Here is a 112,572-nt window from a genome sequence, read left to right on the forward strand (position 1 = left end):
GGGCCGGTCCCCCCCGGGGGGCACTGCCCGGCGGCCTTGGCCCCCCCCCCCCCCGGGGTCCCCGGGGGCGGGGCGCCCCCCCGGGGGGGCCCCCCGCCGCGGGTCCCGGGTCCGGGGCTATCCGTTGGCGAGTGCCTGCACCCGGTCCAGGGCCCCGTTGAACTTGTCGTGGTCCCCGACCGTCGGGCCGGAGGACGTGTACTGCCACATCGTGTAGTACGACCACCCGGCCGGCAGCGTCCCCGGATCCGACGCGTAGCGCGCGATCCACAAGGGGCTGCGGGAGGCGAAACCGCCGTAGTTGCCGGTGCACTGGGTCCACCAGCTGGTGGCCGTGTAGATCACCGGGTCCCGGCCGGTGCGGGCCCGGTAGGTGTTCAGGAAGTCGCCGATCCAGCTGACCATGGCGCTCGCCGACTTGCCGTAGCAGGAGGCGCCGTACGGGTTCCACTCGATGTCGAGCGCGCCCGGCAGGGTCTTGCCGTCCCTGGACCAGGCGCCGCCGTGGTCGACGAAGTAGTTGGCCTGGGTGGCGCCGCCGGTGGTGTCCGGGGTCGCGAAGTGGTACGCGCCGCGGATCATGCCGACGTTGTAGGAGCCGTTGTACTGCTGGGCGAAGTAGGGGTTCGTGTAGTACGTCCCCTCCGTCGCCTTGGTGTAGGCCCACCTGACCCCGCTGTTCCACAGGGTCGACCAGGCGACGTTGCCCTGATAGCCGGCGACGTCGACGCCCTCGGTCTGGGTGACGTCATCGGTGGTGGGCGTGCCGCCCTGGCCGTCGTGGGCCAGGACGCCCATGCCCATGTGGGCCGAGCCGCGGGAGGGGGTGGTCGCGGCGTCGGCGGTGGACAGCGGGAGGGTGAGGGAGAGTGCGGCCAGCAGCGTCGTGACGACGGCGGTGAGCGCGCGCGGGCGGATGGAGCCGGGTCTGTGCACGGGCATGACGTGCCTCCGAGGATGGGGTGGGGGGAACCCCGGGGATGGGGTGGGGGACCGCGGATGACCCACTGGAGTGGGCATGCCATCTCTTGCCTGGTCAACAAGCTACGCACGTAGAAGAGGGGCGGGAAGGGGGTCCGGAGGCTGCCGTTGGTCTACGCCTGAGAAATACTTACGGAGCTGCGGCAATGGCGGCGTTTGGCAGAAACTTTCAGGACCGCGAAACCGATCAGGGGTGCTGACGTGCACGAGGACGCAAACCGCAACGGACATCGCGTGTCCGCCCAGGTGACACCGAGTGGTGCAGACCAGGAATTCCTGGCCCTGGAACGCGAGTTGACCGTGTTGCTGCGGCGCGCCCGCGCCAGCCAGGGCGAGATGGCCCGCGAGGTCCACCCGGACCTGGAGTCCGCCGCCTATGGACTGCTCGTCCGTCTCGACGAGCACGGCCGCCAGCGCGCCACCGAACTCGCCGGCTACATCGGCGTCGGCAAGGCCACCATGTCCCGTCAGCTGCGTGCCCTGGAGCAACTCGGTCTGGTCACCCGCGAGCCGGACCCGGCGGACGGCCGCGCCTGGCTGGTGACCCTCACCGACGAGGGCCGCGGCCGCGTCGGCCGGGTCCGCGAGGCCCGCCGCGCCCGCTACGTCAGCCAGCTCGCCCACTGGGACCGCACCGAGGTCGCGGAACTGGCCCGACTGCTGCACGAGTTGAACGGGGTCATGGAGAAGTAGCCCTTACGCCGGGCGCCGACCCGGCCCGCGGGCTCCCGCGACCCCGCTCACCACTCCACGTACACCACCGTCGCGTCGTCGTGCGTCTTGCTGCGCCGCAGGAACGCCCGCTCCTCCCGGTCGGCCTCCTCCAGGTTCCGCACCCGGTCGACCAGGGACCGGGCGCCCTCCTTGCGTACGACGGTGAAGCAGTCCGTCCAGTCGCCCTCGCGGAACTTCTCCACCCAGCGGGTGGCCCCGTCGGTCAGCGCGGTCAGGGCACGGACCTCGCGGCGCGGCAGGGTGCCGGTGACCGCGCGGGCGGCGACCGAGGGATCGGCGGCGGCCGTGAAGAAGCCGCCCTCCTTGTTGCGGACGGTGGAGTCCACCAGGGCGTCCGTGGCCAGGGAAGTGCGGGGGAGGAGGGAGAGGCGGTCGTCCAGGACGGCGGTGACCGTGCCCCCGGGGGATTCCAGGAGGAGGGCCGAGTCGGAGAGGACCAGGTACTCGACGGTGTCCTGGGACCAGCGGGTCAGGACCACCGTTGCCTGAGGGGTGCGTGGGTGAGAAAGGTCACAGGTCGCGGTATGGGCGTCGGCTGTGCGACGGATCGCCAGCGCCAGGATCTCCGTCAGCGTCAGATCTCCGCAGGAAACGGTCAGTTCGGTCAGCGCCCCGCCGAGCCGCGCGGTGAACCAGGGAACGGAATGGAGACAGCCCGTACCGTCCTTCGGCGGGGTCACCCCGTCCAGGACGATCACGCAACCACCCTGTCCGGAGGCGGGTAGTCCGACACCGGCGAAGTCCTCGTTGGGGCGGTCGGGGACGCCGGGCTCCGAAACGACTTCAGTACGCATTCGGCCAGTCTGCACGAGCCCTTCACGCCGTCCGCCAAAGGCTGGCAACCGTCCGGGAATCTCCACAGCCGCGCAGGTCAGACGCCTGGTTTGGGGTGGAATAGCGCACTCCGGGAAAGCGTGGTGGCGAATACTGCCAAAGCCTGCCGCCCGCGTCCAACCGGCCCGCCGGGAACCGCCCCCGCACACACCGGGGGAACTTGCCCGCCAACTCCCCTCCGAGGTTCACTCCTTCGGGTGGCGGGTCAGGTGATGCGCGACCACCGCCCACCGGCGCTGGGAGGGTCGGGGACCGTACCGGGTACGCACGTGCTCGGCGCCGAGATGACGACGTGCCACCCGGGCCCATCAGTACACGAGTTCAGGATTGCGAGCATCGGTGCAGAAGAAGCGGCCTCGGGGCACAGGCAGGCGGACCGCGTCCGAAGGGGGCGCCGAGCGCACCTCCGTCGGCACCGGTCGCCCGACCCATGTACGCAACCGGCTGATCGTCGCCGTGGCCGTCGTGGCCGCCGCCATCGCCGGGGCCGGAGCCCCGTCCGTCCTCGCCGCCTCCGGGCAACTGAGCGACTCCCAGAACCTGGTGACCCTGGCCGGCCGCACCCAGCACGCGCTCGCCCTCGCCCACTCGCTCGCCGACGAGCGCGACGAGGTCACCTCCTACATAGCGGCCGGCCGCCCGAAGTCCAAGGCGCCCACCGAGCAGCGCAGCGCCCGGGTCGACCGGCAGGTCGAGGACCTGCGCGCGGACACCGACACCCCCGGCTGGCTGCGGGACGACCTCGACGGCGTCGCGGCCGTGCGCCGCGCCGCACTCACCGGCAAAAGCACCGCCCTCCAGGCCCACCAGGCCTACTCCGAGGCCATCATCGAACTGCATCTGCTCGCCGAGGACCTCGCCGAGCAGATGCCGCCACGGGCCGGCTCCGGGACGTACGCCCTCGCCGAGCTCGACTCCGCCGTCCAGCAGTCCGCCTCCGCCCGCGGCCTGCTCCTCGCGGCCCTCGACGTGCCGGCCACGACGCAGACCATCATCAGCCCCACCACCGGCCTGCCCACGACGACCACCGTCACCTCCGCGGCCGGCCAGAAGCAGCGCGACGCCCTCAGCGCCGCCGCCCAGCAGGCCCGCCTGCGCTCCGACGCCGCCCTCGCCGACTTCCGCGACTCCGCGCCCAAGTCGGCCGTGGCCTCGTACGACTCCACGGTCACCGGCCCCGAGGTCAACTCCGCCGACAAGTACCTCGCCGCCCTCACCGACGAGTCGACGCTCTCCGACAGCGACCTCGCCATCAGCACCAAGAAGCTGGACGCGGCCCTGTCCGCCCGCGTCGACATGATGCGCGGCGTCGAGTCCTCCCTCTTCGACCACCGCACCAAGGAACTCGAGGGGCTGCGCGACGACGACGTCACGGCGCTGGAGATCCGCATCGCGGTGCTCGGCGCCCTCATGCTCGTCGCCGTCGGCATCGCCACCGCGATGGCCCGCACCCTCACCCGCCCGCTCTCGGTGCTGCGCCGCGGCTCGGCCCGGCTGGCCGAGGCCGAGAACCCGGGGGCCGAGGAGCCGATCAAGTTCACCGGCCGCAACGACGAGTTCGCCCAGGTCGTCCGCTCCGTCAACGCCCTGCACGCGCACGCCGCGACCCTGCACGAGCGCATCGCCACCCTGGAGACCGACCGCAAGCACCTGGTCGGCCAGCGACAGAAGATGGCCGACGCCCGCGAGGAACTGCGCGCCGAGCTCGCCGAGTCCAGCGCCCAGCTGGAGCGGCTGCGCACCAGCATCGGCGGTACGTTCGTCAGCCTCGCGCTGCGCACCCTGGGCCTGGTGGAGCGCCAGCTGGCTGTCATCGAGGGCCTGGAGGAGCGCGAGCAGGACCCCGACCGGCTCGCCACGCTCTTCAAGCTCGACCACTTCGCCACGGTCATGCGCCGCCACAGCGAGAACCTGCTCGTCCTGTCCGGCACCGAGCACGTCCAGCAGCACCACGGGCCGGTCCCGCTGGTGGACGTCGTACGGGCCGCGGTCAGCGAGATCGAGCGGTACGAGCGGGTCCGTATCGCCGCCCTGCCCCCGCACGCGCACGTGGCGGGCTTCGCGGCCGACGACCTCTCCCACCTGCTGGCCGAACTCATGGAGAACGCCACCACGTTCTCCCCGCCGGACATGCCCGTCGAGGTCTCCGGCTGGCTGCTGGAGAGCGGCGAGGTCATGCTCTCCGTCCAGGACGAGGGCATCGGCATGACCGCCGAGCGCCTGGAGCGCCTCAACTCCCGCCTCGCCGACTTCGACCCGGAGTCGCCGTACGAGCAGGAGGGCGAGGACGGCCTCGGGCTCGGCCTGTACGTCGTGGCCCGCCTGGCCCACCGCCACGGCTCCCGCGTCCAGCTGCGCGAGCAGAAGCAGGGCGGTATCGCCGCGGTCGTGGTCCTGCCGCAGACCCTGCTGGCGGAGCCCCCGGCGACTGCGGTGCCGTCCTCCTCGACCGTGGTCGGCGGCATCCCCGCCGTCACCCTGCCCGGCGCGGACGCCGAGGCCAACTCCAACGTGCTGTACGGCCGCGCCAAGGACACCGACCCGCTGGTGACACTGGCGGAGAAGACGGTCCGGGAGACGACGACGCCGGAGCCGATGGCGGAGCCCGCGCCGGCCGCGCCCGAGCCGACGACGGAGCCCGAGCCGGCCGCGCCCGAACCGGAGTCGGCCGCGCCGCATCCGGAGCCCTCCGCCGCGCCGCAGCCGCTGTCGCACCCCGAGTCTTCGGTCGAGCCGGACACGGCTCCCGTCGAGACCACCATGGAGCTGCTGGCACCGGAGGTCTCCGCGGACCCTTACGCCATCGGTCCGGACACGCACGAGCGCGCGGCGGACGAGACGCAGGAGCGGGTCACCGACAAGGGGCTGCCCAAGCGCACCCCGAAGATCAGCGACCCGGTACCGGCCCCGCGCCGGCGGACCGGCTCGGTGGACGCCGAGGCACTGCGCCGCCGTCTGGGCGGTTTCCGTCGGGGGGCGGAAGCCGGCCACCGGGACGTCGCGGCGGAGATCGCCGAACGGACGGCCCAGAACGAGGGGCCCGACTCCGTACCAGTACATGCCGAAGAAGCCACGGGGGGCACAGTCGAGGAGGCAAGCAGTTGACCGCGCCCAGTACCTTCGGACTGAGCAGTGAAGCCCGCAATCTGCACTGGCTGCTGACCAATCTCGTCGAGGAGGTGCCGGGCATCCAGTCGGTGGCCGTCGTCTCCTCCGACGGTCTGCTGCTCCTTTCCTCCGACCCCGGGGCCAACGCCGATGCCAGGGAGGCCCGCAGCGAGCGGCCGAGGGGCCCGCGCGGCTCCTCCGCCGACCTCGCCACCATCGTCTCCGGCATCGGCAGCCTCACCATCGGCGCCGCCCGCCTGATGGAGTTCGGCGGCGTCCGGCACACGATGGTCGCGATGGACGAGGGCAGCCTCTTCGTGATGTCCATCAGCGACGGCTCGCTGCTCGGCGTGCACGGCTCCGCGGACTGCGACATGAGCGTGGTGGCGTACCACATGGCGCTCTTCGTGGGCCGCGCCGGCCACGTCCTCACCCCGGAACTCCGCAGCGAACTCCGCAAATCCCTGGAGACCGAGTCGGCGCGGAGCACCCGATGAGCGGCGGCGGTCCGAAGAGGCGGCTCCCGGTGCGCGGCGACGACCGCAAGCCCGCCCGCGTCCGCCCCTACTCGCTCACCGGCGGCCGTACCCGCTTCGGTCACGTCCTCCTCGTGGAGACGTTCGTGGCCGCTCTGGAGGCCCCCGAGGAGCGCAAGGAACTGGCGAATGGTTTTGCCGCCGGCCGGGTCATGCCGGAGATGCGGGCCATCGTCGAACTGTGCCGCCGCATGCGTACGGTGGCCGAGATCGCCGCGCTGCTGAGGATGCCGCTCGGCGTGGTCCGCGTGCTCCTGAGCGACCTCGCGGACCAGGGAAAGATCCGTGTATATGGAACCGGCACCGGTCACGGCACCGGCCGCCCGGACCGCGCTCTGCTGGAAAGGGTGCTGAGTGGACTCCGTCGTCTCTGACGCCGCTCCTGGCGTCGCTCCCCTCCTCGGGTCCTCCGAGCCCGACGAGGACCTGAAGTCCTGGCAGACGGACCGCACCCGTGCCCCGATAGCCACGAAGATAGTCGTGGCCGGCGGCTTCGGCGTCGGCAAGACGACGCTGGTCACCGCCGTCTCGGAGATCACGCCGCTGCAGACCGAGGCGCTGATGACCGAGGCGAGCGAGGAGACCGACGACCTCACCGCCACGCCCGGCAAGCTCACCACCACCGTGGCCATGGACTTCGGCCGCATCACGCTCGACGACGACCTGGTGCTCTACCTGTTCGGCACGCCGGGCCAGCAGCGGTTCTGGTTCATGTGGGACGACCTGGTGCGCGGCGCGATCGGTGCCGTCGTGCTGGCCGACACCCGCCGCCTGAAGGACTGCTTCCCCGCGCTCGACTACTTCGAGAGCTGCGGGATGCCGTACGTCGTCGCCGTCAACCACTTCGACGGCAGCGAGCGGTTCGAACCGGAGGACGTGCGGGAGGCCCTCACGATCCCCGCGCACATACCTGTCATGATCATGGACGCGCGGCGCCGGATCTCGGCGATCGAGACCCTTCTGGCCCTCGTCGGCCACGCGCTCGACGAAACCCCCGAGTAAGTCCCCGTTAGGAGCCCTCACCCGCATGCGGAAGATACTCGTCGTCGGAGCCGGCCAGTCCGGCCTCCAGCTCGCCCTCGGACTCCAGTCGCACGGATACGAGGTCACCCTGATGTCGAACCGGACCGCGGACGAGATCCGCTCCGGACGGGTCATGTCGACGCAGTGCATGTTCGACACCGCACTGCAGCACGAGCGCGATCTCCAGCTGAACTTCTGGGAGTCCCAGGCCCCGAAGATCGAAGGACTCGGCGTCTCGGTGGCGGCCCCCGGCTCGCACGACCCCGGTCCGACCCAGCGGGCGATCGACTGGGTGGGCAGGCTCGACGGGTACGCGCAGTCGGTGGACCAGCGGGTGAAGATGGCCGGCTGGATGGAGACCTTCGCCCAGCGCGGCGGCCAGCTGGTCATCCACGGTGCGGCGGTCTCCGACCTCGACTACTTCTCCCGTACGTACGACCTGGTGCTGGTCTCGGCGGGCAAGGGCGAACTCGTCCAGATGTTCGGCCGGGACGCAGAGCGCTCCCCGTACACCGAGCCACAGCGCGCCCTCGCGGTGGCGTACGTCCACGGTCTCGGCCCGCGCCCGGAGCACCCGGAGTTCGACGCGGTCCGCTGCAACCTGGTCCCCGGCGTCGGCGAGCTGTTCGTCATGCCGACGCTGACCACCTCCGGCCGCGCCGACATCCTGTTCTGGGAGGGCATACCCGGCGGCCCGCTGGACGTCTTCAACGGCGTCAAGGACCCGGCGGAGCACCTCTCCCTGACCCTGGAACTCATGGAGAAGTTCACGCCCTGGGAGTTCGAGCGGGCCAAGGCCGTCGAGCTGACGGACGCCGGCGGCACCCTGTCCGGCCGGTACGCCCCCACCGTCCGCAACCCCGTCGGCCGCCTCCCCGGCGGCGGCCTCGTGCTGGGCGTCGCGGACGTGGTCGTCGCCAACGACCCGATCACCGGCCAGGGTTCCAACTCGGCCGCCAAGTGCGCGGCCGCCTACCTCGCCTCGATCCTCGAACACGGGGACAAGGAGTTCGACGAGGCCTGGATGCGGGCCACCTTCGACCGGTACTGGGCGACGGCGACGCACGTCACCAAGTGGACGAACGCGATGCTGGCGCCGCCGCCGGAGCACATCCTCAACCTGATCGGCGCCGCGGGCCAGCTCCCGCCGGTGGCGAATCGGTTCGCCAACGCCTTCAACGACCCGGCCGACTTCGAGAACTTCTTCTACGAGCCCGAGAAGACCGCGGCCTACCTCGGCTCGGTGACCGGGGTCTAGACGCCGTTGCGGGCGCGGGTGCCGGGGGGCTGTCAGGTGGACGTGGCCGGTCGCGCGGTGCCCCGCGTCCCCAGGGGCGTGAGCCCCGGCGGGTTGTAGAGCGGGAGGGGCTTGGCCTTGGGGTCCGGCCGTACCGCTCCCAGGATGGGGTTGGACGCGATCGGGGAGACCTTGACGCGGTCGCCGGGGCGCGGGGCCTGGACCACCATGCCGTCGCCCAGGTACATCGCCACGTGCGTGGCCTCCGGGAAGTAGAGGACCAGGTCGCCGGGGCGCAGCTCGGTCAGCGGGATGCGGTGCAGCCGCGTCCACTGCTCCTGGCTGGTCCGCGGGATCGGCGTACCGGCGTGTCCCCAGGCCTCGGAGGTCAGGCCCGAGCAGTCGTACGACCGCGGGCCCTGGGCGCCCCACTCGTACGGCTTCCCCAGCTGCTCCACGGCGTAGCGCACGGCCCGGTCGCCCTGTTGCGAAGGAGTCCGTCTGGTGCTGAGCGCGCCGGAGGAGACGAGCTTCTTCTGCGCCTCGGCGACCCCGTTCTGTTCGAACGCGGCGAGTTCGGCGAGCCGGGCGCCGCTGAGGGTGGCGAGCATCTTCTCCACCTGGGCGAGACGGGAGCGTACCTCGTCCCGGGCGTTCTTCTGCCGCTCGGCGAGGGTGCGTTGGCCGTCCAGCGCCTTGCGGGCCTCGCGGACCAGCTCGTCCTTCTTCTTCTCGTGCTCGGCGAGCCGCCGCACCGTCTTGATCCGCTCCCGCGACAACTGCCCGATCACATGACCCTCGTCCAGCGCGTGCTGCGGATCGCGGGCGAGGAGCAGACGCAGGTACGGCGAGAGCGCGCTGCTGCCCTGGTACTGCTGCCGGGCCAGTCGGCCGACGGCGGCCCGGCTGTCGTGCAGGGCGAGCCGGGCGCGGGCCAGTTCGGCGTCCAGCTTCGCCACCTGGGCGTTCTGTGTCTTCAACTTTTCCTTGCTGGCGTTGAAGGTCTCGGTGGCCTGTTCCGCCTGCCGGTACAGTTGCTGAAGATCCGTCAGCAGCTGGGAGACCGGCCGCCCCGGCTCGGGCACGGCCACGGCGGGAAGCGGCGCGAGGACCGTGGGGCCCGCGACGGCGGCCGCACAGGCCAGGCGCAGAAGGCTTCCTGACACGTCTTCACCTCCGGTGCGGGGCGGGCGGACCCTCCGCCACTCTCCGCACCGAGAGCATCAGACGTACATGCCCGGGTAGCGTGTGAAGGCTGCGCGGTTCGGCGCAACGATGTCACCCTTCGGTGTCATCCGGCTTGCCGGACGACGTGGTGTCCGGCTTGGACCAGGGCCACTTGAGCTTGGAGCCGCGCCTGCCCTCGGGGTCGTACTCGTACTTCCACCCCTGGACCAGCCGCAGGCGACTGCTGTAGGTGCGCGGCACGCGGCGGTAGACGAGCACGGTCGGCCTGCCGCCGTGCGGGTCCGGGACGGGGATGCGGTACGTCTTCGGGGGATGGCCGGTGGGGCCCAGCAGCACGGGGAGCACGCGCCCGTCCATGGGCCCGCCCTCGAAGGGGGTGTCCTGACTCTTCACGGAACCAGTTTCAGCCATCCTCGGACAGCCCGGCGACGAGGCCGGCCGTCTGCGGGTCGCGGGCGGCGGTCACCGCCAGCACCGCCACGAACTGGTCGACCAGCCAGTCGCGCAGTTCACCGACGGGCGGCTGCTTGTCCTCGTCGAGCCAGATGAGGGAGGCCGCCTCCACGGCCGTGATCCACATCCGCACGGTCATGCGCAGCCGGGGCCCCGGATCCTTGATGCCGAGGTGGTTGAAGATGTGCACGGCGGCGGCCCGGCGCACCGAGTCCACGATGGCGGTGGTACGGGAGGTCTCCACCACGCTGCCGCCCTGGAGCAGGGCGCTGAAGCCGGCGTCGTGCTCGTCCACGAAGGCGAGATAGCGGTCCAGGGCGTGGGAGAGGCGGGTCAGGGGAGGGCCCTGGCGGGGCTCGTCGAAGCAGTGCTCCAGCTCGTCGGCCGCCGATCTGAGCGCGGCCTCGTACAGCTGCTGCTTGCCGCCCGGGAAGTACCGGTACACCAGCGGCCGCGAGACTCCGGCCGCCTCCGCCACGTCGTCCAGCGAGACCTCCTCCGGCGCGCGGTGCGCGAACAGCGACAGCGCGGCGTCGAGCAGCTGACTGCGCCGCTCCTCGACGTTGAGGCGACGGTAGGCGGGGGTGGGGGCGGCGGGGGTCATGCCAGGAAGCGTAATCGCGCGACCGCGAGGACCGGCACCCGGAGCCGGGGCGGGCCCGGCCTCGTTCCCGGGTGCCGGCACGCGTGAGCCCCGCCGTCCGGCCGCTACGCCAGCAGGCCCGAGGACCTCCACAGCCGGCGTCCGACGCCCCGCAGGACCCCGATGTCGTCCAGGAAGTCCGTCAGCCGCTTCGCCCCGGTCTGCATCACCTCGCGGCGGTGGGCGCTGGCCTTCACCTGGGCCATCGCCTCCCGCTTGTCCAGGCCCACGTTCGTGTAGACCTCGGGGTTGATGAAGGCCACCGAGAACACGCGGGCGAACTCGCCGGAGGTGACCCGGGTGAACTCCTGGGACCACTTGGGGGCCGTCAGCATCTGGCGGCGCAGTTCCTCGCGGGCGTACCGGACGTGCCGCGCCTCCTCGACCACGTGGATCCGGGTCACCCCGCGCACGAGGGGCTGGACCCGCTCGTCGGGGAAGGTCAGCCGCTGCATCCAGTCGAGGACCTCCTCGCCGAGCAGGGTGGCGGTGAAGGAACCCGGCGTGGTGGAGATCGTCTTGAACAGGCGGCCGAGGTTCATGTGGGCCCGGCTCACCGGGTACCAGGGCGCGTCACCGCGTGAGATCAGCCGGGCGAACATCTTGGAGTGCCGGCACTCGTCCTCGATCTCGGTGAGGGCGTAGCGCACGTGCGCGCTCGTCGCCGCCTTGTCGTAGATGTGCCGCACCAGCAGCTGCATCAGGATGATCTCGAACCAGATCCCCAGCGAGGCCAGCGCCGCGGCCTCGTGCTGGGAGAGCAGGATCCGCTGCTCCTCGCTCATCCGCTTCCACAGCGGGGTGTCGTACAGCGACACCAGCTCCGGCGGCCAGAACCACTTGCCCTCCTCGAAGGGCGCGTCCCAGTCCAGCTCCTCGTCGGGGTCGAAGGAGTGCTTGGCGGAAGAGACGAGCAGTCGTTCGGCCACCTGCTCCCGGTCCTTGAGCAGGCCGAGCGCATCGCGCAGGCCGTCCAGCGCGTCGGCTTCCGTCACGGTCGTCATGGCTCCCTCACTCCGTTACCGGGGGTTCGTCGTCCGCCTCTTATGAGACTGCTTGTCAGTAAGACCGTCAATCCCCTGCGCATGACTTGTTGACTCGGCGTCTACGTGTGAGCCTGCCAGGTATGCCGACCTACGACCTGTACGCCAAGGATCCGGGAGACTCCCTCTGGCAGGTGCCCGCGACCGGCGCCGCCCGGTTCAACTGGGAGTACGACGACGGCCGCGACCGTCTGCTCGCCCTGTACCAGAAGGGCAAGGACAAGCAGTGGGACGGGCAGAAGCGGATCAACTGGCACCTGGAAGTCGATCCCTACGACCCGCTCGGCACCCCCGACGAGGCGCTGTCGCTCTACGGCAGCAAGTACTGGCCGAAGCTCACCGAGAAGGACAAGGGCGAGCTCCGCATGCACTACGCCTCCTGGCAGTTCAGCCAGTTCCTGCACGGCGAGCAGGGCGCGATGATCTGCGCCGCGCGGATCGTGGAGTCCGTCCCCGACCTGGACGCCAAGTTCTACTCCGCGACCCAGACGATGGACGAGGCCCGGCACGCCGAGATCTACGGCCGTTTCCTGCACGAGAAGATCGGGATGCTCTACCCGATCAACGACAACCTCCAGGCCCTGCTGGGCGACACGCTCCGCGACAGCCGCTGGGACATGCCGTACCTGGGCATGCAGGTCCTCATCGAGGGGCTCGCCCTCGCCGCCTTCGGGATGATCCGGGACACCACCGACAAGCCCCTGCCGCAGCAGATCCTGGCCTACGTCATGCAGGACGAGGCCCGGCACGTGGCCTTCGGCCGCATGGCGCTGCGCGACTACTACAAGCAGCTCACCGACGCCGAGCTCCGCGAGCGCGAGGAGTTCGTCATCGAGGGCTGCTATCTGATGCGCGACCGGCTGCGCGGGGTCGAGGTGCTGGAGAACTTCGGCATCCCCACGGCGGAGGCGGAGGAGCTGAGCGAGCGGTCCGAGTTCCTTCAGCTCTTCCGCAAGCTGCTGTTCAGTCGCATCGTCCCCTGCGTCAAGGACATCGGCCTGTGGGGCAAGCGCCTGCAGCAGGCCTATGTCGACATGGGCGTCCTGGAGCTGGGCGACTCCAACCTGGACCTGCTGATGGCCCAGGACGAGGAGATCGCCGAGCAACTGGACGCGGAGCGCTTCGCGGTGGAGGAGCGCGAGCGCGTGGCGGAGGTGGACGAGACGATTCGGGCGGGCGAGTACGGACCGGGCACGCCCGTGCAGTAGCGTGCTGGCGTGTCCATGCCTCCGCCGCCCCAGCAGCCCCAGTACCCGCAGAACCCCCAGTACCCGCACAACCCCCAGTACCCGTACGGTCAGCAGCCGCCCCAGGCCCCGGGCCCCTACGGAGCCCCGTACCCCCAGCAGCCCTACCCCGCCTGGGGCGCGCCGCCGATGGTGCAACCGCCGCCGAGGAAGCGGCGGGTGGGCATGATCGTGGGCATCGTGGGCGGTGGCGTCGGAGCGGTCGTCGCGATCGTCGTCGCCCTAGCGCTGATCGGGGCCAAGGCCGAAAGCGGCTTTCCCGAGGCGAAGATGATGCTCACCCTGCCCCGGGTGCTGCTGGACCAGAGGTACAAGCTCGTCGAGGACCTCTCCGACTCCGAGGGCCGCAAGATCGAGGACGAGGCGGACGGCGCCTGGGACGCCAAGGTCACCGACGCCGTCGTGGGCCGCTACAGCCCGGGCGGCGACGAGACCAAGGGCACGCTCGTGGTGTCCGGCATGTACGGCCGGTTCAAGCACCCGGACCTGATCCGGCACAACATGCTCAAGGGCGCCGGTGAGGCGGACGGCGTGAAGATCGCCGGCCCCGCGAAGGACATCACCCCGTCCGGCGCGGGTGCCACCGTCAGCTGCGAGGTGCTCGTCCAGAAACAGTCGGCGGTGACCCTCACCTACCCGGTCTGCGCCTGGGCGGACGACAACACGGCCGCGGCGGTCGCCGAGATCGGCCGGGACGCCTTCACGAACAAGGCCTCCGACGTGGACCTCGACACCGCAGCCGCGAACGCCCTCAAGGTCCGCTCGGAGATGATCAAAGCGATCGGCTGACCTCCGGCACCTCCTGGGGCGGGAACGACGTCCGCAGGGTGAAGGCGTACGGCGTCGGGCCGTAGGTCGGTGGTCCCGGCCCGCGGTCCCCCCGTCTCACAGACCGAGAACCGCCCGCATGACCGCCTTCGCGATCGGCGCCGCGTCCCCGCCGCCGCTGATGTCGCCGCGGTCCGCCGCGGCGTCCTCCACGACCACCGCGACCGCGACCTTGGGCTCCAGGTCGTGGTCGCCCTGCGCCCAGGAGACGAACCAGGCGTACGGCGTACCGGCGTTGCCGATGCCGTGCTGGGCGGTGCCCGTCTTGCCGCCCACCGTGGCCCCCCGGATCGCGGCGTTGGCGCCGGTGCCCTCCTTCACCGCGTCGGTCATCAACTCCCGCATGCGCACGGCCGTCGCCGGGTTCATGACCTGGTGCAGGGGCCGGGAGCCGGTCGTCGTGACGGTCTCGCCGCCCCTGCGGACGGTCCGGTCCACCAGGTACGGCTCCCGCAGCTGCCCGCCATTGGCGACGGCCGCCGCGACCATCGCCATCTGCAGCGGCGTGGCCCGCGTGTTGTACTGCCCGATCGAGGACAGCGCCAGCTGTGCCCGGTCCACCTGGGTGTCGAAGGTGCTTTGCGCGACCGAGAAGGGGATCCGCAGGCTCGTGTCGTTGAAGCCGAAGGACTGGGCCATGGTCGTCATGGCCTCCCCCCCCACGTCCACGCCGAGCTTCGCGAACACCGTGTTGCAGGACCACTTGAAGGCGGTCCGCACCGAGGCGTCCACACAGTCGTCGGACTCGTTCGTCAGCCGCGTCCTCGTGCCGGGCAGGGTGTAGGGGTCGGGGGAGTCGGTGGGCGCGTCCAGATCCTCGACCACGCCCGAGTCCAGCGCCGCCGCCGCGGTGACCACCTTGAAGGTGGACCCCGGCGGATACGTCTGCCGTACGGCCCGGTTGAGCATCGGCTTCTCCGGGTCCTGGTTGAGCCGGGTCCACGCCGACTTCACCGGCTCCCCGTTCCCGGACAGCTCGGCGGGGTCGTAGGACGGGGCGGACACCAGCGCCAGGATGCGGCCGGTCGACGGCTCCACCGCCGCCACCGCCCCCTTGCGCCTGCCCAGCCCCCGGAACGCCGCCTCCTGCGCGGCCCGGTCGATGGTCGTGACGACGTTCCCGGCCTGGCTCCGGGCCCGCGAGACGTCGTCCCACAGGGGCAGTGGCGCCAGCATCGGGTCGGAGCCGGACAGGATGCCGTCCTCGGCGTGCTCCAGGAACGTCGTCCCGTACTCCTGCGAGGCGAAGCCCGTGACCGGCGCGTACAACGGCCCGTTCGCGTACGTCCGTTCGTGCCGGAGCTGCTCGCCGGTGTCCCGGGAGCCGGTCACCGCGGTGCCGTCGACCAGGATGTCGCCGCGCGGCTGCCCGTAACGGGCGATCGTGGGGCGGCGGTTGGCCGGGTTGTCGTCGTAGGAACCCGCCTGGAAGACCTGGACCCGGGCGGCGTTCACGAGCAGCGCCACGAGCAGCAGGGCGCAGAAGGCGATGGCGTGCCGGATGTACCTGGTCATGGCGCGACCTGGCCGTCGTACTGGCTGCGGGCCGAGTCGCTCACCCGGATCAGCAGCGCCACCATCGCCCAGTTGGTGACGACCGAGGAGCCGCCCTGCGCCAGGAACGGCATCGCCATGCCGGTCAGCGGGATCAGCCCGGTCACCCCGCCGGCGATGACGAACACCTGGAGCGCCAGGATCGAGGCGAGGCCGACGGCGAGCAGACGGCCGAAGGGGTCGCGCAGCGCCAGCCCCGCCCGGTAGCCGCGCTCCACGAGCAGCCCGTACAGCAGGAAGATCGCGGACAGTCCCGCCAGGCCCAGCTCCTCGCCCGCCGTCGCCAGGATGAAGTCCGACTTGGCGGCGAAGCCGATCAGGACGGAGTGGCCGAGGCCGAGCCCCGCGCCCAGCACCCCGCCCGCCGCGAAGGCGAACAGGGACTGGGCGAGCTGGTTGGGGCCCAGGCCCGCGTCGATCGTGGCGAACGGGTGCAGCCAGTCCTGGAACCGGCTGTGCACGTGCGGCTCCAGCCAGCCGACGGCCACCGCGCCGAGCACGGCGAGCAGCAGGCCGACCGCGATCCAGCCGGTGCGGCCGGTGGCCACGTACAGCAGCACCACGAACAGGCCGAAGAACAGCAGCGAGGTGCCGAGGTCCCGCTCCAGGACCAGCACGCCGACGCTGATGAGCCAGATGGTGACGATGGGTCCGAGGACGCGGCCGGTGGGCAGTTGGACGAACCAGACGCGGCGGCCCGCGTAGGCGAGCGCGCTGCGGTTGGCCGCGAGGTAGGCGGCGAAGAACACCGCGAGCAGCAGCTTCGCGAACTCGCCCGGCTGGATGGAGAATCCGGCCACGCGGATCCAGATGCGGGCCCCGTTCACCGCCGGGAAGAGGATCGGGAGGGTGAGCAGGGCCAGTGCCGCGACGACGCAGACGTAGGCGTAGCGCTGCAGGACCCGGTGGTCGCGCAGGGCCAGGACGACCACGATGAACAGCCCCACGCCGAGCGTGGACCACACGAGCTGGGTCGGGGCCGCGCGGGCGCCGGGCGTCTCCAGGTCGAGCCGGTAGATCAGCACCAGGCCCAGGCCGTTGAGCAGCACGCCGATGGGCAGCGGCAGGGGATCGGCGTACGGGGCCCGGACGCGCACCGCCACGTGCGCGAGCAGGGCCAGCACACCGAGCCCGGCGCCGTAGCCCAGGGCGCCGGGCGGCACCGCGCCCGCCTTCGCCAGGCCCACGGCGCAGTAGCCGTACACGGACAGCAGGACGGCCAGCACGATGAGGGCGAGTTCGATGCCACGGCGCCGGGGGAGACGTACGGCGGGCGCGGTGGTCCGCGCCGCTGCCACGGTGGTTCCGGCCTTGGTCATGTCCGGAACTTACCTAAATGGGGCGGCTTGTATGCCTCGCCGCAAGCGCCAGCGTGGCGCGCCCTCGGACGGGTCCGCCGCTAGCAGTCCTCCTGAGGCAGCGTCAGCGTGGCCATCGCACCGCCGTCGGCGGAGTTCGCGAAGGTCAGCCGGGCGCCCAGCACCTCCGCCTGGCCGAGCGCGATCGTCAGCCCCAGCCCGTGCCCCTTCGCCCCGCCCTCGGTGCGGAAGCGCTGCGGTCCGTGCTCCACCAGATAGTCCGGATAGCCGTCCCCGTGGTCCCGCACGGTGACCACCGGCCCGTCCACCGTCAGCACCACCGGACTCCCGCCGTGCTTGTGCGCGTTGGCGACGAGATTGCCGAGCACCCGCTCCAGCCGGCGCCGGTCGGTCTCCACCCGCGCGTCCCGTACGACCCGCACCTCGGTGTCGGTCCCCGACGCCCGCACCACCCGCCGGGCCAGCGCGCCCAGCTCCTCGGCGTCCAGATCCAGCTGCTCCCGGCCGGTGTCCAGCCGGGAGATCTCCAGCAGGTCCTCGGTGAGCGTGCGCAGCGCCGCCACCCGGTCCCGCACCAGTTCCGTCGGCCGGCCCGGCGGCAGCAGCTCGGCCGCCGCGTGCAGCCCGGTCAGCGGGGTGCGCAGCTCGTGCGCCACGTCCGCGGTGAACCGCTGCTCGCTCAGCAGCTTGCTCTGCAGGCTCGACGCCATCGAGTCCAGCGCGGCGGCGACCGCGGCCACCTCGTCCGGCGGGCGGGTCGTGTCCTTCGTACGGGGATCGTTCACGCGGGCGTCCAGATCGCCCGCGCTGATCCGCCGGGCCACCCGCGCCGTGCCGTGCAGCCGCCGGGTCACCCGGGTCACCGCGAACGCGCCGACCAGCAGCGTCGCCCCGATCGCCAGCCCCGACGACCACAGGATCGCCCCGTCCAGCCCGGCGATGGTGCGGGCCTGCTGCGAGTAGTCGATCTCCACCGCCAGCGCTCGGCCGCCGTCGGCCGGCCCCGCCGCCCACATCGTCGGCCGCCCCCGGTACGTGGCCACCATCGTGCCGCGCTCCCCGGTCAGGGCCAGCTTGCGCAGCGGCGCGGGCAGCTCCGCCGGATCCACCCGGGCGCCCGGCAGCAGCGCGTCCCCCGCCTGATACGCGTCGGTCACGTCCGCCAGGCGGTCCAGCGCCTGGTCGCGGGCCTGGCCGACGGTCTGGTCGGTCACCGACACATGCACCAGGACGCCGAGCAGCGCGGCCAGCGCGCAGCACATCACCGTGATGAACGCGGCCGCCTTCGCCGCGAGCGTCCCGGCCCACTGGGGGAGCGGGGGTCTCATCGGGGACTCGTAGAGGAAGAGGCGGAAGAGGCGGAAGAGTCGGAAGAGGCGGAGGAAGCGGAAGGGGAGGACGAGGCGGACGCGCTCGGTGCCGGCGAGTGCCTGGACTCGCCCGTGCGCAGGAACTCGTCGCGGGAGAACACCATGGCCCGCTGGTCCGGGTCCCAGGCCCAGGTCGTGCGGTACTCGTAGCCGGAGGTCCCCGCCGGGGAGCGGACGATCACCGAGCGGCCGGCCAGCTCGACGCCGAGGACCGCGTCGTCGTTGGCCATGACCTGGACCAGCCGCCCCGACTCGAAGGTGTACACGCGCACGGCCGTCTGATTGGTGGGGTACAGCCGGAAACCCAGGGTCATGTCGTCCCGGCCGTCACCGGTGAGGTCCCGGTAGTACGGCCGCAGCAGCGGGCACTTCGCGCGGTCCCCGCCCCGCTCGCAGTCGTCCAGCCGCCGGGCCGTGCCGCGGTACGCCGCCTTCGCGCCGTCGTAGTCCTCGGGGTGCGCGGCGATCTCGGCCCGGACGACGGCGACGGGATCGACCTTGTGGATGTCGTCGTCCGGAGCCGTGATCCCCTTCACGGTCTCCGTCTCCCCCTCGTCGTACGGCCAGGCCGGGCTGGACGCCGGCCGCAGATCGGGCCACAGCTTGACGGGACTGACCGCGGTGGGGGTCGCGCCGGCGCCCTGCAGCCCGCCCGTGTCCCCGCAGGCCGCCGCCGTCAGCGTCAGCAGGATGACGGCGACGGCGGTGCGGGCGATGCGGGGGGTGCGGTGGGTGCGGGTGGGACGGCTGACGAGCACGTGACTCCTGTGGCCTGAACGGTTCGGTGGCCCCACCCTATTCGTCCGGAGAAACGGTTATCTCGCTACTCGCTCGGGTGGGTGACGCGGCGGATGCCGGGGGCCGGACCGGTGCCCCTCATTCCGCCAGCTCCTCCAGGAGCCGGGCCGTCGACAGGCCCGCGCGCAGGTACTCCACGAACAGCTCGTTGTGCAGGGCCCAGGGGGAGCGGCGGGACCGGATGAGCCGGATCGCGTCGTCGGCGGGGCGGCCGCGGCGGATCAGGGTGTGCGCCACGACCAGACCCGAGCGGTTGTAGCCGTGATAACAGCGGACGAGCACCTTGCGGCCCGCGTCCAGCGCGTCGCCGGCGGCCAGGGCCAGCCGCATCACCCCCGCGAGCTGGGTGCCGTCCAGCGGGCCGTCGGGAATCGGCCACACGTGATGCTCGACGCCCGGGTCGGGCCCGTGCCCCGGGAGCCTCAGCAGCGTCTGCACAAGATCGAACTCATCCCGTACGACGGCCAGTTCCAGCTGTCCCGACTGCCCGGCGAACTCGTGCCCACCCATCCACAGACCGGGCACGATCTCACTCCACGGACTGCCCGGAGCCGGTACGTCGGGCTGCTTCCTGCGGGTCCGCAACGACGCCTCCCCAACTCCGCCACCCAACCGCTCTCAAAGGTAACCGGGTTCTTGCCCCCGGAGCACCCCGCCTGTTCCCATGGTCGAGGGGTGATGGCAATGAGCGGACTGCGCGTCGTTCCGGCCTGGCGGCACGGCCGGGAACGGCTGTACGTCTGCCGCACGGACGGCAGGAACGTCGCCTGGTACGACCGTGAGGCGGCCCGGGTCAACCTGCTCAGCGACGATCGCCGGGAGGACGTACTGGAGGCGCTCGGCCCCTTCCTGACGGGCCCGGTGACGGTGGGACCACCACCGGTGCCGACCCCCGCCGAACTGGCCCGCCTCTCCCTGCACCCGGACGACGACCTGGCGCCCAACCGCCCCGGCGAGGCGCTCCTGATCGCCCTCGACCGGGACCCCGGCCCCGCCCACCGGCTCCGCCCCGACCCGCGGCGCCGCGCCCTGCTGGCCGAGCAGACCGTGGGCGAGGCGCTGGACCGGCTCGACGGCGTCGGCTGGCACACCCTGCACTCCCTCCCGCTGCCCGGCGGCGACCGCATCCACCACCTGCTGATCGGCCCCGGCGGCCTGTACGCCGTCCACACCCTCTACGCCCGCAAGCTTCGGGTCCTGGTGGCCGACCCCATGGTCACGGTCGGCCGCCACGAGGCGCGTCCGCTGCTGCGCCGCGTGCGGGCCGACGCCGACCGGGCGTCGTACGCCCTGACCGCCGAGGTCCACCCGCTCCTCGCCCTCGCGGGCCCGGCGACCCTCGTGACCAACGCCGCGCCCCGCGAGGTCCGCGTCCTCCAGGACACCGAGCTGCCGGGCCTGGCGCGGCTCGGGGGCGTACTGAAGCCGGCGGACGTCGAGGCGCTGCATGCGATGGCCCGGGATCGGAACACGTGGTCGCGGGTGTGAGGGGCCGGGTGGCTGGGGTGGCTGGCTGCGTGGCGTGAGGACGCCGGCTCTGTCGTGTGCCGTGAGGGTGCCGGCCGGTGCCGGCCGGTCTGCCGTGTGCCGTTCCGGGGGCCCCGTGTGCCGCTACGGCACCGCGCTCGCCCCCCGCGTCTACGGCAGCGTGCTCGCCCGCCCCCCGTCCAGCAGCGGGGCCAGCAGGTCCCCGTAGTCCTGCAAGCGCGCCCCCACGTCCCCCGCGCGGAACACCAACTGCCCCGCCCCCCGGCACTCCTCGACCTCCTCCCAGGTGACGGGTGTCGACACGGTCTGCTCCTCCCGCGCCCGCACCGTGTAGGGCGCCGCCGTGGTCTTCCGCGCGGCGTTCTGGCTCCAGTCCACGAACACCTTCCCCGGCCGCAGACTCCGCGTCATCCGGTGCACCACCAGCCGCGGCATGGCCCGCTCCGCCGCCACGGCCAGCCCCTTCGCGTACTCCGACACCCGCTCGGACGAGGCCCCCCGCACCCCGGCCAGCAGATGCAGCCCCTTCGCCCCGGACGTCTTCACGTACGCCTCGATCCCGTCCCCCGCCAGCCGCTCCCGCAGCCACAACGCGACCTCGCAGCAGTGCACGACGGTCGCCGGAGGGCCGGGATCAAGGTCGAGGACGAGCCGGTCGGCCTCCTCGGGCGCCCCGACCACCCACTGGTGCGTGTGGAACTCGGTGACGAGATTCGCCGCCCACATCAGCGAGGCCAGATCCTGTACGAGCACCATCCGCGCCGGCCCCTCCGAGCGCGGCACCTCGGCGGTGGTGACCCACTCGGGCGTACCCGGCGGCACGTTCTTGGTGAAGAAGACCTGCCCGTCCGGCCCGTCCGGGTAGCGCAGGAAGGACACCGCCCGGTCATGGAGGTGGGGGAGCAGCGCCTCGGCGGCGGTGGCGTAGTAGTGCAGCAGCTCGCCCTTGGTGAAGCCGGTCGCCGGATACAGCACCTTGTCCAGGTTGCTGAGCGCGACCCGGCGCCCCTCCACCTCTGTGATCGGCGTCATACCATGAGAATCCCATGGAATAGCCTCTGATCATCTGAAAACAGCTGATATCAGGACGATGTTGATCGGAAAGGTGCTGCACGTGCGATCCATCTGGAACGGTGCCATCTCCTTCGGCCTCGTCAGCATCCCGATCAAGCTGGTGAACGCCACCGAGAGTCATTCGATCTCCTTCCGCCAGATCCACACCGAGGACGGCGGCCGCATCCGCTACCGCAAGGTCTGCGAGTTGGAGGACCGCGAGGTGAGCCAGGACGAGATCGGCAAGGGGTACGAGGACGCGGACGGCACGATCGTCCAGATCACCGACGAGGACCTGGCCCACCTCCCGATCCCCACCGCCCGGACGATCGACATCGTCGCCTTCGTCCCGGCCGACCGGATCGACCCGCTCCAGATGGACGCGTCGTACTACCTCCAGGCCGGCGGCGCCCCGGCCGCGAAGCCGTACATCCTCCTGCGGGAGGCGCTGAAGCGCAGCAACAAGGTCGCCATCGCGAAGTACGCCCTGCGCGGCCGCGAGCGCCTGGGCATGCTCCGCGTGGTGGGCGACGCGATCGCCATGCACGGTCTGCTGTGGCCGGACGAGGTCCGCGCGCCCGAGGGCGTGGCCCCCGACGTGGACGTCACGGTCCGCGACAAGGAACTCGATCTCGCGGACGCCCTGATGGACACCCTCGGCGAGGTCGACCTGGCGGACCTGCACGACGAGTACCGCGAGGCCCTGGAGGAGGTCATCGCCGCGAAGGCGGCCGGCGAGGCACCCCCCGAGGCCCCGGCCCCCGCGGCGGCCGGCAAGGTGCTCGACCTGATGGCGGCCCTGGAGAAGAGCGTGCGCGCCGCGAAGGAGTCCCGGGGCGAGGCGGCGGAGCCGGACGCGGCGGCGGAGGCCGAGGTCAGACCGTTGTCCCAGCGCCGTACGACCACCCGTGCCACTCCGAAGGAGACGGGCGGCAAGAAATCGACGTCCGCGGCGAAGAAGGCGGCGGCGAAGAAGGCGACCGCCTCCACGAGCAAGTCGACGGCGAAGTCCACGACGAAGTCGACGAGCAGGGCTGCGGGGAAGTCCGGCGCCGGGGCGGGCACGGGATCCGCGTCCGCTGCCAAGAGCGTGTCCAAGAAGGCGACGACGGCGAAGAAGGCGACGGCGAGCAAGGCGACGGCGGGCAAGACGACGGCGAGCAAGACGACGGCGAAGAAGGCGACGCCTCGCAAGCGGACGGCCTGACGTCCGGATGCGGACCGGCTCCGGTCGGCTGATCATGAGAGGCGTGGCGTCCGAGCATCCGGGACGGTCCACAATCCGCCGCGGGCGGGCGCGATCCGGTCCGGCCCCAGTCGGCTTCACCCCATCCCTCTGGGCCGGAAACCCCTGATCGCTCCGCCCGCGACGGACGTCGACGCGACCTCCTTCGCGCTAGCCCCCAAGCAATATCTGCGTCCCGGTCCCCCCGGAGCGACCGGAGCGACCGGAGCAACCGGGGCGAGCACGGGACGGAGGCTGCACGCCCCCTCCGCGACGCGCCCCGCGGGGCTCGCGTATTCGTCGCCGTCCTCCGCGTATTCGTCGTCCTGCGCGTACTCGCCGTCCTGCGCGTACTCCACGGCCTCCGCCTGCTTCGCGTCGGAGGCCGCCGGGTCCTCGCAGCCGCTGCCCACGACCACGTCGGCCACGGCCGGCTTGCGCAGCAGGAGCAGCGCGGCGTCGTCGTGCAGCCGACCGCCCACGTGGGCCAGCAGATCGTCGTGCAGCGCGGTCAGGGTGCGCCCCGGCTCTTCGCAGACGTGCCGGGCCAGCCCCGAGGCGAGCGGGTAGAACTCACGGCCGTGATCGCGGGCCTCGGTGACCCCGTCCGTGTAGAGGAGCAGCTGGTCCCCGTCGGAGAAGGGCAGTATCTGCAGACGCGGGACCTCGCCGGACAGGGCGCGCAGCCCGAGCGGCGGGGCGGGACGGGTCGGCTCGACGGGCACGACATCGGAGCCGCGCACCAGCAGCGGGGGCGCGTGGCCGCAGTTGACCATCTCCAGCCGCCCCGGACTGGGGTACCCGGCGACCACGGCGGTGACGAAGTCGTCGGGGCCGAGGTTACGGGCGAGGCTGCGCTCGATCCGGTCGATGACGGCGAGAAGATCGGGCTCGTCGTAGGCGGCCTCGCGGAAGATGCCGAGCACGAGGGCGGCGGTGCTCACGGCGGGCAGTCCCTTGCCGCGCACGTCGCCGACGATCAGCCGGACGCCGTACGGGGTGGCGACCAGCGCGTACAGGTCGCCGCCGATGCGGGCCTCCGCCGCGGCGGCGCTGTAGCGGACGGCCACCTGGAAGGGGCCGACGGCCGCCGGTACGGGCTTGAGGAGCGCGTGCTGAGCGGCCTCCGCGACGGACCGGACGGCGGCGAGCACCCGCTCGCGGCGCCGGCGCAGCATGCCGGCCAAAGTGCTCGCCAGGGTGACGGCCACGAGGGCGGCCACCAGGACCGCCAGATTGCTGCCAGGAGCGTTGTCACGGATGCCGATCACGGCGCCCAGCGCCGCGGCGAGCAGCCCGACGCAGAGGACTCCGCGCGGCCCGTTGGTGGTGGCGGCCAGCGCCGGACCGGCGGCGAGCAGCGGCATCCAGGTCATCCCCGTACCGGAGACGATGTCGACGACCACGACGACGGAGACGATCAGCACCGGAAGCACAGGCATACCGGCCGCCAGCTGGGCGGCGGTGCGTTTCCGGGCCGCCGCACAGGCGCGCGCCGACGCGATGTTCGTACCTGCTCGCTTGCCGAACGGCTGTATCAGTGGGCCGTGGCCACCGTGGTCTCGGTCCTTGCTCATGTCTGGTCCGCAGTCCTCACCTGTGCGCGGGCGATGCGCTCCGAAATGTCCGATAAATTCAGGTAAGAGGTTCGCGGCGACTCTCTCAAGGAGAGGATTTTCAAATAATGAGCAGCAGGCCTCTGACCAGGTGTTTTTTTGCTCACCCGGTGAGCGAAAGGCTCCTGGTCACGCGGTTCGCGGTCGAGATCAGCCGCAACCGGACCTCCTCCAGCCGCGAGGCCCGGTCGGCGCGCAGGGAGACACCGAGCGAGCCGAGGGTGTCTCCGCGGTACACGGGTACGGCGACGCAGACGGTGCCCAGGGAGTACTCCTCCAGGTCGGTGACCGCCGGGGCGAGGGGCTCGGTTTCGAGCCGCCGGAGCAGTTCCGGACGATCGGTGATGGTCCGCGGGGTGAGGTCGGCGAGGGAGTGCCGGGAGAGGTAGTCCTGGCGGGCGTCCTCGTCCAGCTCGCGCAGCACGGACTTGCCGAGCGCGGTGGCGTGCGCGGCGTCCTCGAACCCGACCCACAGATCGACGCGGGGAGTGCGGGGACCGTCGACGATCTCGGCGACCCGGATCTCGCCCTCCTCGTAGAAGGTCAGATAGGCGGCGGTCGAGAGTTCGTCCCGCAGCGCGGCGAGCGTCGGCCGCACCCGGCTGAGCAACGTCTGCCCCTGCCCGGCGGCGTGCAGCGTCTGCACCTTGTCCCCCAGGACGAACCCGCCGTCGTTCAGCTTCCGCACATACCCGTCGTGCACCAGCGTGCGCAGCAGGTGATAGGCGGTGGCCAGCGGCAGCCCGGTCTCCCGCGCCAGCTGCTTGGCCGGCGACCCGTTCTCATGCGCGCTCACCGCCTCCAGCAACCGAAAGGCCCGCTGCACGGAGCTGATGAGCGTGGGCCCGGAGTGAGCACCCATAGAGTCAGGGTGCGCCGGGCCCCGGCCACAGGCAAGACAGACGGGGTGAGCTGGGCGGATGCCCGACGCGGGGCGCGCCGCACGACTTGCTCGTACCTCTGGGGCGACTTACCTCGCCGAGGCATGGGAGCCTGCGGTCTGTAACCGCTCGATAACGACCGGTGTGCCCGTCGGGACGTAGCTCTATATTCCGATCATCTCGTATCGGAAGACCTGAAGAGCGATCTACGAGGACAGAATGAGTGGATCAACCGGCCCTGGGTTTTGGGCTCTTCAACGGCAGGCCTGGGGAACTCTCCCTCGAAGAATCGTTCGACTGTACAGGGCGCGCTTACGTGCCAGCCTGCTGGTGACGGTTGCGGCGCTGGTGACCATTGCACTGGGTGTTCTTGGTCTCCGGGGTTACATCAACGGATGGCTCCATGAAGATGATATTCGTATTACGTCCCTCGATGACAGCAAGGACGTGCCTGTCGCTCGGTGCTTGCGCACGTTACGAGGCGTGGGGCAGGTGTCGGAAGGTCACCACCTTTGGATTGCGGTGCAATTCCCGAGAGATGATGACCGAATCGTCTTCGCGCTTGAAGCGGAGCGACACAACGGCAAGTGGCGCGCTGATGATCTGGACATCGGCGGGGAGGACGGCGGAGGCCAGACTTACACGATTGCCGCGGTCGACGTCGATGCGCAAACCAATCGGATGCTCACCACAGCAAAAGTCAATTTGGACGGCACTACTGGTAGGACTCTTCCCCCCGGGGAAGACCTCTGGCGATTGTCGTTCTTGACGTACCCCTCCGGCGCTCGTCCCCGAGCCGATGTCAGTGTCACGCGGAGTACCACGGAACGGCTCTCGTGCGACCAGGCATCTGGGGCCGGCGGTTGACGCGGACCGATGGGGTTGCCGCAGTCCACAGCTCCTCCGCAGCTCCGGAGCGGCACGATCGCCGGGGGGTGAGGGCGCGGGAGGTAAGCCGCGACCGCCCGGCGCCCATCCCGCCGGTCCTGATCGCCATCTCCGGGTGCACCTGAAGGCGTTCAGCACGGCTGAACGCCTGGGTGCCCATCGCCGAGGTGGCCTGCCCGGCGGGTGCAGCATGTGGCATAACGTTCTGCATGGTCACTTCACTGCGCCCGTCCTGGCGGCACTGCGCTCTCGGCGCCGACTCCGCCGATCCGGTGGGATGCCGAGGCATCAAAATACCCGGACACGACTCCTGTCTGACGCACCTCGGCTCCGCTGATCGTGCCGGCTATCTGGCCGCTCTGCGCCCTGGCACCGATCTCGACGTCCGCGGTACATCGTTATCCTCGCCGCTGCTCGATGACCTGCTCGACGCCGTGCGTGACCCCGGCGCCGACGACCGTCCCGTTCTTGGGACGACCAGGTTCGACCATGTCGCCTTCGGTGGAACCGCCAAGTTCGACGGTGTCCACTTCCGTGGCGATGTCCGTTTCAAAAATGCGGTGTTCACCGGTGACGCCTGGTTCGAGGGGACTACCTTCTTCGGATCGGCTCGCTTCAGCAACACGCAGTTCGAGGGGGACGCCCAGTTCAACCGGGCGCACTTTCATGACGCGGCCCGCTTCCACGAGACGGTCTTCCGCAGGGGCGCTGGTTTCGGCGGGGTGCGTTTCGACGATGACGCGCTCTTCGCCGAAGTTTCCTTCTCCGGAAATTCCAACTTCCACCACGCGAGCTTCGGCAGCACCTCCCGGTTCGTCAACACCACTTTCTGCGGCGGCGCGTCCTTCGCTGAGGCGTCCTTCATCGGGAGCGCCGGATTTCCAGGGGCGAGGTTTTCTGGCGCAGCCGGATTCAACCAAGCTCAGTTTGCGGCCGATGCCGACTTCGGGGGGGTCATCTTCGCCGAGGACGCGAACTTTCAGTGCGTAGTCTTCGACGGTGCCGCCGAGTTCAGTGAGGCGGCGTTCTCGGGCAAGACCTGGTTCGAAGAGGGGACCTTCACCCAAGTCGCCGGGTTCGGCGGCGCAACCTTCTCCGGCGACACGATGTTCGGGAAGACGATATTCCATGCAATCGCGGCATTCGACCGAGCGCGGTTCGGCGCAACGGCTGCCTTCGACCGGGCGCGTTTCGAGGCCGCGGCCGACTTCTCCGCGGCACGATGCCTCGGCGACGCCTCGTTCAACGCGGCGGAATTCCAGGCTGTGCGTGCCTTCGGGCCTGTGACCTGTACCGGCAGGCTCAACCTCGACCAGGCCACCTTCACCGCACCGGTCACCGTACAGGCCGGCGCCGTACAACTGTCCTGTGTCGGGACACGATTCGAGGGGCCGACCACACTGCGGGTCCGCTTCGCCGCAGTGGATCTGTCCGAGGCGGTACTGACCCAGCCGATCTTGGTGACCTCCACTCGCCAGACGCAACTGGAACCTGGCGAGGCACTGTTGGCCTTCGGTCGCGAGGTAACCGCTTCGGTGATCTCCATACACCGGGTGGACGCCGCGCTGCTGATGCTGAGCGACATCGACCTCAGCCGCTGCGTCTTCGTCGGCGCCCACCACTTGGACCAACTGCGCCTGGCGGGCGAGTACGACTTCGCCGGCCCGCCGCCCGGCCTGCGTTGGGGACTACCGGTGCCGGTGCGCTGGACCGCCCGCCAGGTGCTCGCCGAGGAGCATCACTGGCGCAGCCTTGCCCTCCACCGGCCCGCCGCTCGCGAGGGCTGGATACCCGGCCCGCAGGGCATCGCCCCCGACCCTGCCCCGGTGCCCGGACCGGCCACGTTGACAGTGCTGTACCGGCAACTGCGTAAGGCCTTCGAAGACGGGAAGGACGAACCCGGCGCCGCCGACTTCTACTACGGCGAGATGGAGATGCGCCGACACGACCGCCGCCGCACCCACCGCGCGGAACGCAGCTTGCTGCACGCCTACTGGCTGTTGTCCGGATACGGATTGCGCGCCTCCCGCTCCCTTGGCTGGCTCATCGGGACAATGACCGCCACCATCCTGGCCCTGATGCTGTGGGGACTTCCCAACGCCGATGCCCAGTCTTTGATCACCGGCACTCAGCCCCCGGCCGGGCAGCATGTCGCGCTCACCGTCGAAAGCCCCGACCCGACCCTGACCGGGTCCCTGGCAGACCGGATATCCGGCAATCGTGCCGAGCAGGCGCTTCGGGTTGTCCTCAACTCCGTTGTCTTCCGCTCCAGCGGGCAGGGCCTCACCACGGCCGGCACTTATATCGAGATGACCAGCCGCTTCGCCGAACCCACCCTCTTGGCCCTGGCCGTCCTCGCCGTCCGCAGCCGCGTGAAGCGATGACTTGCCCGAACGGAAACATGCGCCCCCGGGCGCCCCGAGTGTCCGCGAGACGGACCGGTCGCCGCGCCGAAGCCGTTCAGATCGACGAGAAGAGAGGCGCGATTCCGAGAGCGGCCTGGTGGCCCTCTGGATTCGGCGCATCTCGCCGGCCGTGCGGATACCGTCAACGGACTTCAGCAGAGCGCGCTGCTACCTGAGCGCGGGCGGTTTCGAGTGCGCTCACGGCGCCTTTCGAGCGGCGAAGATGGCACCGCCATGCGCGGCCAAAGCTCGGATCAGCCCACAACCGCCAGCGATCAAGGCTGCCAGTCCCTCATCCATCGATCGTCCTCACCTGCTGGCTCGGCAGCGCCTTACGGTTGTCGAGAGTGCTTCGCAGGTGTCTCGCGCACGGTGAGGGACAACGAGAAGGGGCGGGAGCCAGTGAGACTGACTCCCGCCCTCTGCTGTCGGCATCCGCCCTGGCCAGCGCTGATTCGAACCTGCGCACACGGCTCCTACGCCCTTTGAGTGGTCGGCTTCGTCGACGGCCTGCAACACCCCGGGTGTCCCTCCTTGACCGGACGGCCCGGCCGTCGCAAGTCAGTGGGACTGCGACGGGGGCCACTGACCGCGGGACAGGTCGTGGTCGAGCAGTCGGTCGCTGACATCGCCCTTGTAGAAGAGGTCCGAGCCGAACTCGTCACCGAAGTGCTCCGCCAGTAAGGACGAGAACAGCAGGGCGGCTGACTGTGGCCGGTGGTTCATGACCAGCTGACTGGTCTCGCCCGCCTCGTTGAAGTACACGACGACGAAGTTGTAAATCTCGATTCCACCCGGACGGTAGGTCTCGCTGCCACGAATGGTTGAGCGATAGTCCTCCAGGAAGAGCTCGCCGCGCTTGCCGAAGAAGCGGAAGTCCTGGAAAGCGTAGTTGCTTCGAGCGAAGCTAAGCAGCTTCCCTACCTTTTCCTTGCCGATCACTTCACCGTTGGCGAAATTGCCCTGGAGGATGACGTCGTCGGCGAGATTGTCGAGCCACTCTGGGTAGTAGTCCAGGTGCGGCGCCTGGTTCTTCAGCTTGCCGGTGGGCTCGTTCGGTGTGGTCATAACAGTCGTCTTCTCGTTCCTAGTTTTGATTCGGCGTGTTCCCGAGTTCGGGACGTCCGGAGGTTTGGGATTCACCAGCACGGCAAACACCTTGCGCTTTTCCTCCGGCTTCGATGTGGCCCCAGCAAGCAGTCCTGTTTCGAGCAGTTCCTCCGATGAAAAGAATCGTTGACCGTAACGGTTACTGTCCAACGAAAGTCAGAGACTGCACTTATCTCACGGAGAGATAAGTGGGGGCTCTCTGAGAGACACCGTCGCACCGTGCCGATCACCGAACTGGCCGGCCTGGCCTGGACTTCGTCGATTTCCCCGTGAGCTATGGCATCCGGACCGTTGCCGATCAGGCCTTCGCTGCCGCCTCCGTGACCCGTCGCGTCGCCCTCGAGATCACCGACGTCCCCACCGGCGTGGCCTTCGTCCGCAACGGCCTGGGCGTGGCGCTATTGCCACGGCCTGCCCTCGCCGAGGCGGAGGACGTCGCCACGCTGACCATCGACGACGCCGACACGGACTGGCCGTTTTCCCTCGCAGTTCTGTCCGAGCGCACACCCAGTCGTGCGGCACGTGCCCTGATCGCGATAACGCACGAGTTCCTCATCTGGCGAGGATGAGCATCGCCTCGGAGTGTTCAGACGGGGTTTTGTAGTCGCGCATGGTTGACCTTGTGGACGATCCGGATGTCTTGCGAGCGCGTAGGGATGGGGAAAGTGCTGAGGTCCGGTAGCACGTGGTCGGTGTAGCGGCTTTGGGCAGGAACTGCCATGGGCAAGAGATCGGGGCCCATAAACTGGCCGCGAATCGGGCTGGCTCCTTGCCTGCCCGAAATGGCCCGATATGGGGCAGGTCCGATCGTCCGAATGGGCCAGCGAGCTGCCGTGTTGGACCAAGATCCCGTCCACGGCCTCCGACATGGAGCCGCTTCGAGCGGCATACACCTGCACAAACAAGAAGACCCCGGCCTCAGCGTTTCCGCTGGTGACGGGGTCTTTGGGCACCTCGTACAAGGTGCCCCCGGCAGGATTCGAACCTGCGCACACGGCTCCGGAGGCCGTTGCTCTATCCCCTGAGCTACGGGGGCGTGTCGGTTGGAGCTGTTTGCTCGCGGCGACGGATAGAACACTACCAGCTCCTTCGGGGTGATCAGGAACGGGTTTCGGTGGTGGGGCGGGAGCGGGTCGCTCGCAGGGGGTGGAAGTGGGGAAAACCCGGACGCGGTGGCCGGTCTGGACCTACTCTCGACTTGTGCCGGGCGCGTCGGGTCGGGTGCTTGTTGTGGACGACAACAAGGTCATCCGGCAGCTGATCAGGGTCAACCTTGAGCTGGAGGGTCTTGAGGTCGTGACCGCGGCCGATGGTGCCGAGTGTCTGGATGTGGTGCATGAGGTACGGCCCGATGTCGTGACGCTGGACGTCGTCATGCCCCGGTTGGACGGGCTCCGGACCGCCGCTCGTCTGCGTGCCGATCCCCTGACCCGCCACCTTCCCCTTGCCATCGTCAGCGCCTGCACGCAGCACGAGGTCGAGAGCGGCCTCGACGCCGGCGTCGACGCCTTCCTTGCCAAGCCCTTCGAGCCCGCCGAACTCGTCCGCCTTGTTCGTGACTTGATTGAACGAGGGAAGGCGGGGGAGGGGAGTGCGTTGGTCGAGCCCCTAGGTGCAGAAGGTGCCAGGGGCGGGGGTGACGGTGTCGCCCTCGAGGGTGTTCGCGCATCTGGCGGCGACGCTGAGCGCTCAGCCGAGCGTGCTGGTCGGTCCGGCGCTTGATTCGTCGATGCGTTGATCCTGATCCGTGGATCCGTAGACCCGTGGATCCGTGGACCCGTTCGGGTTCGGCCGCGGTCGGCTTCGGGAGTTTCGGCAGGCCTTCGGCTGATTCTGAAAGTTCCGGGCGCGGCGCGTTCCAGGGGACCCCTCCCAGGCGTTGCCGTTGGTGGCCGAGTCCCTCGAGTTCTCGGCTTCGCTCGAACAATGGGGACCTCAATCGCGTCGATGCCCTCCGCCGGCCTATAGCCGCACGCTTCCCCATGCTCTCGACTCCGCTCAAGCAGGGCGCACCCCCACGCCCCCACTCACCCGCGCCGCATCCGCGCCATCGACCGACTCCGCCCTGATCCGCCGGACAGGCCCCGACCCCCTACCCCTCAACCCCACCCCGTCCACATTCCGGACCTTCCCCAAACCAGGTCGCATACCCACCCCCCTCCTCCCCTACGCTTGTCCCGTGACCCCCGCAGAGCTCTCCCGCACCGTGCTGTTTGCGGTGCGTTGTGCTGTGGATGGCGGGGAACTGGGCGTGGCCGTGCCGGAGCGGGTCGTGGTGACGCCTCCGGGGCCCGGAGGGTGTGGGGACTTCGCGACCAACGTCGCGTTGCAGCTCGCCGGACCGGCAGGGCAGCCCGCGCAGCGCGTCGCCGAGATTCTGCTGCCGCATCTCGTGCGGGCCGAGGGAGTCGGTGACGTCGTCGTCACCGGGCCGGGGTTCATCAACATCAGCCTCGTACGCGGCAGCGACACCGTCGCCGGCCTCGTTCGGGAGATCCGTGAGCGGGGGGCGGCCTACGGGCACGGTGATGCCCTCGCGGGGCAGGTCGTCGAGTTGCGGGTGCCGTACGAGGCCCGTGCCGAGGTCGTCGCCGACGCGGTCGCGCGGATCGTGGCCACCCAGGGTGGGCGCGTGGAGATCGACCATCGCGAGCCCGTCAATCTGCGGCCCGTCCCGGCGCCGGAGGACCCCGCCCCGCTCGGGCCCGACGCCGCCCGCTGGGCCCTGCTGCATCCCGCACCGCACGACCGTCCTCGGATCACCGCCGATCACCTGGTCCAGCGCGAGGGCAATCCCCTCTTCCGTATCCGGTACGCCCATGCCCGCACCCGGGCCCTGAGCCGCAACGCCGCCCGCCTGGGCTTCACAGCCGAACCGGGCGAAATCAACGGCACAGGCGAAATCGACGGCCTCGCCAACACCAGCGGTATCACCACCAACACCGGTGGCATCACCAACACCGATGGCACCAGCAACGCCATGGACATCGGCCCCACAGGCAACAGCAGCGACATCCGTGCTACGCCCCACTTCCGCGCCGTCAACCCCGACATCCACCCCCTCCTCACCGCCCTCGCCGACCACCCCCGCATCCTCACCGCCGCCGCCACCCACCGTGCCCCGGACCGGCTTGCCCGGCAGCTCGTCGTCGTCGCCGATGCCGTGCTGCCGTTTCTGCCCAGCGTGCTGCCGCACGGTGAGGAGAAACCCTCGGCCGCCCACCGTGCCCGGCTCGCCCTCGCCGAAGCCGCCGGGACGGTGCTGGCCGGCGGCCTGTCCCTGCTCGGCATCGACGCACCCGAACATCTCTGAGGGCCGGGACAAGGTCTTCAGGCAGAGACAGAGAGTCTGAGAGTCACCGTCATGAGCCGTTCCGCACATCCCGCCGGGCCCCGCCACGCCGACGTCCTGCCCGAGGGGCACTATTCGGCGCCGCCCGCCGACCTCAACGCCCTCGACGCCAAGGTGTGGTCCCAGACCGTCAGCCGTGACGCGGACGGAGTCGTCACCGTCGGCGGCATCGACGTCAAGGAGCTCGCGGAGGAGTTCGGAACCCCGGCCTACGTGCTCGACGAGGCCGACTTCCGCGCCCGGGCGCGGGCCTGGCGCACCGCCTTCGGTCAGGACGCCGACGTCTTCTACGCCGGCAAGGCGTTCCTCTCCCGTGCCGTCGTGCGGTGGCTGGACGAGGAAGGGCTCAATCTCGACGTCTGTTCCGGCGGAGAGCTCGCCACCGCCCTGTCCGCCGGGATGCCGGCCGACCGCATCGCCTTCCACGGCAACAACAAGTCCATGGCCGAGATCGAGCGGGCCATCGAGGCCGGCGTCGGACGGATCGTGCTCGACTCCTTCCAGGAGATCGTGCGGGTCGCCCACCTCGCGCAGTCCCTCGGGAAGCGGCAGCGGGTGCAGATCCGGATCACGGTCGGCGTCGAGGCCCACACCCACGAGTTCATCGCCACCGCCCACGAGGACCAGAAGTTCGGGATTCCGCTCGTCGGGGGGCAGGCGGCGGAGGCCGTGCGGCGCGCCCTCCAGCTCGACGGGCTGGAGCTGATCGGGATCCACTCGCACATCGGGTCGCAGATCTTCGACATGTCCGGGTTCGAGGTCGCCGCCCACCGGGTGGTCGGCCTGCTCAAGGACATCCGCGACGAGCACGGGGTCGAGCTGCCCGAGATCGACCTCGGTGGCGGGCTCGGCATCGCCTACACCAGTGACGACGATCCGCGTGAGCCGCACGAGATCGCCAAGGCGCTCACCGAGATCGTCACGCGGGAGTGCGAGGCGGCCCGGCTGCGGACCCCGCGCATCTCCGTCGAGCCCGGCCGCGCCATCGTCGGGCCCACCGCCTTCACGCTGTACGAGGTCGGCACCGTCAAGCCGCTCGACGGGCTGCGTACGTACGTCTCCGTCGACGGCGGCATGTCGGACAACATCCGCACGGCGCTGTACGACGCCGAGTACAGCGTCGCTCTCGTCTCCCGCACCTCCGACGCCCGGCCGATGCTCGTGCGTGTCGTCGGCAAGCACTGCGAGAGCGGGGACATCGTGGTCAAGGACGCCTTCCTGCCCGCCGACCTGGCGCCGGGCGACCTCATCGCGGTCCCGGCCACCGGGGCGTACTGCCGGTCCATGGCCAGCAACTACAACCACGTGCTCCGGCCCCCGGTCGTCGCGGTCGGCGACGGCGAGGCCCGGGTGATCGTCCGGCGCGAGACGGAGGAGGACCTCCTGCGTCTCGACGTCGGGTGAGAGCGGCAGGTGAGAGCGCCCGAGCGACCGTGTCGGCCGGGTGCCCGCAGCGGGGCCGGAAGATCTCCGGTTTTCCTGTCCCGGCAAAATGAAATAGACGTCTCACGATCCGGACCAAGGGTAGAAACTGCCGTCCGGTGAGTGAGACTGGTCCAACCGTAGACGGTATGAGGAAACGAGGTCGGATGATGCGTACGCGTCCGCTGAAGGTGGCGCTGCTGGGCTGTGGGGTTGTCGGCTCAGAGGTGGCGCGCATCATGACGACGCACGCGGACGACCTCGCCGCCCGCATCGGGGCGCCGGTGGAGCTGGCGGGCGTCGCCGTCCGCCGCCCGTCCAAGGTGCGCGAGGGCATCGACCCGAACCTCGTCACCACCGATGCCACCGCCCTCGTCAAACGCGGAGACATCGACGTCGTGGTGGAGGTCATCGGCGGGATCGAGCCCGCGCGGGCCCTCATCACCACCGCCTTCGAGCACGGCGCCTCCGTGGTCTCCGCCAACAAGGCGCTGCTCGCCCAGGACGGGGCCGCCCTGCACGCGGTGGCGGAGGAGCACGGCAGGGACCTCTACTACGAGGCCGCCGTCGCCGGCGCCATCCCGCTGATCCGCCCGCTGCGCGAGTCCCTCGCCGGCGACAAGGTCAACCGGGTGCTGGGCATCGTCAACGGCACGACCAACTTCATCCTCGACAAGATGGACTCCACGGGCGCCGGCTATCAGGAGGCGCTCGACGAGGCCACCGCGCTCGGGTACGCGGAGGCCGACCCCACCGCCGACGTCGAGGGCTTCGACGCCGCAGCCAAGGCCGCCATCCTCGCGGGCATCGCCTTCCACACGCGCGTGCGTCTCGACGACGTCTACCGCGAGGGCATGACCGAGGTGACGGCGGCCGACTTCGCCTCCGCCAAGGAGATGGGGTGCACCATCAAGCTGCTCGCCATCTGCGAGCGGGCGGCGGACGGCGGCTCCGTCACCGCGCGCGTGCACCCCGCGATGATTCCGCTCAGCCACCCGCTCGCCTCCGTGCGCGGCGCGTACAACGCGGTGTTCGTCGAGTCCGACGCGTCCGGCCAGCTCATGTTCTACGGCCCCGGCGCCGGCGGTTCCCCCACGGCCTCCGCCGTGCTCGGTGACCTCGTCGCCGTCTGCCGCAACCGGCTCAACGGCGCGACGGGGCCCGGCGAGTCGGCGTACGCAGCCCTGCCCGTCTCGCCCATGGGCGACGTCGTCACGCGGTACCACATCAGCCTCGACGTCGCCGACAAACCGGGTGTTCTCGCCCAGGTAGCGACCGTGTTCGCCGAGCACGGTGTGTCCATCGATACGGTTCGGCAGCAGGGGAAGGACGGCGAGGCCTCCCTCGTCGTCGTCACCCACCGCGCCTCCGACGCCTCCCTCACCGGGACCGTCGCGGCGCTGCGCAAGCTCGACACCGTGCGGGGTGTCGCCAGCATCATGCGGGTTGAAGGAGAGTAAGCAGCAATGACCCACCAGTGGCGCGGAATCATCGAGGAGTACCGGGACCGGCTGCCGGTATCCGACACCACGCCTGTCGTGACGCTCCGTGAGGGCGGCACGCCCCTCGTGCCCGCGCAGGTGCTCTCCGAGCGCACGGGCTGCGAGGTCCACCTCAAGGTGGAGGGCGCGAACCCGACCGGGTCCTTCAAGGACCGCGGTATGACCATGGCCATCAGCAAGGCCAAGGAGGAAGGCGCGAAGGCGGTCATCTGCGCCTCCACCGGCAACACCTCCGCCTCGGCGGCCGCGTACGCGGTGCGCGCGGGCATGGTCTCGGCCGTGCTCGTCCCGCAGGGCAAGATCGCGCTCGGCAAGATGGGCCAGGCCCTCGTGCACGGCGCGAAGATCCTCCAGGTCGACGGCAACTTCGACGACTGCCTCACGCTCGCCCGCAATCTGAGCGACAACTACCCGGTGGCGCTGGTCAATTCGGTCAACCCGGTCCGCATCGAGGGGCAGAAGACGGCTGCCTTCGAGATCGTGGACATGCTCGGCGACGCCCCCGACATCCATGTCCTGCCGGTCGGCAACGCGGGCAACATCACCGCGTACTGGCGGGGGTACCGGGAGTACGCCGCCGACGGCGTGTCCTCCAAGACCCCCCGCATGTGGGGCTTCCAGGCCTCCGGCAGTGCCCCGATCGTGCGCGGCGAGGTCGTCAAGGACCCGTCGACCATCGCCACCGCGATCCGCATCGGCAACCCCGCCTCCTGGCAGTACGCCCTGGCGGCGCGGGACGAGTCGGGCGGTCTCATCGACGAGGTGACGGACCGTGAAATCCTGCGCGCCTACCGCCTGTTGGCCGCGCAGGAGGGTGTCTTCGTGGAGCCCGCCTCGGCCGCGTCCGTGGCCGGCCTGCTGAAGGCCGCCGAGCAGGGCAAGGTCGATCCGGGCCAGCGGATCGTGTGCACGGTCACCGGCAACGGCCTCAAGGACCCGGACTGGGCCGTCGCGGGCGCCCCGCAGCCGGTCACCGTCCCGGTCGACGCGGCCTCCGCGGCCGTACGCCTCGGCCTCGCCTGAGAGGCCCCGGCCGGGGTCCGTTGGGACGCTGCCACAGGCTCGTTCGGACCCCGTCACAGGGCCGCTCGGACCCCGTCACAGGGCCGCTCGGACCCTGCCACAGGGCCGCTCGGCCCCTGCCGCGGCGACGCTCCGGCCCGTGCTCGGCGCACACCCCCGCGAGCAACCGGGCGACTCCCCATGGCGTCTTCACACAGGGACCCGTAAGAGGGGTGCACAGGGGGCATACGACACGCATCGTGCGCCTCCTGTGCGCCCTATGTCGCCACAGAACCTTCCTTCGATAGGCTGTACTGAACCCGCCCGCCGCATATGCCTTCGCATATGGCAGGGTGCCGCGCCGTTTCCGCGGCCTGAGGGCCCTCACGTACGCATCGAATGTCATTCGACAATCACGCAGCTCAAGGAGAGTCATCGAGCGATGGCCGGTCCAGCCTTCCGCGCCGCCGCCGTCCGGGTGCGCGTCCCCGCCACCAGCGCCAACCTCGGCCCGGGCTTCGACGCCCTCGGCCTCGCGCTGGGGCTCTACGACGACGTGGTCGTCCGGGTGGCCGACTCCGGGCTGCACGTCGACATCGCCGGTGAGGGCAGTGGGACGCTGCCGCGAGACGAAAGTCACCTGCTCGTACGCTCTCTGCGCACCGCCTTCGATCTGCTGGGCGGGCAGCCCCGTGGCCTGGAAATCGTCTGCGCCAACCGCATTCCGCACGGCCGTGGCCTGGGTTCCTCCTCCGCCGCCATTTGCGCCGGAATCGTCGCCGCGCGCGCGGTGACCATAGGCGGGGAGGCGCGGCTCGACGACGCGGCCCTGCTGGAACTCGCCACCGAGATCGAGGGCCACCCCGACAACGTCGCGGCCTGTCTGCTGGGCGGATTCACCCTCTCCTGGATGGAGGCCGGTTCCGCCCGGGCCATCAGGATGGAGCCCTCCGATTCCATCGTTCCGGTGGTTTTCGTGCCCGGAAAACCGGTCCTGACGGAGACCGCGCGCGGTCTGCTGCCGCGCACCGTGCCGCACGTCGACGCCGCCGCTAACGCGGGCCGTGCCGCCCTGCTCGTCGAGGCCCTGACCAGGCGCCCCGAGCTGCTGCTGCCCGCCACCGAGGACCGTCTCCACCAGGAGTACCGCGCCCCCGCCATGCCGGAGAGCGCAGCACTGGTGGAGCGGCTGCGCGCCGACGGGATCCCCGCCGTGATCTCCGGCGCCGGACCCACCGTCATGGCGCTTGCCGACGCCGGCACCGCCGACAAGGTGGAGGCCCTGGCCGGGGCGGACTGGGCCGCCAACCGGCTGAGCCTCGACGCACTGGGAGCGAGCGTGCTGCCGCTTGCGACCTGACACACGGTTGCCGGATTTGGAGAGGGGGAATGTTTGTTGGATCCGGTAGTGTTAATCTCAAGTCTGCACCCGACCCCACCATGGCGAGGTGCCTCGTGTCCCCGTCCGGGACAGACATTCTTCCGGGAGTCTCCCAAGCCACTCTGTGTTCCGTACGTCGTACCTGGGCAGTACGCCGTATGCGGGTACTGAGCGGGCCGCTGGGCACGCTCCGGAATCGGTGCGACCACGCCACGTGACACTGGGTGCCACGGCTCAAGGAAGCGCCATCACCAGATATCCCTTCCGCCGCTTAGGCGGACCACCGCCCCGGCTTGGTCACAACAAGGACCGAAGCCGGACAGCACAACCGGTCGCCGAGCCAGACAGGCCGACGTCCGCTCCAGGGAAGGACCCTTCGTGAGCGACACCACCGATCTGATGGGCGCACGTGTCGAGGAGACCGCTGCCGCGCCCGCCACGGACGCCTCCGCGCCTGCCACCGGTGCCGGCTCCCGGCGGCGCCGCGGTACCGGCCTCGAGGGCATGGTGCTGGCCGAGCTGCAGCAGGTCGCATCCGGCCTCGGTATCAGGGGCACCGCGCGCATGCGCAAGAGCCAGCTGATCGAGGTCATCAAGGAGGCGCAGGCGGGCGGCGGCGCCCCGGCCGCGAAGGCCGAGGAAGCCACCGAGACCAAGCCCAAGCGCCGTGCCACCTCCCGGGCCCGTACGGGTGATGAGGCGGAGAAGAAGGCCGAGGCCAAGGCCGAGGCGCCCGCCGAGAAGGCCGTGGCCCAGCAGCAGATCGAGATTCCCGGTCAGCCGGCCAGCGAGGACGCGCCCACCGAGCGCCGTCGTCGCCGTGCCACCGCCGAGGCGGGCAGCCCGGCGGGCGGTGCCGAGACCATCGCCGCCGAGGCGAAGAGCGAGCCGAAGGCCGAGTCGCCGGCCCAGCAGTCGCAGGGCGACGCCGCTGACGGCGACGGCCGCCGCCGCGACCGCCGTGAGCGCGGCCGGGACCGCGACCGCCGGGGCAAGGGCGACGACCAGCAGCAGGGCGGCCAGGGCGGCCAGCGCCAGCAGCAGAACCAGCCGCAGGGCGGCGGCCGTCAGGACCGGGGCGCCGGTCCGCAGGACGACGACGACTTCGAGGGCGGCCGCCGGGGCCGTCGGGGCCGCTACCGCGACCGTCGTGGCCGTCGTGGCCGCGACGAGGTCGCCGAGCCGCAGCTGGCCGAGGACGACGTCCTGATCCCCGTCGCGGGCATCCTGGATATCCTCGACAACTACGCCTTCATCCGTACGTCGGGCTACCTGCCGGGTCCGAACGACGTGTACGTCTCCCTCGCCCAGGTCCGCAAGAACGGCCTGCGCAAGGGTGACCACATCACCGGTGCGGTCCGTCAGCCGAAGGAGGGGGAGCGGCGTGAGAAGTTCAACGCCCTTGTCCGCCTCGACTCCGTCAACGGCATGGCCCCCGAACACGGCCGTGGCCGCCCGGAGTTCAACAAGCTGACCCCGCTCTACCCGCAGGACCGCCTCCGTCTGGAGACGGACCCGGGCGTGCTGACCACCCGCATCATCGACCTCGTGTCGCCGATCGGTAAGGGCCAGCGCGGTCTGATCGTGGCCCCGCCGAAGACCGGCAAGACCATGATCATGCAGGCGATCGCCAACGCGATCACGCACAACAACCCCGAGTGCCACCTGATGGTCGTCCTTGTCGACGAGCGTCCGGAAGAGGTCACCGACATGCAGCGGTCGGTCAAGGGCGAGGTCATCTCCTCGACCTTCGACCGTCCGGCCGAGGACCACACCACGGTCGCCGAGCTCGCCATCGAGCGTGCCAAGCGTCTGGTGGAGCTGGGCCACGACGTCGTCGTGCTGCTCGACTCGATCACGCGTCTGGGCCGTGCCTACAACCTGGCGGCGCCGGCCTCCGGCCGCATCCTGTCCGGTGGTGTCGACTCGACCGCGCTCTACCCGCCGAAGCGGTTCTTCGGCGCGGCGCGCAACATCGAGGACGGCGGCTCGCTGACCATCCTCGCCACCGCCCTGGTGGACACCGGGTCCCGCATGGACGAGGTGATCTTCGAGGAGTTCAAGGGCACCGGCAACATGGAGCTCAAGCTCGACCGGAAGCTCGCCGACAAGCGCATCTTCCCCGCGGTGGACGTCGACGCGTCCGGTACCCGTAAGGAAGAGATCCTGCTCGGCAACGAGGAGCTCGCCGTCGTCTGGAAGCTGCGCCGGGTGCTGCACGCGCTCGACCAGCAGCAGGCGATCGAGCTGCTCCTCGACAAGATGAAGCAGACGAAGTCGAACGGCGAATTCCTGATGCAGATCCAGAAGACGACGCCGACGCCCGGTAACGGCGACTAGTCGCTCCGCCGGGTCGGCCGAAGTCGTTCGGTCGTCCCTCGGCCGCGGCCTCGTCCGTGGCTTGTCGCGCAGTTCCCCGCGCCCCTCGGGGGCGCATGAAGGCCGCCCTCCGTCATCAGTGACGGAGGGCGGCCTTTTGGCGCTGAGATGAGTGGACGCGGCCCGCGTCCCTTCCGTCTCAAGTTCCTCTGGGGGGACTTTCTTGACCACGACCCCGTCCGGCGGCCGTCACAGACGCCGGATACGCCTTGCCCTGCCCCTTGCCGCCGCCGGTGTCGCCGCGGCCGTGACCGCGGCGCTGATGACCTCCTCCGCGGGCGCGGCCACCGCCGTGCCGACGCCGAAGGTCAAGCCCGCCATCGCCTCGACCTCGCTCGCCACCCTGGAGAAGCGCGTCGCAGGTGCGCTCGCCGGTGACGACACCGCCGGGCAGACGACCAAGAAGTCGTCCCTGAGCGCGAGCACGAACACCGCCACCGTCGACCCGAAGATCATCGGCGGTACGCAGACGACCATCACGACGGCGCCGTGGATGGCCCAGCTCTGGTACTACGACGACAAGGGCACCGCCGACGAGAGCGACGACCTCGGCTTCTTCTGCGGTGGCGCGGTCGTCTCGCCGACGAAGATCCTCACCGCCGCGCACTGCGTCAAGGGCTACAACTGGGGCGCCAACGGTGCGGTCCTGACCGGCACTTCGCAGCTGCCGAGCACCGACAGCGCCGGCAACACGGACCTGCACGGCGGCACCGCCACCGCGGTCCTGCGCCAGTGGAACCACCCGTCGTACAACGCGACGACGATCGACAACGACATCGCCGTCCTCACCCTGGACTCCCCGGTCAAGGCCACGCCGATCCGGCCGACGACCTCCAGCGACACCGGCTCCTACGCGGCCGGCACCAGCGCCAAGGTCTACGGCTGGGGCCGCACCAGCTCCACCAGCCAGGACATCTCCGACACGCTGAAGACGGCCACGCTGCCGATCCAGTCGGACGCCACCTGCTCCGGTTTCTACGGCACGGACTTCATCAAGGGCCACATGGTCTGCGCGGGCGACCCCGCCACCGGCAGCGACACCGGCACCACCTCCGCCTGCAACGGCGACTCCGGTGGTCCGCTCGTGGTCAACGGCCGCATCGTGGGCGTCGTTTCGTGGGGCGTCGTGGACTGCGTGCAGAAGGGCGCCTACAGCGTCTTCAGCAAGGTCAGCACCTACCTCGGTGCCGCCTACGCGCAGATCGCCGACGCGAACCTCAGCTACACGGACGGCAAGGCCGACCTGTGGGTGCGCAACGCCTCCAGCAAGACCGGCTACGAGAAGGACTCCAAGGGCTCGTCGCTCGGCGCCCGCATCTCCTGGGGCAACTGGGACGGCGTCAACGTCGTCCTGCAGACGGACCTGAACCGCGACGGCATCCAGGACCTGGTGGTCCGCGACAGCGGCACCGGTGACATCTACTGGATGCACTACGTGCCGGCCAGCGCCAGCTGGTCCCAGACGAAGATCTTCACCGGCTGGAAGACCCGCACCCGCGTCATCACCCCGGGCGACGTCACCGGCGACTACCTGCCCGACGTCCTGTCCGTCGACTCCGGCGGCACCCTGTGGCTCTACCCGGGCAAGGGCAACGGCACCTTCGCCGCCCGTGTCCAGGTCGGCACGGGCTGGAACCAGTACAACATGGTGCGCGGTCACGGCGACTTCAACGGCGACGGCAAGGCCGACCTGCTCGCGCGCAGCAAGAGCAACGGCGACCTGTACCTGTACCGGGGCACCGGCAAGTCCGGCACGGGCGCCTTCTCGGCGCGCGTGAAGGTCCGCTCGGCCTGGACCGGCTACAACGCCTTCGACGCCGTCGGTGACCTCTCCGGCGACGGCAAGGCCGACTTCCTGGCCCGTACGCCCGGCGGCACGCTCTACCTGTACAAGGGCACCGGCAAGGCGACCAGCGAGATTTTCGCCACAAGGATTTCGCTCGGCACCGGTTTCCAGCAGTACGACATCTTCGGCTGAAACAGCAGGTGAGCGGGGTACGCCCGACTCACCCGGTCACGCCCGGTGCCCACCGCCTTCACGCGGTGGGCACCGGGCGTTGTGCAACCCTTTGCCGAGTTTCTCCGTCTGACCCGACGGGGTGACGATAGTGCCGTACAGGTCAAAAGTGGCCATGTCCGACCGTGACGGCAGGGGGTAACCGACCGGACGAGAAGCTGAGGAGCACATGTCTGCCGAGAGCACGCCGGAGCCCGGCATACCCGAGCCCGGCACATCCGCGCCCGACGCATCCGTGCCCGGGATGTCCGGGTCCGCCGGGAGCGGTCCGTCGCGTCGTGGCAAGGGGCGGCGCCGCAAGCCCCCCAGTCCGCGCAGCAAGGCCCTGCGGATCACCGCCTGGACCGCCGCGGGTGTCGTGGTGCTGGGCGGAGCCGGCGCCGGATATCTGTTCGTCAAGCTCAACGGCAACATCAAGAGCATCGACATCAACCAGGCCCTGGGCACCCAGCGGCCGCTGAAGGTCGACAACGGCTCCGAGAACATCCTGGTCCTCGGCTCGGACACCCGCTCGGGCAGCAACAAGAAGCTCGGCGGCGGTACCGACGACGGCAGCGCCCGCTCCGACACGGCCATGATCGTCCACGTGTACGAGGGCCACAAGAAGGCGAGTGTCGTCTCCATCCCCCGCGACACGCTCATCGACCGCCCCGGGTGCACCGACACCAAGGGCAACGCGTACCCCGCCGCGTCCGGCGTGATGTTCAACTCCGCGTACTCCACCGGCGGCGCGGCCTGCGCGGTGAAGACCGTCGAGACGCTCACCGGCATCCGCATGGACCACTATCTGGAGGTCGACTTCAGAGGCTTCCAGAAGCTCATCGACGACCTCGGCGGCGTCACGGTCACCACGACCAAGAACATCGAGGACGCCCAGAGCCACCTGCACCTCAAGGCCGGAACGCACAACCTCGACGGCGAGCAGGCCCTCGGTCTGGTCCGCACCCGGCACGGGGTCGGCGACGGCTCCGACCTCGGCCGCATCCAGCTCCAGCAGGCGTTCATCAAGGCGCTGATCGACCAGGTCAAGCACGTCGGCGTCTTCACCAGCCCCAAGAAGCTGTTCGACCTCGCCGACACCGCCACCAAGGCCGTCACCACCGACTCCGACCTGGGCTCGGTGAACTCCCTGATGGACTTCGCGAACGGTCTCAAAGGCATCGGCTCCTCGCACATGAAGATGGTGACGATGCCGGTGCAGTACGACCCGGCCAATCCCAACCGCGTGGTCCTGGCGAAGGCCAAGGCCCAGCTGGTCTGGGACGCCCTCAAGAACGACCGGCCGATCCCGGCCGGCGCCACGAAGGGCACGGCCACGGGCGCGGCCAAGGGCGTCGTGACCCCGTAGGGACCCGTGGGGAATAGATCATCCCGGTACCCGGTTTTGGGGGATGGCGCCAGTCCTGGCAGACTGGTACGTCGGCTCCGGTTCACGCCTCCGCATCCCGCGGCTGCGACCCGGCGCCCTCCCGAAATCTAGGAGACACCTTGAAGCGCGACATCCACCCCGAGTACGTCGAGACGCAGGTCAGCTGCACCTGCGGCGCGTCGTTCACCACCCGTAGCACCATCGCGTCCGGCACCGTCCGGGCCGAGGTCTGCTCCGAGTGCCACCCGTTCTACACGGGCAAGCAGAAGATCCTCGACACCGGTGGCCGTGTGGCCCGCTTCGAGGCCCGCTTCGGCAAGGCCGCCGGCTCCAAGAAGTAGCGAGCCCCATTTCGCCGGTCCACGGCCGTATCCCTTTGCCGGGGTGCGCCGGGACCGGCGTTTTTGGTCGCCCGCCTTCCCCTTCCCGAGCAGTACAGGAGCCGAAAGATGTTCGAGGCCGTCGAGGAACTCGTCGGTGAGCACGCCGACCTGGAGACGAAGCTCGCCGACCCGTCGGTCCACGCCGACCAGGCCAACGCGCGCAAGCTGAACAAGCGCTACGCCGAGCTCACTCCCATCGTCGCCACGTACCGCTCCTGGAAGCAGACCGGCGACGACATCGAGACCGCACGCGAACTCGCGGCCGACGACCCCGACTTCGCGGCCGAGGTCAAGGAGCTGGACAAGCAGCGCGACGAGCTGACCGAGAAGCTGCGGCTGCTGCTCGTCCCGCGCGACCCCAGCGACGACAAGGACGTCATCCTGGAGATCAAGGCGGGCGCGGGCGGCGACGAGTCCGCCCTGTTCGCCGGCGATCTGCTGCGGATGTACCTGCGCTACGCCGAGCGCGTGGGGTGGAAGACCGAGATCATCGACTCCACCGAGTCCGAGCTCGGCGGCTACAAGGACGTCCAGGTCGCCGTGAAGACCAAGGGCGGCCAGGGTGCCACCGAGCCCGGCCAGGGCGTGTGGGCCCGGCTGAAGTACGAGGGCGGTGTGCACCGCGTGCAGCGGGTGCCGGCCACCGAGTCCCAGGGCCGTATCCACACCTCCGCCGCCGGTGTGCTGGTCACGCCCGAGGCCGAGGAGGTCGACGTCGAGATCAACCCGAACGACCTTCGCATCGACGTCTACCGCTCCTCCGGCCCCGGCGGCCAGTCCGTCAACACGACCGACTCCGCGGTGCGCATCACGCACATTCCCACCGGAGTCGTCGCTTCCTGCCAGAACGAGAAGAGCCAGCTGCAGAACAAGGAGCAGGCTCTGCGTATCCTGCGCTCCAGGCTGCTCGCGGCGGCGCAGGAGGAGGCGGAGCGGGAAGCCGCCGACGCCCGCCGCAGCCAGGTTCGCACCGTCGACCGCTCCGAGAAGATCCGTACGTACAACTTCCCGGAGAATCGCATTTCGGACCACCGCGTCGGCTTCAAGGCGTACAACCTTGACCAGGTCCTGGACGGGGACCTCGCCGCGGTGATCCAGGCCTGCGTCGACGCGGACTCGGCGGCGAAGCTGGCAGCCGCGTAACGGCACGTACGAGTACTTCCGGAGGACTTGCGTGAACCTGCTGCTCGCGGAGGTGGCCCAGGCCACCCAGCGGCTGGCCGACGCCGGCGTGCCCTCGCCGCGCAACGACGCGGAGGAGCTCGCCGCGTTCGTGCACGGCGTGAAGCGGGGCGCGCTGCACTCCGTGAAGGACTCCGACTTCGACGCCCGGTACTGGGAGGTCATCGCCCGGCGTGAGCAGCGCGAGCCGCTGCAGCACATCACCGGGCTGGCCTACTTCCGGTACCTGGAGCTCCAGGTCGGTCCGGGCGTCTTCGTGCCGCGGCCGGAGACCGAGTCGGTGGTCGGCTGGGCCATAGACGCCGTGCGCGCCATGGACGTGGTCGAGCCGCTCATCGTCGACCTGTGCACCGGCTCCGGTGCCATCGCGCTGGCCCTCGCCCAGGAGGTCCCGCGCTCGCGCGTGCACGCCGTGGAGCTGTCCGAGGAAGCCCTCCAGTGGACCCGCAAGAACGTCGAGGGGTCCAGGGTCGACCTGCGCCAGGGCGACGCCCTGGACGCCTTCCGGGACCTCGACGGGCAGGTCGACCTCGTCATCTCCAATCCGCCCTACATCCCGCTGACCGAATGGGAGTACGTCGCTCCGGAGGCCCGTGACTACGACCCGGAGCTCGCGTTGTTCTCCGGCGAGGACGGCCTCGACCTCATCCGCGGCCTGGAGCGCACCGCGCACCGGCTGCTGCGGCCCGGCGGTGTCGTCGTGATCGAGCACGCCGACACCCAGGGTGGCCAGGTGCCGTGGATCTTCACCGAGGAGCGGGGATGGGCCGACGCGGCCGACCACCCCGACCTCAACAAGCGCCCACGGTTCGCGACCGCCCGCCGGGCGCTGCCGTGAGCACCCCGCTGACAGTGTTTTCTGCGTTTTCTGCGTTTTCTGCGTTTTCTGTGTTTGCTGTAGTCCCGCATTACGTGTACGAGGAGGCCCGCTAGACATGGCACGGCGATACGACACCAACGACGCGACCGACCGCGTGACGGGTCTGCGCGAAGCCGCGTCCGCGGTCCGCCGTGGCGAACTCGTGGTGCTGCCGACGGACACGCTGTACGGCATCGGCGCCGACGCGTTCTCCTCGGAGGCCGTCGCCGACCTCCTGGCGGCCAAGGGGCGGGGCCGCAACATGCCCACCCCCGTGCTGATCGGCTCCCCGAACACGCTGCACGGGCTCGTCACGGACTTCTCCGAGCTGGCCTGGGAGCTGGTCGACGCCTTCTGGCCGGGCGGTCTCACGCTCGTCGCCCGGCACCAGCCGTCCCTGCAGTGGGACCTCGGGGACACCCGCGGCACCGTCGCCGTGCGCATGCCGCTGCACCCGGTCGCCATCGAGCTGCTGACCGACGTCGGCCCGATGGCCGTGTCGTCGGCGAACCTGACCGGCCACCCGGCGCCGGAGGACTGCGACGCCGCCCAGCAGATGCTCGGCGACTCCGTCTCCGTCTACCTGGACGGCGGCCCGACCCCCGGGAACGTGGCGTCGTCGATCGTCGACGTCACCGGCGACGTGCCGCTGCTGCTGCGCGCGGGCGCGATCACGGCGGAGGAGCTGCGGAAGGTCGTACCCGACCTTGAGGTGGCGAATTGACAGCCCCTGAAGCGGGGCGTGGCATAGGCAACGGGGAACGTGCCGCGGAGATCACGACCACCTTCGTCGGGCTTCCGCGCGACTGCTTCCGGATCCTCCACGTCAGCACCGGCAATGTGTGCCGCTCGCCGATCACCGAGCGGCTGACCCGCCATTTCGTGACGCAGCGGCTCGGCGTGCTCGGCGGCGCGCTGATCGTGGAGAGCGCCGGCACCTGGGGCCACGAGGGCGCGCCCATGGAGGCCAACGCGGAGGCCGTGCTGGCCGACTTCGGCGCGGACGCCTCCGGCTTCGTCGGCCGGGAGCTCCTGGACGAGCACGTCATCATGGCCGACCTCGTGCTGACGGCCACCCGCGACCACCGCGCCCAGGTCATCTCCATGGGCCACTCCGCGGGCCTGCGCACCTTCACGCTGAAGGAGTTCACCCGCCTGGTGCGCGCCATAGACCCGGCCACCCTGCCGCCCCTGGAGGACGGCGTGGTGGCCCGCGCCCGCGCCCTGGTCCGCGCCGCCGCGGCGCTGCGCGGCTGGCTGCTGGCCCCCACGGCGGAGGCCGACGAGGTGTACGACCCGTACGGCGCGCCGCTGACGTTCTTCCGTTCGGTCGGCGACGAGATACACCAGGCGCTGGATCCGGTGGTCACGGCGCTGACGGGGGTCGCCGCGCGGACGTGACGCGGGCGCCCCCGCCGCCCTTCGGGACGGCGTGGTGGCCCGTGTCCCCGCCGATGCGGCGGTCCGGGGCGGCGAGCGCACCGGTGGCCGAAGCCGCCGCGCAGGCCGCGCGGACCGGGCCTACATTGGACCTACGTCACCGTCGACCGCCCGGGAGCCCGCCATGTCGGTCACCCATACCCTTGAGACCGATGTCCTGCGGCGGCAGGACCCCGAGCTGGCCGGAATCCTGCTGGGTGAGCTCGACCGGCAGTCGACGACGCTGCAGCTGATCGCCGCCGAGAACTTCACGTCCCCGGCCGTGCTGGCCGCGCTGGGCTCGCCGCTGGCCAACAAGTACGCCGAGGGCTATCCCGGCGCCCGTCACCACGGCGGCTGCGAGATCGTCGACGTCGCCGAGCGCCTCGCGGTCGAACGGGCCAAGGCGCTGTTCGGCGCCGCCCACGCCAACGTCCAGTCGCACTCGGGGTCCTCCGCGGTGCTGGCCGCGTACGCCACCCTGCTGCGGCCGGGCGACACCGTCCTCGCCCTCGGGCTGCCGTACGGCGGACACCTCACGCACGGCTCCCCGGCGAACTTCTCCGGCCGCTGGTTCGACTTCGTCGGCTACGGCGTCGACGCGGAGACCGGCCTCATCGATCACGACCAGGTGCGCACCCTGGCCCGTACCCGCAGGCCCAAGGCCATCGTGTGCGGCTCCATCGCCTACCCGCGCCACATCGACTACGCCTTCTTCCGGGAGGTCGCCGACGAGGTCGGTGCCTTCCTCATCGCCGACGCCGCGCATCCCATCGGTTTGGTCGCCGGGGGAGCGGCGCCCAACCCGGTCCCGTACGCCGACATCGTGTGCGCCACCACCCACAAGGTGCTGCGCGGCCCGCGCGGCGGGATGATCCTGTGCGGCGCGGAGCTGGCCGAGCGCGTCGACCGGGCCGTGTTTCCTTTCACACAGGGCGGCGCCCAGATGCACACCATCGCCGCGAAGGCCGTCGCGTTCGGCGAGGCGGCGACCCCGGCCTTCGCCGCGTACGCCCACCAGGTGGTCGCCAACGCCCAGGTGCTGGCGTCCGAGCTGGCCGACGAGGGTTTCCACGTCACCACCGGCGGCACCGACACCCACCTGATCACCGCCGACCCGGGGCCGCTCGGGCTCGACGGCCGCGCCGCTCGCGGCCGGCTGGCCGCCGCCGGGATGGTGCTGGACTGCTGCGCCCTGCCGCACGGGGACGCCCGCGGGCTGCGCCTGGGCACGGCCGCGCTGACCACGCAGGGCATGGGGGAGCCGGAGATGGCACGCATAGCGGTGCTGATGGCGGGGGTGCTGCGCAGTGAGATCGACAGCACAGGGGCGCGTGACGAGGTGCGCGAGCTGGCCGGTAGATTTCCGCCGTATCCCGGCTGAGCGGGGGTAGACGCACGGGAGCACAGCCACGTACACAGCCACACGTGCAACCATCGTCGCTACCCGGAAGTCCCCACTGATATGCGTACGTCGCTAGGGTGTGGGGCTGAGATGGCCAGCGAGACCTGTGGGGAAGCCCGTGCGTGAATACCTGCTGACGCTCTGCATCACGGCCGCGGTGACGTATCTGCTGACAGGGCCGGTACGTAAGTTCGCGATCGTGGCCGGAGCCATGCCGGAGATCCGGGCACGTGACGTGCACCGCGAACCCACTCCGCGCCTCGGCGGTATCGCGATGTTCTTCGGCCTGTGCGCGGGCCTGCTGGTCGCCGACCACCTCACCAACCTCAACCAGGTCTTCGCCAACTCCAACGAGCCGCGCGCGCTGCTCTCCGGGGCGGCGCTGATCTGGCTGATCGGGGTGCTCGACGACAAGTTCGAGATCGACGCGCTGATCAAGCTGGGCGGTCAGATGATCGCCGCGGGCGTGATGGTCATGCAGGGTCTGACGATCCTGTGGCTGCCCATCCCGGGCGTCGGCAACGTGGCGCTCACCCAGTGGCAGGGCACGCTGCTGACGGTGGCGCTCGTCGTGATCACGATCAACGCGGTGAACTTCGTCGACGGCCTCGACGGCCTGGCCGCCGGCATGGTGGGCATCGCGGCGACCGCGTTCTTCCTGTACTCGTACCGGATCTGGTACTCGTACGGCATCGAGTCCGCCGCCCCGGGCACGCTGTTCGCCGCGATCCTGATGGGCATGTGCCTGGGCTTCCTGCCGCACAACATGCACCCGGCCCGGATCTTCATGGGCGACTCCGGCTCGATGCTGATCGGCCTGGTGCTGGCCGCGGGCGCGATCTCGATCACCGGTCAGGTCGACCCGGACGCGCTGGCGCTGTTCACCGGCTCCGAGAAGGCGGCCGTGCACCAGACGGTGCCCGTCTACATCCCGCTGCTGCTGCCGCTCACGATCATCGCGGTGCCCGCCGCCGACCTGGTGCTGGCCATCGTGCGCCGCACCTGGCGCGGCCAGTCGCCGTTCGCCGCCGACCGCGGGCACCTGCACCACCGGCTGCTGGAGATCGGCCACTCGCACAGCCGGGCCGTGCTGATCATGTACTTCTGGTCGGCGCTGATCGGCTTCGGCGCCCTGGCCTACTCCGTGAACTCCGCGTCCATGTGGATCGTCCTCGGCGTGGTGTTCCTCAGCGCGATCGGCCTGGTGCTGCTCCTGCTGCCGCGCTTCACGCCGCGCGCCCCGCGCTGGGCCGAGCACGTCGTGCCGCCGCGCTACCGGCGCCGCGGGCGGGCCGCTCAGTCCCCTGCCGCCGTCTCCGTGGAGGCGACCGACACGGCCGCCGACGCCGCGGACGCCGATGCGTCCGACGCTGTTCAGGAGAGCGTCGAGCCGGTCGAGGAGGAGGAGTCCGCCTCGGTCACCGCCGGTCTGGGCGTCAACGGGGCGACCGCCATCGGCCCCCGTTCGCGTCTCGGTAAGGGCGGCAAGGTAAGAATCTGACTAGAGCATTGCCAAGTCGTGGGGGAGCGAACCCCCCCAATACCAGACAAGGCGGCTCGGTTTTTGCACAGACGGGCACTGTCACTCTCATGTGTGACAGCAAGCACACCTATCAGGTAAAGACCTCATCAAATAGTTTGTGATACGGTTCACGAGAACCCCGGATGGAGCCGAAGGACCGTGATGCGACGGTCCATTGGCATGAGGTCTTCAGCTCTCGGTCCGGGACTACGCTCGTCCATGACGACACCCTGCCCCCTGTGAAAGCGGAGTTGCCGCCATGCCGTCCAATGACGCCCGGATCCTGGCTCAGGCCGCCGTACCCACGGCTGCCGTCGGCGCGATCGCTGCCGTCGTCAGCGGAGTGGTCGCGGGCGGCAAGGGGGCGATCGGGGCAGCCGTCGCGACGGCGGTGGTGATGCTCTTCATGGGCATCGGGCTCTACGTGCTGCAGCGCACCGCCAAATCTTTTCCGCAGCTGTTCCAGATGATGGGCCTGATGCTCTACGCGGCTCAGCTGCTGCTGCTGTTCATCTTCGTCGCAGCCTTCAAGAACACGACGCTGTTCAACCCCCGGGCCTTCGCCATCGTGCTCGTGGTCGCCACCCTGACGTGGATCGCCGCGCAGACCAGGGCCCACATGAAGGCCAAGATCCTCTACGTCGAGCCCGACAAGTCCGAGAAGACAGGGCACTCGTCGTGAGAGGTAGGGCCGGGATAAAGGCGCACGAGAGATCCTGCTATCGTCCGGTGCCAACTGCGGCATCGCTGGCGCGGGCATCCCAGCTGACGCCTGCTCAATCGCGAGGCGAGATGCCCTACAGCCGCCCCCACATCCGTAACACCAGTCCCGTGCCGAACCGCGGCCGTACGCCGCGCCGACACAACGAGGTTGCCGTACCTATGCGCCACGATGAAGGAGCCCGCGGTGAGTGCTGACCCGACGCAGACGCTCGCTTTCGACACGAGCTGTCACCTGTTCGACGGGTGTGGCTTCCCGGCTCCGGGCCTGCACTCGTTCCTGTTCGAGCCGCTCTTCGGCGACGCGAACAGCAACGTGTACTTCAACAAGACGATGCTGCTGGCGCTGCTCGGGTCGATCATCATCGTGGGCTTCTTCTGGGCCGCCTTCGCCAAGCCGAAGGTCGTCCCGGGCAAGCTCCAGATGGTGGCCGAGGCCGGCTACGACTTCGTACGCCGCGGTGTCGTCTACGAGACCATCGGCAAGAAGGAAGGCGAGAAGTACGTCCCGTTCGTCGTCTCGCTGTTCTTCTTCGTCTGGATCATGAACCTCTGGTCGATCATTCCGGTCGCCCAGTTCCCGGTCACCGCGATCATCTCGTACCCCGCCGTCCTGGCCGGCCTGGTCTACATCACCTGGGTCTCCCTGACCTTCAAGCGGCACGGTTTCGTCGGCGCGTTCAAGAACTTCACCGGCTACGACAAGTCGCTCGGCGCGGTCCTCCCGCTGTCGATGACGATCGAGCTCTTCTCGAACCTGCTCGTGCGGCCCTTCACCCACGCCGTGCGACTCTTCGCGAACATGTTCGCCGGCCACACGCTGCTGCTGCTCTTCACGATCGCCACCTGGTACATGCTGAACGGCATCGGCATCGCCTACTCCGCCGTCTCGTTCGTGATGGTCATCGTGATGACCGCCTTCGAGCTCTTCATCCAGGCTGTTCAGGCGTACGTCTTCGTACTGCTGACCTGCAGCTTCATCCAGGGCGCGCTCGCCGAGTCGCACTGAGCGCCAACCCGACCACCTCACCCAGACATCCGGTGGCCAACCCCCACCGGTCATTGAAAGAGAAGGAAGAACCGGCATGTCCGCTCTCCAGACCCTTGCCGCCGGCGTCGAGATCAAGGGCAACCTCGGCTCGATCGGTTACGGCCTCGCCGCGATCGGCCCGGGCGTCGGCGTCGGCATCATCTTCGGTAACGGCACGCAGGCCCTCGCCCGCCAGCCCGAGGCTGCCGGCCTGATCCGCGCCAACCAGATCCTCGGCTTCGCCTTCTGTGAGGCGCTCGCCCTGATCGGTCTGGTCATGCCGTTCGTCTACCCGAGCAGCTGATCCGACTCTCGCGCATCATTAGACGAAAGGCACTGATATGAGCCCCCTGGTTCTGATGGCGGCTGAGGAGGCCGAGAACCCCCTCATCCCGCCGATCCCAGAGCTCGTCATCGGCCTGATCGCCTTCGTCATCGTCTTCGGCTTCCTCGCCAAGAAGCTCCTTCCGAACATCAACAAGGTTCTGGAGCAGCGCCGCGAGGCCATCGAGGGCGGTATCGAGAAGGCCGAGGCCGCGCAGACCGAGGCCCAGAGCGTCCTTGAGCAGTACAAGGCACAGCTCGCCGAGGCTCGGCACGAGGCAGCGCGCCTGCGCCAGGAGGCTCAGGAGCAGGGCGCCACGCTCATCGCCGAGATGCGGGCCGAGGGCCAGCGTCAGCGCGAGGAGATCGTCGCCGCTGGTCACACCCAGATCGAGGCCGACCGCAAGGCCGCTTCCGCGGCGCTGCGTCAGGACGTCGGCAAGCTCGCCACCGAACTGGCCGGCAAGCTCGTCGGCGAGTCCCTCGAGGACCACGCCCGCCAGAGCCGTGTGATCGACCGCTTCCTCGACGAGCTTGAGGAGAAGGCCGAGGCCGCGCGATGAACGGAGCGAGCCGCGAGGCACTGGCAGCCGCACGCGAGCGTCTCGACGCGCTGACGGACGCCACGTCCGTGGACGCGGCGCAGCTCGCCGGCGAGCTGGCGGCCGTCACCGCGCTGCTCGACCGCGAGGTGTCGCTGCGTCGGGTCCTGACCGACCCGGCGCAGTCCGGCGAGGCCAAGGCCGAGCTGGTCCAGCGCCTGCTCGGCGGGCAGGTCAGCGGCCAGACCGCCGACCTGGTGGCCGGCATGGTCCGTTCCCGCTGGTCGCAGCCCCGTGACCTGGTGGACGCGCTGGAGGAGCTGGCGAACATCGCCGACCTCACCGCCGCGCAGTCGGCGGACCGGCTCGACGACGTCGAGGACGAGCTGTTCCGGTTCGGCCGGATCATCTCCTCGAACACCGAGCTGCGCGCCGCGCTGACCGACCGCTCCGCCGCCGCTTCGGCGAAGGTCGAGCTGCTGCACCGCCTCCTCGGCGGCCGGGCGCAGGCCACCACCGAGCGTCTGGTGACGCGCCTTGTGACCGCGCCGCGGGGACGTAGCCTGGAGTCGGGACTGGAGTCCCTCTCCAAGCTCGCCGCCGAGCGTCGGGACCGCATGGTCGCGGTCGTCACGTCGGCGGTCCCGCTGAGCGACCCGCAGAAGCAGCGCCTCGGCGCCGCCCTCGCGAAGCTCTACGGCCGCGCGATGCACCTCAACCTCGACGTCGACCCCGAGGTCGTCGGCGGGATCCGGGTGCAGGTCGGTGACGAGGTCATCAACGGCTCCCTCGCGGACCGGCTGGAGGACGCGGCCCGCCGTATGGCGAGCTAGCTCCGGCAACACGGAATTCAAGAACAGCAGTACGTATGAATACGGCCCTGGTTGGGCCGTGCAGAGGATTCACCTCTTTCAGGGGGGAGTCCCCATCCCCCCCAAGTGAAACTTCGGGCCCAACAAGGAGAGCAGGGAACCCAGATGGCGGAGCTCACGATCCGGCCGGAGGAGATCCGGGACGCGCTGGAGAACTTTGTCCAGTCGTACAAGCCGGACGCGGCCTCGCGCGAGGAGGTCGGTACGGTCACCCTTGCCGGCGACGGCATCGCGAAGGTCGAGGGCCTGCCCTCGGCCATGGCCAACGAACTGCTGAAGTTCGAGGACGGCACCCTCGGCCTCGCGCTCAACCTGGAAGAGCGCGAGATCGGCGCCATCGTCCTCGGTGAGTTCAGCGGCATCGAGGAGGGTCAGCCGGTGCAGCGCACCGGTGAGGTCCTCTCCGTCGCGGTCGGCGAGGGCTACCTCGGCCGCGTCGTCGACCCGCTCGGCAACCCGATCGACGGCCTCGGCGAGATCGAGACCAGCGGTCGTCGTGCCCTCGAACTGCAGGCCCCCACGGTCATGCAGCGCAAGTCGGTGCACGAGCCGATGGAGACCGGCTACAAGGCCGTCGACGCGATGACCCCGGTCGGCCGTGGTCAGCGTCAGCTGATCATCGGTGACCGCCAGACCGGCAAGACCGCCCTGGCCGTCGACACGATCATCAACCAGCGTGACAACTGGCGCACGGGCGACCCGAACAAGCAGGTCCGCTGCATCTACGTCGCCATCGGTCAGAAGGGCTCCACCATCGCGTCGGTCCGCCGCGCGCTGGAGGAGAACGGTGCGCTGGAGTACACGACCATCGTCGCCGCCCCGGCGTCCGACCCGGCCGGCTTCAAGTACCTGGCGCCCTACACCGGCTCGGCCATCGGCCAGCACTGGATGTACGAGGGCAAGCACGTCCTGATCATCTTCGACGACCTGTCGAAGCAGGCCGACGCCTACCGCGCCGTGTCCCTGCTGCTGCGCCGCCCGCCGGGCCGCGAGGCCTACCCCGGTGACGTCTTCTACCTGCACTCCCGTCTGCTGGAGCGCTGCGCGAAGCTCTCCGACGACATGGGCGCCGGCTCGATGACCGGTCTGCCGATCGTCGAGACCAAGGCCAACGACGTCTCGGCGTTCATCCCGACCAACGTCATCTCCATCACCGACGGCCAGTGCTTCCTGGAGTCGGACCTGTTCAACGCCGGTCAGCGCCCCGCGCTGAACGTCGGTATCTCCGTCTCCCGAGTCGGTGGTTCCGCGCAGCACAAGGCGATGAAGCAGGTCTCCGGCCGTCTCCGCGTCGACCTGGCCCAGTTCCGTGAGCTGGAGGCGTTCGCCGCCTTCGGTTCCGACCTGGACGCCGCCTCGAAGGCGCAGCTGGAGCGCGGTCAGCGCATGGTCGAGCTGCTGAAGCAGGCTCAGTACCAGCCGATGTCCACCGAGGACCAGGTCGTCTCCGTCTGGGCCGGCACCACCGGCAAGATGGACGACGTTCCGGTCACCGACATCCGCCGCTTCGAGAAGGAGCTCCTGGAGTACCTGCACCGCAAGGAGCAGGGCCTCATGACCTCCATCAAGGAGGGCGGCAAGATGTCCGACGACACGCTGACGGCCGTGGCCGACGCCATCGTGGACTTCAAGAAGCAGTTCGAGACCTCCGACGGCAAGCTGCTCGGCGAGGACGCTCCGGCTGTCTCCGTGTCCAAGTGACGTAAGGAAGGGACCTGACTCATGGGAGCCCAGCTCCGGGTCTACAAGCGTCGCATCCGATCCGTCACCGCGACCAAGAAGATCACCAAGGCGATGGAGATGATCGCCGCCTCGCGTGTCGTCAAGGCGCAGCGCAAGGTGGCGGCCTCCACGCCGTACGCGACCGAGCTCACCCGCGCGGTCACGGCGGTCGGTACCGGGTCGAACACCAAGCACCCGCTCACCACGGAGACGGAGAACCCGACCCGTGCCGCGGTCCTGCTCCTCACGAGCGACCGCGGTCTGGCCGGTGCCTTCAACTCCAACGCCATCAAGGCGGCGGAGCAGCTGACCGAGCGCCTGGAGCGCGAGGGCAAGCAGGTCGACACGTACATCGTCGGCCGCCGCGGTGTGGCCCACTACAACTTCCGTGAGCGCAAGATCGCGGAGTCGTGGACCGGCTTCACCGACGAGCCGACGTACGCGGACGCCAAGACGGTCGCCGCGCCCCTGATCGAGGCCATCGAGAAGGACGCGGCCGACGGTGGCGTGGACGAACTCCACATCGTCTTCACCGAGTTCGTCTCGATGATGACGCAGACTGCGCTCGACGCCCGTCTGCTGCCGCTGCGCCTCGAAGAGGTCGCGGAAGAGAAGCCCCAGGGCGAGCTCCTTCCGCTGTACGACTTCGAGCCCTCGGCGGAGGACGTCCTCGACGCCCTGCTGCCGCGCTACGTGGAGAGCCGTATCTACAACGCGCTGCTCCAGTCGGCGGCTTCGAAGCACGCCGCCACGCGGCGCGCGATGAAGTCGGCCACCGACAACGCGGGCGAGCTGATCAACACGCTCTCCCGTCTTGCCAACGCGGCCCGCCAGGCCGAAATCACCCAGGAAATCAGCGAGATCGTCGGTGGCGCCAGCGCCCTGGCCGACGCGACCGCGGGGAGTGACCGATAAATGACCACCACTGTTGAGACCGCGACGGCCACGGGCCGCGTCGCCCGGGTCATCGGCCCGGTCGTCGACGTGGAGTTCCCCGTCGACGCGATGCCGGAGATCTACAACGCCCTTCACGTCGAGGTGGCCGACCCGGCCAACGCCGGCGAGAAGAAGACGCTGACCCTGGAGGTCGCCCAGCACCTGGGTGACGGCCTGGTCCGCACCATCTCCATGCAGCCCACCGACGGTCTGGTCCGCCAGGCCCCGGTGACGGACACCGGCTCCGCCATCTCCGTCCCGGTCGGCGACTTCACCAAGGGCAAGGTGTTCAACACCCTCGGTGAGGTGCTGAACGTCGACGAGACCTACGACGGCGAGCGCTGGCCGATCCACCGCAAGGCCCCGAACTTCGACGAGCTCGAGTCGAAGACCGAGATGTTCGAGACCGGCGTCAAGGTCATCGACCTGCTGACCCCGTACGTCAAGGGCGGCAAGATCGGTCTGTTCGGCGGCGCCGGCGTCGGCAAGACGGTGCTCATCCAGGAGATGATCTACCGCGTCGCCAACAACCACGACGGTGTCTCCGTGTTCGCCGGTGTCGGTGAGCGCACCCGTGAGGGCAACGACCTCATCGAGGAAATGAGCGACTCGGGCGTCATCGACAAGACCGCTCTGGTCTTCGGTCAGATGGACGAGCCCCCGGGCACCCGTCTGCGCGTCGCGCTGGCCGGCCTCACCATGGCCGAGTACTTCCGTGACGTCCAGAAGCAGGACGTGCTGTTCTTCATCGACAACATCTTCCGCTTCACGCAGGCCGGTTCCGAGGTCTCCACGCTGCTCGGCCGCATGCCCTCCGCGGTGGGTTACCAGCCGAACCTGGCCGACGAGATGGGTCTCCTCCAGGAGCGCATCACCTCGACCCGTGGTCACTCGATCACCTCGATGCAGGCGATCTACGTCCCCGCGGACGACCTGACCGACCCGGCCCCGGCCACCACCTTCGCCCACCTCGACGCGACGACGGTTCTGTCCCGTCCGATCTCCGAGAAGGGCATCTACCCGGCCGTGGACCCGCTGGACTCCACGTCCCGGATCCTGGACCCGCGGTACATCGCGCAGGACCACTACAACGCGGCCATGCGCGTGAAGACGATCCTGCAGAAGTACAAGGACCTCCAGGACATCATCGCGATCCTCGGTATCGACGAGCTCGGCGAGGAGGACAAGCTCGTCGTCCACCGTGCCCGTCGTGTGGAGCGCTTCCTGTCCCAGAACACCCACGTCGCCAAGCAGTTCACCGGCGTGGACGGCTCGGACGTGCCGCTCGACGAGTCGATCGCCGCGTTCAACGCGATCTGCGACGGTGAGTACGACCACTTCCCCGAGCAGGCGTTCTTCATGTGCGGTGGCATCGAGGACCTCAAGGCCAACGCCAAGGAGCTGGGCGTCTCCTGAGCCCCGAGCTCGTATGAGAGGGGCGTGGACGCATCCCCGCGGGGTGTGTCCAGCCCCTCTCTCCACGCCCATTAGAATTGACCCCAACACCCGGCACTACCGCCGGGTGGTGACCCGAGGAGCCACCCTTGGCTGCTGAGCTGCACGTCGAGCTGGTCGCCGCGGACCGCCAGGTCTGGTCCGGCGAGGCCACCCTGGTCGTCGCGCGCACCACGTCCGGCGACATCGGCGTCATGCCCGGTCACCAGCCGCTGCTCGGTGTGCTGGAGTCGGGCCCGGTGACCATCCGTATGAGTGATGGTGGAACGGTCGTCGCGGCGGTGCACGGCGGATTCATCTCGTTCGCGGACAACAAGTTGTCGCTGCTGGCCGAGATCGCCGAGCTGTCGGACGAGATCGATGTCCAGCGCGCGGAGCGGGCGCTCGAACGCGCGAAGGAGGAGGCCGACGCCTCCGCCGAGCGTCGCGCGGACGTCCGACTGCGTGCCGCGACGTCGCGCTGACCGAGGGCGCCTCCCCAGGCCTTTAGGCTCTGGGGGGAGCGCTGTGTGTGATGACGACACTCAGCCGCGGCTGGGACCGGAGCAATCCGGTACCAGCCGCGGCTGAGGCAGATGTGGGTGTTTTTTCCGTTCCGTTACCTAGGAGACGAGGAGGTCGGTGCCGATGGTCCTCGCTCTGACTGTGTGCGGAGCCGTGGTCGCGCTCGTGGTGGTGGGACTCTTCCTGTTCGGCCTGCGGCGCAGACTCATCCAGCGGTCCGGCGGAACCTTCGACTGCAGCCTGCGCTGGGACGTACCGGAGAAACCCGACGCCAACGGCAAGGGCTGGAGCTACGGCGTCGCCCGCTACAACGGCGACCGGATCGAGTGGTACCGCGTCTTCTCGTACGCCCCCCGGCCGCGCCGCGTCCTGGAACGCGCGCAGATCGAGGTGGCCGGCCGCCGCCTCCCCGAGGGCGAGGAGGAACTGGCGCTACTCTCCGACGCCGTCATCCTGGCCTGTATCCACCGGGGCACGCGCCTCGAACTCGCCATGAGCGAAGACGCGCTGACCGGATTTCTCGCGTGGCTGGAAGCAGCCCCGCCCGGACAGCGAGTGAATGTGGCGTAGCCACATTCACTCGCTGGGTGGGGGTCCCCCCGGACGAAGTCCGGGGGAGTGTCAATGTCGCTCAGTGAGCCGTAACTCCGTTACGAGAGACCGGAGTTGATGGCGCTCACCAGCTCTCCGTTGCTGGTGTCACCGCTGAACTCCCAGAAGAAGGCGCCGCCCAGACCCTGGGACTTGGCCCACGCCATCTTGCTGTTGATGGTGGCGGGAGTGTCGTACGACCACCAGTTGCTGCCGCAGTGCGCGTACGCCGTGCCCGCGATGGTGCCGGTGGCCGGGCAGGACGTCTTGAGCACCTTGTAGTCCTCGATGCCCTGCTCGTAGGTGCCGGCCGCCGGGCCCGTGGCCGTGCCGCCCGGGGCGTCCTGGGTGACGCCGGTCCAGCCGCGGCCGTAGAAGCCGATGCCTATCAGGAGCTTGCTCGCGGGCACGCCTTTCGCCTTGTACTTGGCCATCGCGTCGGCCGTGGTGAAGCCGGCGGTCGGGATGCCGTTGTACGAGGTGAGCGGGGAGTGCGGGGCCGTCGGGCCCTGCGCCGCCCAGGCGCCGAAGAAGTCGTACGTCATCACGTTGTACCAGTCGACGTACTGGGCCGCGCCCGCGTAGTCGGCCGCGTCGATCTTGCCGCCGGAGGAGCCGTCGGCGGTGACCGCGGCGGTGACCAGGTTGTTCGAGCCGAACTTGGCGCGCAGCGCGGACATCAGGTTCTTGTAGGCCGCCGCGCCGCTGGTGTCACAGGACAGACCGCAGGCGTTCGGGTACTCCCAGTCGATGTCGATGCCGTCGAAGACATCGGCCCAGCGCGGGTCCTTGACCAGGTTGTAGCAGGACTGCGCGAAGGCGGTCGGGTTGGCCGCCGCCTGGGCGAAGCCGCCGGACCAGGTCCAGCCGCCGAAGGACCACAGCACCTTGAGGTTCGGGTACTTGGCCTTCAGCTCGCGCAGCTGGTTGAAGTTGCCGCGCAGCGGCTGGTCCCAGGTGTCGGCGACGCCGCTGACCGACTGGTCGGCGGTGAAGGCCTTGTCGTAGTCGGCGTAGGAGTCGCCGATCGCGCACTGGCCGTTGGTGACGTTGCCGAAGGCGTAGTTGATGTGGGTGATCTTGGCGGCCGAGCCGGATGTCACCAGGTTCTTGACGTTGTAGTTGCGGCCGTAGATGCCCCACTCGGTGAAGTAGCCGAGCTTGACCTTGTTGCCGGTGGGCGGGGGATTGGTGCCGCCGCCGGTGGTGTGGACCGCGACCGCGCCGCTGACCGGACCGGTCTGATCGGCGGTGTCACGGGCCTGGACGGTGTAGGAGTAGTCGGTGCCGGCACTCAGGCCGGTGTCCGAGTACGAGGTCGTCGTGACGGTGGCGATCTTCGAGCCGTCGCGCAGCACGTCGTAGTTCTTGATGCCCTTGTCGTCGGTCGCCGCCGACCAGGACAGCTTCACCGAGGTGTCGGTGATGTTCGACGCGGTCGGTGTGCCCGGCGCGGAGGGTGCCGCGTCGCCGGGAACGGTGGTGCCGTCACAGCTGTCGCCGTTGAGCTTGCAGTTGGAGGGCGAGCCGGAGCCGGCGCCGTTGAAGCCGAAGGAGACGGAGGCACCGGGTGCGATGGAGCCGTTGTAGGACTTGTTCTTGGCGGTCCAGTGGGTGCCGGAGGAGGTGACGTCCGCGTCCCAGGCGGAGGTGACGGACGTACCGGAGGGGAAGTCCCACTGGATCGTCCACGAGCTGATGGCCGTGGTGCCGGTGTTCTTGACGGTCCACTTGCCCTCGAAGCCGGTGCCCCAGTCCTGGGTCTTGGCGTAGGTGGCCGTCGCGGTCGTCGCGGCCTGGGCGGGACTCGCGAGGCCGACCAGTCCGGCCAGGGGGAGCAACAGGGTCGCGAACCCTGCCGCGGCTCTGTGTCTGAAGCGCATGCTGCGCCTCCCTCTTTGTCGGGGGTGTCAGGGGCATGACTGAGCCTTCACGCCCACAGTGCCGCGAGAATAGAAAGGTCTGGACCACGGGTCAATAGGTCTGGACCACCTGCCCGATGGTCGACTAGATCCCCAACTCCTGAGCCAGCACGGCCGCTTGGACCCGGCTGCGCAGCCCCAGCTTCCCCAGCAGGCGGCTGACGTGCGTCTTCACGGTCGCCTCCGCCATGTCGAGCCGCTCGGCGATACCCGCGTTGGACAACCCCTGGCCGAGGCACGCCAGCACCTCACGCTCGCGCCGCGTCAACGCGTCGAGCACCGCTGGATCGGCGCTCGTCTCCCGCACCGGCCCGGCGGCGAACTCGGCGATCAGCCGCCGGGTGACGGCCGGGGCGACGATCCCCTCCCCGCGCGCCACCGTGCGCACCGCATCCAGCAGGTCCTTCGCCTCCGCGTTCTTCAGCAGGAACCCGGCCGCACCGGCCCGCAGCGCCCCGAACACGTACTCGTCGAGGTCGAAGGTGGTCAGCACGAGGACGTCCGCGAGCCGCTCCGCGACGACCTTGCGGGTCGCCGACACCCCGTCCAGGCGCGGCATCTGAACGTCCATCAGCACCACATCGGGCCGCAACTCCCGGGCCAGTTCGACCGCCCGCTCCCCGTCCGCCGCCTCACCGGCCACCTCGATGTCGGGCGCGCTGCCCAGGATGAGCACCAGCCCGGCGCGCACGGCGGACTGGTCCTCGGCGACCAGGACACGGATCATTCGGGATCTCCTTCGGCCACGGGCAGACGGGCGCGTACGGTCCACAGCGAGCCGTCGGGACCGGCCTCGAAGCTGCCGCCCAGCAGCGCCGCCCGCTCCCGCATCCCGATCAGACCGGCGCCGGAACCGGGGGCGCCGGGGCCCGCCCTGAGGCCGTACGGGCTGGTCACATGGACGTGCAGGGCGCCGTCGTCCTCGCTGAGCGCCACCCGGACGCGGCCGCTCGCCGCGTGCTTGAGGGCGTTGGTCAGCGATTCCTGCACGATACGGTAGGCGGCCAGCTCGACCGGCGCGGGCACCCGGCCGTGGTCGGCGCGCAGGATGACGTCGAGGCCGTTGGCCCGGGCGCCGTCGACGAGGCCGGCCACGCCGTCGAGGGTCGGAGTGGCGACCGGTTCGTCCTCGCCGTCGCCCGCCCGCAGGATTCCGATCAGCCGCCGCATCTCGGCGAGCCCCGCCACACTGTTCTCACGGATGACGGCCAGGGCCTGCCGCGAGGTCCCGGGGTCGTCGATGGACAGCGCGGCCGTGGAGTGGATGGCGATCGCCGACAGGTGGTTGGCGACCATGTCGTGCAGCTCCCGGGCCACCCGGGCGCGCTCGGCGACGACCGCCTGGGTGCGGTCCATCTCGGCCAGCAGCGCGGTCTGTTCGGCCCGCAGCCGGGCGGCCTCGGCCGCGTCGCGGTGGTTGCGCACCACCCAGCCGGTGGACGCGGGCGCCAGTGCGACCACGCCCACGCCGACACCGATCAGCAGAGCCTGCGGATCGCGCCAGAGCGCGGCCGGCACGATGCCGCTGATCACCGTGAGCAGCCCGGTGACCCAGGGGATGCGGCGGGCGGCGGCGGGCGTGCCGTACACGACCGCCGAGTACATCAGGTCCGTGTACAGCACGATCGTGACGATGCTGCCCAGGGTCACCGTGTCCGCGACGATCGCGGCCGTACCGATCAGCAGGGCGGGCCGGGGCCGGGTGCGGCGCAGCAGCTCGCAGGCGGCGGTCACGGTGAGCGGCACCAGGGGGGCCCAGCGCTGCGGCCACAGGGCCAGGTCGTCCGAGGGCAGCCGCGGCGCGATGCCGAGCGCCCACAGCAACAGCCCCCCGAGCAGGCCGCCCACGGCGATGCGTACGTCGTCGCGGTGCGGGCGGGGGAGTGTCAGGGCCATGCCTCCATCCAACACGGCGCGCGAGCCAGCTGCCTGCTCCTCGGGAACGGTCCGGAACTGCATCTTTCGATGTACCGCGAGTTCGTCGGCGACGACGACGCGGCCCGCAGATCCGGCCGGGAGCCTGGAAGGCGGAACGAGGGGAGCGAGACGTGATCGTCGGGTTGATCGTCGCCTGTGAGGTGGCCTTCTGGGTCTTGCTCGCGGCCGGACTGGCCTTCCGCTACGGCCTGCGGATGCCGCGCACGGGTCTGGCCCTGCTGCTGTGCGAGCCGCTGCTGGAGGTCGTCCTGTTCATCGTCACCGCGATCGACCTCAAGAACGGCGCGGAACCCGACTGGCGGCACGGACTCGCCGCCGTGTACATCGGGTTCACCGTGGGGCTCGGGCACTCCACGATCAAGTGGGCCGACGCCCGGGTCGCCCACCGCTTCGCCGACGGCCCGCCGCCCGTGAAGCCGCCCAGGTACGGCACGGCCCGCGCCGTTCACGAGTGGAAGGTCGCGGGCCGCTGGATCCTCGCGTCGCTGGTCGCCGTCGCCCTGCTCCAGGCCGCGGTCTGGTACGTCGGCGACGACGGCGAGACCGGTTCGCTGCGGGCGTGGCAGCTGAGGATGGTGTGGCTGATCGGCATCAACCTGATCATCGCGGCGAGCTACACCCTGTTCCCGAAGCGGCGTCCCGCCGACGGGCGCTAGCGCTCCCCGCCGGGCACCCACGAGACATCGCCCGTCGTGCCGTTCGCCGTGCGCGCCAGGATGCTGCATCTTCCGGGGGACAACCCCCGGAACCCCGGCCGGGGGCAGGTCATCTCAGCGTTCGCCGCCTGGAACCCAGAGGACATCTCCCGCGGCTTTGTTCGCCGTCCGCGCCAGGATGAACAGCAGGTCCGACAGCCGGTTGAGGTAGGTGGCGGTCAGTGGGTTCATGATCTCGCCGTGCGCCTCCAGGGCCGCCCAGGTCGACCGCTCGGCGCGGCGTACGACCGTGCACGCCTGGTGCAGCAGGGCGGCGCCCGGCGTGCCTCCAGGGAGGATGAAGGAGCGCAGCTTCTCCAGCCGCTCGTTGAAGCGGTCGCAGTCCGCCTCCAGCTTGTCGATGTAGAACTGCTCCACCCGCAGGGGCGGGAACTCGGGGTTCTCCACCACCGGCGTCGACAGGTCCGCACCCACGTCGAACAGGTCGTTCTGCACCCGGGTGAGGACCTTGACGACCTCCTCGTCCAGGCTGCCGAGTGCGATCGCGGTGCCGATCACCGCATTCGCCTCGTTGGCATCGGCATACGCCGAGATCCGCAGATCGGTCTTGGCGACCCGGCTCATGTCGCCGAGAGCGGTGCTGCCCTTGTCGCCGGTCCTGGTGTAGATGCGCGTCAGATTGACCATGTGGCCAGCGTAGTTATGCCCCGGCCGTACGGAACACACGTGTGCCCACCATCACGGCGAGCGCCGCGAAGGCGACGGCCACCAGGACGCCGTACAGCATGTGCGCCGATGTGTAGGAGCCGACGTACGCGTCGCGCACCGCGTCCACCAGATAGCGCAATGGCACGAGGTGCGAGAGCGCGTCCAGCCAGGCCGGCGCGAGGGTCATCGGGAGCATCAGGCCGGACAGGAGCATCGAGGGCATCGTCAGCGCGTTGATCGCCGGACCGAACTCCTGCGGGGTGCGGACGCGCATCGCCAGCGCGTAGGACAGGGACGCCAGGGCGACGGTGAGCAGCGCGACGAACGCGAGGCCGATGAGCACACCGGGCAGCGGGGCGCGCAGGCCCATCGCCGTCGCGGTCAGCACCAGCAGCACCGCCTGGAAGACGAACACGGTGGCGTCCCGCAGCACCCGGCCGAGCAGCAGGGCGAGCCGGCTGACGGGGGTCACCCGCATCCGCTCCACCACCCCCTGCCCGTTCTCGATGATGATCGCGAAGCCGGCGAAGGACGCTCCGAACAGGCCGAGTTGGAGCAGCAGCCCGGGGACCAGAAGTTGCCAGGAGCTGCCCCGCCCGCCCAGCGGCAGGCCGGTCAGGAGCGGGCCGAAGAACAGCAGGTACAGCAGCGGCATCAGCATGCCGAAGAGCAGGGCGAAGCGGGAGCGCAGGGACTGGCGCAGGTAGCGGCCGTAGATGAGCGCGGTGTCGTGCAGGAGCATCGGTTCGGTCCTCGTCCTATACGGCTACGGGGGCGGCGTCGGCCGGGGAGGGGCCGCGTCCGGTGATGGCGAGAAACGTGTCCTGGAGCGAGGCGTCGAGCGAGCCGCCGTACTCCAGCTTCAGCGCGCCGGGTGTGCCCTCGGCCGCCACCACGCCCTGGTCGACGATCACCAGCCGGTCGGCGAGGGCGTCGGCCTCGTCCAGATAGTGGGTGGTGAGGAAGACCGTCGTGCCGTGCCGGTCGCGCAGGCGCCGGATCAGGTCCCACAGGTCGGCGCGGCTCGCGGGATCGAGGCCGGTCGTCGGCTCGTCCAGGAAGAGCACCACCGGGCGGTGGGTGAGCGCCATCGCGATGTCCAGCCGGCGCCGCTGCCCGCCGGAGAGCTGGGCCGTCCTGCGGTCGAGCAGCTCCGTGAGGTCCAGGTCGTGGGCCAGTTCCCGGGCTCGCCGCACCGCCCGGTCCTTCGGCAGCCGGTACAGGCGCCCCTGGGTGACCAGTTCCTCCCGCACGGTGATCTGCCCGTCCACCCCGCCGGACTGGGCGACGTAGCCGATGACCCGGCGGACGGCGGCCGGGTCGCCGGCCAGGTCGTGACCGGCCACCGTGGCGGCGCCGCCGGTGGGCCTCAGCAGGGTGGTGAGCATGCGCAGGGTGGTCGTCTTGCCGGCGCCGTTCGGGCCGAGGAGGCCGAGGATCTCGCCGGGCCGCACGCGGAGGTCGACGCCGCGCACGGCCTCCACGGGGCCGCGTTTCGTCTGGAAGGTGCGGGCCAGTCCGGCCGCGCTGATGACCGCTGTCATACGGCCAGAAAAACAGAGTCCCTGAAATTTTGCAACGACCCCAAGTTTTCAATCGGCCCAGCGAAGCTAGGATTCGGACATGGCAGAAGGGCTCCGGGAGCGGAAGAAGCGGCAGACCAGGCAGTACATCTCGGATGTCGCCACGGGCCTGTTCATCGAGCGCGGATTCGACGCGGTGACGGTGGCGGAGATCGCCGACGCGGCCAATGTGTCCGTCAACACGGTCTACAACTACTTTCCGGCCAAGGAGGACCTCTTCTTCGACCGCTCCGCCGGCCTGACCGACCGGCTGGCCCGCTGGGTGCGCGGCCGGGGCGCGGGTGAGTCAGCTGCCGCGGCGGTCCTGCGCGAACTGCGCGAGGAGGTCGAGGCGGTCTCGCCCCGGGTCGGCCTGATCGCCGACTACGCCCGCTTCATGCGGGTGATCGAGGAGGCGCCCGCGCTGCGCTCCCGACTGTGGGCGATCCAGCAGGAGGTCCAGTCCGGTCTGGAGGCGGCCCTGCGGGAGGAGACCGGCGCCGCTGACGACGACCCGCTCCCCGGTCTGATGGCGGGTCAGATCAACTGGGCGCACGCCGCCGTCATGTCCGCCATCGCCTGCGAGATGATCAAAGGCCGTGATCCGCGTGAAGTGTCCCGAGAGGTGCTGGTCCTCCTCGAAGACATAGAGGATCTGCTGAGTGAAAAGGTGCTCAACTACGCCGTCCGAGGCTTGGAATGACCCCTGCCGGTGTGATGTCCGTCAGTTGAGACGTGACGCGCATTACTTACCGGTCACACAGCCCCTCACGACCGCTATCGTCCGCCGAAGAGGCGTACGTAAACAGCGTGTAAGGGGAGTCGGAGTGGCACGGAAGCTTGCCGTCATCGGGGCCGGTCTCATGGGTTCCGGCATCGCCCAGGTCTCCGCGCAGGCGGGCTGGGACGTCGTCCTGCGTGACGTCACCGACGAGGCGCTGAGGCGTGGCACCGACGGCATCAAGGCCTCGTACGACAAGTTCGTCGGCAAGGGGAAGATGGAGGCGCACGACGCCGACACCGCCCTCGCCCGCATCACCGCGACCACCGACCTGGACGCCGCCGCCGACGCCGACATCGTCGTGGAGGCCGTCTTCGAGAAGCTGGAGGTCAAGCACGAGATCTTCCGCACGCTCGACAAGATCGTGCGCGAGGACGCCGTGCTCGCCTCCAACACCTCCGCGATCCCGATCACCAAGATCGCGGCGGCCACCGAGCACCCGGAGCGGGTCGTCGGTGTGCACTTCTTCTCCCCGGTGCCGATGATGCAGCTCGTCGAACTCGTCCGGGGCTACAAGACCAGCGACGAAACCCTCGCCACCGCGCGGGAGTTCGCCGAGTCCGTCGGCAAGACCTGCATCGTCGTCAACCGGGACGTGGCCGGCTTCGTCACGACCCGCCTGATCTCGGCCCTCGTCGTCGAGGCGACCAAGCTCTACGAGTCGGGCGTCGCGACCGCCGAGGACATCGACCTGGCCTGCAAGCTGGGCTTCGGCCACGCCATGGGCCCGCTCGCCACGGCGGACCTCACCGGCGTCGACATCCTGCTGCACGCCACCAGCAACATCTACACCGAATCGCAGGACGAGAAGTTCGCTCCGCCGGAGCTGATGCGCCGGATGGTTGACGCCGGTGACATCGGACGCAAGAGCGGGCAGGGCTTCTACACGTACTGACACACCCGTACGTAACCGCCACCGAAACCGCACAATCCCCGAGGGGCATCACCCGCGGGGGTGAATTCGGTATCGGTTCGCTCACAGACGGCAACCTCGTCGCCGCTGGAGCAGTCAGACGATGCACAGCACCGTCCAGGAGCACACGGACGACACGGAGCACGAACGCCGAAACTCTCGGGGAGCGCATATGCACATCAGGGGCGACCACGCCGAGCTGGTCGTCGGGGGCCGCCTCGACGTCCGCAGCGCGGCGGACGCCCGTACGGTCCTGCACACGGCCGTCGACCGCGGTGTCGGCGACCTGGTGCTCGACCTGTCCGAGCTGGACTCCTGGGACGCCACCGGACTCGGGGTGATCATGGGTGCCCACCGGCGGGCGGGCCGCTGCGGCCGCCGACTGGTGCTGCGCGACGTACCGCCGCAGATGCAGCGCCTGCTGGTGGCCACCCGGCTGCACCGGATCCTGGCCATCGAGGGGGGCATCGGCGTGGAGTCGCTGCCCCGCGTGTGACGCCTCGACCGGGTGTGACCCCGGCGACGGGGGAGACCCGGGCGGACACGGCGAACCGCACGTCACGCGCAATCCTCACGAGACTGTGACGTCTCGGTCGGCTCGGTACCCCGGGCTGTCGGAGATACTGTGCGAAGGTTTAAGGTTCGGTCGCCCGCTGCCTCGCAACCCTCAAGCGGGCCCGGACCAGAAGCGACAGCGCGGTGTGCAACAGGCCGGGAGGGGCCGGCCGAATCACGGCACACGACGCTTTTGGGGGGCTTGGAACCTATGGACCCGAACAACCCGGGACCCGAGGGGTACGGCCACGACGGTGACGGCCACACGCCGCGCCAGCGCCCGCCCAGGGAATCCCTCACATCCGACTTCGGCCAGAGCACACCGGCGCTCGCCCGCACGGTGCAGCTCGTCTCCGGCGACTACCTGCTGACCGTCAACCCGGTCGACGGCAGCGAGATCGAGGCCTGCCCACCCGGAGAGCGACCAGGCAGGCCGCAGAAGCTCACCGCCGCCGAACGCGCCGAGACCGAGCGCGCCGCCCGGCCGCCCGTCCCGCCCGGCCCCGCGCTGCCGGTGCTCCCTCTCCTGGAGCGCCAGGACGAGCGCGAGAGCCTCGTACGGCTGCTCGCCCGTGGTCGCTCCGTCCGCCTCACCGGCCCGGCCGGCTCGGGCCGCACCGCGCTCCTCGACCTCGTCGCCGAGGACTGCTCCGACCTCGCCCCCGACGGCGTGGTCCGCCTCAGCGGCTTCCACCGCACTCCGGACGACCTGCTCCACGACCTCTTCTACGCCGTCCACAACGCGCCCCTGCACCGGCCGGACAAGGACGAACTGCTCGCACTGGTCCGGGAGATCGGCGCGGTCGTCGTCGTCGACGACATCGAGTTCGGCGGCGCCGGACTCGACGAGCTCCTCGACGCCACCCCCGAATGCGCCTTCCTGATCGGCGCCACCCCGGACGTGCCCGCGCCGTCCGCGGACTCGGAGGTCGAGGAGGTCGTCCTCGGCGGACTCGACCGGGCCGTGGGCGTGGACATCCTGGAGCGCGCCGTCGGCCGCGTCCTGACCGAGGAGGAGGCCAACTGGGCGGGCGACCTCTGGTTCGAGTCCGAGGGCCTGCCCCTGCGGTTCGTCCAGGCCGGCGCCCTGCTTCGGCAGCGCGACCAGCTGCGGGCCAGCACCGGCGCGGTGGACGAGTACGGCGTCTTCGAGGACGTGCGGCCCCCGGTCGACGCCCCGCTCGACGCGGCCGCCGAGGACGGCGAGGAGATCCCGCTCCCCTCGCTCGGCGAGGCCGCCGCGCCCGCCCCGCTGCTCGCCTCCCGGCTCAGCACCTCCGCCCGCACCGCCCTGCGCTTCGCCGTCGCCCTGGGCGGCGAGGTGCCGCACCAGGCGCATCTGCCCGCGCTGGTCGGCGACACCCACGCGGACGCCGCGCTCGGCGAGCTGGCCGCCTGCGGGCTGGTCACCCCGGTCGGCTCCCGCTACCGCCTCGCGGCCGGCGTACAGGCCCAGCTGGAGACCGCCGGATACGCCGACGACCTCGCCGCCGACGCCCTCACCGCCGCCCAGCACTACGCCTGGTGGGCCGGGCACCCCTCGGTCACCCCGGAGCGGGTGTGCGCCGAGGCCGACGCCGTGCTCGCCGCGCTGACCGTCCTGGTGCCCGGGACGACGCCCCCGGCCGAGGGCGAGGAGTGCACCACCGTCCAGCTCGCCCGCACGGCCGCGCCGGCCTTCGCCGCGGGCCTGCACTGGAGCGCCTGGGACCGGGCGCTGCGGGCCGGCGCCGAAGCCGCCCAGCTGTCCGGGGAGGTGTACGAACAGGCCTACTTCCACCACGAGTTGGGCATCCTCGCGCTCTGCGGCGGACAGTTCGAGCGGGCCCGCGCCGAACTGGAGGCCTCCATCGGCCTGCGCGGTGCCCTCGCCGACAAGCGCGGCACGGTCTCCGGCCGCCGCGCGCTCGCCCTGGTCGCCGACCGTACGGGCGAGGTGCCGGGCCTGGGAGCCCTGGCGGGCGAGGAGATGCCCGACGCGCGGTACGAGGAGTCGGCCTCGCCGCCCGGCGGCATCCCCGCGGCCCACCCGCTGTCGCGGCCGGCCGCCGGCGACCTCCTGGTGTCCCACCAGGCCTCGGACCCGGCCCCGAAGCCCCAGGGCGGCCTGCGTCGCCTGGCCCGCCGCAACCTGGTCGCGGCCGGTTCCGGCGCCCTGCTCGCCGCCGTCCTCGGCACGGTCGTCACGCTCGGCATGACGTCGCAGAACAGCGCCGACAACCCGGCCAACAACGTGAGCGTCAACCCGTCCGCCAGTGCGGGCACCGACGACGGCAGCCTCGGCGCGGACCCGAAGAAGGACGACGGAAGCGACGACGACACCGGGACCGCCACCAGCCGTCCGACGGATCCCGGTTCCGACGGGACGCTCGGCACCTCGGCGGACCCGGCCCAGCCCTCGGACGACGCGAGCGGCACGCACAGGCCCGGCGGCGGGGGCCCGACGGGCAGGCCGACCACCAAGCCGCCGACGTCCAAGCCGCCCACGTCCAAGCCGCCGACCAGCAAGCCGCCGACGTCGAAGCCGCCGACGTCGAGCACGCCGACGCCCACGCCGTCCGGCACGCCCAGCCCGACGCCGTCGTCCTCGTCGAGCCCGTCCACCTCCGACTCGGCCAGTGGATCCGCCTCCAGCGCCCCGGCCGCGTCGAGCAGTTCGGCGGACGCGCCGGGGAGCGGCGGCCCCGGTCCCGTCATCTGAGACCGGACAACAAGAAGGCCGGGTCCCCGCTCAGGGACCCGGCCCGCACGGCCGGACGGACGACTGTCCGTCAGAACAGGCGCAGCTTGTCGTCCTCGATGCCCCTGAGGGCGTCGTAGTCCAGGACCTGGCAGCCGATGCCCCGGTCCGTGGCGAGGACGCGGGCCTGCGGCTTGATCTCCTGGGCGGCGAAGATGCCGCGGACGGGGGCGAGATGCGGATCGCGGTTCAACAGCTCCAGGTAGCGCGTGAGTTGCTCCACGCCGTCGATCTCGCCGCGCCGCTTGATCTCCACGGCGACGGTCTGCCCCTCGGCGTCCCGGCACAGGATGTCGACCGGGCCGATGGCGGTCATGTACTCGCGGCGGATCAGGGTGTAGCCGTCGCCGAGCGTCTCGATGCGGTCGGCGAGCAGCTCCTGGAGGTGCGCTTCCACGCCGTCCTTGATCAGGCCGGGGTCCACGCCGAGTTCGTGCGAGGAGTCGTGGAGGACTTCCTCCATCGTGATGATCAGCTTCTCGCCTGTTTTGTTGACGACGGTCCAGACGCCTTCTTCCTCGCCGGTCCCCTCCTTCAGCGTGCAGGGCGGCGACATCCAGTTGAGGGGCTTGTAGGCCCGGTCGTCCGCGTGGATGGAGACGCTGCCGTCCGCCTTGACCAGGATCAGGCGGGGAGCCGAGGGCAGGTGGGCGGTGAGCCGGCCGGCGTAGTCGACCGAGCACCGGGCAATGACGAGACGCATGGAGGGCAACGCTACTCGAAGTCCCGCCACCCTCGCGATTCGCCCACCCGACTCCCGTCACCGGCCTCGATCGAGACTCTTCGGGTCGCCCCTTTTACTTCGGAAACAGGCGTTCATCCCTGGCCGATTGTGTGCCCAAAGGGATCGGCCCATGTGCGCAATCTCCTGGTGCGGTCACCGTCCGTTGCCTACCGTAGTGAACGGGAGGTCGCGATGCGTGTACTCAGCGTGTTCGGTATTGCGAACTCTCTTACCTGTCCGGCAACCCCTGCTGTTCGGGGGTGCGAGAGGAGTACCCATGTCGCTCGACGTCTCACCGGCCCTACTCGAACAGGCCGAGCGAGGCGAGGTCGACGAAGCCGATTTCGTCGACTGCGTCCGGACCTCCCTGCCTTACGCATGGGAGATGATCAGCTCCCTGGTGGCCCAGCTGAAGGTGGACGGCGGAGAGTTCGCCGACAACCAGACGCCTCCGCCGGACGAGCAGGCACGGGGCCAGCTGCTGCGCGCGCTCGCGAGTGATGCCATACGCGGCGCGCTGCAGCGGCACTTCGGTGTGCGGCTGGCCTTCCAGAACTGTCACCGGGTGGCGGTGTTTCCGGTGGACGCCTCGGTCGACGAGAGGCTGGCCCGCTTCACCTCGGTGCGCAGTCAGCTGCTGAACCAGTCCCCGGAGCTCCGGGACTGCTGACGCGGAGCTCCGGGACCGCTGACGCAGTGAGCCGCATGCTTGCCGCTCCACACGCGGGAGGTGCAATCAGTACAGGGGCGGCAAGCTCTCCTCGCGACACGGGCCTCGACCGGCGTGGCGGAGGGATCCCTCAGCGGAGGTGGGGGAGGACCTCGGCGCCCAACCGCCGTACGTTCTCCTCGGTCGCCGCCAGGTCTCCCGAGCCCTCGACGAGCAGGGCGAAGCGGGAGATGCCGGTCCGCTCCGAGGTCGCCGCGAGCCGGTCGACACACAGGCGCGGGGTGCCCACCGGGTGCAGTCCGCAGAGCAGTTCGGTGTACGCCAGCGGGTCGCGCATCGAGCGGGTGCGGCCGTCCACGGTGACATGGGCCTCCAGGCCCTGCCTGAGCCAGCCCGGCATCGCCTTCAGCAGGGTCTCCGCCGCGTCGGTGCGCCGGTCGGCGATCTGGCAGACGCCGGCGGAGACATGTGCCGCGCCCGCGATCTCGTCCGGCGTTCGTCCCGCCGCACGCGCCAACTGCCGCCACAGGGCCACCATCTCGGCCTTCTCCTCGTCCCCGACGTGCATGCCGAGCAGCATCGGCAGCCCGCGTTCGGCCGCCAGCCGGACGCTCGCCGGGGAGGTGCAGGCGACGACGACCTCGGGGCCCGGGGTCTCCGTCAGCGCCTCGGAGGGGCGCGGGACCACGGGTACCTCGCGGAAGGAGAACCGTTCCCCCGTGGCCGACACCGACGGCTCGCGCAGCCAGCGCAGCAGCAGGTCGAGCGAGTCCGGGAACCCGTGCTCGTATGCTTCGAGCCCCGGTCCGAACACCTCCAGGTCCACCCACGGCCCGCCGCGCCCCACGCCGAGCGTGAGGCGCCCGCCGCTCGTCACGTGCAGCAGCGCGGCCTGCTCGCCGAGGGCCACGGGGTGGACGGTGGGCAGTACGCTGACCGCCGTGCCGACCCGGATACGGTGGGTGCGCCCCAGCAGCAGCGCGGCGAGGGTGATCGCCGACGGGCATGTGCCGTACGGCACGAAGTGGTGCTCGGCCAGCCAGACCGCGTCCAGCCCCGCCTCCTCGGCGACCTCCGCCGAGCGGACCGCCCGGTGCAGTGCCTCCCCTTGGCCCTGGCCCGGGAACTGGGCCGCCAGCACAAAACTTCCGACGTGCATCGCTCTTTTCCTGCTTCCCTTGGCTCCGACACGGAGCTCCCCCACCCGGCATAACCGTGCGACACGTGCCGAGGACACGGCCTGGCGAAGAGATTTGCGGATTGTCTGCAGAACCGGTCGCTCGGAAAGGGGACTTGTGCGGGTTGGTGCCCTTCGCGTACCCCCGTCCGGGCCGCGTAGGCTGGACTGAGCCCGTGCATCCTGTAGAGCCCCGTGAGGTGTTCCGTGTCCCCGCGTCGCAACCGGCCCAAGGGCCCCCGTGAAGCGGACTCGTCCGGCCGCAGCGCCGAGGACGACCGCGCCGGCCGTTACGGCGGCTGGCAGTCCACGGAGAGCTGGCAGGGCGAGGAGTGGAGCGTGCGTCACGTGGCCGGGGCGAGCTCCGAGGGCAAGACGTACCGCTGCCCGGGCTGCGACCAGGCGATCGCCTCCGGCGTCCCGCACGTGGTGGCCTGGCCGGAGCACGCGGGCGTCGACGACCGCCGGCACTGGCACAAGGCCTGCTGGAACGCGAAGGACCGCCGCACCACGCGGGTGCAGCGGTCCCGTAACGCGCCGAGGTTCTAGTACGGGGCTCAGACGTCCCGGCTCTGCAGGAGCGCGTGGGCGCCGGCGTACGCGGCCGCCGTCACGCCCAGGACGATCCACAGCGGGTCCCAGCCGGACGGGCCGGAGTCGCTCAGCGAGTTGGCGTAGAAGACGCTCAGCTGGTTGGGGATCGAGTACTCCAGCAGGGCCTGGCGCACGTCCTCCAGCGACTGCGAGAACATGAACAGCGCGATCACCAGCGGGGCGAGCAGGAGCCCGATCATGATGGTGATGGCGCCCGCCGAGTGCCGGATGATCGAGCCGACGACGAGCGAGAGCAGCCCCAGCAGCGCGAGGTAGAGGCTGACGCCGACCGTGCCCTTCAGCCACTCCGCGCCGGACGGGTCCTTGATGCCGGTGCCGTCCAGCATCGAGACCTGCGTCATGGCGACGAACGAGGACGCCGCCAGGGTCACCACGAAGGCGACCACGAAGAACACGATGCCCTTCGCCGCGAGCACCCGGCCCCGGCTGGGGCAGGCGGTCATCGTCGTACGGATCATGCCCGTGCCGTACTCCGAGGCCGTGGTCAGCACGCCGAGCGTGATGATGCACATGCTGCCCAGCAGCAGCCCGAAGAAGCCGAGGCCCAGCGGGCTCTGGCCGGACATGTCCGAGTCCGAGGCGTTGCTGCTGACCACGGCACCGGCCAGCAGGCCGATACCGACGACGAGCAGCACGAACACGCCGAGCGTCCACATCGTCGAACGCACCGACTTGATCTTCGTCCACTCGGACGCGAGCGCGTGCCCGAGGTGCGTCTTGACCACCGGGATCGGCGAGGTGTAACCGGCGTACGGCCCGCCGGGCGCCGCCTGCCAGTTCGGCGCGGCCTCGGCCGCCTGCGGCATGGGGGGCTGGTGGGTGCTCATCGGGCGTCCTCGGGCTTGGTCAGGTCGGCGGGAGCGGCGGTCTGCGCGGGCGCGGCGACCGGGGCGGCGGACGGCTGAGGTGACGATTCGGCAGCCGGGACAGCGGGGGCCGGCGCGGCCTGGTTCCCGGGCGTCGCGTACGGGTTCGGTCCGCCCGCGGGCGCGCCGGGGGCGTACGGGCCGGGCGCGGCGGGGCCGCCGTACGGGCCCGCGGGCGCGGCGCCCTGCGGCGGGGTGAACGGCTGGCCCCCCTGCTGGGGCGGCGGCGGGGCGTACCAGCCCGGCTGGCCCTGGCCCGGTACCGGCATCGGCGGCTGCGCGCCGGGCGGCAGCGGCTGCTGGAGGCCGGCCCGCTGGTCGATGGAGGAGCGGTAGTCCACGGCGCCCTGCGTCATCCGCATGTACGCCTCCTCCAGGGAGGCCTGGTGCGGCGACAGCTCCCACAGCCGGACGTCGGCCTCGTGTGCCAGGTCACTGATACGAGGGAGCGGCAGGCCCATGACGCGCAGCGCGCCGTCCTGTTCCGGCAGCACCTGCCCGCCCGCCTCGGTGAGCGCGGACGTCAGCTTCTCGCGCAGCTGGGGCTCGGTGTCGGGCGTCCGCACACGGGCGAAGTCGGCCGAGTTCGCCGAGATGAAGTCCTTCACGCTCATGTCGGCGAGGAGCTGTCCGCGCCCGATCACGATGAGGTGGTCGGCGGTCAGCGCCATCTCGCTCATCAGGTGGCTGGAGACGAACACGGTCCGTCCCTCGGCCGCCAGCGCCTTCATCAGGTTCCGCACCCAGAGGATGCCCTCGGGGTCGAGGCCGTTGACCGGCTCGTCGAACAGCAGGACCTGCGGGTCGCCGAGCAGCGCGGCGGCGATGCCGAGGCGCTGTCCCATGCCGAGCGAGAAGCCCTTGGACCGCTTCTTCGCCACGTCCTGCAGGCCCACCACCCCGAGCACCTCGTCGACCCGGCGCTCCGGGATGCCCGACAGCTGGGCCAGGCAGAGCAGGTGGTTACGGGCGTGCCGGCCGCCGTGCACGGCCTTGGCGTCGAGCAGCGCGCCGACCTGACGCGGGGCGTTCGGCAGCTTGCGGTACGGGTAGCCGCCGATCGTCACCGTGCCCGACGTGGGGTTGTCCAGGCCGAGGATCATTCGCATGGTCGTCGACTTGCCGGAGCCGTTGGGCCCGAGGAAGCCGGTGACGGCCCCGGGCCGTACCTGGAAGGAAAGGTTGTAGACGGCGGTCTTGTCGCCGTAGCGCTTGGTCAGGCCGACAGCCTCGATCATGCTCCGCACCCATCGAAAGGTTCAGGACAGCGGGGCACACGCCCCCGTAAGGGTTAGGAGGATAACCGGGCGCTGACGGTTCCGCCCAAGAGAGAGCAAAGACGAAACCGGTGCTAGGCGTCCCGCTTCTTCAGCAGGATGTAGCCGCCGGTGAGGGCCGCGACCACCCACAGGCCCATGATGCCGAGACCGCCCCAGGGGCCGTAGGGGGTGTCGTCGTCGACGCGGGGGACCACCTGCATGATGCGGCTGCCGGCCTGGTCCGGCAGGAACCGGCCGATCTTCTTCGTGGCGTCGACGTTGCCGAGGATGTTGGAGATCAGGAAGAAGAACGGCATCAGGATGCCGAGCGACAGCATGGGGGAGCGCAGCATCGAGGCGACGCCCATCGAGAACATGGCGATGAGGGTCATGTACAGCCCGCCGCCGATCACCGCGCGCAGCACGCCGGGGTCGCCGATCTCCGTCCGGTGCGAACCGAGCAGCGACTGCCCGAGGAAGAACGCGGCGAAGCTGGTCGCCATGCCGACGGCCAGGGCGAGCGCGGCCGCCACCGCGATCTTGCTGAACAGGAAGGTGCCCCGTTGCGGCACGGCCGCCAGCGAGGTGCGGATCATGCCGGTGCTGTACTCGTTCGACACCACGAGCACCCCGAACACGATCATCGCCAGCTGCCCGAGGGTCATGCCCGCGAAGCTGACGACGGTCGGATCGAAGTTGAGCCGCTCGCGCGCGGGCATCCTGTCGAACTGGCTCCGCGACAGGGCGGAGATCAGCATGCCGACGGCGATGGTGACGACCACGGCGAGGGACAGCGTCCACACGGTGGACGCCACGGACCGGATCTTCGTCCACTCGGACCTGATGACCTGGACGGCCGCCATGGCTCAGGCTCCCTTCCAGTCGGCGCCCCAGTCCCTGGGGACCGAGGCGGTCTCGGAGTGCGCGTGGTACTCCACCGACTCCGCCGTCAGCCGCATGAAGGCCTCCTCCAGCGAGGCCTGCTGCGGGCTCAGCTCGTGCAGCACGATCCCGTGCCGGCTGGCCAGCTCGCCGATCGGCTCGGCCTTGCCGCCCTCCACCTCCAACGCCTCGCCGCCCGCCTCCACGACCGTGATCCCGGCCTCGTGCAGCACGTCCAGCAGCCGCTCGCGCTGCGGGGTGCGGATCCGGACGTACGACCGCGAGTTCTGCCGGATGAAGTCGGCCATGGTGGTGTCGGCGAGCAGCCGGCCCTGCCCGATGACGACGAGGTGTTCGGCGGTCAGCGCCATCTCGCTCATCAGATGGCTCGACACGAAGACGGTCCGCCCCTGCCCGGCCAGGGACTTCATCAGGGTCCGGATCCAGTGGATGCCCTCGGGGTCCAGCCCGTTGACGGGCTCGTCGAACATCAGGATCCGGGGATCGCCGAGCAGCGCGCCGGCGATGCCGAGCCGCTGCCCCATGCCCAGCGAGAACCCCTTGGCCTTCTTGCGCGCCACGGCCGTGAGCCCCACGGTGTCGAGCACCTCGTGCACCCTGCTCGTCGGGATCCCGTTGCTCTGCGCGAGGCACAGCAGGTGGTTGAAGGCGCTCCGCCCGCCGTGCACGGCCTTGGCGTCCAGCAGCGCCCCGATGTACGTCAGCGGATCCTTCAGCTGGTCGAAGTGTCTGCCGTCGATGCGGACGTCCCCGGCGGTGGGATGGTCGAGCCCGAGGATCATCCGCATGGTCGTCGACTTGCCGGCACCGTTGGGTCCGAGGAACCCCGTGACGATGCCCGGCCGGACGGAGAAGGTCAGGTTGTTCACCGCGACCTTCTCGCCGTACCGCTTGGTGAGCCCCTCTAGCTCGATCATGCGCACACGCTAGAACGGGACGAAGCCCCCTGCCACCGGAGCGGCAGGGGGCTTCGCTGTCGTTCAGCGGGTGAACGCCCGTGGGTTACCGGGACTGCTGGGCCGGCACACCGCGGGAGACCGGCTCGTCGTCGGCGGGCGTGCCGGCGGCGGCGACCGCGGCACCGGTCAGCGTGGCGAGCATCTCGCGGACGTTCGTCAGCTGGGCGTTGATCGAGTCGCGGCGGTTGGTCAGGGCGGCCAGCTCGCGCTCGGATTCCGAGCGGATGCGGTCGGCCTTGGCGTTGGCGTCGGCCACGATGTCCTCGGCCTGGCGCTGCGCCGTCTCGACGGTCTGGCGGGCACGGCGCTCGGCGTCGGTGCGCAGCTTCTCGGCCTCCAGGCGCAGCTGCTCGGCGCGGTGCTCGATCTCGGCGAGGCGCTTCTCGGCCTTCTGCTGACGCGAGGCCAGGTCGCGCTCGGACTGCTCGCGGCGCTTGGCGAGGTTCGTCTCGAAGTCGGCGGCGGCCTGCGCGGCCTTGGCGCGGGTCTCCTCGAAGAGGGCGTCGGCCTCCTCGCGCTTGGACTGCGCGTCCTTCTGAGCCTCGGCGCGCAGCTGCGAGGCCTCACTCTTGGCCTTCTCGACGATCCGGACGCCCTCGTCCTCGGCCTTGGACTTGCGCTCCGCGGCGAACGACTCCGCGTCGTTGCGGACCTGCTGGGCCGCCGACTCGGCGAGCTCGCGGTGCTGCTCGGCGGCGCGCCGGGCCTCGTCCCGCAGGTCCTTGGCCTCTTCCTCGGCGAGGCGGAGGATCTTCTCGACCCGCGCGCCGAGACCCGCGTACGACGGCTCGGCGTCGGTGACCTGGGCCTGTGCGTTCTGCGTTTCGAGGTGGAGCTCCTCGATGCGCTTTTCCAGAGCGGTGATGCGGGAGAGAGCGCTGTCACGGTCGGAGACGAGCTTGGAGATTCGTTCGTCCACCTGAGCGCGGTCGTACCCACGCCGCACAAGCTCGAAGCCGTAGGGGGAAGTGTCGCTCATGGGGTTCCTGTCGAAAGAGACCGGTGAGGTGATAGGGGGAATCCTAGGGGCCGAAGCGGTGTGTCATCGAGCGGATACGTGTTTGATCTGGAGAATGACACCACTTTTGGGTGGCTGAACATGGGACGGCTTGCCAAATTCTGGGGCAAAGTCCCCCAGGAGACACGCAAACCGCCCGACCACGCTAGCCATCCGACGACTTGCCACCCGAACGAGGGGCACCGACGGTCGCGCCCGCCTTGACTCCGCCGTCCTTGCCGGCCGCCGGGGCCTCGAAGGACTCCAACGCCTCAAGGACGTCCTGGACACGGGAGATCTCCGCGTTGATGTCCTCGCGCCGGCGCACCAGGACCTCCAGTTCGCGCTTACCCTCCTCGACCGTGCGCTTGGCCTCGCGGATCGCCTCGGCCCGGAGCTCCTCGGCCTCCTTGACCAGCGTGGCCTTCTTCTGCTCGGCCTCCTTGAGCAGCCCCTCCGCCTTCTTGACGGCGGCGATGCGCACCTTGCCCGCCTCGGAGTTCGCCTCCGACACCAGCTCCTTGGCCTTCGCCTGCGCCTTGGCGAGCTGCTCCTCGGCGGCCTTGATGAGCGCGTCGCAGCGGTCCCCGGTGGACTTCATGGTCTCGGCGGCCTCGCGGCGGGCCCGCTCGTGCAGACCCTCGATCTCGCCGGTGATGCGGTCGCGCAGCTCCTGCGCCCGCTCCCTGATGGCGGTCGCGTCCCGGCGGGCGCCGACGAGCAGCTCGTCCGCGTCGGTACGGGACTTCTCCACCAGGGCGTTGCCCTCGACCGTCGCCTCGGAGACGAGCCGCTCCGCCTCGCTGCGGGCCGCGCCGACCATGGTGTCGGCCTGCGCCTCGGCGTCCGCCGTGGCCTTCTGCGCCTGCTGCTGCGCCTCGGTGAGCAGCTTGTCGGCCTCGGCCGTGGTCTCCGTGATGAGCGTGTCGACCTGCTCGGCCGCCTCGGAGCGCCGCTTGTTGGCTTCCTTGCGGGCCTCGTCCAGCATCCGCTCGGACTCCTCGCGGGCGGCGTTGACCAGCCGCTCGGCCTCGGCCTGAGCGTCGGCCCTGACCCGCTCGGACTCGGTGCGGATCCGCTCGGCGTGCTGCTGTGCGGAGCCGATCGTCTCGGCGGCCTCGGCGCGCAGCCGCTCCGCGTCCCCGGTGGCGTCCGTGATCAGCTTCTCGGCCTTGGCGATGGCCTCGGCCCGGACCCGGTCGGCCTCCGTGATGGTTTCCGTCTGGAGCCGCTCGGCCTCGTTGCGTGCCTCGGTGATGAGGGTGTCCGCCTGCGTCGCCGCGTCCGAGCGGATGCGGTTGGCGTCGTCCCGGGCCTCGGCACGCGTGCGCGTGGCGGCCTGATCGGCCTCCGCGATGGCGTCCGAGGCCTCCGTGCGCACCCGCTGGGCGTGCGCGGCCGCGTCCGAACGCAGCCGCTCGGCCTCGGCGATCGCCTCCGCCATCGTCCGCTCGGCGAGCGCCTTGGCCGCCTCGGACTCCTCCTGCGTCTCGCGCCGGACGCGGCTCGCGTCCTCGCCGGCCCGCTCCCGCTCGGCGTAGGCGTCGGCGCGGACCCGGTCCGCCTCCTCCTCGGCCTCCCGGCGGGTACGGTCCGCCGCGTGCTCGGCGGCGGAGCGCAGTCCGGTGATCTCCTCCTGCGCCTGCTCGTGCAGGCCGACGACGGAGTCCCGCACCTGCTGGGCGTGCTGCTCGGCCGCCGACACCATCTCGGTGGCGCGCCGGTCGGCCTCCTCGACCAGGCGCACGGCCTCGGTCTGCGCCTCCTCGACGCGCTTGCGCGCCGAGGCCAGCAGCTCCTCGCTCTGCTCGCGCGCCCGCTCGCGCTCCTGGTCGGCCTCCTGGCGGGCGGAGCCGAGCAGTTCCTCGGCCTCGCGCCGGCGTCGGACGGCCTCCTCCTGGGCGGCGGCCAGCGTCTCGGACGCCTCCGTGCCCAGCCGCTCCGCGGCGGCCTGGGCCTCGGCCCGCACCCGATCGGCGGTGTCCTGCGCCTCCGTCTTCAGCCGCTCGGCCTCGGCGGCGGCCTCCGAACGCAGGCGTACGGCGATGGCCTCGCCCTCCGCGCGGGACGCGGACGCGTCCGAGGCGGCCTCGTTGCGCAGCCGGTCGGCCTCGGCGTCCGCCTGCTGCTGGAGCGTACGGATCCGCTCGGCGGCCTCGTTGCGCAGCCGCTCGGTCTCCTCCGCGGCCTCGCGCCGGATGCGGGTGGCCTCGTCGCGGGCGTCGGACAGCGCCTGCTCGGCGGCGGTCACCCGCTCCTCGGCCTCGGTGTGCAGCCGGGTCAGCTCGCCGGCCGCCTCGTCCCGCCGGGCCTGGACCGCGCGCTCGGCCTCCTCGCGCAGCTCGCGCGCGGCCCGCTCGGCGTCCGCGCGGAGCGCCTCGGCCTGCTCGTCGGCCTCCGCGCGGTGCCGCTCGGCCTCCTTGCGGGTGCGCTCCAGGGTCTCCTCGGCCTGTCGGCGCAGCGTGGTGGCGCGCTCGATCGCCTCCGTACGGACCTTCTCGCTGTCCGTGGTGGCGCTCTGGCGCAGCTCGTCGGCGTCGGCCTTCGCCTTGGCCAGCAGCTCCTCGGCGGACTTGGCCGCCTCCTCGATCTGCACCACGGCCTCGCGCCGGGCCTCGGCGCGGATGCTCTCGCCCTCGGCGGCCGCGTCGGCGCGCAGCTGCTCGGCGTCGCCGCGCAGCCGGCGGGCCTCCTCCTGCAGCTCGACCGTCTTGGCGCGGTACTCCTTGGTGTCGTCCTTCGCCGCGCCCTTGAGCTGCTCGGCGATGTCGTGCGCCTCGGCGCGCAACCGGTCCGCCTCGGCCTCGGCCTCGGTGCGGATCCGCTCGGCCTCCTCGACCGCCGCCCGGGTGGTCTGCCGGGCCTCGTCCGCGGCCTTGTTCAGCACGTCCTCGGCGGTCTTCGCGGCCTTGCCCAGCTGGGAGGCGGCCTCCTCGGCGGTGACGCTGCGGGCCTTCTCGCCGGCCTCGGCGACGATCTTCTCGGCCTCGGCGCGGGCGTCGGTGACGAGCTGCTCGGCCTCGGCCTTGGTGCTCTCGGCCTCCTTGGTGGCCTCGCTGACCAGCCGGGCGACCTGCTCCTTGGCGGTGCGGGTGCGCGTCTCGTTGGCCGCCTCGGCGCTCGACAGCGCCTTGGCGGCGGCCTCCTTGGCCTCGGTGAGAAGCTTCTCGGCCTCGGACTGCGCCTTGCGCAGCGCCTCCTCGGCCTCGGCGATGCGCTGCTCGGCGGCCCGGCTCAGCTCGCCCGCCTGGCGTCGGGCGGCGTCCGACTCCGAGACGGTGGAGGTGCGCAGTGCCTCGGCGTGGTCGGTGGCCTCCTGGGCCTGTGTGGAGGCGGCGTTCAGCAGCCGCTCGGCGTCGGTGCGGGCGCGGCGCAGGATCTGCTCGGCCTCGGCGCGGGCGCCCTCGGCGTCGCTCTGCAGCCGCTGCCGGGCCTCGCCGGTCAGCCGCTCGGCCTCCGCGCGGGCGGCCGCCATGGCCTGCTCGGCCTCGGCCCGGGACTCGTCGAGGAGCCGGCGGGCCTGGGACTCCGTACGGGCCCGCAGCTGCTCCGCCCACGCCACGTTCTCGTTGACGTGCGACTCGACGGTCTGCCGGCGCTCGGCCAGCTCCTGGTCCAGCTGCTGGCGGCGGGCCACGGCCTCGGCGTGCAGCTCGGCCTGGAGCCGGGCCGCCTGCTCGGCGTGCTCCTGCAGGATGCGCTGGGTCTGCGCGCGGGCCTGGCTCAGCTCCCGCTCGGCGTCCTGGCGCAGCTGATCGGCCTGCACCTGCGCGTTCCGCAGCAGCTGTTCGGCCTGATAGCCGATGTCACCGCCGTCGAACGCGGGCCGGGACATGATGGTGCGCCGCGCCTCGTGCAGCTTGGCGCGCAGCACCTCGACCTGGTAGCCGAGGTCCTCGGCGTGCTGGATCGCCTTTTCCCGCTCGGTCTTCAGCCGCTTCATCTCGGCCTCGAACCGAGAGAGGTGGTCGACGTCAGCCGCCGGCTCTCGCTCCTGGCTCTCGTAGCCCCGCACTGCGCGGTCCCATCCGTCCCCTGGTCGCAAGCTTCTCCATACGAGCTCCGTCCATCCGCCGAACGGGGCCCCCGGGGAATGGTGTCAGATCAACGGCGGAGCACGGGCTGCTGCCCCGACGCTCGTCCCCCGTAACCCGGACCCCGGCATGCGGCCGCCCTGGGTGAAGCGACGACCGCCCCCAACCCTACCGGCCCCTCTGTACGAGGGTCAGTGCTCAGGTGACTCAACAGGCGCCGATGTGACCAGTTCTGTCAGTACACCGTGGCAATCCTTGGGGTGCAGGAAGGTGATCCGCGACCCCATGGAGCCGCGCCGTGGCTCGTCGTACAGAACGCGTACGCCCTTTCCACGGATCGCGTCGGCGTCGGAGTCGACATCCGCCGTACCGAAGGCGATGTGGTGGACGCCCTCGCCGTTCTTCGCCAGCCACTTGCCGACCGCGGAGTCCTCCCGGGTCGGTTCGAGCAGCTGGAGGTACGACGCCCCGCCGTCGGACGTATCGTTGATCTTGAGCATGGCCTCGCGCACGCCCTGCTCCTCGTTGACCTCGGAGTGGAAGACCTCGAAGCCGTAGGTGGCCTTGTAGAACTCGACAGTCGCGTCGAGGTCATGACAGGCGATCCCGATGTGGTCGATTCGCGTCAGCATGTTTTCAGTGCAGCGCTCCGGAGGTGGTTACGCAACGTGCGCGCGATCACACCGACGGCCCGATGACGGCGCGGCGTACCGCTCAGTACATTCGAAGTAAACCCTCGTTCACTCCTCAGCTCTTGTGCAGCTGAAAGGGGATCGCACCTCATGTCAGGAACGAACAGCACGACGACCGTCATCGTCGCGGGTGCCCGCACCCCGATGGGTCGGTTGCTCGGCTCGCTCAAGTCTTTCTCCGGAGCCGACCTCGGTGGCTTCGCGATCAAGGCCGCCCTCGACCGTGCGGGGATCGGTGGCGACCAGGTGCAGTACGTGATCATGGGCCAGGTGCTGCAGGCCGGCGCCGGACAGATCCCGGCCCGCCAGGCCGCCGTCAAGGCCGGCATTCCGATGAACGTCCCGGCGCTCACGATCAACAAGGTCTGCCTGTCCGGCCTGGACGCGATCGCGCTGGCCGACCAGCTGATCCGCGCCGGCGAGTTCGACATCGTGGTCGCCGGCGGCCAGGAGTCCATGACCAACGCCCCTCACCTGCTGCCGAAGTCCCGCGAGGGCTTCAAGTACGGCGCGGTCGAGATGATCGACGCGATGGCCCACGACGGCCTGACCGACGCCTTCGAGGGCATCGCCATGGGCGAGTCCACCGAGAAGCACAACACGCGCCTCGGCATCAAGCGCCCGGAGCAGGACGAGATCGCCGCCCTGTCCCACCAGCGGGCGGCCGCCGCCCAGAAGAACGGCATCTTCGAGGCCGAGATCACCCCGATCGAGATCCCGCAGCGCAAGGGTGAGCCGGTCGTCTTCAGCAAGGACGAGGGCATCCGCGCCGACACGACCGCCGAGTCGCTCGGCAAGCTGCGCCCGGCTTTCTCGAAGGACGGCACGATCACCGCCGGCAGCTCGTCCCAGATCTCCGACGGTGCCGCGGCCGTGGTCGTCATGAGCAAGGCCAAGGCGCAGGAGCTCGGCCTGGACTGGATCGCCGAGATCGGCGCCCACGGCAATGTGGCCGGACCGGACAACTCGCTCCAGTCCCAGCCCTCCAACGCCATCCTGCACGCCCTCAAGAAGGAGGGCCTGGAGGTCTCCGACCTGGACCTGGTCGAGATCAACGAGGCCTTCGCCGCCGTGGCGGTCCAGTCAATGAAGGACCTCGGCGTGTCCACGGAAAAGGTGAATGTCAACGGTGGTGCGATTGCGCTCGGTCACCCGATCGGCATGTCCGGCGCCCGCCTGGTCCTCCACCTGGCGCTGGAGCTCAAGCGGCGCGGCGGCGGCGTCGGCGCGGCCGCGCTGTGCGGCGGCGGCGGCCAGGGCGACGCACTGATCGTGCGGGTGGCGAAGGCCTGATTTTCCCTTGCGTCTCGTACGTACGCGCGTGGCGGGTACGTACGAGACGTCTCGTGAGCGAACGGAGCTGTGATGCAGGACGTCTCCTCTCTGGTGGCCCAGGCCAGGGAAGGCCGGCCCCGGGCCGTGGCCCGGCTGATCTCCCTGGTGGAGGGGGCGTCTCCGCAGCTGAGGGAAGTCATGGCGGCCCTCGCGCCGCTGACCGGGAACGCGTACGTGGTCGGCCTCACCGGATCCCCGGGTGTCGGCAAGTCGACATCCACCTCGGCGCTGGTGACCGCGTACCGCAAGCAGGGCAAGCGGGTCGGCGTGCTGGCCGTCGACCCGTCCTCGCCCTTCTCGGGCGGCGCCCTGCTCGGCGACCGGGTGCGGATGTCGGAGCACGCCTCCGACCCGGGCGTCTACATCCGCTCGATGGCCACCCGCGGTCACCTGGGCGGCCTAGCCTGGTCGGCCCCACAGGCGATCCGCGTGCTGGACGCGGCCGGCTGCGACGTGATCCTGGTCGAGACGGTCGGCGTCGGCCAGTCGGAGGTGGAGATCGCCTCCCAGGCCGACACCTCCGTCGTGCTGCTGGCCCCCGGCATGGGCGACGGCATCCAGGCCGCCAAGGCGGGCATCCTGGAGATCGGCGACGTGTACGTCGTCAACAAGGCCGACCGTGACGGCGCGGACGCCACGGCCCGCGAGCTGAACCACATGCTCGGCCTGGGCGAGTCCCGCGGCCCCGGCGACTGGCGCCCGCCCATCGTCAAGACCGTCGCGGCCCGCGCCGAGGGCATCGACGAGGTCGTGGAGGCCCTGGAGAAGCACCGGGCGTGGATGGAGGAGCGCGGAGTGCTGGCGGAGCGCCGGCTGGCCCGCGCGTCCCGCGAGGTCGAGACGATCGCGGTGACGGCCCTGCGGGAACGCATCGGCGACCTGCACGGAGACCGCCACCTGGGCGCGCTCGCGGAGCGCATCGTGGCCGGTGAGCTGGACCCGTACCGCGCGGCGGACGAACTGGTGGCGAGCCTCACGGAGAGCTGACCGTCGCCGACCGTGCGCCACGGCTGCTAACTTGACCCGCATGTTCCTCCGCTTGGCGTAGAGCGCACCGAGCGCCCGCAGACGACCGTGGTGTCGACCGGCGTACTGCGTGGCGCGCTCAGGTGTCCCCTCTCCGCCTTTCTCCGAGGAACTTCGCGCATGTCCGCGCCCACGTCACCCTGTCCTCAGTCCACCGCGCGGCGCCCGTCGTACGCCGCCGTCCTGCGTGTCCCGCAGGCGCGCCGCACCTTCGTCGCCGTCCTGGTCGCCCGGCTGTCGTACGGCACGGTCGCGCTGTCCGTGCTGCTGTCGGTGACCCGGGCGACCGGCTCGTACGCCGTCTCCGGCGCCGTGATGGCCGTCTTCGGCGCCTCGGCGGTCTCCCTGCTGCCCGCGCGGGCGGCCCTGGTCGACCGCCACGGCCCGCGTCGCGCGCTGCTGCCCATGGCGGTGCTGCACAGCCTCCTGCTCTGCGCCCTGGCGGCCCTGACCGTGCGACCCGGCGCGTCCCCGGCGTCGCTCGCCCTGGCCGCGGGCCTCGCGGGTGCCTGCGCGCCCCCGCTCGGTCCCACCATGCGCACGGTGTGGTCCGAACTCCTCGACGACCGGCGCCTGTTGCAGCGCGCGTACAGCCTGGACGGTGTGGCCGAGGAACTGCTGTTCGTCTCCGGACCGGCCCTGGTCGGCGTCCTGCTGCGCTTCACGCAACCGGCCGCCGGTCTGCTGCTGAGCGCGGCGCTCATGGTGACGGGGACCTGCGCGTTCGTGACGTCACCGGTGGTGGGCGGCCGGGGGCGGCAGAAGGCCGCCGGTCCCCGGCACCGGTCCCGCGGCTTCCCGGCCGGCCTGCGCGGACCGGTCGTCGCGGCGGCGGGCCTGGGCCTGGCCCTGAGCGGTGTCGAGCTGCTGGTGATGGCCTTCGCGGGGCAGCGGTCGCACGACGACGCCGTGGTCCCGTGGATCCTGGGCGCCCTGTCGGCGGGCAGCGCCGTGGGAGGTCTGCTGAACGGGGCCGTGAACTGGCGCCGGTCGGCCGGTGCCCGCCTGCCGTGGCTCACGGCCGGGCTGGGCGTGGCCCTGGCCCTGGCGGGTCTCGCGCCCGGTCCCTGGACGCTCGCCGCGGCCATGGCCTGTGCCGGGGTCTTCGTCGCCCCGACCCTGACGACCGCGTACCTCCTCGCCGAGGAGACGACCGACGAGGGTGCCCGCACGAGGGCGGGGGCCTGGGTGAACGCGGCGGTGAACGCGGGAACCTCGGCCGGATCGGTGGCGGCCGGGACGCTGATCGGCCGGCTGCCGCTGTGGGGGTGCTTCGCCCTGGCCGGCGCGGTGGCCGCGCTGACGGCGCTGTGCGTCGCCAGGCCGGGGCCGCTCACGCCGCTCGCGCGCACCCCGTGACGCCGGTGCGGGGCGCCGAACCGCAGGCGGGACCTGACCTTCCCGCCTGCCGCTCGGCGCGTGCCGAGGTCAGGGGCGCCCCCGCTGCCCCCTCAGATGCTCCGCGATCGGCTTCAGGGCCTTGTCCAGCTCCCCCAGCGCCTCCGGCGACAGCAGGTCGATGAAGTGCCTGCGCACGGACGACACATGGTGCGGCGCGACCTTCTGCATCGTCTCCATGCCGTGGTCCGTGAGCACCGCGTACAGTCCGCGACGGTCGGACTCGCAGTTCTCGCGTCGCACCAGGTTCGCGTTCTCCATGCGCGTGATCTGGTGCGAGAGGCGGCTCTTGGACTGGAGAGTGGCGGACGCGAGGTCGCTCATCCTCATGCGTACGTCCTCGGACTCGGACAGGTTCACGAGGATCTCGTAGTCGTTCATAGTCAGGCCGAACGGCTGCAGGTCCTTTTCGAGCTGGTACGTCAACAGCCTGTTGACCTCCAGGTGGGTGCGCCAGGCGCACTGCTCCGCATCGGTCAGCCAGCGCGTGGCCGTCTCGGTCTCCATGAATGAAGTCTACCTAAGAAGTTGAAAGGCGAACTAGTGAGGGTGGTGTGACTGTGCGCACGCGTTCGATGTCACACTCCGCAGACTACCGCTCACAGCCCGAAGCGACGCTGGAGGTCTCCCAGCTGTCCGGGAAGGCGCGGTGTGCCCGGAGGCTGTCCGTGACCTCCTGGTACACCCGGCACGCCGCCCCCGCCGGGCACCCCCGGCTCATGCGGAACCGCTCCCGTGGCCTGCTCGGCCATGAGGGTCTCGGTCGACTGGAGCAGGACCGTTCCCGCTCCCACGAACTCGAACTGGTGCTCCTCTCCGGAGGCCCCTCCGAGGCCTGTCATCGCACGTAGACCGCCCATTACGCCGGTCAGGTAACCGTGGTCGTAGTGATGGCACGGCGAGGGGCAGTCGGCCCATCCGACCAGTGCCTGAGGGTCCACCCGGATCGGGGGTTCCATGAACACCACCGGACCGTTAGATGCGGCCACGAACTTTCCGGTTCCGATAAGGGTCAGAAAACCCGGCACGATCGACTGCTTGAGGGCAAGACTTGGCTGAAAAGCGAGCAGGTTGCCCGAGCGAATGGTCAGGTTGCCGTCGTCCAAGTCATACGAATTGACGTCGAAGGCCCGGTCGGCGAGCAGCATCTTGCCCGAGCCATCCGCCACCACCCAGTCGCTCGCGTGCAGAGGCGAATGGAAAGAGGTTCGGACAAGTCGGTCGAGTCGACCGTGTCCGACGCCGTTGAACTCGATCGCCCCGTAGTAGGCGATCATCTTCCCCTTCTGCAGGAACCACTGCCCGCTCTTGAGCTCCACGCAGAACGTGTACTTGTTGACGTTGTCGTCCACGGGCAGGGTCATCGGGTCGTGGACGGTGGGGCCGCCGGGGACTCCGTACGTGCTCACAGCTTTTCCTCCGAGGCCTGGACGAACACCGTGCCGCTGCCGCTGAGCTCCAGCTGGAACGCCTCGCCGGAGCCGCGTCCCACCATGTCGCGCCAGCCGAGCGCGGTCGACAGCTTGTTGCGCACGTCGCCGTGGTGGGCGACGTAGGCCTGCGGGTCCACGTGGACCGGGCGCTGCGGGGTGATGGGGACCTCGAACACGCCCCCGTGCGCCATGACGGCGACGGCGCCCTGTCCCGCGAGGGTGGTCGTGAACAGCCCCTGTCCCGTCACCTGGCCCCGGACCATGCCCATGACCCCGCCCTGCGAGCCCATGAACATCGTCCCCTGGCGCAGGGTGCCCTCGAAGGCCAGCAGCCGGTCGGCCTCGACGTAGAGCGTGTCGCCGGTGAGGTTGATGACGTGGACGTGGTGGCCGCCGTGCCCGAAGAACACGGTCCCGCTGCCCTCGACGGTCATCAGCGGCGTCGCCTCGCCGGCCACCCGGCGGCCGAGCATCGACATGATCCCGCCCTGGCCGCCCTGGATGTTGGGCGTGAAGGAGACGTCGCCCTTGTAGGCGAGCATGGCGCCGCGCTGGCTGAAGAGCCGCTGGCCGGGGAGGACGGTGGCCTCCACCATTTTGGAGTTGATCTCCCTGAGCGCCATGTCACACGTTCCCCGCGATCGTGTTCCGCTCGCTCGGCTGCACGTACACCAGGCCGTCCCCCTCGAAGCGGATCTGGAAGGCCTCGCCGCCGCCCTCCCCGAGCAGTGTGCGGAACGTCACACCGGACTGGAAGGACTGCCGCACATTGCCCTGGTGGGCGATGTAGGCGCCGGGGTCGACGATCAGCGGGTACTGCGGGCTGACCCGCAGCACCACGGCGGGGCCGTCGGAGGTGATGGCCGCCTGTCCGTGCCCCTCGACCGTGGTGGTGAACAGCCCGTTGCCCTGCGAGGCGCCGCGCAGCCCGGTGAACGTCGTCCCGGTGCGCAGCCCGGTGTCGGTCGCGAGCAGGTTGCTCGACTCCACGTACAGCTTGTCCCCCTGGAGTTGCACGAGGTTGATCTCCGAGGCCCGGTCGGCGAACCAGCAGGTCCCCTGGCCTCTCACCTCCATCACCGTCATCTGCTCACCGGTGAGGCGCCGGGTCACCATGCCCCGCAGTCCCTCACCGCCGCCGCTCAGTTTCTTGAAGGCCATCTGCCCGTCGTACGCGACCATCGAGCCGTTCTTCGCCTTGACGGCATCCCCGGTCATGTCGACGGCGAGCACCTTGCTTCCTTGAAGTCGGAACATCGCCACGCTGCGAAGGTAGCGGGAGGGCAGGGGGCTGGACAGAGGGGATGGGCAGGGGGGTCCCCTTAGGGGGTGGGGGCGTGGGACGGGCGTCCCGCCCCCCTCCCCGCCCCCGCGCCACCGTTTGTCACAATGGGCGGGCGCTTGTGCTTGCGTTCACAAAACGGCGCCGTGTGACAACGTCGACCTCACTCCCACCGCACTCCCACCGCACTCCCACCGAAGGTGATCCGTGGACATCAAGACCGCCACCGCCCTCCGCCGCCTCCGCCTGGTCTCCGCCCCGGAGGCCGTGTCCTTCCTCGTCCTGCTGATCTGCTCGGTACTGAAGCGGACCACGGACTTCAACGCGGTGCCCGTGATGGGCGCGGTTCACGGTGTCCTGTTCGTCCTGTACGTGATCTTCTGGGCCGACGCCTGGAACCGCGCCAAGTGGAGCGTCGGCACGGCCGCCCTGTACTTCGTCCTCTCCGTCCTGCCCACCGGCGGCTTCTTCGCCGAGCGCAAGCTGCGGCGCGAGGCGGAGGACGCGGTCATCGCCGCCCGCGCCCGCAAGGAAGGCGTCGTGAACGCATGATCGTCGCCTTCTCCGTGACGCCGCTCGGCGTCGGCGAGGACGTGGGGGAGTACGTCGCCGACGCCGTCCGTGTCGTCCGCGCGTCGGGGCTGCCCCACCGCACCGACGCCATGTTCACCTGCATCGAGGGGGAGTGGGACGAGGTCATGGCGGTCGTGAAGCGCGCCGTCGCCGCCGTGGAGGAGCGGGCGCCCCGGGTGTCGCTCGTCCTCAAGGCGGACATCCGGCCCGGTGTGACGGACGGGCTGACCTCGAAGGTGGAGACCGTCGAGCGTCACCTCGCTTCGTAGGCGTCCAACTCCCGAGAAACGCCCGGCCCCTGAGGGCCGGGCGTTTCTTCGGTCCACCGTTTGAGCGTTCGCTCAAACGGGTGTAGTTTCCCTTCCCAGAGTTTTGAGCGGTCGCTCAAAGACCGGTTGACTGGGGGAACTTCGATGGGGCTCTACGTAGAGACGCGCATCCGCGCCGACCTCGACGAGCTGTGGGCACGTACGCAGGACCCGGCCCGGCACCAGCGCTGGGACCTCCGTTTCACCGAGATCGACCCCCTCCCGCGCGCGGAGGGCGAGCCGCAGCGCTTCCGGTACGCGACGCGCGTCCTGCCCTTCCTCACCGTCGCGGGGACCGGTGTGTCCGCCGGCGAGAAGGAACGCCCCGACGGCACCCGCACCTCCGCCCTGCGTTTCGCCTCGCCCGACCCGCTCTCCCTGCTCGCCGAGGGCAGCGGCTACTGGCGCTACCTCCCCGACACCGACGGCGTCCGCTTCCTCACCGGCTACGACTACCGGCCCCGCTGGGGCGCCTTCGGCGCGCTCGCCGACCGGCTGCTGTTCCGCCCGCTGATGGGGTGGGCGACGGCCTGGTCCTTCGATCGGCTGCGGCTGTGGCTGGAGCGCGGGATCACCCCCGAGCGGGCACTGGTGAACTGGCTGGCCGAACTCGCCGTCCGCGCGACCGTGCTGACCCTCTGCTGCGTCGGCCTCGACCCGGCCGCCTTCGTCCTGGCCTTCGGCCCCCTCGCGCCCGCCGTGGCCTTCCTGTGCCCGCTGCTCCTCCTGCTCGCCATCTCCCTCGCCCTCTTCAAGGAGCCGCTCTCCTGCACCCCGGCCGCCCGCCGCTGCCTGCGCACCCCGCCGATGCGCGTGTGCGCCCCTCGCCTCCTGCGCACCCTGGAGACCCCGTGACGAGCCTCGCCGCACCGCCGACGTCCCTGTTCCGCACGGCGATGGGGGCCGACTTCGACCGGCTCCATCCGCAGCTGCGCCGCCGCTTCTCGGTGGGCCTGGCGAGCGGCGAGGCGTGTACCGGGCGGGGCGTGATGGACCGGATCTGGCACGGGGCCGCGTTCGTGAAGCCGTTCCTGGCCCTGGGCGGCACCCGCAACATCCTCGTGCCGAGGCAGGGGCGGCATGTTCCGTTCGTGATCGAGAACGTGCCGTACGCCGACTCCTTCGGCCGTGAGACCGTGACCTTCGTGCGCACCTTCGACCTGCCCGGCGGCTCCCGGCGCTTCGACGCCCAGATGGTGCTCAGCCCCAAGGGGGACCGCGTCCTCGACTACCTCGGCACCCACCAACACCTCGCCAGCGAACTGCACTTCGGCGCCGAGCCCGACGGTTCGCTGCTCATCCGCTCCGGCGAACACCGCTTCCGGGAGGGCGTGGTGGACGTGCGGGTGCCCGAACTGATCGGCGCGACGGCCGAGGTGCGGGAGTCGTACGACGACGCGGCGGCCCGGTTCCGGATCCGTGTCCGGGTGGTGAACAAGTACGTCGGGCCGCTCTTCGGTTACGAGGGTTCCTTCACGGCCTCGTACACGAACGTCCGCAGCTGCGGGGTGCGGTCCGGGCTGCGGCCGGTCCGCGAGGAGTCCCGCGCATGAGCGCGGAGACGGCGAAGTCCCTGGAGACGAAGACCAAGCTCCTGGAGGGCGCGCTGCGTACGCTCACCGAGCAGGGCATCGCCAAGACCTCCGCCCGTTCGGTCGCGGCGGCCGCGGGCGTCAACCAGGCGCTGGTCTTCTACCACTTCGGCTCCGTGGACGAACTCCTCGCCGCCGCCTGCCGTTACGGCGCCGAGAAGTCGGTGTCCCAGTACCGCACCCGCCTCGCCTCCGTCACCTCCCTCTCCGAACTCCTCGCGGTGGGCCGCGAGATCCACGAGCAGGAGCGGGCCGGCGGTCATGTGGCGCTCCTCGGCCAGCTGTTGGCCGGAGCCCAGACCCATGGGACCCTCGGCCCCGCCACCGCGGCGGGTCTCGACCTGTGGATCAGCGAGATCGAGAACGTGCTGCGGCGGGTCCTCGCGGACACGCCTTTAGACGAGTTCACCGATCCCGCGGGCCTGGCCCGCGCGGTCGCCGCCTCCTTCGTCGGCATCGAGCTGTACGAGAGCGTGGACGAACGCGGCGCCCACGCCGCCCTCGACGCCCTGGAACAACTCGGCGCCCTGGTCGCCGCCCTGGAGGAACTCGGCCCGGTGGCCCAGCGAGCGGTCCGCCACCACCTACGCCGCACGGGCCGCCACTGACCGGCTCCGCCGGGGGACTGGTCTCGTTTGCTGCGGGCTGGTCTGTCTGCCGCTGACTGGCCCCGTCCTCAGCTGGCCGGCCCCGTCCGCCGCACAACTGGCTCCGCCGGCCCCTGATGCGCCTCGCCCGTCGGCGACCGCCAGCCGGCCCCGTCCCCCGGCCGACCCGCCCCCCACGTCTACCCGCCCAGCTCCGCCCCCGTATCCGTGCCGCCCGTCGACAGCATGATTCCCAGGGGTGTGCGTTCGTAGAGGACGTGGTGGCCGTAGCGGCGGGCGGTCAGGAGGCCCGAGTTGCGTAGTGTCGTCAGGTGTGCGGAGACCGAGGACGGGGCGAGTCCCAGGCGGTGGGACAGGGCCGTGGTGGTCGACGGTTCGTCCAGGGCGGTGAGTACGGCAGCCCGGCCCCGGCCCAGGAGTCGTACCAGCGTGTCGGGGGTGCGGTCGGCCGGCTCGGACCACAGGCCGCCGATGCCCCGGGCCGGGTAGACGAGGGCGGGCTGCCAGGGCGGTTCGAAGCCGCCGATGACGTCCGGCCAGGAGAACACGCTCGGCATCAGCACCAGCCCCTGCCCGCCGAGGTGCCGCTCGTGCTCACCGCTCCCCTCCACGGTCAGCGTCCCGGCGTGCCAGCCGCAGCGCCGGTTGATCTCCGGCAGCAGGCCGCCGAGGCCGACCTCGGCGAGCCGCCGGGAGTGGAAGGCGACGTCCGCGTCGAGCAGGGCGCGCAGCCGGGGCCAGTCCGGTTCCACCAGGGCGAGCCAGGCCTCCTCCAGCGCGTCCGCCAACTCCCGGATCATCCGCTCGGGGTCGGCCAGCCAGGTCCGCGCGTACGGCGAGTCCACCGCGCCGGGGGTGTCCGCGAGCGACAGGGCCGTGTCCTCGCGGGCCGCCGCCGGATCGGCCGCCCGCACGGCCGCGATCTCCTCCTCGAACGTGGCCGCCGGGCCGATCGGCGGCGGGCCGAGCCAGTCGGGGGAGTGGCCGCGGCGCGGCATGAGCAGCCACAGCGGGGCCAGGTCCAGCCCGGCGGCCGCCGTACGGATCCGGCGCAGCCAGGGCGCGTGGTAGCCGTGCCGGTCGGGCCGCTTGAGCGTGCGCACCGCCTCCTGCGTCTCCCACAGCGGTGACACCGCGAACCGGCACCGCAGGAAGTCGTCCTCCCCGAAGTACAGCCGCATCGGCATGGCGGACCTCCCCGGACGACGTACACGAGAGCCGGCGGGGGCGCGGTGGACAACCGTCGGCCGCACGCATTCTGCTCGCCGGGAGCCGGGGCGCGCACATCCCGGCCCCGGTGACTCCGGAAGGGCCGGGGGACGCCGGGTCGTGGCTATGATTCGGCGCACGCCGAATCTCTACGGCGCCGACACCCGGGCGGGCCACGCTGCCGTGCATGTCATCCGTGCAACAGGCCCCGTCGGCGCGCCCACGGCCCGCCGGCTACGGCCGGGTCTTCGCCGTGCGCGAGTTCCGGGCCGTCTTCGTCGCCCACACGCTGTCCATGCTCGGCGTGATCGTCAGCGAGATCGCGCTGTCCGTACTGGTCTACGACCTCACCGGTTCGCCGCTGATGAGCGCGCTCGTGTTCGCGGCCGGCTTCCTGCCGTACGTGGTCGGCGGCACCCTGCTGGCCGGCGTCGCCGACCGCTTCCCGGCCCGGCGGGTGCTGGTGCTGTGCGACCTGGTGTGCGCGGGGTGCGTGGCGCTGATGGTGGTGCCGGGCGCGGGCTTCGGCGCCCTGCTCGTGCTGCGCTGCTGCGTCGCCGTCGTCGCGCCGGTGTTCTCCGGGACCCGGATGGCGACCCTCGCCGACATCCTCGGCGACGGCGAGCTGTTCGTGCTGGGCCGCTCCCTGCTGCGGATCGTCGCGCAGAGCACGCTGCTGGTCGGGTACGGGCTCGGCGGGCTGCTGCTCACCGCCGTCGCGCCCCGGCACACGCTGCTGATCACCGTGGGCACCTTCCTGGCCTCGGCCGCGCTGCTGCGCCTCGGCACCCGGCGCCGGCCCGCCCGGGCCGGGGCGGGTGGCGGTCCGGGTGCGTCCAGGGGCGCCCGGACCGTGCTCGCCGACCGGCGGGTCCGCCTCCTGCTGCTCCTGTTCTGGATGCCGGCGATGTTCTCCGTCACACCGGAGGCGCTGGCCGCCCCGTACGCCGACGAGCTCGGCGCAGGCTCCACCGGCCTCGGGCTGCTGATGTGCGCGCTGCCCGTCGGGACCGTCGCCGGCGAGGTGTGGGCGGGCGCGCGGCTGGGACCCGCGGCCCGGGAGCGGATCGCCCTCCCGCTGGTCTGCCTCACGCTCCTGCCCTACCTCGGCTACGTCCTGCACCCCGGCCTGCTCACCTCGCTGCTCCTCCTGGCGCTCTCCGGCGCCGGATCGGCGTACACGCTGGGCCTGGACCAGTGGCTCGTGCGGGCCGTACCGGAGGAGCTGCGCGGGCGGGTGATGACCGTGCTCAGCGCGGGGCTGATGACGGTCCAGGGCGTGGGCATGGCGCTGGCCGGGGTGGCCGCCGAGGCGTTCGGCGTGACCGCCACCGTCGCCGGTGCCGGGGCGCTCGGCGTGCTCTGCTGCGGTGCGACGGCGGTGGCCGTGCGGCGGGGCGCTCGGTGGAGCGGACCGAAAGCCGAGACAGAGCTGAACCGGATATGACCGGCCGGTAGGGTCGGTGGCGTGCCGAAGCCTCTCAGTCTTCCCTTCGACCCCATCGCCCGTGCCGACGAGCTCTGGAAGCGGCGCTGGGGAAGCGTGCCCTCGATGGCCGCGATCACCTCGATCATGCGGGCGCACCAGATCCTGCTCGGCGAGGTCGACGCGGTGGTGAAGCCGTACGGACTGACGTTCGCGCGGTACGAGGCGCTGGTGCTGCTCACCTTCTCCAAGGCCGGCGAGCTGCCGATGTCCAAGATCGGTGAGCGGCTCATGGTGCACCCCACCTCCGTGACCAACACGGTGGACCGGCTGGTGCGGTCGGGGCTGGTGGCCAAGCGGCCCAACCCCAACGACGGGCGCGGCACGCTCGCCGTCATCACGGAGAAGGGCCGCGAGGTGGTCGAGGCGGCCACCCGCGACCTGATGTCGATGGACTTCGGGCTCGGGGTGTACGACGCGGAGGAGTGCGGGGAGATCTTCGCGATGCTGCGGCCGCTGCGGGTCGCGGCACACGACTTCGACGAGGAGTGACCCGGGGCGGGATCTCCCGGAACGGGCGGTTACGCTCTTCGCCATGAAAAAGAGCGTGCTGACCCGCTACCGGGTCATGGCCTACGTCACAGGTGTGCTGCTGGTCCTGCTGTGCCTCAGCATGATCGCCAAGTACGGCCTCGACGTCGACGGCGCCGCCGACTTCACCCGCGTCGTCGCCATCGCGCACGGCTGGCTGTACGTCCTGTACCTGGTCTTCGCCTTTGACCTGGGCTCCAAGGCGAAGTGGCCGGTCGGCAAGCAGCTGTGGGTACTGCTGGCGGGGACCATCCCGACGGCCGCCTTTTTCGTGGAGCGCAGGATCAGCCACGAACTGGACGCCAAGGTCGCCGGCCGGGAACCCGCGGTCGCCGAGGCCTAGGCTCCACCGCCGCGCGAGCATCGCGCGGCGGTTTCCCATCGACATTTACTAGGACGTCCAAGTAAATTCGATGGTATGGACGCTCACGCCATCGAGGACGGCCGCCACCGCTGGCAGGCCCGCTACGACGCCGCGCGCAAGCGCGACGCTGACTTCACCACGCTCTCCGGAGACCCCGTCGAGCCGGTGTACGGACCCCGAGCCGGGGACAGGTACGAGGGCTTCGAGCGGATCGGCTGGCCCGGCGAGTACCCCTTCACCCGCGGCCTGTATCCGACCGGCTACCGCGGGCGCACCTGGACCATCCGCCAGTTCGCCGGCTTCGGCAACGCCGAGCAGACCAACGAGCGCTACAAGATGATCCTGGCGGCGGGCGGCGGCGGCCTGTCCGTGGCCTTCGACATGCCGACGCTCATGGGACGCGACTCCGACGACCCGCGCTCGCTGGGCGAGGTCGGGCACTGCGGTGTGGCGATCGACTCGGCGGCCGACATGGAGGTCCTGTTCAAGGACATCCCGCTGGGCGACGTGACGACCTCCATGACGATCAGCGGCCCGGCCGTGCCCGTCTTCTGCATGTACCTGGTCGCGGCCGAGCGGCAGGGCGTCGACCCGTCGGTGCTCAACGGCACGCTGCAGACGGACATCTTCAAGGAGTACATCGCCCAGAAGGAGTGGCTCTTCCAGCCCGAGCCCCATCTGCGGTTGATCGGCGACCTGATGGAGTACTGCGCGAAGGGTATCCCCGCCTACAAGCCGCTGTCCGTCTCCGGCTACCACATCCGCGAGGCCGGGGCGACGGCCGCCCAGGAGCTGGCGTACACGCTCGCGGACGGCTTCGGGTACGTGGAGCTGGGCCTCTCGCGCGGCTTGGACGTGGACGTCTTCGCGCCTGGCCTGTCGTTCTTCTTCGACGCCCACGTCGACTTCTTCGAGGAGATCGCCAAGTTCCGCGCGGCACGCCGGATCTGGGCCCGCTGGATGCGGGACGTGTACGGCGCGCGGAGCGAGAAGGCCCAGTGGCTGCGGTTCCACACGCAGACCGCCGGTGTCTCGCTGACCGCGCAGCAGCCGTACAACAACGTGGTGCGCACGGCCGTGGAGGCGCTGGCCGCGGTGCTCGGCGGGACGAACTCGCTGCACACCAACGCCCTCGACGAGACGCTGGCGTTGCCCAGCGAGCAGGCCGCCGAGATCGCACTGCGCACCCAGCAGGTGCTGATGGAGGAGACCGGCGTCGCCAACGTGGCCGACCCGCTGGGCGGTTCCTGGTACGTCGAGCAGCTGACGGACCGGATCGAGGCGGACGCCGAGAAGATCTTCGACCAGATCAAGGAGCGGGGCCTGCGCGCCCACCCGGACGGGCGGCACCCGATCGGTCCGGTCACCTCCGGCATCCTGCGTGGCATCGAGGACGGCTGGTTCACGGGCGAGATCGCCGAGTCCGCGTTCCGCTACCAGCAGTCCCTGGAGAAGGGGGACAAGCGGGTCGTCGGCGTCAACGTCAACACCGGCTCCGTCACCGGCGACCTGGAGATCCTGCGGGTCAGCCACGAGGTCGAGCGGGAGCAGGTGCGCGAGCTCGGCTCCCGCAAGTCCGCCCGCGACGAGGCGCGCGTGCGCACGGCCCTGGACGCGATGCTCGCCGCCGCGCGCGACGGCTCCAACATGATCGAGCCGATGCTCGACGCCGTACGGGCCGAGGCGACCCTGGGCGAGATCTGCGGGGTGCTGCGGGACGAGTGGGGGGTGTACACGGAGCCCGCGGGCTTCTGAGCCACCACCACGTGAGCCACCACCACGTGAGCCACCACCACGTGAGCCGCCGGGAGCGGCGCAGGCGCAGGCCCTAGGCCGGCTGCGCCGCTCCCGCCAGGCCCAGTAGGAGTACGCGGGTGAAGCCGTGCACCCAGTCCGCGTCCGCCGGCTCCGCGCTCACCAGGGTGCGGTGGACCACCGCACCCGCCACCATGTCGAAGATCAGGTCCACCGTGCGCTCGGCGTCCTCCGGTGCGGCCTCCGGGGGCAGTTCGCCGCGCCGCTGGGCCCGTGCGCGCCCCTCCAGGACCAGGCACTTCTGCCGGTCCACGATGGACTCGCGGATGCGTTCGCGCAGGGCGTCGTCCCGGGTCGACTCCGCCACCACGGCCATCAGGCCGCTCTTGGCCTCCGGGCGGGCCAGGATGGCCGCGAACTGGAGGACCACGCCCTCGATGTCGGCGGCGAGGCTGCCGCGGTCGGGGAGTTCCAGTTCGTCGAAGAGCTCGGCGACCGCGTCGACGACCAGTTCGTTCTTGCCGGCCCAGCGGCGATAAAGCGTCGTTTTCGCAACCCCGGCGCGCGTGGCCACGTCTCCCAGGGTGAGCTTGGACCAGCCGAGTTCCACCAGCGCCTCCCGCGTCGCGGCCAAGATCGCGGTGTCCGCGGCGGCGTTGCGCGGGCGTCCGGGGCGGTTGGCGGGGGTGCGGCTCTGCATCCCATGACGATAACCGGCCGTTCCTGTGAATCCGTGAGGCAGATCACCGGGGTGTGGTGTCGCGCGGACCTCCCCTGCCATTACGCTACGACTCGTAGCGAAAGCTCGTGACGGACGCACACGGGCGACGACCACTTGGCGTGGGTGGGGACCCGACGCTTTCACACCGTTTTTCACACACGCGCGGGAACGGGGGAGGATAGACGCATGCAGCCACGGAACATGTCCATGAGCGGCGTCGTCGACCTCGCCGCGGTGAAGGCGGCCCAGGAGGCCAAGGCCAAGGCGGAGCAGGCGCGCGCCGAGGCAGCCCGTCAGGGTGGGGCCGGCGCCGTCTCCCCGGCCGATCTCGTCATCGACGTCGACGAGGCCTCCTTCGAACGCGACGTCCTGCAGCGCTCCGCCGAAGTGCCCGTCGTCATCGACTTCTGGGCCGAGTGGTGCCAGCCCTGCAAGCAGCTGAGCCCCGTCCTGGAGCGACTCGCCGTCGAGTACTCCGGTCGCTTCCTGCTCGCCAAGATCGACGTCGACGCCAACCAGATGCTGATGCAGCAGTTCGGGGTACAGGGGATCCCCGCTGTGTTCGCCGTCGTCGCCGGGCAGGCGCTGCCGCTCTTCCAGGGGGCCGCTGCCGACGACCAGATCCGGCAGACCCTCGACCAGTTGATCCAGGTCGCCGAGCAGCGCTTCGGGCTGACCGGCCTGACCGTCGACCCGGACGCGGAGCCGGGCGGTGCCGCCCCGGCCCCGATGCCCGCCGGGCCGTACGACGCCCTGCTCGAAGCCGCCGTCCAGGCGCTGGACGCGGGTGACCTGGGCGGTGCCGTCCAGGCGTACAAGAACGTGCTGAACGACGACCCCGGCAACACCGAGGCCCAGCTGGGCCTCGCGCAGGCCGAGTTGCTCCAGCGGGTGCAGGGCATGGACCCGCAGCAGGTGCGCAAGGAAGCGGCGGAGCGCCCGGCGGACGTGGCGGCGCAGATCGCGGCCGCCGATCTGGACCTGGTCGGTGGGCACGTCGAGGACGCGTTCGGACGGCTCATCGAGACCGTGCAGCGCACGGTGGGTGACGACCGGGATGCCGTACGGCGTCGGCTGCTGGAGCTCTTCGAGGTGGTCGGGCCCGACGATCCGCGGGTGATCGGGGCGCGTCGGGCGCTCGCGCGTGCGTTGTTCTGACCGGGTTTGCGAGCGGGGTGGCGGCCCCGTTCTGACCAGTTGCTAAACGCCACGCAATGTGATGCCCGAGTGAAAGGTTTGCCGACGAGGCGTCAGAGCGGCCGCGCTTTACCAAATCTTGGTAATCGCGGCCGCTGTTACTCGGAGTAAATCGAGGCCGTTGGTCTGTCTGGTTCTGTCCAGGGATCAACGGCTTTGTTCTGCCCTCTGATGCCACCCTGCGTCGCCTTCCGAGACCAGCGGGTCGTTCTTCGGTTATCCGGCCGTTACTAGTGAGTAACGAACCCCCTTGTGCGGGCGGCAAGAATGCACCACGATCGGCGACGCTCGGTCCCTTACCCGTACCCCGACAGCCGGTCGGGCCAGCGGGTGAATCTGGGTCCCCACCGAGCAGGGCCGGCGGCAGTGGCGCCGGTTCTAGGGCAGGGGGGTCTTCGCCTCACGGCGAAGCCTGTCCAGCAGGGTTGTGCGTGATGCGTGTCAGGCGCGACCAGTGGTTGTCGCTCGGGGGTGATCGCCGGTGATTCGGGCGCGGTACGCGCCGCCGAGTGCAGGCGCTCCCCTTCCGAGGACGTAGCACTTCTCCCATCCCTGCCCGGCTGAGCCGCCGTATTGGGGGCTAGTCAGGGCCAGGAGATGTACGTCCGAGAAGGAGGAAATATGGAGTCCCAGGTGCGTGGCGGGACCAGATGGAAGCGGTTCGCTGTGGTCATGGTGCCCAGCGTGGCCGCCACGGCGTGTATAGGTGTCGCCCTCGCGCAGGGCGCTCTCGCGGCGTCGTTCAGCGTGTCGGGTCAGTCCTTCAAGGTCTCGGCCGACAAGCTGGAGGGCAAGGGCTTCGCGCAGTACGGAGCGATCGACTCCGGCTACACGATGGACGGCAAGAAGACGGCTCACCCCGTCGCCGTCTCGGCCTTCAAGTCGGCCCAGATCACCAACCTGTGCCAGTCCGTGGTCACCCCGGACGTCCCGATCTTCGGGTCTGTCAGCCTCATCCTGAAGGCGGGCGGCGGCGACAAGCCGGTCGAGGCCGACAACATCTACATCGACGTTGCCGACCTTCAGGCCGACGCGGTGTTCAACAACATCGACATCGGTGTGGCTGCCAAGGATGCCGCCAAGGGTCCGGGTATGAAGGGTGGCGGCGAGCAGGCGAACCCGTACGGTTTCGCCCAGCAGGCCGACTCGGCCACGCTGACCGACGTGAAGCAGACGGCGTGGGCGACCACGGCGGGAACCTTCAAGCTCAGCGGCCTTCACATGTCGCTGGCTACGGGTGCCAAGGAGTGCTACTAAGCACTCGATGACGGGCGGGGGGGCCTCTGGCGCCCCCGCCCGTCCCTACTCCGGCCGCGTCTTCACGCGCGGCACACATCACCACCACAGCAACGCCGCACCAGGGAGCTGTTTCATGAGCGCCGAGACCCCTGCCGCCGTTTCCGGCCAGTTCACCCGCCGGAGGCAGCAGTTCCGCGCCTGGCGGGGCACCCGTCCGTTCTGGGCCGGGCTGTTCGTCCTGCTCAGCGGCTTTCCGATCATCTACTTCCCGTACTTCCACCTCCAGCTCGGTCATCTGACGCTGGCGATGGCGACCACCGCGGGAGCCGGATCCCTGATCATCGGCGTGCTGCTCTTCGTCCTCGGCTTCAGCCTCTGGTATCAGAAGCACGTGCGCACCTTCGCGGGTGTCGCGGCGATCCTGCTGGCGCTGGTGTCCCTCCCCGTGTCCAACTTCGGCGGCTTCGTCATGGGCTTCCTGCTGGCGATGGTCGGCGGCGCGATGGCCGTGGCCTGGGCGCCGGGCGCGCCGCCGGAGCCGCAGGCGGTGCAGGAGTCCGCGCCGGGCGAGGGCGGTGCCCCCGAGGCCGTGCCGTCGCCGGGCCAGGGTGTGGACAAGACGAGCGAGTTGAACGACCTGTCAGGAACGAGCCCGGCGAACGGGGCGAACGGGAGGCACAGTGCCGGCTGACGAGGTGACCCACGGGACTGATGTGGACGAGTCCCGTGTGAGAACCGGGCCGCGGCATGCGGCACCCAAGAAGCCGCTCTTCACCAGGTTCCACATGCCGGCCGGCAAGGCCATCGCCTCGGTGGCGATGCCCACCGCGGTGCTCATGGGCATGGGGTTCACGTCCACGCTGGCCCTCGCCGACAACGGCACCACACCGCCGTCGTCGAAGAGCCTGACGGCCGACGAGTACAAGGACTGCGTCACCGCGCTGGACGGGGCCAAGGACGCCTCGGCCTCGCCGTCGCCGTCCGCCTCGGCGAGCGAGTCGACCCCCGAGGCCACGCCGACCCCCACGGCGACGGCCACCGCGCAGGACTCGACGTCCGGCAAGACCTCTTCGTCGGATTCAGGTTCCGGCGACAAGGCCACGCCGACGCCGACCGCGACGTCCGGCTCCTCGGACTCCGGCGCGGGCTCCGGCTCGGGCTCGGACACCGCGGGCTCCGGTGGCGGTGCCGCGGCCACGCCGGCCCCGTCGGCGTCGCAGAGCAGTGGCGGGAACCTCCTCGACACCATCGGCGACACGATCGGTGACATCCTCACCGGGGGCAGCAAGGACTCCGGCTCGACCCCGAGCGCGAGCCCGACGCCGTCGGCGACCTCCACGTCCGACTCGTCCGCCCCGGCGTCGTCCGCGTCGTCCGACGGCAAGGGCAGCGCCACCGACACCGTCAAGGACACGGTCGACCAGACCACCAAGACGGTCACGGACACCGTGAAGGACACCACCGACGCGGCGACCAAGGCGGCCACGGACACCACCAAGGCGGTCCAGGACGCGACCCAGGCGCCCACGCCCACCCCGTCGGCGAGCTCCAGCACGTCCGCCGACAACTGCCCGGTGGCCACCGACGACGAGAGCGGCGTCGACAACAAGGTGCCGGTGGCGGACGACCCCTGGTACCTGAACGCCAGCTCGCTGCTGCTGAAGGGCGCCGACTACCAGGGCATCGTCGAGGTGAAGACGGCCAACGGCACCAAGAAGAAGGTGCTGAAGTACGTCATCTCCGGCGGTACCGACATCGGTGACCTGCACCAGACGGTGAACGACAAGCAGTCCGGCAAGACGTACCACGTGCAGGCCGCCAAGGGCTCGACGTCCACCATCCGCGACGGCGACACGGTGATGTACACCCAGAGCATCTCCGGCAACCTGTTCGGCCTGATCCCGGTGACGTTCAGCCCGGACAGCCCGCCGCCGCTCAACATCCCGCTGATCTACTTCACCAACGTGAAGGTGACGCAGGCCGCCCAGTTCGGCGGGTCCCTGCACGTGCCCGGCATGCACGTGTACACGACCGACTGAGCGATCCCACAAGCCCGTTCGGGAGCCGCACAACACTGAGGGCGCCCCCTGTCGCAGGGGGCGCCCTCAGTGCCGTACAAGGCCCGTCAGGGGGCTGTCTACCTGGTCTCGCCGCCGAGGTGGTGGACACGGACCATGTTGGTGGTGCCGGGGACGCCGGGGGGCGAGCCGGCGGTGATGATGAGGGTGTCGCCCGCGTCGAAGCGGTTGAGCCGGATGACCTCCTGGTCCACCAGGTCGACCATCTCGTCGGTGCTGTTCACGAACGGGACGACATGCGACTCCACGCCCCAGCTGAGCGTCAGCTGGTTGCGGGTGCCCTCGTCCGTGGTGAAGGCCAGGATCGGCTGGGCGGCGCGGTAGCGGCACAGCCGGCGGGCGGTGTCACCGGACTTGGTGAAGGCGATCAGACCCTTGCCGCCCAGGAAGTCCGCGATCTCGCAGGCGGCACGGGCGACCGAACCACCCTGCGTGCGCGGCTTCTTGCCCGGGACCAGGGGCTGCAGGCCCTTGGAGAGCAGCTCCTCCTCGGCCGCCTGGACGATCTTCGACATCGTCTTGACGGTCTCGATCGGGTACGCGCCCACGCTCGACTCGGCCGACAGCATGACCGCGTCGGCGCCGTCCAGGATCGCGTTGGCCACGTCGGAGGCCTCGGCGCGGGTCGGGCGGGAGTTGGTGATCATCGACTCCATCATCTGGGTCGCCACGATCACCGGCTTGGCGTTGCGCCGGCACAGCTCGATGAGGCGCTTCTGCACCATGGGGACCCGTTCGAGCGGGTACTCGACGGCCAGGTCGCCACGGGCGACCATCACACCGTCGAACGCCATCACGACGTCCTCCATGTTCTCCACCGCCTGCGGCTTCTCCACCTTGGCGATGACCGGAACGCGGCGGCCCTCCTCGTCCATCACCTTGTGGACGTCGGCGACGTCCTTGGCGTCCCGCACGAAGGACAGGGCGACCATGTCGCAGCCCATGCGCAGCGCGAACCGGAGGTCCTCGATGTCCTTCTCGCTCAGCGCGGGCACGTTGACGGCCGCGCCGGGCAGGTTGATGCCCTTGTGGTCGGAGACGACACCGCCCTCGATGACGATCGACCGCACCCGCGGGCCCTCGACGTCCAGGACCTTCAGTTCGACGTTGCCGTCGTTGATCAGGATCTGGTCGCCGCGCGACACGTCACCGGGCAGGCCCTTGTAGGTCGTGCCGCAGACGTGCTTGTCGCCCGGCACGTCCTCGGTCGTGATGACGAACTCGTCACCCCGCTCCAGCTCGACCGGACCCTCGGCGAAGGTCTCCAGACGGATCTTCGGGCCCTGTAGGTCGGCGAGGACACCGATGGCACGGCCCGTCTCCTTGGACGCGGCCCGGACGCGGTCGTACCGCGCCTGGTGCTCGGCGTGGGTGCCGTGGCTGAAATTGAACCGGGCCACGTTCATGCCGGCCTCGATCATGGAGACGAGCATCTCGTGGGAGTCGACCGCGGGGCCGAGAGTGCAGACGATTTTCGAACGGCGCATGGGGCGATCCTATCGGTTTGTTTCGCTACGGAATATTCCGTCTGGTGGAAGATACAAATGGGCGGACATGCGCTCAGGCGTGTTACTGCTGTGTATTGCTCAACTGTTCTTTCCGACCAGTGCGTAGGTCTGCGTGGCGATCTCCAGTTCCTCGTCGGTCGGCACCACCGCGACGGCCACCCGCGCGTTCTCGGGCGAGATCAACCGCGGCCGATCGCCGCGTACGGCGTTCAGCCCGGCGTCCACCGCCAGGCCCAGCTCCTCCAGGCCTGCCAGGGCAGCTTCTCGCACGGGACTCGCGTTTTCCCCGACTCCCGCTGTGAAGACGACCGCGTCCACCCGGCCGAGCACCGCGTAATAGGCGCCGATGTACTTCTTCAGGCGGTGAATGTAGATGTCGAAGGCCAATCGCGCCGCTTCGTCACCCTCGTCGATGCGGCGGCCGATCTCGCGCATGTCGTTGTCGCCGCACAGGCCGAACAGACCGCTTCCCTTGTTGAGAAGAGTGTCGATCTCGTCCATGGACATTCCGCCAACCCGTTGCAAATGGAAGATGACGGCAGGATCCAGATCGCCGGAGCGGGTCCCCATCACGAGTCCCTCCAGCGGGGTGAGCCCCATGGACGTGTCCACGCACCGGCCGCCCCGGATCGCCGCGGCCGAGGCCCCGTTGCCCAGGTGCAGCACGATCACGTTGACCTCCTGGGGCGCCTTGCCGAGCAGTTCGGCGGTGGCCCGGGAGACGTACGCGTGCGAGGTGCCGTGGAAGCCGTAGCGCCGCACCCGGTACCGGTCCGCGACCTTCGGGTCGATCGCGTAGCGGGCCGCGGACTCCGGCATGGTCGTGTGGAACGCCGTGTCGAAGACGGCGACCTGCGGCAGGTCGGGGCGCAGCGCCCGCGCGGTGCGGATGCCGGTGAGGTTGGCGGGGTTGTGCAGCGGCGCCACCGGGATCAGCCGTTCGATCTCGGCGAGCACGGAGTCGTCGACGACGGTCGGCTCGGTGAAGAACATCCCACCGTGCACCACCCGGTGCCCGATCGCGGCGAGCTCCGGGGAGTCCAGGCCGAGACCGTCCGCGTTGAGCTCGTCGCCGACGGCCTTGAGGGCCCCGTCGTGGTCGGCGATCGGCCCGTCCACCTCACGGGTGCGGCCCGAGGTCGGACAGGTGTGCTTCAGCCGGGACGTCTGCTCGCCGATGCGTTCCACCAGGCCGACGGCCAGACGGCTGTGGTCGCGCATGTCCAGCAGCTGGTACTTCACCGACGAGGAGCCGGAGTTGAGGACGAGGACGCGCGTGGCAAGGGGGGCCGAGCGCAGCTCGTCGGTCAGGGCGGTGGTGGGAGACGGGCGGGCGGTCACTGGGCGGTCGCCTTCTCGGTGGGGGACGCGGACTGGGCGGGGATCTGGGCCTGGATCGCCGTGATGGCGACGGTGTTGACGATGTCCTGGACGAGTGCGCCCCGGGACAGGTCGTTGACCGGCTTGCGCAGCCCCTGCAGCACCGGGCCGACCGCGATGGCGCCGGCCGAGCGCTGCACCGCCTTGTAGGTGTTGTTGCCGGTGTTGAGGTCGGGGAAGATCAGCACGCTGGCCTGCCCCGCGACCTCGGAACCGGGCAGCTTGGTGGCCGCGACGCTCGGCTCCACGGCCGCGTCGTACTGGATCGGCCCCTCGATCTTCAGGTCGGGCCGGCGCTCGCGGGCCAGCTCGGTGGCCTCGCGCACCTTGTCCACGTCGGCGCCGGAGCCGGACGTGCCGGTGGAGTACGACAGCATCGCGATCCGCGGCTCCACACCGAACCGCTGCGCGGTGGCGGCGGACTGGATGGCGATGTCGGCCAGCTGCTCGGCCTCCGGATGCGGGTTGACCGCGCAGTCGCCGTAGACCAGCACCTTGTCGGCGAGGCACATGAAGAAGACCGAGGAGACGATCGAGGAGTCCGGCCGGGTCTTGATGATCTCGAAGGCGGGCCGGATGGTGGCGGCCGTGGAGTGCACGGACCCGGACACCATGCCGTCGGCCAGGCCCTCCTGGACCATCAGCGTGCCGAAGTAGTTGACGTCGGAGACCACGTCGTAGGCCAGCTCGACCGTCACGCCCCGGTGGGCGCGGTAGCCGGCGTACTTCTCGGCGAAGGAGTCGCGCAGCTCGGAGACGGCCGGGTCGATCAGCTGGGTGTCGCCGAGGTCGATGCCGAGGTCGGCGGCCTTCTTGCGGATCCGGTCGACGGGCCCGAGCAGGGTCAGGTCGCACACGTCCCGGCGCAGCAGCACCTCCGCGGCGTGCAGCACGCGCTCCTCGGTGCCCTCCGGCAGCACGACCCGCTTCCGGTCGGCGCGGGCCTGCTCCAGGAGCTGGTGCTCGAACATCATCGGGGTGACCCGGTCGCTGCTCGGCGCGGAGACCTGTTTCAGCAGCTCGCCGGTGTCGATGTACCGCTCGAAGAGGCCGATCGCGGTCTCCGCCTTGCGCGGGGTGGCCGCGGTGAGCTTGCCCTCCAGGGGGACCAGCCGCTCGGCCGTCGGAAAGCTGTTGCCGGGCACGGACAGCACCGGGGTGCCCGGCGCGAGGCGCGCGGCGAGGGTGAGGATCTCGTCGGTGGGCCGCTCACCCAGGGTGAGCAGCAGACCGGCTATCGGCGGGGTGCCGGCGCTGTGCGCGGCGAGCGAGCCGACGACCAGGTCGGCGCGGTCGCCCGGGGTCACGACCAGGCAGCCAGGGGTCAGGGCGGCCAGGAAGTGCGGCAGCATGGCGCCGCCGAAGACGAAGTCGAGCGCGTCCCGGGCCAGCCCCGAGTCGTCGCCGAGCAGCACTGTGGCGTCCAGGGCCTGGGATATCTGGGCGACCGTCGGGGCGGACAGCGCGGGCTCGTCCGGCAGCACGTAACAGGGCACCGGCAGCCGGGAGGCGAGCCGCTCGGCGATCTCGTCCCGGTCCTCGCGCTCCACCCGGTTGGCGACCATGGCCAGCACGTCGCAGCCGAGGACTTCGTAGGCGCGGTAGGCGTTGCGGGTCTCGGCGCGCACGGCCTCGGCGGTCTGCCCCCGGCCGCCGACTACCGGGATCACGGCCGCGCCGAACTCGTTGGCCAGCCGGGCGTTGAGGGCCAGCTCGTTCGGCAGCTGGGTGTCGGCGAAGTCGGTGCCGAGGACCAGGACGACCTCGTAGTCCCGTGCCACCAGGTGGAACCGGTCGACGAGCGTGGACACCAGCTCGTCCGTCCCGCGCTCGGCCTGCAGGGCGGACGCCTCGTAGTAGTCCATGCCGTGCACGGTCGCCGGATCCTGGGACAGCCGGTAGCGGGCACGCAGGAGTTCGAACAGCCGGTCGGGATTGTGGTGGACGAGGGGCCGGAACACGCCCACCCGGTCGACCTGCCGGGTCAGGAGCTCCATCACTCCCAGCTCGACGACCTGGCGGCCGTCGCCGCGGTCGATCCCGGTCACGTACACACTGCGCGTCACGCGTGGTCTCCGTTCCGTCTGTGTCCGATGTTCCGTCTGTGTGCGAGGTGCGGTCGTCCACGTACACGTACAAAAATCGCCCACCAAGGTGAGCGGAACCCTCTTGACAATACCCCCGCGCACGGTTAAGGCGCCCGTCAGGACCGCAGCGGCACCCGTCTTCGGAGCATGAAACAATCGGACTGGCTCACCGGTATCGACAGCGACCAGGAGACACAGCACGATGCGCATCGGAGTTCTCACCGCAGGCGGCGACTGCCCCGGCCTGAACGCCGTGATCCGGTCGGTCGTGCACCGGGCGGTGACCGCGTACGACGACGAGGTCATCGGCTTCGACGACGGCTACCGGGGCCTGCTCGACGGCCACTACCGCGCCCTCGACCTGGAGGCGGTCAGCGGCATCCTGGCCCGCGGCGGCACCATCCTCGGCTCCTCGCGCCTGGAGCGCGACCGGCTGCGCGAGGCCTGCGAGCGGGCCACCGACATGGTCGGCGAGTTCGGCATCGACGCGCTGATCCCGATCGGCGGCGAGGGCACGCTGACGGCGGCCCGCATGCTCTCCGACGCCGGGCTGCCGGTCGTCGGCGTCCCGAAGACCATCGACAACGACATCTCCTCCACGGACCGCACCTTCGGCTTCGACACCGCGGTCGGCGTCGCGACGGAGGCCATGGACCGCCTGAAGACCACCGCCGAGTCCCACCAGCGGGTCATGGTCGTCGAGGTCATGGGCCGTCACGCGGGCTGGATCGCCCTGGAGTCCGGCATGGCCGGCGGCGCCCACGGCATCTGCCTGCCCGAGCGGCCCTTCGACCCGGCCGACCTGGTCAAGATGGTCGAGGAGCGGTTCTCCCGCGGCAAGAAGTTCGCCGTCATCTGCGTCGCCGAGGGCGCCCACCCCGCCGAGGGCACCATGGACTACAGCAAGGGCGAGATCGACCAGTTCGGTCACGAGCGCTTCCAGGGCATCGGTACGGCACTGGCGTACGAGCTGGAGAAGCGGCTCGGCAAGGAGGCCAAGCCGGTCATCCTCGGCCACGTCCAGCGCGGCGGCACGCCGACCGCGTACGACCGGGTGCTCGCCACGCGCTTCGGCTGGCACGCGGTGGAGGCCGCGCACCGGGGCGAGTTCGGCAACATGACGGCGCTGCGCGGGACCGACATCGTGATGGTGCCGCTGGCGCAGGCCGTCACCGAGCTGAAGACCGTGCCGAAGGACCGGATGGACGAGACGGAGTCGGTCTTCTAGACCGCTTCGCTACGCCGTGCTCGCCTCCACCCGCGACCAGAAGTGGTCCAGGATCCGGTCGAGGAAGTCGCGGCCGTTGTCGCTCGCATCCTCCGCCGAACCGGTGCCGCCCCAGGTCAGCGAGGCCATCATCTTCCCCCGGTAGTCCTGGTGCAGCTCCTGCAGGGTGACCTCCACCAGGCGCCGGTCCAGCGACACCATGCGGCCCACCGGCCGGACGTAGGCCTGCCAGCGCGTGACGACCGCGCTGCGCAGCAGGTCGGACAGCTTCCCGTCACGGCCCGTGACGGTCACGAAGTCCCGCAGGGACAGTTCGAGCAGTTCGGCGAGGGCGGCGGACTGCCGCTCGGTGCCGCGCCACTCGTCGTTCTCCTCCATCCGCAGATACGCGAGGAGTTCGAGGCCCACGGTCAGTGCCACGTCCTCGGGCGCGAGGCCGCGGGCGACGCGGTGCTCGCGCAGGCTCCGGGGCCGTCCGATGAGTTCGCGCGGAGCACACCACAACACCCCGGCGAGGGCGGTCAGTTCCGGGCTGCTGGGAACGGTGATACCGCGCTCCCAGGCGACGACGAGATCAGGGGTGACGTACGGCAGCCCGTACGAGGCACGCAATCCGTAGGCGACGTGCTCGGGTTCCATGCCGAGAGCGGCACGGAGTTTGCGGGCGGCGGGGGCGTTGAACGGTGGGGTAGGCGGCGATACGGGCTGGTTCGGTCGGGCTTGGGGTCGGCGCACGGGCACAAGGTAGGGCCAGGGCGACCGGCTGACTACGGGCTGTTCGGCCACAATCACGGATTGTAGGAACGTACTACGCGGCGTGGTGCGGGGCGTACGGTGAGTGGCCAATGCGCGTACGGCAAGAGGCCCATGCGCGTCCGGCGGCGGCCCGGTGCCGGATCCGGGCCGCCGCCAAGATCACCCCTTGACCGCGCCGCCGAGTGCGAAGCCGCCGCCGAGCCGGCGGGCGACCAGTACGTACAGCAGGATCACCGGGGTCGAGTAGACGACCGAGAACGCGGCGAGCTGCCCGTACGCCACCATGCCCCGGTTGCCGAAGAACTCGTTGATGCTGACCGAGGCGGGCAGCTGATCCGGGGTCAGCAGCAGCATGAACGGGACGAAGAAGTTGCCCCACATCATCACGAACGAGAAGACGGTGACGACGGCGACGCCCGGTCCCATCAGCGGCAGCACGATCCGGACCAGCGACTGGAGCGAGGACGCGCCGTCCGTCCAGGCGGCCTCTTCGAGTTCCTTCGGCACCCCGTCCATGAAGTTCTTCATGAGCCAGATGGCGAAGGGGAGTTGGGAGGCGGCGAAGAACAGGATCGTGCCCTGCAACGTGTCGATGAGGTTCACGCGGACGAACAGGGCGTACACCGGGACCATGATCGCCGTGATGGGCAGGCTGGTCGCGAACAGGATGGTGAGCAGGAACGGCCGGTTGAGCCGGGACCGGAAGCGGGAGAGCGGGTAGGCGGCGAGGGCGGCGCAGACGACGGTCAGCGCGGTGGCGCCGCCGCACAGGATCAGGCTGTTGCGCAGGGGCGTGAGCGTGATGTCCGGGGTGAGGATCGCGTCGAAGTTGCCGAGGGTGAGCCCGTCCGGCGCCTTCACCCGCAGGTCCGCGTGCGGGTCGAGGGCGGACAGCACGACCCAGGCGAGGGGGAGCGCGAAGGCGCCGGCGGCGAGGAGCAGTCCCGCGTCGGCGGCGAGGCGGCGGGAGCGGTGTGCGCGGGGCATCGGTCGCCTCACACCTCCGTCCGCAGCAGGCGCAGGTACACCAGGGAGAACAGGGACCCGACGAGGAGCAGCAGCAGGGCGACCGCCGTCCCGTACCCGATCATGCTCTTCTGGAAGGCCTGCTCGTACATGAACAGGGGCAGGGTCTGGCTCCGGTCGCCCGGCCCGCCCCGGGTCATCACCCAGATCAGCCCGAAGACTGAGAGCGTCTGCAGGGTGTTGAGCATGAGGTTGGTGCCGATGGAGCGGCGGATCATCGGCAGGGTGATGTGCCACGTGCGCCGCCAGCCGCCGGCGCCGTCCACCTCGGCGGCCTCCGTGATCTCCTGGGGAATCTCGTCGAGCGCCGCGGAGTAGACGAGCATGG

The 112,572-nt window shown here is 70.5% G+C and carries 104 protein-coding genes, 1 tRNA gene and 1 pseudogene (1 of these 106 cut by a window edge); 62 read left to right on the top strand and 44 right to left on the bottom strand.

The genetic code is table 11. The annotated features are described in order from the left end of the window. Positions 1 to 117 precede the first annotated feature (117 nt). Positions 118 to 942, bottom strand: coding sequence for a lysozyme (locus tag ACWGKT_RS08425; protein ID WP_453272983.1), 825 nt, complete (start codon positions 940 to 942; stop codon positions 118 to 120). Positions 943 to 1,182: 240 nt separating this feature from the next. Here ACWGKT_RS08425 and ACWGKT_RS08430 point away from each other — a divergent pair, with 240 nt between their 5' ends. After that, entirely contained in the window at positions 1,183 to 1,674 is a 492-nt protein-coding gene (locus ACWGKT_RS08430) for a MarR family winged helix-turn-helix transcriptional regulator (protein WP_453272984.1), read from the top strand. Between the two features lie 47 nt (positions 1,675 to 1,721). On the opposite strand, the gene ACWGKT_RS08435 is transcribed toward ACWGKT_RS08430, so the two are convergent. Next, a complete protein-coding gene (locus tag ACWGKT_RS08435) occupies positions 1,722 to 2,510 on the bottom strand; it encodes a hypothetical protein (RefSeq protein WP_453272985.1) in 789 nt (262 codons plus the stop codon). A gap of 379 nt (positions 2,511 to 2,889) precedes the next feature. On the opposite strand from ACWGKT_RS08435, the gene ACWGKT_RS08440 reads away from it, so the two are divergent. Genes ACWGKT_RS08440 through ACWGKT_RS08460 form a run of 5 tightly spaced genes read left to right on the top strand, consistent with a single transcriptional unit; the run spans position 2,890 to position 8,475 of the window. Then, positions 2,890 to 5,655 (top strand): nitrate- and nitrite sensing domain-containing protein, encoded by a 2,766-nt coding sequence (locus tag ACWGKT_RS08440; protein ID WP_453272986.1) that lies wholly within the window; start codon positions 2,890 to 2,892, stop codon positions 5,653 to 5,655. Next, positions 5,652 to 6,155 carry a roadblock/LC7 domain-containing protein gene (locus tag ACWGKT_RS08445; protein ID WP_356142106.1) on the top strand — a complete coding sequence of 168 codons (504 nt, stop codon included), beginning with the start codon at positions 5,652 to 5,654 and terminating at the stop codon, positions 6,153 to 6,155. Before ACWGKT_RS08440 ends, ACWGKT_RS08445 begins: the two co-directional genes overlap by 4 nt. Next, positions 6,152 to 6,568 carry a DUF742 domain-containing protein gene (locus ACWGKT_RS08450; protein WP_453272987.1) on the top strand — a complete coding sequence of 139 codons (417 nt, stop codon included), beginning with the start codon at positions 6,152 to 6,154 and terminating at the stop codon, positions 6,566 to 6,568. Before ACWGKT_RS08445 ends, ACWGKT_RS08450 begins: the two co-directional genes overlap by 4 nt. Next, the gene (locus tag ACWGKT_RS08455; RefSeq protein ID WP_356142103.1) at positions 6,549 to 7,196 is read left to right on the top strand and encodes a GTP-binding protein; all 648 of its coding nucleotides are present in this window, start codon (positions 6,549 to 6,551) and stop codon (positions 7,194 to 7,196) included. Before ACWGKT_RS08450 ends, ACWGKT_RS08455 begins: the two co-directional genes overlap by 20 nt. Before the next feature lie 25 nt (positions 7,197 to 7,221). Further along, complete coding sequence (locus ACWGKT_RS08460; protein ID WP_453272988.1) at positions 7,222 to 8,475, top strand: styrene monooxygenase/indole monooxygenase family protein; 1,254 nt, start codon at positions 7,222 to 7,224, stop codon at positions 8,473 to 8,475. Positions 8,476 to 8,507: 32 nt separating this feature from the next. Here the strand turns inward: ACWGKT_RS08460 and ACWGKT_RS08465 are convergent, their stop codons facing one another. The 4 genes from ACWGKT_RS08465 to ACWGKT_RS08480 all read right to left on the bottom strand — a co-directional run bounded on the left by ACWGKT_RS08465 (position 8,508) and on the right by ACWGKT_RS08480 (position 11,742). After that, complete coding sequence (locus ACWGKT_RS08465; RefSeq protein ID WP_453272989.1) at positions 8,508 to 9,620, bottom strand: NlpC/P60 family protein; 1,113 nt, start codon at positions 9,618 to 9,620, stop codon at positions 8,508 to 8,510. Between the two features lie 112 nt (positions 9,621 to 9,732). Continuing rightward, a complete protein-coding gene (locus ACWGKT_RS08470) occupies positions 9,733 to 10,035 on the bottom strand; it encodes a hypothetical protein (RefSeq protein WP_453272990.1) in 303 nt (100 codons plus the stop codon). A 10-nt stretch (positions 10,036 to 10,045) separates the two neighbouring features. Then, entirely contained in the window at positions 10,046 to 10,699 is a 654-nt protein-coding gene (locus ACWGKT_RS08475) for a TetR/AcrR family transcriptional regulator (protein WP_453272991.1), read from the bottom strand. Between the two features lie 104 nt (positions 10,700 to 10,803). After that, a complete protein-coding gene (locus ACWGKT_RS08480) occupies positions 10,804 to 11,742 on the bottom strand; it encodes an AurF N-oxygenase family protein (RefSeq protein ID WP_356142091.1) in 939 nt (312 codons plus the stop codon). Between the two features lie 122 nt (positions 11,743 to 11,864). Between ACWGKT_RS08480 and ACWGKT_RS08485 the strand changes: the two genes are divergently transcribed. After that, positions 11,865 to 12,989, top strand: a complete 1,125-nt coding sequence (locus ACWGKT_RS08485; protein ID WP_453272992.1) for a ferritin-like domain-containing protein — start codon at positions 11,865 to 11,867, stop codon at positions 12,987 to 12,989. Between the two features lie 15 nt (positions 12,990 to 13,004). Then, the gene (locus tag ACWGKT_RS08490) at positions 13,005 to 13,817 is read left to right on the top strand and encodes a hypothetical protein (RefSeq protein ID WP_453273047.1); all 813 of its coding nucleotides are present in this window, start codon (positions 13,005 to 13,007) and stop codon (positions 13,815 to 13,817) included. A 96-nt stretch (positions 13,818 to 13,913) separates the two neighbouring features. Here the strand turns inward: ACWGKT_RS08490 and ACWGKT_RS08495 are convergent, their stop codons facing one another. The 5 genes from ACWGKT_RS08495 to ACWGKT_RS08515 form a co-directional block, all read right to left on the bottom strand. Beyond that, entirely contained in the window at positions 13,914 to 15,371 is a 1,458-nt protein-coding gene (locus ACWGKT_RS08495) for a penicillin-binding transpeptidase domain-containing protein (protein ID WP_453272993.1), read from the bottom strand. Beyond that, on the bottom strand, positions 15,368 to 16,729 hold the full coding sequence (locus ACWGKT_RS08500; RefSeq protein ID WP_453272994.1) for an FtsW/RodA/SpoVE family cell cycle protein: 1,362 nt from the start codon (positions 16,727 to 16,729) through the stop codon (positions 15,368 to 15,370). The genes ACWGKT_RS08495 and ACWGKT_RS08500 overlap by 4 nt, the downstream gene beginning before the upstream one ends. Before the next feature lie 80 nt (positions 16,730 to 16,809). Then, entirely contained in the window at positions 16,810 to 18,057 is a 1,248-nt protein-coding gene (locus tag ACWGKT_RS08505) for an ATP-binding protein (protein WP_453272995.1), read from the bottom strand. After that, positions 18,054 to 18,857, bottom strand: a complete 804-nt coding sequence (locus ACWGKT_RS08510; protein WP_453272996.1) for a hypothetical protein — start codon at positions 18,855 to 18,857, stop codon at positions 18,054 to 18,056. The genes ACWGKT_RS08505 and ACWGKT_RS08510 overlap by 4 nt, the downstream gene beginning before the upstream one ends. 118 nt (positions 18,858 to 18,975) lie before the next feature. Further along, complete coding sequence (locus ACWGKT_RS08515; RefSeq protein ID WP_356142079.1) at positions 18,976 to 19,482, bottom strand: protein-tyrosine phosphatase family protein; 507 nt, start codon at positions 19,480 to 19,482, stop codon at positions 18,976 to 18,978. Positions 19,483 to 19,581: 99 nt separating this feature from the next. On the opposite strand from ACWGKT_RS08515, the gene ACWGKT_RS08520 reads away from it, so the two are divergent. Next, positions 19,582 to 20,385 carry a nuclease-related domain-containing protein gene (locus tag ACWGKT_RS08520; protein ID WP_453272997.1) on the top strand — a complete coding sequence of 268 codons (804 nt, stop codon included), beginning with the start codon at positions 19,582 to 19,584 and terminating at the stop codon, positions 20,383 to 20,385. Between the two features lie 150 nt (positions 20,386 to 20,535). On the opposite strand, the gene ligD is transcribed toward ACWGKT_RS08520, so the two are convergent. Beyond that, positions 20,536 to 21,417: a non-homologous end-joining DNA ligase gene (gene ligD / locus ACWGKT_RS08525; protein WP_453272998.1), complete on the bottom strand. Its 882-nt coding sequence runs from the start codon at positions 21,415 to 21,417 to the stop codon at positions 20,536 to 20,538. An 82-nt stretch (positions 21,418 to 21,499) separates the two neighbouring features. Here ligD and ku point away from each other — a divergent pair, with 82 nt between their 5' ends. Next, positions 21,500 to 22,645 (top strand): non-homologous end joining protein Ku, encoded by a 1,146-nt coding sequence (gene ku, locus ACWGKT_RS08530; RefSeq protein WP_453272999.1) that lies wholly within the window; start codon positions 21,500 to 21,502, stop codon positions 22,643 to 22,645. A gap of 428 nt (positions 22,646 to 23,073) precedes the next feature. On the opposite strand, the pseudogene ACWGKT_RS08535 reads toward ku, so the two are convergent. The 3 genes and pseudogenes from ACWGKT_RS08535 to ACWGKT_RS08545 form a co-directional block, all read right to left on the bottom strand. Continuing rightward, positions 23,074 to 24,105: pseudogene (locus ACWGKT_RS08535) on the bottom strand (PP2C family protein-serine/threonine phosphatase); the annotation flags it as partial. 277 nt (positions 24,106 to 24,382) lie between these two features. Next, complete coding sequence (locus tag ACWGKT_RS08540) at positions 24,383 to 25,141, bottom strand: IclR family transcriptional regulator (protein WP_453273000.1); 759 nt, start codon at positions 25,139 to 25,141, stop codon at positions 24,383 to 24,385. Between the two features lie 493 nt (positions 25,142 to 25,634). Further along, a complete protein-coding gene (locus ACWGKT_RS08545; protein WP_453273001.1) occupies positions 25,635 to 25,832 on the bottom strand; it encodes a hypothetical protein in 198 nt (65 codons plus the stop codon). A 425-nt stretch (positions 25,833 to 26,257) separates the two neighbouring features. On the opposite strand from ACWGKT_RS08545, the gene ACWGKT_RS08550 reads away from it, so the two are divergent. Next, positions 26,258 to 28,432 (top strand): pentapeptide repeat-containing protein, encoded by a 2,175-nt coding sequence (locus ACWGKT_RS08550; RefSeq protein WP_453273002.1) that lies wholly within the window; start codon positions 26,258 to 26,260, stop codon positions 28,430 to 28,432. A 582-nt stretch (positions 28,433 to 29,014) separates the two neighbouring features. Here the strand turns inward: ACWGKT_RS08550 and ACWGKT_RS08555 are convergent. Next, the gene (locus tag ACWGKT_RS08555) at positions 29,015 to 29,521 is read right to left on the bottom strand and encodes a hypothetical protein (protein WP_453273003.1); all 507 of its coding nucleotides are present in this window, start codon (positions 29,519 to 29,521) and stop codon (positions 29,015 to 29,017) included. A gap of 290 nt (positions 29,522 to 29,811) precedes the next feature. Here ACWGKT_RS08555 and ACWGKT_RS08560 point away from each other — a divergent pair, with 290 nt between their 5' ends. Beyond that, positions 29,812 to 30,132: a LysR substrate-binding domain-containing protein gene (locus ACWGKT_RS08560; RefSeq protein WP_453273048.1), complete on the top strand. Its 321-nt coding sequence runs from the start codon at positions 29,812 to 29,814 to the stop codon at positions 30,130 to 30,132. A 395-nt stretch (positions 30,133 to 30,527) separates the two neighbouring features. Here the strand turns inward: ACWGKT_RS08560 and ACWGKT_RS08565 are convergent. Then, positions 30,528 to 30,599, bottom strand: a tRNA-Arg gene (locus ACWGKT_RS08565). Positions 30,600 to 30,709: 110 nt separating this feature from the next. Here ACWGKT_RS08565 and ACWGKT_RS08570 point away from each other — a divergent pair. The 26 genes from ACWGKT_RS08570 to ACWGKT_RS08695 all read left to right on the top strand — a co-directional run bounded on the left by ACWGKT_RS08570 (position 30,710) and on the right by ACWGKT_RS08695 (position 59,432). Continuing rightward, the gene (locus tag ACWGKT_RS08570; protein WP_453273004.1) at positions 30,710 to 31,285 is read left to right on the top strand and encodes a response regulator; all 576 of its coding nucleotides are present in this window, start codon (positions 30,710 to 30,712) and stop codon (positions 31,283 to 31,285) included. Positions 31,286 to 31,742: 457 nt separating this feature from the next. Continuing rightward, positions 31,743 to 32,876, top strand: coding sequence for an ArgS-related anticodon-binding protein NrtL (gene nrtL, locus ACWGKT_RS08575; protein ID WP_453273005.1), 1,134 nt, complete (start codon positions 31,743 to 31,745; stop codon positions 32,874 to 32,876). 51 nt (positions 32,877 to 32,927) lie between these two features. Beyond that, on the top strand, positions 32,928 to 34,319 hold the full coding sequence (gene lysA, locus ACWGKT_RS08580; protein ID WP_453273006.1) for a diaminopimelate decarboxylase: 1,392 nt from the start codon (positions 32,928 to 32,930) through the stop codon (positions 34,317 to 34,319). A gap of 185 nt (positions 34,320 to 34,504) precedes the next feature. Further along, positions 34,505 to 35,797, top strand: coding sequence for a homoserine dehydrogenase (locus tag ACWGKT_RS08585; protein ID WP_356142024.1), 1,293 nt, complete (start codon positions 34,505 to 34,507; stop codon positions 35,795 to 35,797). A gap of 6 nt (positions 35,798 to 35,803) precedes the next feature. Further along, a complete protein-coding gene (thrC, locus tag ACWGKT_RS08590) occupies positions 35,804 to 36,862 on the top strand; it encodes a threonine synthase (RefSeq protein WP_235456947.1) in 1,059 nt (352 codons plus the stop codon). 421 nt (positions 36,863 to 37,283) lie between these two features. Continuing rightward, positions 37,284 to 38,201 (top strand): homoserine kinase, encoded by a 918-nt coding sequence (thrB, locus tag ACWGKT_RS08595; protein ID WP_235456949.1) that lies wholly within the window; start codon positions 37,284 to 37,286, stop codon positions 38,199 to 38,201. Positions 38,202 to 38,600: 399 nt separating this feature from the next. Next, positions 38,601 to 40,562 (top strand): transcription termination factor Rho, encoded by a 1,962-nt coding sequence (gene rho, locus ACWGKT_RS08600; protein ID WP_453273007.1) that lies wholly within the window; start codon positions 38,601 to 38,603, stop codon positions 40,560 to 40,562. 301 nt (positions 40,563 to 40,863) lie between these two features. Next, positions 40,864 to 42,579, top strand: coding sequence for a trypsin-like serine protease (locus tag ACWGKT_RS08605; protein ID WP_453273049.1), 1,716 nt, complete (start codon positions 40,864 to 40,866; stop codon positions 42,577 to 42,579). 208 nt (positions 42,580 to 42,787) lie between these two features. Next, a complete protein-coding gene (locus tag ACWGKT_RS08610; RefSeq protein ID WP_453273008.1) occupies positions 42,788 to 43,966 on the top strand; it encodes an LCP family protein in 1,179 nt (392 codons plus the stop codon). Between the two features lie 140 nt (positions 43,967 to 44,106). After that, positions 44,107 to 44,328 (top strand): 50S ribosomal protein L31, encoded by a 222-nt coding sequence (rpmE, locus tag ACWGKT_RS08615; RefSeq protein WP_235456953.1) that lies wholly within the window; start codon positions 44,107 to 44,109, stop codon positions 44,326 to 44,328. 108 nt (positions 44,329 to 44,436) lie between these two features. Continuing rightward, positions 44,437 to 45,513, top strand: a complete 1,077-nt coding sequence (gene prfA / locus ACWGKT_RS08620; protein ID WP_356142019.1) for a peptide chain release factor 1 — start codon at positions 44,437 to 44,439, stop codon at positions 45,511 to 45,513. Positions 45,514 to 45,544: 31 nt separating this feature from the next. After that, the gene (gene prmC, locus ACWGKT_RS08625) at positions 45,545 to 46,390 is read left to right on the top strand and encodes a peptide chain release factor N(5)-glutamine methyltransferase (RefSeq protein ID WP_356142017.1); all 846 of its coding nucleotides are present in this window, start codon (positions 45,545 to 45,547) and stop codon (positions 46,388 to 46,390) included. 97 nt (positions 46,391 to 46,487) lie between these two features. Next, positions 46,488 to 47,135: an L-threonylcarbamoyladenylate synthase gene (locus ACWGKT_RS08630; protein WP_235456956.1), complete on the top strand. Its 648-nt coding sequence runs from the start codon at positions 46,488 to 46,490 to the stop codon at positions 47,133 to 47,135. After that, complete coding sequence (locus ACWGKT_RS08635; protein ID WP_356142016.1) at positions 47,132 to 47,812, top strand: arsenate reductase/protein-tyrosine-phosphatase family protein; 681 nt, start codon at positions 47,132 to 47,134, stop codon at positions 47,810 to 47,812. The genes ACWGKT_RS08630 and ACWGKT_RS08635 overlap by 4 nt, the downstream gene beginning before the upstream one ends. Before the next feature lie 163 nt (positions 47,813 to 47,975). Beyond that, entirely contained in the window at positions 47,976 to 49,214 is a 1,239-nt protein-coding gene (locus tag ACWGKT_RS08640) for a serine hydroxymethyltransferase (RefSeq protein WP_356142015.1), read from the top strand. 139 nt (positions 49,215 to 49,353) lie between these two features. After that, positions 49,354 to 50,736, top strand: a complete 1,383-nt coding sequence (locus ACWGKT_RS08645; protein ID WP_453273009.1) for an MraY family glycosyltransferase — start codon at positions 49,354 to 49,356, stop codon at positions 50,734 to 50,736. A gap of 280 nt (positions 50,737 to 51,016) precedes the next feature. Then, complete coding sequence (locus ACWGKT_RS08650; protein ID WP_356142012.1) at positions 51,017 to 51,439, top strand: hypothetical protein; 423 nt, start codon at positions 51,017 to 51,019, stop codon at positions 51,437 to 51,439. 210 nt (positions 51,440 to 51,649) lie between these two features. After that, the gene (gene atpB, locus ACWGKT_RS08655) at positions 51,650 to 52,486 is read left to right on the top strand and encodes a F0F1 ATP synthase subunit A (protein ID WP_356142011.1); all 837 of its coding nucleotides are present in this window, start codon (positions 51,650 to 51,652) and stop codon (positions 52,484 to 52,486) included. Positions 52,487 to 52,562: 76 nt separating this feature from the next. Continuing rightward, entirely contained in the window at positions 52,563 to 52,811 is a 249-nt protein-coding gene (locus tag ACWGKT_RS08660; RefSeq protein WP_030610088.1) for an ATP synthase subunit c family protein, read from the top strand. 37 nt (positions 52,812 to 52,848) lie between these two features. Continuing rightward, positions 52,849 to 53,394: a F0F1 ATP synthase subunit B gene (locus tag ACWGKT_RS08665; protein WP_356142009.1), complete on the top strand. Its 546-nt coding sequence runs from the start codon at positions 52,849 to 52,851 to the stop codon at positions 53,392 to 53,394. Beyond that, positions 53,391 to 54,206: a F0F1 ATP synthase subunit delta gene (locus ACWGKT_RS08670; protein WP_453273010.1), complete on the top strand. Its 816-nt coding sequence runs from the start codon at positions 53,391 to 53,393 to the stop codon at positions 54,204 to 54,206. Before ACWGKT_RS08665 ends, ACWGKT_RS08670 begins: the two co-directional genes overlap by 4 nt. A gap of 144 nt (positions 54,207 to 54,350) precedes the next feature. Then, positions 54,351 to 55,946 carry a F0F1 ATP synthase subunit alpha gene (atpA, locus tag ACWGKT_RS08675; RefSeq protein ID WP_453273011.1) on the top strand — a complete coding sequence of 532 codons (1,596 nt, stop codon included), beginning with the start codon at positions 54,351 to 54,353 and terminating at the stop codon, positions 55,944 to 55,946. 21 nt (positions 55,947 to 55,967) lie between these two features. Then, the gene (locus tag ACWGKT_RS08680; RefSeq protein WP_453273012.1) at positions 55,968 to 56,882 is read left to right on the top strand and encodes a F0F1 ATP synthase subunit gamma; all 915 of its coding nucleotides are present in this window, start codon (positions 55,968 to 55,970) and stop codon (positions 56,880 to 56,882) included. After that, entirely contained in the window at positions 56,883 to 58,319 is a 1,437-nt protein-coding gene (atpD, locus tag ACWGKT_RS08685; protein ID WP_453273013.1) for a F0F1 ATP synthase subunit beta, read from the top strand. 128 nt (positions 58,320 to 58,447) lie between these two features. Then, positions 58,448 to 58,822: a F0F1 ATP synthase subunit epsilon gene (locus tag ACWGKT_RS08690; protein ID WP_453273014.1), complete on the top strand. Its 375-nt coding sequence runs from the start codon at positions 58,448 to 58,450 to the stop codon at positions 58,820 to 58,822. Between the two features lie 163 nt (positions 58,823 to 58,985). Next, on the top strand, positions 58,986 to 59,432 hold the full coding sequence (locus tag ACWGKT_RS08695) for a DUF2550 domain-containing protein (protein WP_453273015.1): 447 nt from the start codon (positions 58,986 to 58,988) through the stop codon (positions 59,430 to 59,432). An 80-nt stretch (positions 59,433 to 59,512) separates the two neighbouring features. On the opposite strand, the gene ACWGKT_RS08700 is transcribed toward ACWGKT_RS08695, so the two are convergent. From ACWGKT_RS08700 to ACWGKT_RS08710, 3 genes are all read right to left on the bottom strand, one after another. After that, the gene (locus tag ACWGKT_RS08700) at positions 59,513 to 61,336 is read right to left on the bottom strand and encodes a glycoside hydrolase family 18 chitinase (RefSeq protein WP_356142000.1); all 1,824 of its coding nucleotides are present in this window, start codon (positions 61,334 to 61,336) and stop codon (positions 59,513 to 59,515) included. A gap of 124 nt (positions 61,337 to 61,460) precedes the next feature. After that, positions 61,461 to 62,102 (bottom strand): response regulator transcription factor, encoded by a 642-nt coding sequence (locus ACWGKT_RS08705; protein WP_356141998.1) that lies wholly within the window; start codon positions 62,100 to 62,102, stop codon positions 61,461 to 61,463. Beyond that, positions 62,099 to 63,271, bottom strand: coding sequence for a sensor histidine kinase (locus ACWGKT_RS08710; protein ID WP_453273016.1), 1,173 nt, complete (start codon positions 63,269 to 63,271; stop codon positions 62,099 to 62,101). The genes ACWGKT_RS08705 and ACWGKT_RS08710 overlap by 4 nt, the downstream gene beginning before the upstream one ends. Positions 63,272 to 63,423: 152 nt before the next feature. Here ACWGKT_RS08710 and ACWGKT_RS08715 point away from each other — a divergent pair, with 152 nt between their 5' ends. Continuing rightward, on the top strand, positions 63,424 to 63,969 hold the full coding sequence (locus ACWGKT_RS08715; RefSeq protein ID WP_453273017.1) for a hypothetical protein: 546 nt from the start codon (positions 63,424 to 63,426) through the stop codon (positions 63,967 to 63,969). Between the two features lie 114 nt (positions 63,970 to 64,083). Here the strand turns inward: ACWGKT_RS08715 and ACWGKT_RS08720 are convergent, their stop codons facing one another. From ACWGKT_RS08720 to ACWGKT_RS08730, 3 genes are read right to left on the bottom strand one after another with little or no spacing between them, the layout of a single operon-like run. Beyond that, positions 64,084 to 64,656, bottom strand: coding sequence for a cob(I)yrinic acid a,c-diamide adenosyltransferase (locus ACWGKT_RS08720; RefSeq protein WP_453273018.1), 573 nt, complete (start codon positions 64,654 to 64,656; stop codon positions 64,084 to 64,086). 13 nt (positions 64,657 to 64,669) lie between these two features. Continuing rightward, positions 64,670 to 65,419 (bottom strand): ABC transporter permease, encoded by a 750-nt coding sequence (locus ACWGKT_RS08725; RefSeq protein WP_453273019.1) that lies wholly within the window; start codon positions 65,417 to 65,419, stop codon positions 64,670 to 64,672. Positions 65,420 to 65,435: 16 nt separating this feature from the next. Then, complete coding sequence (locus tag ACWGKT_RS08730; protein ID WP_453273020.1) at positions 65,436 to 66,221, bottom strand: ABC transporter ATP-binding protein; 786 nt, start codon at positions 66,219 to 66,221, stop codon at positions 65,436 to 65,438. A gap of 79 nt (positions 66,222 to 66,300) precedes the next feature. On the opposite strand from ACWGKT_RS08730, the gene ACWGKT_RS08735 reads away from it, so the two are divergent. From ACWGKT_RS08735 to ACWGKT_RS08750, 4 genes are all read left to right on the top strand, one after another. Next, positions 66,301 to 66,942 carry a TetR/AcrR family transcriptional regulator gene (locus ACWGKT_RS08735; protein WP_235456983.1) on the top strand — a complete coding sequence of 214 codons (642 nt, stop codon included), beginning with the start codon at positions 66,301 to 66,303 and terminating at the stop codon, positions 66,940 to 66,942. Between the two features lie 124 nt (positions 66,943 to 67,066). Further along, positions 67,067 to 67,915 (top strand): 3-hydroxyacyl-CoA dehydrogenase family protein, encoded by an 849-nt coding sequence (locus ACWGKT_RS08740; RefSeq protein WP_235456984.1) that lies wholly within the window; start codon positions 67,067 to 67,069, stop codon positions 67,913 to 67,915. Positions 67,916 to 68,105: 190 nt separating this feature from the next. Continuing rightward, entirely contained in the window at positions 68,106 to 68,429 is a 324-nt protein-coding gene (locus tag ACWGKT_RS08745) for an STAS domain-containing protein (RefSeq protein WP_235456985.1), read from the top strand. 270 nt (positions 68,430 to 68,699) lie between these two features. Beyond that, positions 68,700 to 71,189 (top strand): ATP-binding protein, encoded by a 2,490-nt coding sequence (locus tag ACWGKT_RS08750; RefSeq protein ID WP_453273021.1) that lies wholly within the window; start codon positions 68,700 to 68,702, stop codon positions 71,187 to 71,189. 70 nt (positions 71,190 to 71,259) lie between these two features. Here ACWGKT_RS08750 and nucS read toward each other — a convergent pair whose 3' ends face one another. Beyond that, positions 71,260 to 71,931: an endonuclease NucS gene (gene nucS / locus ACWGKT_RS08755; protein ID WP_356141984.1), complete on the bottom strand. Its 672-nt coding sequence runs from the start codon at positions 71,929 to 71,931 to the stop codon at positions 71,260 to 71,262. 298 nt (positions 71,932 to 72,229) lie between these two features. Between nucS and ACWGKT_RS08760 the strand changes: the two genes are divergently transcribed. Then, a complete protein-coding gene (locus ACWGKT_RS08760; protein ID WP_235456988.1) occupies positions 72,230 to 72,622 on the top strand; it encodes an SCO5389 family protein in 393 nt (130 codons plus the stop codon). 130 nt (positions 72,623 to 72,752) lie between these two features. Here ACWGKT_RS08760 and ACWGKT_RS08765 read toward each other — a convergent pair whose 3' ends face one another. After that, positions 72,753 to 73,781 carry an LLM class flavin-dependent oxidoreductase gene (locus ACWGKT_RS08765; protein WP_453273022.1) on the bottom strand — a complete coding sequence of 343 codons (1,029 nt, stop codon included), beginning with the start codon at positions 73,779 to 73,781 and terminating at the stop codon, positions 72,753 to 72,755. 225 nt (positions 73,782 to 74,006) lie between these two features. Between ACWGKT_RS08765 and ACWGKT_RS08770 the strand changes: the two genes are divergently transcribed. Beyond that, positions 74,007 to 74,348, top strand: coding sequence for an ATP/GTP-binding protein (locus ACWGKT_RS08770; RefSeq protein ID WP_356141980.1), 342 nt, complete (start codon positions 74,007 to 74,009; stop codon positions 74,346 to 74,348). Between the two features lie 8 nt (positions 74,349 to 74,356). Here ACWGKT_RS08770 and ACWGKT_RS08775 read toward each other — a convergent pair whose 3' ends face one another. From ACWGKT_RS08775 to mce, 7 genes are all read right to left on the bottom strand, one after another. Beyond that, positions 74,357 to 75,241 (bottom strand): ABC transporter permease, encoded by an 885-nt coding sequence (locus ACWGKT_RS08775; RefSeq protein WP_453273023.1) that lies wholly within the window; start codon positions 75,239 to 75,241, stop codon positions 74,357 to 74,359. Then, positions 75,238 to 76,518, bottom strand: a complete 1,281-nt coding sequence (locus ACWGKT_RS08780; protein ID WP_453273024.1) for an ABC transporter ATP-binding protein — start codon at positions 76,516 to 76,518, stop codon at positions 75,238 to 75,240. The genes ACWGKT_RS08775 and ACWGKT_RS08780 overlap by 4 nt, the downstream gene beginning before the upstream one ends. A 113-nt stretch (positions 76,519 to 76,631) precedes the next feature. Next, complete coding sequence (locus tag ACWGKT_RS08785) at positions 76,632 to 77,402, bottom strand: ABC transporter permease (protein ID WP_453273025.1); 771 nt, start codon at positions 77,400 to 77,402, stop codon at positions 76,632 to 76,634. Between the two features lie 3 nt (positions 77,403 to 77,405). Beyond that, positions 77,406 to 78,359, bottom strand: a complete 954-nt coding sequence (locus tag ACWGKT_RS08790; protein ID WP_356141971.1) for an ATP-binding cassette domain-containing protein — start codon at positions 78,357 to 78,359, stop codon at positions 77,406 to 77,408. Positions 78,360 to 78,444: 85 nt separating this feature from the next. Next, the gene (locus ACWGKT_RS08795) at positions 78,445 to 79,380 is read right to left on the bottom strand and encodes a coiled-coil domain-containing protein (RefSeq protein WP_235456995.1); all 936 of its coding nucleotides are present in this window, start codon (positions 79,378 to 79,380) and stop codon (positions 78,445 to 78,447) included. Between the two features lie 184 nt (positions 79,381 to 79,564). Further along, a complete protein-coding gene (gene scy, locus ACWGKT_RS08800; protein ID WP_453273026.1) occupies positions 79,565 to 83,413 on the bottom strand; it encodes a polarized growth protein Scy in 3,849 nt (1,282 codons plus the stop codon). Positions 83,414 to 83,623: 210 nt separating this feature from the next. Next, positions 83,624 to 84,064 carry a methylmalonyl-CoA epimerase gene (mce, locus tag ACWGKT_RS08805; protein ID WP_356141967.1) on the bottom strand — a complete coding sequence of 147 codons (441 nt, stop codon included), beginning with the start codon at positions 84,062 to 84,064 and terminating at the stop codon, positions 83,624 to 83,626. 150 nt (positions 84,065 to 84,214) lie between these two features. On the opposite strand from mce, the gene ACWGKT_RS08810 reads away from it, so the two are divergent. From ACWGKT_RS08810 to ACWGKT_RS08820, 3 genes are all read left to right on the top strand, one after another. Continuing rightward, on the top strand, positions 84,215 to 85,417 hold the full coding sequence (locus ACWGKT_RS08810) for an acetyl-CoA C-acetyltransferase (RefSeq protein ID WP_356141965.1): 1,203 nt from the start codon (positions 84,215 to 84,217) through the stop codon (positions 85,415 to 85,417). Between the two features lie 72 nt (positions 85,418 to 85,489). After that, a complete protein-coding gene (gene meaB, locus ACWGKT_RS08815; RefSeq protein WP_235456999.1) occupies positions 85,490 to 86,446 on the top strand; it encodes a methylmalonyl Co-A mutase-associated GTPase MeaB in 957 nt (318 codons plus the stop codon). A 159-nt stretch (positions 86,447 to 86,605) separates the two neighbouring features. After that, complete coding sequence (locus ACWGKT_RS08820; RefSeq protein ID WP_453273027.1) at positions 86,606 to 87,844, top strand: MFS transporter; 1,239 nt, start codon at positions 86,606 to 86,608, stop codon at positions 87,842 to 87,844. Between the two features lie 69 nt (positions 87,845 to 87,913). Here the strand turns inward: ACWGKT_RS08820 and ACWGKT_RS08825 are convergent, their stop codons facing one another. The 4 genes from ACWGKT_RS08825 to ACWGKT_RS08840 form a co-directional block, all read right to left on the bottom strand. After that, the gene (locus ACWGKT_RS08825) at positions 87,914 to 88,390 is read right to left on the bottom strand and encodes a MarR family winged helix-turn-helix transcriptional regulator (protein WP_235457001.1); all 477 of its coding nucleotides are present in this window, start codon (positions 88,388 to 88,390) and stop codon (positions 87,914 to 87,916) included. A 92-nt stretch (positions 88,391 to 88,482) separates the two neighbouring features. Next, the gene (locus ACWGKT_RS08830) at positions 88,483 to 89,292 is read right to left on the bottom strand and encodes an AIM24 family protein (RefSeq protein WP_453273028.1); all 810 of its coding nucleotides are present in this window, start codon (positions 89,290 to 89,292) and stop codon (positions 88,483 to 88,485) included. Continuing rightward, positions 89,289 to 89,939, bottom strand: a complete 651-nt coding sequence (locus ACWGKT_RS08835) for an AIM24 family protein (RefSeq protein WP_235457003.1) — start codon at positions 89,937 to 89,939, stop codon at positions 89,289 to 89,291. The genes ACWGKT_RS08830 and ACWGKT_RS08835 overlap by 4 nt, the downstream gene beginning before the upstream one ends. A 1-nt stretch (position 89,940) precedes the next feature. After that, positions 89,941 to 90,573 carry an AIM24 family protein gene (locus ACWGKT_RS08840; protein ID WP_453273050.1) on the bottom strand — a complete coding sequence of 211 codons (633 nt, stop codon included), beginning with the start codon at positions 90,571 to 90,573 and terminating at the stop codon, positions 89,941 to 89,943. Between the two features lie 232 nt (positions 90,574 to 90,805). Here ACWGKT_RS08840 and ACWGKT_RS08845 point away from each other — a divergent pair, with 232 nt between their 5' ends. From ACWGKT_RS08845 to ACWGKT_RS08865, 5 genes are all read left to right on the top strand, one after another. After that, positions 90,806 to 91,150 (top strand): DUF3817 domain-containing protein, encoded by a 345-nt coding sequence (locus ACWGKT_RS08845; protein WP_453273029.1) that lies wholly within the window; start codon positions 90,806 to 90,808, stop codon positions 91,148 to 91,150. Beyond that, positions 91,147 to 91,440 carry an MTH1187 family thiamine-binding protein gene (locus tag ACWGKT_RS08850; protein ID WP_356141956.1) on the top strand — a complete coding sequence of 98 codons (294 nt, stop codon included), beginning with the start codon at positions 91,147 to 91,149 and terminating at the stop codon, positions 91,438 to 91,440. Before ACWGKT_RS08845 ends, ACWGKT_RS08850 begins: the two co-directional genes overlap by 4 nt. Before the next feature lie 144 nt (positions 91,441 to 91,584). Next, positions 91,585 to 92,334: a hypothetical protein gene (locus ACWGKT_RS08855; RefSeq protein ID WP_453273030.1), complete on the top strand. Its 750-nt coding sequence runs from the start codon at positions 91,585 to 91,587 to the stop codon at positions 92,332 to 92,334. Positions 92,335 to 92,375: 41 nt separating this feature from the next. Beyond that, positions 92,376 to 93,032, top strand: a complete 657-nt coding sequence (locus ACWGKT_RS08860) for a DUF4166 domain-containing protein (RefSeq protein ID WP_453273051.1) — start codon at positions 92,376 to 92,378, stop codon at positions 93,030 to 93,032. After that, the gene (locus ACWGKT_RS08865; protein ID WP_356141952.1) at positions 93,029 to 93,679 is read left to right on the top strand and encodes a TetR/AcrR family transcriptional regulator; all 651 of its coding nucleotides are present in this window, start codon (positions 93,029 to 93,031) and stop codon (positions 93,677 to 93,679) included. Before ACWGKT_RS08860 ends, ACWGKT_RS08865 begins: the two co-directional genes overlap by 4 nt. Positions 93,680 to 93,858: 179 nt before the next feature. Here ACWGKT_RS08865 and ACWGKT_RS08870 read toward each other — a convergent pair whose 3' ends face one another. Beyond that, positions 93,859 to 94,866: a DUF5937 family protein gene (locus tag ACWGKT_RS08870; protein WP_453273031.1), complete on the bottom strand. Its 1,008-nt coding sequence runs from the start codon at positions 94,864 to 94,866 to the stop codon at positions 93,859 to 93,861. A 209-nt stretch (positions 94,867 to 95,075) separates the two neighbouring features. On the opposite strand from ACWGKT_RS08870, the gene ACWGKT_RS08875 reads away from it, so the two are divergent. The 4 genes from ACWGKT_RS08875 (at position 95,076) to ACWGKT_RS08890 (ending at position 99,024) form a co-directional block, all read left to right on the top strand. Continuing rightward, positions 95,076 to 96,335: an MFS transporter gene (locus ACWGKT_RS08875; protein ID WP_453273032.1), complete on the top strand. Its 1,260-nt coding sequence runs from the start codon at positions 95,076 to 95,078 to the stop codon at positions 96,333 to 96,335. A 21-nt stretch (positions 96,336 to 96,356) separates the two neighbouring features. Further along, complete coding sequence (locus tag ACWGKT_RS08880) at positions 96,357 to 96,866, top strand: MarR family winged helix-turn-helix transcriptional regulator (RefSeq protein WP_453273033.1); 510 nt, start codon at positions 96,357 to 96,359, stop codon at positions 96,864 to 96,866. A 43-nt stretch (positions 96,867 to 96,909) separates the two neighbouring features. Next, complete coding sequence (locus ACWGKT_RS08885; protein ID WP_235457975.1) at positions 96,910 to 97,248, top strand: DUF3817 domain-containing protein; 339 nt, start codon at positions 96,910 to 96,912, stop codon at positions 97,246 to 97,248. A gap of 75 nt (positions 97,249 to 97,323) precedes the next feature. After that, the gene (locus ACWGKT_RS08890) at positions 97,324 to 99,024 is read left to right on the top strand and encodes an acyl-CoA mutase large subunit family protein (RefSeq protein ID WP_453273034.1); all 1,701 of its coding nucleotides are present in this window, start codon (positions 97,324 to 97,326) and stop codon (positions 99,022 to 99,024) included. Between the two features lie 73 nt (positions 99,025 to 99,097). Here ACWGKT_RS08890 and ACWGKT_RS08895 read toward each other — a convergent pair whose 3' ends face one another. Continuing rightward, entirely contained in the window at positions 99,098 to 99,724 is a 627-nt protein-coding gene (locus ACWGKT_RS08895; protein ID WP_356141945.1) for a TetR/AcrR family transcriptional regulator, read from the bottom strand. Between the two features lie 207 nt (positions 99,725 to 99,931). On the opposite strand from ACWGKT_RS08895, the gene ACWGKT_RS08900 reads away from it, so the two are divergent. The 4 genes from ACWGKT_RS08900 (at position 99,932) to ACWGKT_RS08915 (ending at position 104,220) form a co-directional block, all read left to right on the top strand. After that, positions 99,932 to 100,903 (top strand): tetratricopeptide repeat protein, encoded by a 972-nt coding sequence (locus ACWGKT_RS08900; RefSeq protein WP_356141943.1) that lies wholly within the window; start codon positions 99,932 to 99,934, stop codon positions 100,901 to 100,903. A gap of 660 nt (positions 100,904 to 101,563) precedes the next feature. After that, a complete protein-coding gene (locus tag ACWGKT_RS08905) occupies positions 101,564 to 102,199 on the top strand; it encodes a DUF6230 family protein (RefSeq protein WP_356141941.1) in 636 nt (211 codons plus the stop codon). 115 nt (positions 102,200 to 102,314) lie between these two features. After that, positions 102,315 to 102,872 (top strand): DUF6114 domain-containing protein, encoded by a 558-nt coding sequence (locus ACWGKT_RS08910; RefSeq protein ID WP_453273035.1) that lies wholly within the window; start codon positions 102,315 to 102,317, stop codon positions 102,870 to 102,872. Further along, positions 102,862 to 104,220, top strand: coding sequence for a hypothetical protein (locus ACWGKT_RS08915; protein ID WP_453273036.1), 1,359 nt, complete (start codon positions 102,862 to 102,864; stop codon positions 104,218 to 104,220). Before ACWGKT_RS08910 ends, ACWGKT_RS08915 begins: the two co-directional genes overlap by 11 nt. A gap of 98 nt (positions 104,221 to 104,318) precedes the next feature. On the opposite strand, the gene pyk is transcribed toward ACWGKT_RS08915, so the two are convergent. The 3 genes from pyk to pta form a co-directional block, all read right to left on the bottom strand. Then, positions 104,319 to 105,746: a pyruvate kinase gene (gene pyk, locus ACWGKT_RS08920; RefSeq protein ID WP_453273037.1), complete on the bottom strand. Its 1,428-nt coding sequence runs from the start codon at positions 105,744 to 105,746 to the stop codon at positions 104,319 to 104,321. A 99-nt stretch (positions 105,747 to 105,845) separates the two neighbouring features. Beyond that, entirely contained in the window at positions 105,846 to 107,066 is a 1,221-nt protein-coding gene (locus tag ACWGKT_RS08925) for an acetate kinase (protein ID WP_453273052.1), read from the bottom strand. Between the two features lie 38 nt (positions 107,067 to 107,104). Next, a complete protein-coding gene (gene pta / locus ACWGKT_RS08930; RefSeq protein ID WP_453273038.1) occupies positions 107,105 to 109,213 on the bottom strand; it encodes a phosphate acetyltransferase in 2,109 nt (702 codons plus the stop codon). 223 nt (positions 109,214 to 109,436) lie between these two features. Here pta and ACWGKT_RS08935 point away from each other — a divergent pair, with 223 nt between their 5' ends. Further along, a complete protein-coding gene (locus ACWGKT_RS08935) occupies positions 109,437 to 110,462 on the top strand; it encodes an ATP-dependent 6-phosphofructokinase (RefSeq protein ID WP_356141933.1) in 1,026 nt (341 codons plus the stop codon). Between the two features lie 9 nt (positions 110,463 to 110,471). Here ACWGKT_RS08935 and ACWGKT_RS08940 read toward each other — a convergent pair whose 3' ends face one another. The 3 genes from ACWGKT_RS08940 to ACWGKT_RS08950 form a co-directional block, all read right to left on the bottom strand. Next, positions 110,472 to 111,101 (bottom strand): XRE family transcriptional regulator, encoded by a 630-nt coding sequence (locus ACWGKT_RS08940; protein WP_453273039.1) that lies wholly within the window; start codon positions 111,099 to 111,101, stop codon positions 110,472 to 110,474. 276 nt (positions 111,102 to 111,377) lie between these two features. Continuing rightward, the gene (locus ACWGKT_RS08945; protein ID WP_453273040.1) at positions 111,378 to 112,205 is read right to left on the bottom strand and encodes a carbohydrate ABC transporter permease; all 828 of its coding nucleotides are present in this window, start codon (positions 112,203 to 112,205) and stop codon (positions 111,378 to 111,380) included. 8 nt (positions 112,206 to 112,213) lie between these two features. Beyond that, positions 112,214 to 112,572: the 3' end of a carbohydrate ABC transporter permease gene (locus tag ACWGKT_RS08950; protein ID WP_453273053.1), read on the bottom strand. It continues 577 nt past the right edge of the window; 359 of the gene's 936 nt are visible here — the last part of the coding sequence; the start codon falls outside the window, past its right edge; its stop codon occupies positions 112,214 to 112,216.

The organism is Streptomyces sp. NPDC054794 (assembly GCF_053611585.1).

What these genes read in the sequence shown, in the direction of transcription:
- ACWGKT_RS08425 (WP_453272983.1), bottom strand. Translation starts at nt 942, where the DNA reads ATGCCCGTGCACAGACCCGGCTCCATCCGCCCGCGCGCGCTCACCGCC.
- ACWGKT_RS08435 (WP_453272985.1), bottom strand. Translation starts at nt 2,510, where the DNA reads ATGCGTACTGAAGTCGTTTCGGAGCCCGGCGTCCCCGACCGCCCCAAC.
- ACWGKT_RS08450 (WP_453272987.1), top strand. Translation starts at nt 6,152, where the DNA reads ATGAGCGGCGGCGGTCCGAAGAGGCGGCTCCCGGTGCGCGGCGACGAC.
- ACWGKT_RS08460 (WP_453272988.1), top strand. Translation starts at nt 7,222, where the DNA reads ATGCGGAAGATACTCGTCGTCGGAGCCGGCCAGTCCGGCCTCCAGCTC.
- ACWGKT_RS08475 (WP_453272991.1), bottom strand. Translation starts at nt 10,699, where the DNA reads ATGACCCCCGCCGCCCCCACCCCCGCCTACCGTCGCCTCAACGTCGAG.
- ACWGKT_RS08480 (WP_356142091.1), bottom strand. Translation starts at nt 11,742, where the DNA reads ATGACGACCGTGACGGAAGCCGACGCGCTGGACGGCCTGCGCGATGCG.
- ACWGKT_RS08485 (WP_453272992.1), top strand. Translation starts at nt 11,865, where the DNA reads ATGCCGACCTACGACCTGTACGCCAAGGATCCGGGAGACTCCCTCTGG.
- ACWGKT_RS08490 (WP_453273047.1), top strand. Translation starts at nt 13,005, where the DNA reads ATGCCTCCGCCGCCCCAGCAGCCCCAGTACCCGCAGAACCCCCAGTAC.
- ACWGKT_RS08495 (WP_453272993.1), bottom strand. Translation starts at nt 15,371, where the DNA reads ATGACCAGGTACATCCGGCACGCCATCGCCTTCTGCGCCCTGCTGCTC.
- ACWGKT_RS08500 (WP_453272994.1), bottom strand. Translation starts at nt 16,729, where the DNA reads ATGACCAAGGCCGGAACCACCGTGGCAGCGGCGCGGACCACCGCGCCC.
- ACWGKT_RS08505 (WP_453272995.1), bottom strand. Translation starts at nt 18,057, where the DNA reads ATGAGACCCCCGCTCCCCCAGTGGGCCGGGACGCTCGCGGCGAAGGCG.
- ACWGKT_RS08520 (WP_453272997.1), top strand. Translation starts at nt 19,582, where the DNA reads ATGAGCGGACTGCGCGTCGTTCCGGCCTGGCGGCACGGCCGGGAACGG.
- ligD (WP_453272998.1), bottom strand. Translation starts at nt 21,417, where the DNA reads ATGACGCCGATCACAGAGGTGGAGGGGCGCCGGGTCGCGCTCAGCAAC.
- ACWGKT_RS08540 (WP_453273000.1), bottom strand. Translation starts at nt 25,141, where the DNA reads ATGGGTGCTCACTCCGGGCCCACGCTCATCAGCTCCGTGCAGCGGGCC.
- ACWGKT_RS08550 (WP_453273002.1), top strand. Translation starts at nt 26,258, where the DNA reads ATGGTCACTTCACTGCGCCCGTCCTGGCGGCACTGCGCTCTCGGCGCC.
- ACWGKT_RS08555 (WP_453273003.1), bottom strand. Translation starts at nt 29,521, where the DNA reads ATGACCACACCGAACGAGCCCACCGGCAAGCTGAAGAACCAGGCGCCG.
- lysA (WP_453273006.1), top strand. Translation starts at nt 32,928, where the DNA reads ATGAGCCGTTCCGCACATCCCGCCGGGCCCCGCCACGCCGACGTCCTG.
- ACWGKT_RS08585 (WP_356142024.1), top strand. Translation starts at nt 34,505, where the DNA reads ATGATGCGTACGCGTCCGCTGAAGGTGGCGCTGCTGGGCTGTGGGGTT.
- thrC (WP_235456947.1), top strand. Translation starts at nt 35,804, where the DNA reads ATGACCCACCAGTGGCGCGGAATCATCGAGGAGTACCGGGACCGGCTG.
- thrB (WP_235456949.1), top strand. Translation starts at nt 37,284, where the DNA reads ATGGCCGGTCCAGCCTTCCGCGCCGCCGCCGTCCGGGTGCGCGTCCCC.
- ACWGKT_RS08605 (WP_453273049.1), top strand. Translation starts at nt 40,864, where the DNA reads ATGACCTCCTCCGCGGGCGCGGCCACCGCCGTGCCGACGCCGAAGGTC.
- ACWGKT_RS08610 (WP_453273008.1), top strand. Translation starts at nt 42,788, where the DNA reads ATGTCTGCCGAGAGCACGCCGGAGCCCGGCATACCCGAGCCCGGCACA.
- prfA (WP_356142019.1), top strand. Translation starts at nt 44,437, where the DNA reads ATGTTCGAGGCCGTCGAGGAACTCGTCGGTGAGCACGCCGACCTGGAG.
- ACWGKT_RS08630 (WP_235456956.1), top strand. Translation starts at nt 46,488, where the DNA reads ATGGCACGGCGATACGACACCAACGACGCGACCGACCGCGTGACGGGT.
- ACWGKT_RS08640 (WP_356142015.1), top strand. Translation starts at nt 47,976, where the DNA reads ATGTCGGTCACCCATACCCTTGAGACCGATGTCCTGCGGCGGCAGGAC.
- ACWGKT_RS08650 (WP_356142012.1), top strand. Translation starts at nt 51,017, where the DNA reads ATGCCGTCCAATGACGCCCGGATCCTGGCTCAGGCCGCCGTACCCACG.
- atpB (WP_356142011.1), top strand. Translation starts at nt 51,650, where the DNA reads ATGAAGGAGCCCGCGGTGAGTGCTGACCCGACGCAGACGCTCGCTTTC.
- ACWGKT_RS08660 (WP_030610088.1), top strand. Translation starts at nt 52,563, where the DNA reads ATGTCCGCTCTCCAGACCCTTGCCGCCGGCGTCGAGATCAAGGGCAAC.
- ACWGKT_RS08665 (WP_356142009.1), top strand. Translation starts at nt 52,849, where the DNA reads ATGAGCCCCCTGGTTCTGATGGCGGCTGAGGAGGCCGAGAACCCCCTC.
- ACWGKT_RS08670 (WP_453273010.1), top strand. Translation starts at nt 53,391, where the DNA reads ATGAACGGAGCGAGCCGCGAGGCACTGGCAGCCGCACGCGAGCGTCTC.
- atpA (WP_453273011.1), top strand. Translation starts at nt 54,351, where the DNA reads ATGGCGGAGCTCACGATCCGGCCGGAGGAGATCCGGGACGCGCTGGAG.
- ACWGKT_RS08680 (WP_453273012.1), top strand. Translation starts at nt 55,968, where the DNA reads ATGGGAGCCCAGCTCCGGGTCTACAAGCGTCGCATCCGATCCGTCACC.
- atpD (WP_453273013.1), top strand. Translation starts at nt 56,883, where the DNA reads ATGACCACCACTGTTGAGACCGCGACGGCCACGGGCCGCGTCGCCCGG.
- ACWGKT_RS08695 (WP_453273015.1), top strand. Translation starts at nt 58,986, where the DNA reads ATGGTCCTCGCTCTGACTGTGTGCGGAGCCGTGGTCGCGCTCGTGGTG.
- ACWGKT_RS08700 (WP_356142000.1), bottom strand. Translation starts at nt 61,336, where the DNA reads ATGCGCTTCAGACACAGAGCCGCGGCAGGGTTCGCGACCCTGTTGCTC.
- ACWGKT_RS08705 (WP_356141998.1), bottom strand. Translation starts at nt 62,102, where the DNA reads ATGATCCGTGTCCTGGTCGCCGAGGACCAGTCCGCCGTGCGCGCCGGG.
- ACWGKT_RS08710 (WP_453273016.1), bottom strand. Translation starts at nt 63,271, where the DNA reads ATGGCCCTGACACTCCCCCGCCCGCACCGCGACGACGTACGCATCGCC.
- ACWGKT_RS08720 (WP_453273018.1), bottom strand. Translation starts at nt 64,656, where the DNA reads ATGGTCAATCTGACGCGCATCTACACCAGGACCGGCGACAAGGGCAGC.
- ACWGKT_RS08725 (WP_453273019.1), bottom strand. Translation starts at nt 65,419, where the DNA reads ATGCTCCTGCACGACACCGCGCTCATCTACGGCCGCTACCTGCGCCAG.
- ACWGKT_RS08730 (WP_453273020.1), bottom strand. Translation starts at nt 66,221, where the DNA reads ATGACAGCGGTCATCAGCGCGGCCGGACTGGCCCGCACCTTCCAGACG.
- ACWGKT_RS08735 (WP_235456983.1), top strand. Translation starts at nt 66,301, where the DNA reads ATGGCAGAAGGGCTCCGGGAGCGGAAGAAGCGGCAGACCAGGCAGTAC.
- ACWGKT_RS08745 (WP_235456985.1), top strand. Translation starts at nt 68,106, where the DNA reads ATGCACATCAGGGGCGACCACGCCGAGCTGGTCGTCGGGGGCCGCCTC.
- ACWGKT_RS08750 (WP_453273021.1), top strand. Translation starts at nt 68,700, where the DNA reads ATGGACCCGAACAACCCGGGACCCGAGGGGTACGGCCACGACGGTGAC.
- nucS (WP_356141984.1), bottom strand. Translation starts at nt 71,931, where the DNA reads ATGCGTCTCGTCATTGCCCGGTGCTCGGTCGACTACGCCGGCCGGCTC.
- ACWGKT_RS08760 (WP_235456988.1), top strand. Translation starts at nt 72,230, where the DNA reads ATGTCGCTCGACGTCTCACCGGCCCTACTCGAACAGGCCGAGCGAGGC.
- ACWGKT_RS08765 (WP_453273022.1), bottom strand. Translation starts at nt 73,781, where the DNA reads ATGCACGTCGGAAGTTTTGTGCTGGCGGCCCAGTTCCCGGGCCAGGGC.
- ACWGKT_RS08775 (WP_453273023.1), bottom strand. Translation starts at nt 75,241, where the DNA reads ATGAGCACCCACCAGCCCCCCATGCCGCAGGCGGCCGAGGCCGCGCCG.
- ACWGKT_RS08780 (WP_453273024.1), bottom strand. Translation starts at nt 76,518, where the DNA reads ATGATCGAGGCTGTCGGCCTGACCAAGCGCTACGGCGACAAGACCGCC.
- ACWGKT_RS08785 (WP_453273025.1), bottom strand. Translation starts at nt 77,402, where the DNA reads ATGGCGGCCGTCCAGGTCATCAGGTCCGAGTGGACGAAGATCCGGTCC.
- ACWGKT_RS08790 (WP_356141971.1), bottom strand. Translation starts at nt 78,359, where the DNA reads ATGATCGAGCTAGAGGGGCTCACCAAGCGGTACGGCGAGAAGGTCGCG.
- ACWGKT_RS08795 (WP_235456995.1), bottom strand. Translation starts at nt 79,380, where the DNA reads ATGAGCGACACTTCCCCCTACGGCTTCGAGCTTGTGCGGCGTGGGTAC.
- mce (WP_356141967.1), bottom strand. Translation starts at nt 84,064, where the DNA reads ATGCTGACGCGAATCGACCACATCGGGATCGCCTGTCATGACCTCGAC.
- ACWGKT_RS08810 (WP_356141965.1), top strand. Translation starts at nt 84,215, where the DNA reads ATGTCAGGAACGAACAGCACGACGACCGTCATCGTCGCGGGTGCCCGC.
- meaB (WP_235456999.1), top strand. Translation starts at nt 85,490, where the DNA reads ATGCAGGACGTCTCCTCTCTGGTGGCCCAGGCCAGGGAAGGCCGGCCC.
- ACWGKT_RS08820 (WP_453273027.1), top strand. Translation starts at nt 86,606, where the DNA reads ATGTCCGCGCCCACGTCACCCTGTCCTCAGTCCACCGCGCGGCGCCCG.
- ACWGKT_RS08825 (WP_235457001.1), bottom strand. Translation starts at nt 88,390, where the DNA reads ATGGAGACCGAGACGGCCACGCGCTGGCTGACCGATGCGGAGCAGTGC.
- ACWGKT_RS08835 (WP_235457003.1), bottom strand. Translation starts at nt 89,939, where the DNA reads ATGGCGCTCAGGGAGATCAACTCCAAAATGGTGGAGGCCACCGTCCTC.
- ACWGKT_RS08840 (WP_453273050.1), bottom strand. Translation starts at nt 90,573, where the DNA reads ATGTTCCGACTTCAAGGAAGCAAGGTGCTCGCCGTCGACATGACCGGG.
- ACWGKT_RS08850 (WP_356141956.1), top strand. Translation starts at nt 91,147, where the DNA reads ATGATCGTCGCCTTCTCCGTGACGCCGCTCGGCGTCGGCGAGGACGTG.
- ACWGKT_RS08855 (WP_453273030.1), top strand. Translation starts at nt 91,585, where the DNA reads ATGGGGCTCTACGTAGAGACGCGCATCCGCGCCGACCTCGACGAGCTG.
- ACWGKT_RS08860 (WP_453273051.1), top strand. Translation starts at nt 92,376, where the DNA reads ATGGGGGCCGACTTCGACCGGCTCCATCCGCAGCTGCGCCGCCGCTTC.
- ACWGKT_RS08865 (WP_356141952.1), top strand. Translation starts at nt 93,029, where the DNA reads ATGAGCGCGGAGACGGCGAAGTCCCTGGAGACGAAGACCAAGCTCCTG.
- ACWGKT_RS08870 (WP_453273031.1), bottom strand. Translation starts at nt 94,866, where the DNA reads ATGCCGATGCGGCTGTACTTCGGGGAGGACGACTTCCTGCGGTGCCGG.
- ACWGKT_RS08875 (WP_453273032.1), top strand. Translation starts at nt 95,076, where the DNA reads ATGTCATCCGTGCAACAGGCCCCGTCGGCGCGCCCACGGCCCGCCGGC.
- ACWGKT_RS08885 (WP_235457975.1), top strand. Translation starts at nt 96,910, where the DNA reads ATGAAAAAGAGCGTGCTGACCCGCTACCGGGTCATGGCCTACGTCACA.
- ACWGKT_RS08890 (WP_453273034.1), top strand. Translation starts at nt 97,324, where the DNA reads ATGGACGCTCACGCCATCGAGGACGGCCGCCACCGCTGGCAGGCCCGC.
- ACWGKT_RS08895 (WP_356141945.1), bottom strand. Translation starts at nt 99,724, where the DNA reads ATGCAGAGCCGCACCCCCGCCAACCGCCCCGGACGCCCGCGCAACGCC.
- ACWGKT_RS08900 (WP_356141943.1), top strand. Translation starts at nt 99,932, where the DNA reads ATGCAGCCACGGAACATGTCCATGAGCGGCGTCGTCGACCTCGCCGCG.
- ACWGKT_RS08905 (WP_356141941.1), top strand. Translation starts at nt 101,564, where the DNA reads ATGGAGTCCCAGGTGCGTGGCGGGACCAGATGGAAGCGGTTCGCTGTG.
- ACWGKT_RS08910 (WP_453273035.1), top strand. Translation starts at nt 102,315, where the DNA reads ATGAGCGCCGAGACCCCTGCCGCCGTTTCCGGCCAGTTCACCCGCCGG.
- pyk (WP_453273037.1), bottom strand. Translation starts at nt 105,746, where the DNA reads ATGCGCCGTTCGAAAATCGTCTGCACTCTCGGCCCCGCGGTCGACTCC.
- ACWGKT_RS08935 (WP_356141933.1), top strand. Translation starts at nt 109,437, where the DNA reads ATGCGCATCGGAGTTCTCACCGCAGGCGGCGACTGCCCCGGCCTGAAC.
- ACWGKT_RS08940 (WP_453273039.1), bottom strand. Translation starts at nt 111,101, where the DNA reads ATGGAACCCGAGCACGTCGCCTACGGATTGCGTGCCTCGTACGGGCTG.
- ACWGKT_RS08945 (WP_453273040.1), bottom strand. Translation starts at nt 112,205, where the DNA reads ATGCCCCGCGCACACCGCTCCCGCCGCCTCGCCGCCGACGCGGGACTG.